This is a genomic window from Streptomyces sp. NPDC047880, from assembly GCF_040706515.1.
Taxonomy (GTDB): domain Bacteria; phylum Actinomycetota; class Actinomycetes; order Streptomycetales; family Streptomycetaceae; genus Streptomyces.
The window spans coordinates 1-113230 of record NZ_JBEZOK010000025.1 but is presented as its reverse complement, the minus strand read 5'-3'; the positions used below and the strand labels follow the sequence as shown (position 1 = coordinate 113230).

Genomic DNA, 113230 nt, shown 5'->3' with positions numbered 1-113230 from the left:
AGCAGCTCAAGGACGCCCCGGGCGCACCGGTCCAGGACGGGGACTGGTAGCCGTCCCCGCGCGTGACACCTGCTGCCGTTGTCTGCACCCGACGGGGTTGTTTGCACCCGACGGGCGGGAAACGACAAGGTGGCTGTCACGACCGGGACGAGGGACGACCTGAGGGGCGACATGGACAGGGGCGGCTGGAGCAGGCGCCGGTTCGTCGGCGCGCTGGCGGGCGGGGCGGCCGTGGCGGCGTTGCCGTCCTGCGGCGGCGCGCCCGCCCCGGCGTCGGATCCGGCCACGGCCCCTGAGGCGAGTACGAGCCCGTCGCGCGGGGCCCGCCGCCCCTCCGGGCCCCGCCCGCTGTACCTCGGCACCTACACCTCCGCCGAGGGCGGCGGCACGGGCGTCGGCCTGGCTACGTACGACCCGGGGACGGGCCGGATCACCGGCGCCGGCACGATCGGTGGTGTCGGCGACCCGTCGTACCTGGCGATCCACCCGGACCGCCGCACGCTGTACGCGGTGGACGAGCGTGACGACGGTGCCGTGACAGCCGTCCGGCTGTCCGACCGGAAGGTGCTGGGCAGCCGGAGCACCGGCGGGGCCGCCCCATGTCATCTGTCGGTGCATCCGGGCGGGCGCTGGCTGCTGAGCGCGAACTACGGCTCGGGCAGCGTGGCCGTGCATCCCATCGACGCCTCGGGCGCCCTCGGTGAACGCACCGACCTCGTGCGGCACTCCGCTCCGCCGCCCGGGCCGGGCCAGGAGGGCCCGCACGCCCACCAGGTCGTCACGAGCCCGGACGGCGGCCATGTGATCGCCGTCGACCTGGGGACGGACACCGTCCACTCGTACCGGCTGGACGAGAAGGCGGGCACGCTCACCGAGGTCGCGCGCGCCCGGACCCGGCCGGGCGCGGGTCCGCGCCACCTCACGTTCCATCCCGGCGGCCGGTACGCCTACCTCGCCAACGAGGTCGACAACACCGTGGCGGTCTGCTCGTACGACAAGACCTCCGGCCGGGTCACCGTCGGCGGGGCGCAGTCCACGGGCACGGGCCCGGGCAGCAGCTACCCGGCGCAGATCCTGGTGACCGCGAACGGCCGCTACGCCTATCTCGCCAACCGCGGCCACAACAGCCTCACCCGTTACGCCGTCGAGGCGAAGGGCGCCCGGCTGCGGCTGCTCGGCACGGTGCCGGTGGGCGGGGACTTCCCCCGTCAGATCGCCTTCTCACCGGAGGGCACGCTGCTGTTCGCCGCCAACCAGAAGTCCTCCACCGTCACCGTCTTCCACGTGGACGAGGGCGGCGGACTCCGGCGCACAGGAGAATCGTTCCCCTCACCCGTCGCCGTCTGTGCGCTGCCGCTGTAGGGCCCGCGGGCACGACGCGGCGGCGGCCTGGCCGAGCAGGACGTGCATGCGCTCGGTGAGCTGCGCGACGTCGTCGGCGGGCGCGTGGAAGGCGAGGCGCACGTCGCCGTGGGCGCGGACCCGTTCGATGCGCAGTGTCAGGCCGTGCCGGTCGACGGCGAGCGGCTGGACGCGGACCGCGCCGTGCAGGCTGTCGGAGTCGACGAGCCGGGTGAGCCGTTCGACGGCGTCGGCGTGGCAGTCGGCGAGGTGCGTCAGCAGCCGCGCCTCCGCCGTGGTGAGCGGGTCGGGCCCGGCGGCGGCGAACTCGTCGAGGTCCACGACCACGGAGCCGGACGGCTGCCGCAGCACGACACGGGTGGGCGTGAAGGCGAGCCGCTCGCCCTCGACGGCGAACCAGCCCGCGAGCCACAGCCGGGCGCGGATCCGGTTGCGGACCGGAACGGGCGCGGCGTCGGCGAACTCCAGCACCGCGGACGGCTCACCGCGGGGCGCGCAGATCACGGCCGCGAGCAGGGCGCTGTCCCCGGGCACGTCCACGAGCACCCGGCCGTCCTCGCCCACGGTGTGCGCGCCGACCAGTTCCTCCCGTGTGCCCTCCGCGGTCACGGAGCAGGACCACGCGGCGGCGAGCACCGAGCGCGCCCGCTCCGCCGCGGCGGGAGCCGCCGTCCAGCTGTGGCTGTCGTCACCCATCCCAGACCTCCTTAGGTAAGCCTCACCTAACCTATCGAAGTTCCGGGTGTGCGCCAACCACGGCACGTCCCCTTTGCGACACGTTCAGGGTGTGAGCACGCCCAGCAGGGCGCGTGCGCAGAGCTCGCGCACCTGCGCGCGGTCCAACTCCGCGCCGCGCAGCCACTCCAGGCAGACGCTCGTGGTGAACGCCAGCCAGCCGCGCACGGCCAGCCGGACCTCCGCCCGCTCCTCGAAGGCGGGGCCGAACTCAGGATCGGCGGCGAGCGCGGCGAGGATCTGCCGCTCCTGCGCACCCAGGGCCCGCTGATAGACCCGCCGCACCGCCTGGTCCCCGGCCGCGTCGGCGCGGTGGAAGGCGCGGTATCCGTGCGCGTGCGCCTGGACGTACTCCAGGAACGTGTCAAGACCGGCGGCGAGTTGCTCGCGGACCGGGACGCCGGGCACCGCCGCCGTCATGCGCAGCATGCGCTCGCTCTCACGCTCGACGACCGCCGCGAAGAAGTCCCGCTTCGTCGGGAAGTAGTGGTACAGCAGCCCGCGCGACACCCCGGCGATCTCGGCCACCTGCTCGATCCACACGTCGTCGTAGGGGCTCTCCGAGAACAGCCGCGCACCGACGGACAGGAGCTGCTCCCGGCGCTCCTCGGTGCTGAGCCGACGGCGCGTGCGCCCGCCCTGGTTCGCGGCCATGCCCGCACTTTACTTGACGTCGGTTCAGCAACGGGCCCAGACTGAATCGCGCTATTGAACCCACGTACAACACGTGCGAACCCGCTGCCGGATCAAGGGAGATCGCGTCATGACGGAGGCGCCGACACGGACCGGGGAGCCCAAGGGCTTCCGCAGTGCCGAGCTGGGCTGGCCGGCTCTGGACCGCATCCCGCACCCGCCGCGCCGCATCCCGCTGCTCGGGGACGTCCTGGGTGTCGACCGGCGCACTCCGATCCAGGACTCGCTGCGCTACGGCCGTCAACTGGGCCCGGTGTTCCGGCGCAAGGTGTTCGGCAAGGAGTTCGTGTTCGTGTGGGGCGCCCGGCACGCGGCCGACCTCGCGGACGAGTCCCGGTTCGCCAAGCACGTGGGGCTCGGCGTGGCCAACCTGCGGCCGGTCGCCGGGGACGGCCTGTTCACGGCCTACAACCACGAGCCCAACTGGCAGCTGGCCCACGATGTGCTCGCCCCGGGGTTCAGCCGCGACGCCATGGCCGGCTACCACCCGATGATGCTCTCGGTCGCGCGGCGGCTGACGGAACACTGGGACCGGGCGGCGGCGACGGGCCGGGCGGTGGACGTGCCCGGCGACATGACCAAACTGACGCTGGAGACGATCGCGCGCACCGGCTTCGGGCACGACTTCGGCTCGTTCGAGCGCTCGCGGCCCCATCCCTTCGTGACCGCGATGGTCGGCACGCTGACGTACGCCCAGCGGCTCAACACCGTGCCCTTCCCGCTGGCCCCGCTGCTGCTGCGCGGCGCGAGCCGCCGCAACGCGGCCGACATCGCCCACCTCAACCGCACGGTCGACGAACTGGTCCGGGCGCGGCAGGCCACCGGCGGCGGCGACGGCGATCTGCTGGACCGCATGCTGGAGACGGCCCACCCCGGCACCGGCGAACGGCTGGCGCCGCAGAACGTCCGCCGCCAGGTCATCACGTTCCTCGTGGCCGGGCACGAGACCACCTCGGGCGCGCTCTCCTTCGCCCTGCACTACCTCGCCCGCCATCCCCGGATCGCCGCCCGGGCCCGCGCCGAGGTGGACCGGGTGTGGGCAGACACGGCGGAGCCGGCCTACGAGCAGGTGGCCCGGCTGCGCTACGTCCGCCGCGTGCTGGACGAGTCGCTGCGGCTGTGGCCCACCGCGCCCGCGTTCGCCCGGGAGGCCCGGGAGGACACCGTGCTGGCCGGGGAGCACCCCATGCGGCGGGGCGCCTGGGCACTGGTGCTGACGCCGATGCTGCACCGGGACCCCGAGGTGTGGGGCGAGGACGCCGAACGGTTCGACCCCGACCGCTTCGACGCCTCGGCCGTACGGTCCCGGCCCCCGCACACCTTCAAGCCGTTCGGGACGGGCGCACGTGCGTGCATCGGGCGGCAGTTCGCGCTGCACGAGGCCACGCTGGTGCTCGGACTGCTGCTGCGGCGCTACGAGCTGCGGGCCGACCCGGGCTACCGGCTGCGCGTGACGGAGCGGCTGACGCTGATGCCGGAGGGCCTGCGCCTGCACCCCGAGCGCCGCGCCCCGGTGCGCGAGCCGGCCTCAGACCTGCGCAGTCCAGTGCCCGGGGCGGGTGACTGACCCGGGCAGCCGCGTCCCGGCACTGCCCCGGGCCGCATTCAGCTGCGGCTGGGTGAGGAAGAACGCCCCGGTCAGGTCGGCGTCCGTGAGGTCCGCGTCGCGCAGGTCGGCACCGATCAGGTCGGCTCCCCGCAGGTCCGCTCCGGTGAGGTCGGCGGCGATGAGGTAGGCACCGCGCAGATTCGCACCCCGCAGGTCGGCGCCCTTGAGCCGGGCTCCCATGAGGTCCGCACCCCGGCGGTTCTTCTTGCGGCCCTTGAAGCCGGCCCTGGCCAGTTCACTCGACCTCAGCAGCAGGACGTTGACCTCCTGCCGGTGGGCCGCCACGTCGAACCCGGCGAGCTCCTCGGGGCTCCCGCCGGTCAGTTCCCGGGTCTGCTCCAGGGCCTTGCGCAGCTCGGGGTGGACCGGACGGGCCGCCGGCAGGGTGAGCGCCTCGGTCAGATACCACAGCAGTTCGTGCAGCTGCCGGACCACCGGGAACACCTCGAACATGCGGCGCGCGTCCTCCGGTGGCCCGGTACGCCAGTCCCGCCCGCCGAAGGTGATCTGCGAGACCTGCTGCCCGGCACCGAAGCAGTCGTAGACCGTGCAGCCGGTGAATCCCTTCTGCCGGAGCCTGGCGTGGATGCCGCAGCGGTGGTCCTCACGGAGGTTGCGGCAGGGCGTGCCGGCGGCCTTGTCGACCGCGAAGTCGGCCGAGGCGGCGAAGGGCAGGGCGACGCAGCACAGTCCGAAGCACCGCTCGCAGTCGCCCCGCAGTTCCGCCGGTCCGGCCTGGTGATCTCGCATGCCGTTCAGCATACGAAACGACCGGTGACGGGCGAGTCACGGTCATGCCGCCGGCCCGGGGACCTCCAGGAGCTCCAGCCGTTCGGGGTCGGCCAGGACGTACATGCCGGTGATCCGGCCGTCGGCGATCGTGACGCCCATGACCGACTGCACCCGGCCCCCGGACACGTCGATCATCCCCACCGAGCCGTTGATCAGCACCAGCTGCGCGGAGCGCACGAACGGGGCGAACATGAGCGCCTGTTCCGCCACTGCCTTCGCGCCCTGGACGACCTTGGACGCGGCCGCGCCCCGCATCAGCGTCCCCGAGTCGGCCCGCAGCACCACGTCCGGGTGCAGCAGTCCCAGCAGCGCCTCGAAGTCACCGCCGCGCGAGGCGGCCAGGAAGGCGCCGAGCACCTGCTTCTGCCGGCCGAGGTCCGGCTCGGCCGAGGGGGTGGCGCCCCGCACCCGGCGGCGGGCCCGGCTCGCGAGCTGCCGGGTCGCGGCGGGGCTGCGCTCCACGATGGGCGCGATGTCGTCGAACGGCACGGCGAACATGTCGTGCAGCACGAACGCCAGCCGCTCGTCGGGCGTCAGATTCTCCAGCACGACGAGGAGGGCCAGGCCCACGGAATCGGCCTGGAGCACCTCCTCCGCCGGGTCGATGTGCGACAGCGGCCGCAGCACCGGGTCGGGGACGAAGGCGCGGGCGGTGTCCTGGGTGTCGCCCATCGGTTCCTCGCGCCGCGCGGTGCGCGAGCGCAGCAGGTCCAGACAGACCCGGCCGGTCACCGTGGTGAGCCAGCCGCCGAGGTTGCCGATGTCGTCCGCGTCGGTGCGGCCGAGCCTCAGCCAGGCCTCCTGGACCGCGTCCTCCGCCTCGGACAGCGATCCGAGCATGCGGTAGGCCACCGCTTTGAGACGCCCCCGGTGTTCCTCGAACCGCCCGGCCAGTTCCTCGCTGCCTGTCATGCTCTCCCCCGTCAACCGCCGGTCGACCGCTGGTCATCTGCTGAACAGTTCGAACGCCACCGCCGGCCTGCCCCCGAACCGCTCCCCCGTCGCCTCGGCGTTGCGGGTCAGGAAGCCGCGTGCGTACGTCTCTGGATCCTCGCTGGTCAGCACCTCGATGTACGTGCGGTGCTCCAGCAGGGAGCGCACCGCCCGTTCCATCCCGGCCGTCGCGTCGACCGCGTGCGTGGGCGTGCTGGAGCCGGCGACCGCGACCCAGCGCACGCCGTCCCAGGGGTCGAGGCCCTGTTCGATCAGCTCGGGGAAGATCCACCGGTTGCCGGCGTCGCCGGCCGCGTCGAGCGTGGCCCGGCCGACGGCCACGTGGTCCGGGGTGTTCCAGGCGACACCGCCCCAGGTGTCGCGGTGATTGAGCGTGATGACCAGCTCGGGCCGGTGCCGGCGGATGGCGGCGGCGATGTCGCGGCGCAGGGCGGTGCCGTACTCGATGACGCCGTCCTTGTGGTCGAGGAACTCCACCTCCGACACGCCGACCACGGCCGCGCTCGCCCGCTGCTCCTGCTCGCGCAGCGGCCCGCACCGCGCGGGGTCCAGCGTGTCGATGCCCGCCTCGCCCCGGGTCGCGAGGACGTAGACGACCTCGCGGCCCCCGTCGGTCCAGCCCGCGATCGCCGCCGAGCAGCCGTACTCGAGGTCGTCCGGATGCGCCACGACCGCGAGGGCACGCCGCCAGTCGCCGGGCATGGGCTGCAGTTGAGTGGTCGTCATGTCAGCAGACTAGCGCCGCGGCAGGCCACGTTCGCCCCGTCGCGACGCCCGGCACGCCCTCTCGCCGCACCGGCCGAAAGCCCGAGAACGCCCCGTACGAGAGCTTCCGGCCGGCACGCCGAGAGCACGCACCGGACGCCGCTCCGACACGGGCAAACGCTGCCTGCCGCAGCACTGGTCCGCGCCCCCGGCGTGACGGGCTCCGCGGCACGAGATCACGCCTCGCCCCGCACGAGCGCCAGCAGCCGGTCGAGGACGCGGGGGCCGCCGGCGCGGATGCCGTCGTGCTCGAACTCGTCCGTGACCCAGGTGCGCAGGCCCCGGATCGCACGGGCGGTGCGCAGCGAGTGGGCCGTGTCGACGTACATGTCGTCGTGGTAGACGGCGGCCACGACCGGCACCGTGTTGGCGGCGAGACGGGCCGGGTCGTACAGGGGCGTCCAGTCGGTGCGGACGGCGAGCAGGTCGGCGGTCTCGCGCAGCGGGCGCAGCGCGGGGTCGCAGTCGAACATCCAGGGGTGAATCGATTCTCCGGTGAACAGCAGGGGCTCGTCTCCCGCGAGGGCCTTGGCGGCGTCGAACCGGGGGAACTCGGCGCGGACCCGCTCGGCCGACCAGGCCGTGGGCCGGGCGTCCTGGCCGTAGATCGACTCGTGGACCAGGGCGTACAGCGGGTGGCGGGCGTAGGAGAGCATGCCCTGCACCTGCTCCTGGAACGCGTCGGAGAGCGCGCGGCCCTGCGGGGTGCGGACGAAGGCGTTCTCGAGGAGGTAGTGGAGGCGGTGGCTGCCGTCGCCGGTGCCGAGGGCGATGCCGAGGGACTGGAACGCCTCGACGGTGAGCCGGTAGCCGTTCGGCAGGACCACGTCGTGGTCGAGGAGGTGGCCGGCGATGCGGCGGGCGCGCTCGGCGTCCTCGGGGTAGCGGGCGTAGTGGGCGGTGACCTTGCGTTCGATGCGCGGGAAGGCGGCCCGGTACACGTCGTCCGCGTGCGCGTCCAGTGAGGGCAGCCCGCCGGTGACGACGGCGGTGGCCAGGCCTTCGGGGGCGAGGGACAGGTAGCTGGTGACGCAGAAGCCGCCGAAGCTCTGGCCGAGCACGGTCCAGGGCCTGCCGCCGGTGAGCCGGGTGCGGATCGCCTCGCAGTCGCGGACGATCGAGTCGGCGCGGAAGTGCGTGAGGTAGCCGGCCTGCTCGGCCGGGCCGCCGCGCAGCGGGAGCGTCTGCCGGTTCGCGGGTGTGCTGTGACCGGTGCCGCGCTGGTCGAGGAGCAGGACGCGGTACTCCTTGAGGGCCCTGCCGAGCCAGCCGGGCCTGCCGACGGAGCGGTCCGCGCCGAAGCCCGGCCCGCCCTGGAGGTACAGGAGCCAGGGGAGGTCCTGGTGCGTCTTGTCGCTGGCGACGACTTCGCGGGCGTACAGCTCGATCGTCTCGCCGTCGGGGCGGCCGTGGTCGAGGGGGACCGTGAAGCGGCGGTCGGTGAGGACGACTCCGGGCTGGCGGTAGCTGACGGTCAACAGGGCTCCCGGGACGGACGGATTTTCGGACCGCGTCCCAGTTCATCACAGGGATCACCGGTGAGGAGGCCCTTCGATCATGAAATCTTGCTGAACCGCCGTTCAGGCTCAGCGAGCCGACAGGCTGGAGCGGCGGACCACCAGCTCGGGCTGCAGGACGACCCTCCGGTGCTCGTGCGCGCGCGCCGCGCCCTCCTCCTCCGTCTCCTCCAGGAGCAGCTCGGCGGCCATGGCGCCCATGGTGACGGCGGGCTGCCGTACCGAGGTGAGCGGGACGGCGGCGGCGGCGGCGAACTCGATGTCGTCGTAGCCGACGATGGCGAGGTCGTCGGGGACACCCACACCGGCCGCGTACATGGCCTGCAGGACACCGAGGGCGAGGAGGTCGTTGGCGCAGAACACGGCGGTGGGCCGGTCCGCCAGCCCGAGCAGCCGGGCCCCGGCGTCCCGCCCCGCGGCGACGTCCAGCCGTTCGGTCGGCAGCTCACGCAGCGCGTCGGGGCCGAGCCCGGCCTCGGCGAGCGCTTCGAGGGCGCCGGTGCGGCGGTCGCTGACCTGGTTCAGGCCGGGCGGGCCGCTGACGTAGGCGAGCGAGCGGTGCCCGGCGTCGACGAGGTGCCGTACGGCCAGGGCGCCGCCCGCCACGTCGTCGACGGAGACCGAGCACTCGGTGGTGCCCTCGGCCACCCGGTCGACCAGGACGAACGGGATGCCGTGCCGGCGGAACGTCTCGATGTTGCGGCCGGTCGCGTCGGCCGGGGTGAGCAGCACGCCCCGCACCCGCTGCTCGGCGAAGAGCGACAGGTACTCGGCCTCCTCGCCGGGGTTCTGGGCGCTGTTGCAGACCATGACGCCGAGTCCGGCCTGCCGGGCGGCACGCTCGGCGCCGCGCGCGACGTCGACGAAGAAGGGGTTGCCCATGTCGAGGACGAGCAGCCCCATGATGCGGCTGCGTCCCGCGCGCAGCTGGCGCGCGGACTCGCTGCGGACGTACCCGAGCCGGTCTATCGCGGACAGCACCCGGGCCCGGGTCTCGGTCGCGACCGTGTCCGGGCGGTTGATCACGTTCGAGACCGTGCCGACGGAGACTCCGGCGACGCGGGCGACGTCCTTGATACCCACCGACTGGGCCATCGGGCAGGGACCTCCAGAGGGAGACGAGGGGGCGGCGGCCGGGGCGGCTTCACATTACCGGCACGCCGCCCCGGGAACCGGTCGCGGTCACGCGGGCAGCCGGAAGTCGACGACGTGCAGCGCCGAGGGGGTCGTCCCGGTGGACCTCTCCTGGTACATGAACGACAGCACACCGTCCTGCGCGACCCGTGTCTCGTCGATGACGACCTCGCCGAAGGCGTTGAGGCCGCTGCCGTCGAAGAGAATCTTCCAGTCGGTGTGTCCCGAGGCCGCGGAGGCCCCGGCGATCCGGCCGAACGGGAAGACCGCGTACGCGTTGTCGTACTTGTCCAGGATCAGCTTGGTGCGCTGGCTGGAGTTCAGCGGGACCGGAATCTCGGTCTTCTGCCAGGTGCCGGAGGCGTTCTTGCGGACGTGGAAGGCACGGCCGTTGGCGGTGCGGTCCGCGACGTAGTTCGTGGTGCACTGACCGAAGCGGCCGGGCACGTAGGAGATGATCGCGTGCGGCCGGCCCGCGGAGTCGGTGAACTGGCTCTCCTGGTTCATCAGGGAGTGGTCGGGGTTGAGCGGGTCGATCACCAGGCCGGCGTCGGTCACGGACACCTTGTCGGAGCCGCCGGTGACGCCGACGACCGTGCCGGCGTCGTTGCGCCAGGTGCGGCCGCGGTCGTCGGAGTAGACGTAGCCGGTGTCGTGGTTGGTGATGCCGCCGCTGCCGCACATCACGGCGCCGTTCTGCTCCCGCCAGGTGAAGAAGGAGTGCAGCCGACCGTTCCGGTCGTAGTCGATGCCGTGCAGGTACATGTTGCGGGCGGTGGAGGAGCCGTGCTCACTGGTGTACGTGCCGGTGGAGCTCGACCACTCACCGAGGTCGGTCCACTTCGTGCCGTCGTACTCGGCGAGGGCGTTGCGCCCGTTGCCGGAGACGGCGACGCGGTAGCTCAGCTGGAGCTTGCCGTCGGGCGTCGACACGAACTGCGGATAGGTGAACTGCGAGGTGAGCGCCACCCCGTCCAGGGTCGGCTGGGGCGCCCCGAAGCGGCTGGCGGTCCAGCTCAGCCCGGCCGGGTTGTCCATCAGGCCCGCCACCGACTTGACGTAGGTGAAGCCGTCGCTGTGGGAGTCCATGGTGAGGTGCAGGCGGCCGTCGATCTTGGAGACGCCCATGGAGATGACGTTGTGGGAGTCGTCGGCCTTGAGCGTGTGCCCGGCCTTCACGGTGGACCAGGTGCTCCCGCCGAGGGCGCGGCGGCCGACGACGGCGTTGCGGTCGGCGGTGTACCAGACGGCGTACTGATAGCCCTTGTAGGTCAGCAGGCCGTTCTTCTGGAACGCGTTGTTGTTGACCAGACCGTCGTACGACACGAAGAAGATCGCCCGGCCGTCGAGGGTGGTGGTGCCGGTCCGGGTGACGGAGGGGCCGGGGCCGGTGGCCCGTGCGGTGCCGGAGGCCAGGGCGGGGGTCACCGCCGCCCCCGCGAGGGCGGCGGCCAGCAAGGTACGTCTGTGCATCTCGTGGACTCCATCGTCATGCGAGGTGGAACACTTCCGTGAGCGGTTTCATGGCCTCGTCGGGCCGGGCGCCGTCCAGCGACTCGAAGAACGGCGCCATCTCCGCCTGCCAGCGGGCGTTGACGTCGGTGGCTTCCATGCCTGCCCGGGCGGCGGCGAAGTCCTCGGTCTCCAGGTAGCCGACGAGCAGTCCGTCCTCGCGCAGGAAGAGCGAGTAGTTGTGCCAGCCGGTCTCCGAGAGTGCCGTCAGCATCTCGGGCCACACCGCGGCGTGCCGCTCGCGGTACTCGTCGAGGCGGTCCGCCCGGACCTTCAGCAGGAAGCACACGCGCTGCATCAACGATTCTCCAGGATCAGAAGTCGAACTGGTCGATGTTCTTGGCGTCGAACACGGTGGGCTTGCCGAGGCTGATGACGCCGTCCTTGCCGATGGTGTACTCGCCCATGGAGCCGGCCTTGAAGGTCTCCCCCTCCTTGCCGGTGATCTGCCCGGAGGACAGAGCGACAGCCGTGCGGGCGGCCAGTTCGCCGAGCTTCGCCGGGTCCCACAGCTCGAACGCCTCGACGGTGCCGTTCTTGACGTACTTGCGCATGTCGTTCGGGGTGCCGAGGCCCGTCAGCTTGACCTTGCCCTTGTACGTGGAGCCCGACAGGTACTGGGCGGCGGCCTTGATGCCGACGGTGGTCGGGGAGATGATCCCCTTCAGGTTCGGGTGCTCCTGGAGCAGTCCCTGGGTCTGCTGGAAGGACTGCTGGGCGTCGTCGTTGCCGTACGCGGTCTTGACCAGCTTCATGTTCCTGTACTCGGGCTTCTTCAGCTCGTCCTTCATGAAGTCGATCCAGGTGTTCTGGTTCGTCGCGGTCTGCGCGGCGGACAGGATCGCGATCTCGCCCTGGTAGCCGATCTGCTCGGCGAGCAGCTGCACCTCGGTGCGGCCGAGGTCTTCTGCGGAGGCCTGCGAGACGAAGGCGTTGCGGCAGCCGGCCGTGGTGTCGGAGTCGTAGGTGACGACCTTGATGCCGTTCTTCATGGCCTGCTTCAGCGCGGTGCACAGCGCGCCCGGGTCCTGCGCGGACACGGCCATCGCGTCGACCTGCTGCTGGGTGAGCGTGTTGACGTAACTGACCTGCCCGGCGGTGTCGGTCGCGCTGGACGGCCCGACCTCCTTGTAGCGGGACCCCAGCTCCTTCAGCGCCTTCTCGCCGCCCTTGTCGGCGGAGGTGAAGTACGGGTTGTTGACCTGCTTGGGCAGGAACCCGACGGTGAGCCCCTTCTTGGTGGCCGCGTCCGGATCGGCCTTGCCGGCGGTGGCTGCGGACGCCCCTTCGTTCGCCACGTCCTCCTTGGTGGTGCCGCCGCAGGCGGTGAGCGCGAGCGCGAGGGAGGTGGCGGTGGCGAGGGCCGCACAGCTGCGGCGGACGGTGGACTTACGCATGTCGGTTTCCTTTGAACGAGGTTGAGGGGAGCGCCCTGAAAGGGGCGCGGGGAAATGCGCGACCAGCCACAAACCACCGGTCAGCCGGAAGATCGAGCACGCACCACGGCGATCTGCCGAGCCACCCGAGGCCCGAGTACGGAAAGCACCAGCAACACACCGGTGACGACGATCTGCGACTGCGCGGAAACGTCCTGGAGGCTCATCACGTTCTGCAACGCCCCCAGCAGAAACACCCCGGCGACAGCACCGCCGAGCGTGCCCTTGCCGCCGTCGAAGTCGATACCGCCGAGCAACACAGCGGCCACAACCGACAGTTCGAGCCCCGTCGCGTTGTCATACCGCGCACTCGCGAAGTGCAGCGCCCAGAAGATCCCGGTCAGCGAGGCCATCAGGCCGGTCAGCGTGAACAGGATCAGCTTCTGCCGCTTGACCCGGATCCCGGCGAACCGTGCGGCCTCCTCACTAGCGCCGATCGCGAACAGCGACCGCCCGAACGGTGTGGCGTGCAGCGCGACCACGGCGATGGCGAGCAGGACGAGGAACGGCAGGAAGGCGTACGGGAGGAACGTGTCACCGATGCGCCCGGACGCGAAGTCCAGGTACTGCGGGGGGAAGTCGGTCACCGCGTCGGACCCGAGCACGATCTGTGCGATGCCCCGGTAGGCGGCGAGGGTGCCGATGGTCACGGCGAGGGACGGCAGCCCCAGCCTGGTCACCAGCAGCCCGTTGACCAGTCCGCACACGACACCGAGCAGCAGGCAGAGCGGGATGATCGTCTCGATGGTCATGCCCTGGTTCCACAGGGCGCCCATCACGGCGCCGGACAGACCGGCCGTGGAGGCGACCGACAGGTCGACCTCGCCGGAGACGACCAGCAGGGTCATCGGCAGGGCGATCAGCGCGATCGGAAGGGTGTTGCCGATCAGGAAGGACAGGTTGAGCGCGTTGCCGAAACCGTCGACGAAGCCGAAGGAGAACAGCAGGACGACGACGAGGAGTGCGCCGACGGCGGAGTCCCACCTCTTCAGGCCGGACCAGCCGGCCGCCGGACGCAGGGAGCTGTCAGCCATGGCGGGCGTTCCTCTTCTTCAGGGCGGAGGCCACACGCAGCGCGACGACCCGGTCGACCGCGATCGCGAGGATGAGCAGGATGCCGTTGATCGCGAGCAACCAGACGGAGCTGACGCCGAGGGCGGGCAGCACACTGTTGACGGAGGTCAGCAGCAGCGCGCCGAGGGCGGCGCCGTAGACGCTGCCGGAGCCGCCGGTGAAGACGACGCCGCCGACCACGACCGCGCTGACGACGGTCAGTTCGTAGCCGTTGCCGGTGCCGGAGTCGACGTTGCCGAAGCGGGCCAGGTACATCGCGCCGGCGAGTCCGGCGAGGGCGCCGCAGAAGGTGTACGCGGCGAGGATCCGCTTGCGGACGGGGATGCCGGCGAGTCGGGCCGCCTCGGGGTTGGAGCCGAGCGCGTACAGCTCGCGTCCGCTGGCGAAGTGCCTGAGGTAGTAGGCGGTGGCGATGAGCACCGCCGACGCGATCAGCGCCAGGTACGGCACCGCCGAGATTCCGCCGGAACCGAAGTCGACGAATCCGCCGGGCAGATCGGCCGCGGTGATCTGGCGGGAGCCGACCCAGATGGAGTCGATGCCGCGGATGATGTAGAGCGTGCCGAGGGTGACGACGAGCGCGGGCACCTGGCCGAGGCTGACGAGCAGTCCGTTGAGCAGTCCGAAGCCGATCCCGAGCAGCACGGCCAGCGCGACCGCCACGACGGGGTCTCCGCCGCCCTGGAGGTACGTGCCGGCGGCGAACGCGCCGATGCCGAGCGTGGATCCGACGGACAGGTCGACGTTGCGGGTGATGACGACGAGGGACTGGCCGGTGGCGACCAGGACCAGGATCGTCGCGTTCAGCAGCAGGTCCTTGATGCCCTGTTCGGACAGGAACTCGCGGTTGCCTGCCTGGGTGACGGCGATCATCACCAGGAAGACGACCAGGATGGCGAGTTCGCGCATCTTGAAGACGCGGTCGACCAGCCGGGTTCCGCTCGACCTGGGCACGTCGGCCACGGGGGCCTCCTGCGGGGTCACGACCGTCATACGGCGGCCCTCCCGGTGGCTGCGGCCATCACGGTTTCCTCGGTGGCGTCGGAGCGGGGTATCTCGGCGGTGAGCCGGCCCTCGTGCATCACCAGCACGCGGTCGGCCATGCCGAGGATCTCGGGCAGGTCGGAGGAGATCATCAAAACGGCCACGCCGTCGGCGGCGAGCTGCGACAGCAGCCGGTGCACCTCGGCCTTGGTGCCGACGTCGATGCCGCGGGTCGGCTCGTCGACGATCAGCACCTTCGGGCCGGTGGCCAGCCACTTGGCGAGCACGACCTTCTGCTGGTTGCCGCCGGAGAGCGTATTGACGGTGTCGGCGATCCGGGCGTACTTCACCTGGAGCTTGACGGCCCAGTCGAGGGAACGGCTGCGCTCGGCGCCGCGGTCCATCAGCCCGGCCCGCACCGTCGTACGCAACCCGGTGAGGCCGATGTTCCGCTCGATGGACATGTCCATCACGAGGCCCTGGGCGCGCCGGTCCTCCGGGACCAGGGCGAGTCCGGCGGCCATGGCGATGGAGGGCGCGCCGTTGACCAGGACCTTGCCGCGGACGGACACCTCCCCGGCGTCCCAGCGGTCGATGCCGAACACGGCCCGGGCGACCTCGGTGCGTCCGGCGCCGACGAGTCCGGCCAGTCCGACGATCTCGCCGTGCCGGACGTCGAACGACACGTCGGTGAACACCCCCTCGCGGGTCAGCCGGCGCACGCTCAGGGCGACTTCGCCCGGCTGCACGTCCTGCTTGGGGTAGAGCTCGTCGAGGTCGCGGCCGACCATGCGGCGCACCAGGTCGTCCTCGGTCATGCCCTCCAGGGGCTCGCCGGCGATCCAGGCGCCGTCGCGCAGGGTGGTGACCCGCCGGCAGATCTCGAAGATCTCCTCCAGCCGGTGGGAGATGAACAGCACGGCGGCGCCCTGGTCGCGCAGGGTGCGGACGACGCCGAAGAGGCGGGCGACCTCGCTGCCGGTGAGGGCGGCGGTCGGCTCGTCCATGATCAGGACACGGGCGTCGAAGGAGAGGGCCTTGGCGATCTCGACGATCTGCTGGTCGGCGATGGACAGACCGCGGGCGGGCCGGTCGGGGTCGAGTTCGACCCCGAGGCGCTTCATCAGGGCGGCGGTCGCGTTGTGGGTGGCCTTGTGGTCGATCCGGCCGAGGGCGCGGCGCGGCCGGCGGCCCATGTAGATGTTCTCGGCGATCGACAGGTCGGGGAAGAGCGTGGGCTCCTGGTAGATCACGGCGATGCCGGCGTCGCGGGCGTCGCCGGGCCCGTGGAAGGTGACGGGCGCACCGTCGAGCAGCACCTGGCCGGTGTCCGGGCGGTGCACGCCGGCGAGGGTCTTGATGAGGGTGGACTTGCCGGCACCGTTCTCACCGGCGAGTGCGTGCACCTCCCCGGGGAAGAGCTCCAGGGAGACGTCCCGCAGTGCGCGGACCGCGCCGAAAGACTTGGAGACGTCCCTCAGCGCGAGAACCGGGGCCGGACCCGTGGTGGACGGGTGGGTCATGAGGGCTCCTCGACGACGCCGGCGGGTCGGCCCTCCTGGCGTCGTGAAAGGTTTCAACTGGGTTGCCGGGACGTTAGGCGGGCCGCGCATGTCACGTCAATGGGTTCCGGTCGAAAAAGTTTCGGGGCCAGTTCGAGGACAGAAGGTCACGCATGGGCCACGAGTAACCGTCTTCACCGGAGGGGTTGACACCCCTCTTGGGGGCCCATAGCTTCGCGTCCTGAATCGTTTCATTCAGTGGTCGTCACGACCCGATGTCACAGGAGCCTGACGTGACCGAGCTCGCCGCGGTGAAGGCCGCTCTCAAGACACAGGCCGTCGAGACGCCGTCGTGGGCGTACGGGAACTCGGGCACGCGGTTCAAGGTCTTCGCGCAGGAGGGCGTCCCGCGCACCCCGTTCGAGAAGCTGGACGACGCGGCGAAGGTGCACGAGTTCACCGGGGTCGCCCCGACGGTGGCCCTGCACATCCCGTGGGACAGGGTCGACGACTACGCGGCACTGGCGAAACATGCCGAGCAGCGGGGCGTGAGGCTCGGGGCGATCAACTCCAACACGTTCCAGGACGACGCCTACAAGCTCGGGAGCATCTGTCATCCGGAGGCCTCCGTGCGGCGCAAGGCCGTCGCTCACTTGCTGGAGTGCGTCGACATCATGGATGCGACGGGCTCGACGGATCTGAAGCTGTGGTTCGCCGACGGGACGAACTATCCCGGCCAGGACGACATCCGGGGGCGGCAGGACCGGCTGGCCGAAGGGCTGGCCGAGGTCTACGAGCGGCTCGGGGACGGGCAGCGGATGCTGCTGGAATACAAGTTCTTCGAGCCGGCGTTCTACACGACGGACGTGCCGGACTGGGGCACCGCCTACGCCCACTGCCTGAGGCTCGGCCCGAAGGCGCAGGTCGTCGTCGACACGGGGCATCACGCCCCGGGGACCAACATCGAGTTCATCGTGGCGACGCTGCTGCGAGAGGGGAAGCTCGGCGGGTTCGACTTCAACTCACGGTTCTACGCGGACGACGACCTGATGGTCGGGGCGGCGGATCCCTTCCAGCTGTTCCGGATCATGTACGAGGTCGTGCGGGGTGGTGGGTTCACGCCCGAGGTCGCGTTCATGCTCGACCAGTGCCACAACATCGAGGCGAAGATCCCGGCGATCATCCGGTCGGTGATGAACGTGCAGGAGGCCACGGCGAAGGCGCTGCTGGTCGATGGTGAGGCGCTGGGGGCGGCGCAGCGCGGTGGTGATGTGCTGGAGGCGAATGCCGTGCTGATGGATGCGTACAACACGGATGTGCGGCCGTTGCTGCGGGAGGTTCGGGAGGAGATGGGGTTGGACCCCGACCCCATTTCTGCGTACCGGCGGTCCGGGTGGGGCGAGCGGATCGTGGCTGAGCGGGTGGGTGGACAGCAGGCGGGGTGGGGTGCGTAAGCGTCTGCCAGGTTCTGTCTGATTCGGGCTGCGGGCCGGTTGTGGCTGGTCGCGCAGTTCCCCGCGCCCCCAAGAGGGCACCTCACACCCCACTCTCTTGAAAAGGAATGTCATGGCTGTGCATCCCGAAGCCGCCGCTCTGCTCGCTCGGTCGCATCGGCTCGGAGCCGATCCCCGGAACACGAACTACGCGGGGGGCAACGCCTCCGCCAAGGGCACCGAGACCGACCCCGTGACCGGTGGTGACGTCGAGCTGATGTGGGTCAAGGGGTCCGGCGGGGATCTCGGGACGTTGACCGAGGGCGGGCTCGCCGTGCTGCGGCTCGACCGGATGCGGGCGCTCGCCGACGTCTATCCCGGTGTCGAGCACGAGGACGAGATGGTCACCGCGTTCGACTACTGCCTGCACGGAAAGGGCGGGGCCGCTCCGTCCATCGACACCGCCATGCACGGGCTGGTCGAGGCCGCTCACGTCGATCATCTGCACCCGGACTCGGGGATCGCGCTGGCCTGCGCCGCCGACGGGGAGAAGCTGACCGCCGAGTGCTTCGGGGACAGTGTGGTGTGGGTGCCGTGGCGGCGGCCGGGGTTCCAGCTGGGGCTGGACATCGCCGCTGTGCAGAAGGCCAACCCGCAGGCCGTCGGGTGCGTGCTCGGCGGGCACGGGATCACCGCCTGGGGCGACACCTCCGAGGAGTGCGAGCGGAACTCGCTGCACATCATCCGGACCGCAGAGAAGTTCCTCGCCGAGCGGGGCAGGGCCGAGCCCTTCGGGCCCGTGATCGAGGGGTACACCGCGCTCAGCGCCCCGGAGCGGCGGGAGCGGGCCGCCGCGCTCGCCCCGTACGTGCGGGCCGTCGCCTCGCAGGACCGGCCCCAGGTGGGGCACTTCGACGACTCCGAGGTCGTGCTCGGCTTCCTCGCGAGCGCCGAGCACCCGCGGCTCGCCGCGCTCGGGACCTCCTGCCCGGACCACTTCCTGCGCACCAAGGTCCGGCCGCTGGTCCTGGACCTGCCGCCGAGCGCCCCGCTGGAGGAGGCGATCGCGCGGCTGAAGGAGCTGCACGCCGAGTACCGCGAGGAGTACGCCGCCTACTACGAGCGGCACGCCGAGCCCGGCTCCCCCGCCATGCGCGGCGCCGACCCGGCGATCGTGCTGGTGCCCGGCGTGGGCATGTTCTCCTTCGGCAAGGACAAGCAGACCGCCCGGGTCGCGGGCGAGTTCTACGTCAACGCCATCAACGTGATGCGCGGGGCCGAGGCCGTGTCCGCGTACGCGCCGATCGAGGAGTCCGAGAAGTTCCGCATCGAGTACTGGGCGCTGGAGGAGGCCAAGCTCCAGCGGATGCCGAAGCCCAGGGCGCTGGCGACCCGGGTGGCGCTGGTGACGGGTGCCGCAAGCGGGATCGGCAAGGCCGTCGCGCACCGGCTCGTGGCCGAGGGCGCGTGCGTGGTCGTCGCCGATCTCCACGCGGAGAACGCCGCCGCCGTCGCCGAGGAACTGGGCGGGCCCGACAAGGCCGTCGCCGTGACCGTGGACGTCACCTCAGAGGAACAGATCGCTGCGGCGTTCCGTGCGGCCGTGCTGGCCTTCGGCGGAGTGGACCTCGTCGTCAACAACGCCGGGATCTCGGTCTCCAAGCCGCTGCTGGAGACCTCGGCCGAGGACTGGGATCTCCAGCACGACATCATGGCGCGCGGGTCGTTCCTCGTGTCGCGGGAGGCGGCCCGGGTGATGATCGCCCAGGAGCTGGGCGGTGACATCGTCTACATCGCCTCGAAGAACGCCGTGTTCGCCGGCCCCAACAACATCGCCTACTCCGCCACCAAGGCCGACCAGGCCCACCAGGTGCGCCTGCTCGCCGCCGAGCTGGGCGAGCACGGCATCCGGGTCAACGGGATCAACCCGGACGGTGTCGTACGCGGCTCGGGGATCTTCGCCGGCGGGTGGGGCGCCAAGAGGGCCGCCGTGTACGGGGTGGAGGAGGAGAAGCTGGGTGAGTTCTACGCGCAGCGGACCATCCTCAAGCGGGAGGTGCTCCCCGAGCACGTGGCCAACGCCGTCTTCGCGCTGACCGGTGGTGACCTCACCCACACGACCGGTCTGCACATCCCGGTCGACGCCGGCGTCGCCGCCGCCTTCCTGCGATGAGCGTGAGCGTGAAGTCGTACGCCGCGGTCGACCTCGGCGCGTCGAGCGGGCGCGTCATGACCGGCCGGGTCGGACTCGACTCGCTGGAGCTGAGCGAGGCCCACCGCTTCCCCAACCGGCCGGTGCGCGTGCCCGAGGGGCTGCGCTGGGACGTGCTCGGCCTGTACGCCGGAGTTCTGGACGGGCTGCGGGCAGCGGGGCAGGTCGACTCCGTCGGCATCGACAGCTGGGCCGTGGACTACGGGCTGCTGGACGCGGACGGGGCGCTGCTCGGCAATCCCGTGCACTACCGGGACGCCCGGACGGAGGGTGTCGCGGAGAGGGTGTGGGCGACCGTGCCCGCCGCGGAGCTGTACGCCGCGACCGGGTTGCAGTACGCGCCCTTCAACACCCTCTACCAGCTCGCCGCCGCCAGCTCCACGGTCCAGCTCTCCGAGGCCCGGCGGCTGCTGCTGATGCCGGACCTGCTGACGTACTGGCTGACCGGCGAGCAGGGCACGGAACTCACCAACGCGTCCACGACCCAGCTGATCGACCCGCGCACCCGTGACTGGGCGTACGGCGTCGCGGAGCGCCTCGGTATCGACCTCGGGCTGTTCGCTCCCCTGCGGCAGCCCGGTGATCCGGCGGGGGCGCTGCGGCCGGAGGTGCTGGAGGAGACCGGGCTGACCGGTCCCGTGCCGGTGACGGCCGTCGGGTCCCACGACACCGCCTCGGCGGTCGCCGCCGTTCCCGCGTCGGACGAGCGGTTCGCCTACATCTGCACCGGCACCTGGTCGCTGGCCGGCCTGGAGCTGGCAGCGCCGGTATTGAGCGAGGAGAGCCGGGCCGCCAACTTCACCAACGAGCTGGGGCTGGACGGCACCGTCCGCTACCTGCGCAACATCATGGGACTGTGGCTGCTCCAACAGTGCGTACGGGCCTGGGGCGACCCGGATCTCGGTGCGCTGCTGCTGGATGCCTCCAAGATGCCGGCGCTGCGGTCCGTCGTGGACGCGGGGGACGCGGCGTTCCTCGCGCCCGGGCGAATGCCCGAGCGGATCGCCGAGGCGTGCAGGATCTCGGGGCAGCCGGTGCCGGAGTCGCCGGCCGAGGTGACGCGCTGCATCCTCGACTCCCTCGCCCTCGCGCACCGCAAGGCCGTCCAGGACGCCCAGCGGCTAGCCGCGCACCCGGTCGACGTCGTGCACGTGGTCGGCGGCGCTACGCGCAACGCCCTGCTGTGCCAGCTCACCGCCGACGCGTGCGGTCTGCCGGTGGTGGCCGGGCCCACCGAGGCGGCGGCGCTGGGGAACGTCCTGGTCCAGGCGCGGGCGGACGGGCTGGTCGGTGACCTGGCCGGGATGCGGCGGCTGCTCGTCAACACGCAGCCGCTCACGCGCTACGAGCCCCGGGGCGGAACCGAGCGGTGGCACGCCGCGCAGGCCCGGCTCGCCGGGCGCTGACGGGGTCTCCCCCGGGCCGTGACCGCCTACTACGCTGCACTCATCCGATGATCGACCACAAGGAGCCGCGATGCGTGTCGCACTGTTCCTGACCTGCGTCAACGACACGCTGTATCCGGCCACCGGGCGCGCCGTGGTGAAACTGCTGACCAGACTGGGCGTCGAGGTCGATTTCCCGATGGCGCAGACCTGCTGCGGGCAAGCGCATTACAACACCGGATACCGCCATGAGGCCGAGCCGCTCGCCCGGCACTTCTCCGATGTCTTCGGTGAGTACGAGGCGATCGTGACGCCTTCTGGGTCGTGCGGGGCGATGGTGCGGGAGCTGTATCCGCGGATGGGTGAGCGGGCCCGGGCCGAGGGACGGGGGGACACGCTCGCGGCCACGCTGGCGCCGGTGGTGCCCAAGACGTACGAGCTGACCGAGTTCCTGGTCGACGTGCTGGGCGTGACGGACGTCGGGGCGTACTACCCGCACAAGGTGACCTACCACCCGACCTGCCACGGGCTGCGCGGACTCGGGCTCGGCGAACGGCCGCGGCGGCTGCTGCAGTCGGTGAAGGGGCTGGAGCTCGTCGAGCTGCCGGGCGCGGACGAGTGCTGCGGGTTCGGTGGCACGTTCGCGCTGAAGAACGCGGACGTCTCGGCGGCGATGGGCGCGGACAAGGTGCGCAACGCCGAGTCGACGGGCGCCGAGGTGCTGTGCGCGGCCGACAACTCCTGCCTGATGCACATCGGCGGGATCATGACCCGGCTGCGGACCGGCATGCGGCCGGTGCACATCGCGGAGATCCTGGCGAGCACGGAGGAGGAACCGGCCGTATGAGCGGGACGTATCTCGGCATGCCGGCGTTTCCGGAGGCCGCGCGGGAGGCCGTGGCGAACACCACCCTGCGCGGCAACCTGCGGCATGCCACGCACACCATCCGGGCCAAACGGGCGAAGGCCGTGACGGAGGTGTCCGACTGGGCCGAGCTGCGCGAGGCGGGCAAGCGCATCAAGGACCACACGCTGCGCCATCTCGACCGCTACCTCGTGCAGTTGGAGGAGTCGGTCACGGCCGCGGGCGGCGTCGTGCACTGGGCCGCCGACGCGGACGAGGCCAACGACATCGTCACGCAACTCGTGAAGACGACCGGCGAGTCGGAGGTCGTCAAGGTCAAGTCGATGGCCACGCAGGAGATCGGGCTCAACGAGGCGCTGGAGGCCGAGGGCATCCACGCCTACGAGACCGATCTCGCCGAGCTGATCGTGCAGTTGGGCAAGGACCGGCCGTCGCACATCCTCGTGCCGGCCATCCACCGCAACCGGGGCGAGATCCGGGACATCTTCGCCCGCGAGATGAGCGAGTGGGGCCGCCCCGCTCCCGAGGGCCTGACCGACACCCCGGCCGAGCTCGCCGAGGCCGCCCGGCTGCACCTGCGGGAGAAGTTCCTGCGGGCCGGGGTCGGCGTCTCCGGGGCCAACTTCATGGTCGCCGAGACGGGCACGCTGGTGGTCGTGGAGTCCGAGGGCAACGGCCGGATGTGCCTGACCCTGCCCGAGACGCTGATCTCGGTCGTCGGCATCGAGAAGGTGGTGCCGACGTGGCAGGACCTGGAGGTCTTCCTGCAGACCCTCCCCCGCTCCTCGACCGCGGAGCGCATGAACCCGTACACGTCGACCTGGACCGGTACGACCGACCAGGACGGCCCGAGCACCTTCCATCTGGTACTGCTGGACAACGGCCGCACCGACACCCTCGCCGACGAGGTGGGCCGGCAGGCACTGCGCTGCATCCGATGCTCCGCCTGCCTCAACGTGTGCCCGGTGTACGAACGGGCCGGCGGCCACGCCTACGGCTCGGTGTACCCGGGTCCGATCGGCGCGATTCTCAGTCCCCAACTGCGGGGCACGGCAAGCGAGATCGACGCCTCGCTGCCCTACGCCTCGTCGCTGTGCGGAGCGTGTTACGAGGTGTGCCCCGTCGCCATCGACATTCCCGAGGTGCTGGTGCACCTGCGGGAGCGGGTGGTGCAGGGCGGCGAGGTCACGCGGGCGGGCAACAAGGTGGTGCTGCGGCCCGCGAAGGGGCATGCCGCCGAGCGGGCGGCGATGCGTGCGGCACGCTGGACGTTGTCGCACGCGGGCGCACTGCGCACCGGCCAGCGCGCCGCCTCCCGGACCCGCCGCTTCCATCCCCGGACGCTGCCCGGCCCGGGCAGGGCCTGGAGCGGGACCCGGGACCTGCCCCCCGTGCCCGCCGAACCGTTCCGGGACTGGTGGCAGCGCACGCACGGCGGGAAGGGTGGGGCCAGGTGAACAGCAGGGAACGGATCCTGGGGCGGGTACGGCGCGCGCTGGCGGACGCGCCGGCCGACGAGGCGCCGATCGCGCGGGACTACCTGCGCGAGCACGGGCAGCGGACCGTCGCGGAGACGGTGGAGCTGCTCGCCGGGAACCTGGCGGACTACCGGGCTCTCGTGCACCGCACCGACACCGGCGGGCTGGCCGCTGTGATCGCGGGGCTGCTGGAGAAGCACGGATCGGCGTCGGTGCTGGTGCCGCCCGGGCTGGACGAGGGGTGGCTCGCCGCGACCGGGGTGACGCGGGTGGCGGACCGGGCCGAGAGCACGCCGGCCGAACTGGACCGCTTCGACAGTGTGGTGACGGCCTGTGCGGTCGCGATCGCCGAGACCGGCACCATCGTGCTGGACGGCTCACCCGACCAGGGCCGCCGCCGGATCACCCTCGTCCCGGACCACCACATCTGTGTGGTGCGGGTGCCCGATCAGGTCGTCTCGTCCGTGCCGCAGGGTCTCGAACGCCTCGACCCGGCCCGCCCGTTGACGTGGATCTCGGGCCCGTCGGCGACCAGTGACATCGAGTTGGACCGGGTCGAGGGGGTGCACGGTCCGCGCACCCTGGAAGTGGTGCTGGTGGGTCAGGGCAGGATCGAGTCCACGTAGCCGCCGTCGACCCGCAGGGCACCGCCCGTGGTGGCGGAGGCGTGGCCGGAGGCGAGGTAGACGACCACGTTGGCGATCTCCTCCGGCTCGATCAGCCGCTGGAGCAGGGACTGCGGCCGGTGCTGCCGCATGAACGCGCGCTGGGCCTCGTGCTTCCCCGGCACGTCGAGGACGGGACACAGGGCGTGTCGCCACTCGACGCGCAGACCGGTGCCGGAGCCGGGCGGGCGGCACGGACCAGGGCGGTCGCATCGGCGCCGCCTGACCGGCGAGCGCGCCCGGGTGCAGGCCGGACCGGCTGCGGATCCTGCCCGGTCAGCGGGCGCCGGACGCGTCCAGCAGCGCGGTCACGGTCGTCGTGGTCAGGCCGTCCAGCGTCTCGATCCCCGCGCCGGCCCGGGCGCTGGCCCCGTCGAAGACCAGCATCAGCTGACGGGCCAGTAGCTCCGCGTCCCGCGCCCCGCCCTCCTCGGCCTGCGTGCGGAAGAAGCCCAGCAGCCACTCCTTGGCCCCGCGGGCCACAGTGCTCGCCGGGTGCTCGGGGTCCTTCAGTTCGACCAGGGCGGCGAGATAGGGACACCCCTGGTAGGCGGGCTCGGCGGAGGCTTTCTCCAGCCGTTCGAAGACGTGCAGGATCCTGTCGCGCGGGCTGCCGTCCTGCTCCCGCGGTCCCGGCGTCAGCCGCTGCTCGTACTCCGGGAGCCTTCGGGCCAGGCTCGCAGCGAGGACCTCGTCCTTGCTTCCGAAGAGCTGGTACATGGACCGCTTCGAGACCCCGGCACTCCGGCACAGCGTCTCGACACCGAGGGAGACGCCCTCGCGGTAGAACAACTCCGCCGCCGCGTCGAGGAGCCGGTCCCGGGTGGACGCCTTGTCGGTTGTGGTCATACGGGCGAGGGTACCCCGTCCCGGCTCCAGGGAAACCGATCGGTTTCGCCGATTGCCGGGGTGGGCGACCCCGTGACAGCCTGACTGAACAAGCGCTTAGATAGTGCCCTGTCCGTCACGCCGACGCCGCCGCCCAGGAGGCCACCGTTGTTCACATCCGTCGACGACGTGTCCACTCGCCTCGCCGAGGCCGGTTACCTCGCCTCGCGGTCCGTCGCCACGACCGTCTTCCTCGCCGACCGGCTCGGCAAGCCGCTCCTGGTGGAGGGCCCGGCCGGCGTCGGCAAGACGGAACTCGCCAAGGCCGTCGCCGAGGTCGCCGGGGCCCGGCTGGTCCGCCTCCAGTGCTACGAGGGGGTCGACGAGTCCCGCGCCCTGTACGAGTGGAACCACGCCAAGCAGCTCCTGCGCATCAGCGCGGGCCGCGACGAGACGTGGGACGAGGCACGCACGGACATCTTCAGCGAGGAGTTCCTGCTCACCCGGCCGCTGCTGACAGCGATCCGGGGCGACGACCCCAAGGTGCTGCTGATCGACGAGACGGACAAGGCGGACGTCGAGGTGGAGGGTCTGCTGCTGGAGGTGCTCAGCGACTTCCAGGTGACCGTCCCCGAGCTGGGCACGATCACGGCGACGCGCCGTCCCTTCGTCGTCCTCACCTCCAACGCGAGCCGGGAGCTGTCCGAGGCGCTGCGCCGGCGCTGTCTCTTCCTGCACATCGGTTTCCCCGAGGAGGAGCTGGAGCGCCGGATCGTACGGCTGAAGGTGCCGGGCCTCGACGAGACACTGGCCCGTTCGGTCGTCCGGGTCGTGGGCGCGCTGCGGGCGATGGACCTGCGCAAGGTGCCGTCGGTGGCCGAGACCGTCGACTGGGCGCACACGCTGCTGGCGCTCGGCGCCGGGTCGCTGGACGAGACCGTCGTGCGGGCCACGCTCGGTGTGCTCCTCAAGCACCAGGACGATGTCCTCAAGGCGTCCGCCAAGCTCGACCTGGACGCCCTGTGACCACGCCGGCGGGCGTCGCCGAGCGGCTGGCGTCCCTGGTCGGGGCGTTGCGCGCGCACGGTGTGCGGATCGGCACCGGCGAGACGGTCGACGCGGCACGGGCCGTCGCGGAACTCGGCCTCGCCGACCGGGAGCTGCTGCGTGAGGGGCTCGCGGCGACGCTGCTGCACGGGCCCACCCAACGGCAGGTGTTCGACTCGGTCTTCGACCTGTACTTCCCGCGCGGGGTCGGCGGCCCGGAGCAGCCGGCGGCGGGGCGCGAGGAGCTGCGGAACCGGCTGGCCGACGCGCTGGCCGCCGACGACCGGGCGATGCTGGGCCGGCTGGCGATCGAGGCGGTCGACGGGTTCGGCGGTTACGGCTCCTCGCCGGAGTCGGACGGCTGGTCGTCGTACCAGGCACTCGAACGGCTGCGGCCGCAGACGCTGCTGGCCCGCGTGCGGGACACCGTCCGGGGGCAGGGCGGCGGCGACACGGGGTTCACGGACCGGCTGCTGGAGGACGAGATCCGGCGGCGCATCGACGCCTTCCGCGCCCTGGTGGCCGCCGAGGCGCGGCGGCGGGTCGCCGAGCGGCGCGGCCGCGACGAGAACGCCCGGCGGGCGGTGGCCCCGACCGCGGACCGGGTCGACTTCCTGTTCGCCGGGCAGGACCGGCTCGCAGAGCTGCGCAGAACGGTGCAGCCCCTGGCCCGCAAGCTCGCGACCCGGCTGGCGGCCCGGCGCCGTCGCGCCGCGCGGGGCACGATCGATCTGCGGCGGACCCTGCGCGGTTCGCTGTCCACGGGTGGAGTGCCGATGAAGCCCGTGCTGCGCGCACGGCGTCCCGTCCGGCCCGAACTGGTGCTGCTGTGCGATGTGTCGGGCTCGGTCTCCGGCTTCTCCGATTTCACGATGCTGCTGGTGCAGGCGCTGCACGACCAGTTCAGCAAGGTGCGCGTGTTCGCCTTCGTCAACCGGATCGACGAGGTGACCGGGCTGCTGGAGCACGGGCGGGCCGACCCGGAAGGGCTGGGCGCCCGCATCCAGGCGGAGGCGGCGGTCACGGGCTACCACGGCAGCAGCGACTACGGGATGGCGCTGGGCGAGTTCGCCGAGCGGTACGTGGACGCGGCCGGTTCCCGCACGACGGTGTTCGTCCTCGGGGACGCCCGCACGAACCGGAGCGACCCGAATCTGCCCGCCCTGCGGCAGATCGCCGAGCGTGCCCGTCGCGTCCACTGGCTGAACCCCGAGCAGCGCAGCCGCTGGGGCACGGGCGACTCCGTCGCACCCGCCTACGCCGAGCTGGTCGCGATGCACGAGTGCCGCAACGCCCGGCAGTTGAGCGCGCTGGTGGCGCGGCTGCTGCCGGTGTGATCAGGCGGCGGCGAGCTGCGGGTAGAGGGCGGCGGGGTCGGCCGCCAGACCTGCCTTGACCTGCCGCGAGAGATCGTCGGCCAGGACCTCGTAGGCGCCTGACGCGATGCCGTCGAGGGCCTGGGCCGCCACGGAGCGGGCCGTGGACTTGGGCGCGTCGACCCCGGCGGCCATGTCCGTGTCGACGTAGCCGACGTGGAGGCCGGTGACGTCGATCCCGCGCGGCTTCAGGTCCAGGCGCAGCGAGTTGGTCTGCGACCAGAGCGCGGCTTTGGAGGCGCTGTAGGAGCCGGCCAGGCCGATCCAGGACAGCACGGAGTGGACGTTGAGGATGTGGCCGCCGCCGTTGCGCTCGATGACGGGGACGAAGGCCCGGGTCACCAGGAGCGGCCCGTAGAAGTTGGTCTCGAACTCGCGGCGCACGTCCTCCACGGGCGAATCGAGGAAGTTCGCGTTCACCGACGCGCCGGCGTTGTTGATCAGCAGGGTGACGTCCTGCGCCTGTTCGGCCGCCGCGGCGACGGACGCGGGGTCGGTCACCTCCAGCGCCAGCGGCACGGCGCCGGGGTGCGTGACGGTGTGCGGGTCGCGGGCCGTCGCGTACACCTTGCGCGCGCCCCGCTCGTACAGGGCTTCGACCAGCGCGCGTCCGATGCCTCGGCTGCCGCCGGTGACCAGGGCGACGGAACCTTCGATGGCGGTCATGGGAGTCTCCCTCATTGCTCACAACCAGGAAACCGATCGGTTTCCCATGACGGGAAGCGTAAACCGATCGGTTTCCAAGAGCAAGGGAGGACCGGACGGCCGGCCGCGGGAACCGGGAAGGCTCCGCGGCCGGCCGAAGGGGGCGGAAGGTCGCGCCGGTCCGCGCTAATCCTTCTTGGCGTACTCCTTGGCCATGCTGCCCGCGAAGTCGTACACCACGCACTGCTCGTCGCCGACGACCCAGGCGTCGTGGCCGGGCGGGCAGACGAACACGTCGCCGGGTCCCACCTCGCTCTCCGCGCCGTCGTCCATGCGGATGTGCATACGGCCCGAGACGACATAGCCGTTGTGGTGGATGCGGCAGCTGTCCGTCCCGGCGATCGGGGCCACCGACTCGGACCAGCGCCAGCCCGGTTCGAAGGTGGCCACGGCGAAGTCCAGCCCTGTCATGTGGACGGCTTCCAGGTGACCTCGGGGGTAATCGCGTCGCTCGTCCGGCTTGTCGAGCGTCTTCACTTCAAGCATGACGCTCCTCCTCGTTGAGGGTTTGCCTCCATCGTCCGTCCGCCCTCCGGGCGGCGCCATTCAGGGGGTGCCGCCGCCGCAGAGCTCCGCGAAGCGCCCGGCGTCGACGTTCCCGCCGGAGACGACGACACCGACGCGCGGGGGAAGCGGACCCACCCGGCCGGTGAGCAGCGCGGCCAGCGGGGTGGCACCGCTCGGCTCGACGACGATCTTCAGACGTTCGAAGGCGAACCGCATCGCGTCCCGGATCTCGTCGTCGGCGACCAGGACGACCTCGTCGAGGAGCCGCCTGTTGACCGAGAACGTCAGCTCTCCCGGGGTGTGCAGGGCCTGGCCGTCGGCGATGGTGCGCGGGACGGGAATGCTGATGCGCCGGCCCGCATCCAGCGAGCGTTTCGTGTCGTCCCCCGCCTCCGGCTCGACGCCGACGGTCCGGATGCCAGGGTGCAGGCCCTTGGCCGCCGTGGCACTGCCCGCCATCAGCCCGCCGCCGCCGACCGGCGTCAGCAGCGCGCCCAGCTCCCCGGCTTCTTCCAGCAGTTCGAGCGCGGCCGTGCCCTGCCCGGCCATGACGTGCGGGTGTTCGTAGGGCGGGATGAGCGCCAGGCCCCGCTCGGCGGCGAGGGCCTCGCCGATCGCGACGCGGTCTTCGGTGTAGCGGTCGTACGTGACGATCTCGGCGCCGTAGCCGGCGGTGGCGGCCCGCTTCGACGCCGGGGCGTCCTCCGGCATGACGATGACGGCGGTCGTGCCCAGCTCCCGGCAGGCCAGGGCGACGGCCTGCGCGTGGTTGCCCGACGAGTAGGCGGCGACACCACGGGACAGCTGCGCGGGGGTGAGGCGGGAGACGGCGTTGTAGGCGCCGCGGAACTTGAAGGCGCCCGCGCGCTGGAAGTTCTCGCACTTGAGGAAGACCTCGGCTCCGGCGAGCGTGTCCAGGGCGCGGGAGCGCAGCACGGGCGTGCGGTGGGCGACGCCCTTGAGTCTTGCCGCGGCGTCCCGGACGTCGTCGAGGGTGACCGGTGGGGTCGTGGTCGTCACGTGGAGCCTCCGGTGGAAGTGTCGTGGGCGGCCCTGGCGCGGGACAGGTAGTTGTAGGCGGAGGCGCGGGAGATGCCGAGCCGGGCGGCGACCTGTTCGACGGCGCCGCGCACGGCGAACACCCCACGGGCGTCCAGCCCGTCGAACAGCTCCACGCGCTCCGCGCGGCCGAGCTCCGCCCAGCTGCCCCGCTGCTTGGACTGGTGGACGTCGACGAGGGCGTCGACCACGGAGTCGATGTCGTTGCCGAAGGTGGTGGTCGGCGGCTCCGCCGGGGCGGCGCCCAGTCCGGCAAGCGCGCCGAGCAGGCCGTGGACCCGGGTGATCGCGCCGGCGTCCACGTTGACGCACAGGGCACCGAACACGGCTCCGGTGGAGTCCCGGAGCACCATCGTGGAGGACTTCACCAGCGTCCCGTCGCGGGTACGGGTGACGTAGTTCAGCTCGTCGGACGCTGCGCCGCCGCGGGCGAGGACCCGCAGGCCGATCTCACTCATGGCACCGCCCACCTGCCGCCCGGTCACCGACCCGGCCACGGCGACCACCGACTCCTCCGGGTTCCGGTAGTCGTGCAGCACGACGTCGCAGACCGGCCCGAAGGTCGCGGCGATCCCTTCGACGACCGGCTTCAGTGCAGCGAGGATCGCGTCCCGCTCGGCGTCCGGACCGTTGTCCATGCCTGGCCCCCTTTCACCTCACCACCTTAGACCATGAGTCCAGAGTCTGGATAGACAGTCCAGACTGCCTCAATAACCGGCAATCGTTTTCATACGAATTGGACCTGGATCCGCTTTTGACATTCATTCCCATCTAGCGTGATGCCCGCCGATCACCCCTGTGCACGTCCGTCCTGGAGGAGTCATGCCCCTGTCCACGTCCCGCCGCGTCGCGCTGCTGACCGGCGCGTCACTGGCCCTGCTCACGGGCTGCGGCAGTTCCTCGGGCTCCTCCAGCGGCACGAGGGCACCGGACCGCGTCGCCGTGGTCGCCTCCACGAATGTCTGGGGCGACATCGCCCGGCGCATAGGCGGCGACCGGGTGGACGTCACCTCGGTCATCGGCGACCCCGACCAGGACCCGCACTCCTACAAGGCCGACCCCCGGAACCAACTGGCCCTGTCCAAGGCGAGGGTCGTCATCGAGAACGGCGGCGGCTACGACGACCTCGTCGACCACATGCTCAAGGGCGGGCACAACGAATCCGCCGAGGTGATCAACGCGGTCGACGTGTCCGGCAGGACCGCGCCCGGGGGCGGGGAACTCAACGAGCACGTCTGGTACGACTTCCCGACCGTCGCCGAGGTCGCCGACCGGATCTCCACCGCCCTCACCGAGGCCGACCCGGGCGATGCCGCCGCCTTCGAGAAGAACACCACCGCCTTCAAGGCGAGGCTCGCGCCGCTGGAGGCCCAGGAGGCGCGGATCAAGAAGGCGCACGGCGGTGACGGGATCGCCGTCACCGAGCCGGTGCCGCTGTACATGACCGAGGCGAGCGGCCTGGTGAACAGGACGCCGACGCAGTTCAGCGAGGCGATCGAGGAGGGCGACGACGTCTCCCCGCGCGTTCTCCAGCGGAGCCTCGCGCTGTTCAGCGGCAAGAAGGTGAAGGCCCTCGTCTGCAACGAGCAGACCTCGGGGCCGCAGACCGAGAAGGCCGAGGCGGCGGCCGAGGCGGCCGGCCTCCCCGTCGTGCCCGTGACCGAGACCCTGCCCAGGGGCGAGGACTACCTCGGCTGGATGACCGCCAACCTCGACACGCTCGCGAGCGCGCTGAACAAGTGACCGCGATCCCCCGGCAGGACGGCACGCCGGTCATCGCCCTGCGCGCGGCCGCCCTGTCCTACGGCGACCGCGAGGTGTGGAGCGGCCTCATCTCGACGTGCGGCCCGGGGAGTTCCTGGCCGTGCTGGGGCCGAACGGCGCGGGCAAGACCCGTTTCGTCTTGGCCCTGCTGGGCCGTCGGCCGCTGTCCGCCGGCACCCTGACCGTCCTCGGCCGGCCGGCGCGCGAGGCCGCCCGGCACCTCGGCTACGTCCCGCAGCAGGCGGCGCTGTCCGCCCAGGCCATGCCGCGCGCCCGCGACCTCGTCCGGTTCGGCATCGACGGCCACCGCTTCGGACCGCGGCTGCGTACCGGCGGGGTCCGCCACCAGGTGGACGAGATCCTGGAGTCGGTGCGCGCCTCGGCCTACGCCGACGTCCCGCTCGGGATGCTCTCCGGCGGCGAACGGCAGCGCGTGCGCATCGGACAGGCCCTGGCCACCGGCCCCCGCCTTCTGCTGTGCGACGAACCGCTGCTCTCCCTCGACCTGCACCACCAGCGGGCCGTCACCGAACTGATCGACGCCCGGCGCCGGTCCCACGGCACGGCGGTGGTGCTCGTGACGCACGAGATCAACCCGGTGCTGGGCATGGCCGACCGGGTGCTGTACCTGGCCCGTGGCGGGCACCGCGTCGGCACACCGGACGAGGTGCTGACCTCCGAGTCGCTGTCCCGCCTCTACGGCACACAGGTCGACGTGGTGCGTGTCGGGGGCCGGGTGGTGGTCGCGGGAGCACCCCACGAGACGGCGGCCCTCTGACGACCGGCCCCGGAGCCCCGGGCCGGGGTGAGCGGTGCCCGCCGGCAGGAGCGGCGGGCACCGACGGCCTCGCTGTGTCAGGCCGCGACGAGGACCGGGGCCGGTTCCTCCGCCGCGGCGAGCAGGGCGAGGAGCGTGGCCCGGGCGCGGGCCACACGGGAACGGACCGTGCCGACAGGGCAGTTGCTCAGCGCGGCGGCTTCCGCGTAGGGCAGGCCGAGCAGCTGCGTGAGGACGAACGCCTCGCGGCGTTCGTCCGGCAGACCGGCCAGCAGCTCCAGCAGCGCCACGCCGTCGTCGAAACCGGGCAGGCCGCGCGGCTGGGAGAGTTCGGCCGCCGGCTCCCAGTCCGGCAGGTCGGCCGGGCGGGGGCGCACGGCGGTGTGGCGGATGCTGTCGGCCACCGCGCGCCGGGCGATCGCCAGCAGCCAGGTCCGTGCCGAGGAGCGGCCCTCGAAGCGGTGCAGGCTGCCGAGCGCCCGCAGGAACGTGTCCTGTGCCAGGTCGTCCACGGCCTGGGGGTCGGCGCACAGATGGGCGACGTACCGCGTCACGTCACGGTGCAGGGCGCGCACGAACCGGTCGACGGCCACGGAGTCGCCGCCGCGGGCGGCCAGCGCCCAGGCGGTTATCGCCTCGTCGGCCGACGCCGATCTGTCGTGCGCAGGGGAAAGATGCACAGCAGGAGTGATCACCTGATGTCCTTCTCAGGATGCGGGACCACGAGGGCAGGCGGGTGGGCAGACCATGAGGTCCGGCGAACGCGCGTGGGGGCGTGGCCCCGTGAGCGGGGAGGCGGGCGGGCGTCCGGCACGGCGCGTCGTAGGCGTGAGCGCCTGCGGGAGCGCGGGTGCGGGGACGTACGACCGCGACCGGGGAGCACTGGGGCTGCCCGGTGTCATCGGCTGCCGTCAGACGGCAGTGGCCCCCGCGGGCGGTCCGCGCGTCGTGATCGCGTGGACGAGAAGGAATCGGTGCGGCCTGCGGTGCGAGGGCCGCCGCCGCTCGCGCACGGGCGGGGGCGGCGGTGCGATCAGGGCGGACAGGAGCCGCAGCGGTGCGGCGAGCCGGCTGCCCACGGCGTGCAGCAGCCGGAAGACGGCCCGTTCCCCGTGCCCGAGCCACAGGCCGCACAGCAGCGCGGCCAGGAGGTGGGCGGCGAGCATGCCGAAGGACGAGTCACCGCCGGGGAGGTGCCCCGCGTGCGAGGACATGGAGGCCATGGCGTCCGGGCCCATGCCGTGACTCATGCCGTGGCTCATGGATCCCATGCCGTGGCTCATGTGCGGCATGTCCATGGGCCCGGCCCCGTACCCGGCCGGGGTCGGCGGTCCGAACGAGAACGCCGAGTGCAGCGCCGTCTGGACGGCCACGGCGACGGTGACGACCAGGCGCAGTCCGCGCTCGCGGCCCGCCAGGCACCAGCCCGCCACACCCGTCACGGCCCAGCCGGCCAGCAGCGTCCACAGGGGCACGTGGTCGCCGGACATCATGACGTGCCCCAGGGCGGCGAGCACGACACAGACGGCCGCGAACACCGCGGCCCGTATCGTGCGAGCACACCACCCGACTGTCATGGCGTCTCATCCTCGCATCCGGCCCCGCCCCGACACCCATGGGTACGCACATCTCCCCCGCCGCACACTCAATCCCAGCCATGTGATCCGGGACACTGCGACGGAGTCGGCACCTGCGCTGGAGTCACGGCCGCCGAGGTCACGGCACCATCCCCGGCGTGGACATCACCGCGCGGGAACGCAATCGGGTCACCCTCGCACGCCAGTTGCTGCTGGAGCGGCAGGCGAGGGGGAACAGGGAGGCGGTGCGGCGTGTGGTGGCGGATCATGTTGCGCGCGGTCCACGGGGACGACCACCAGGACGGCTGCGCGCCCGCGTGACGTCGCGTCAGTGGTGGGCGTGGACCACCGCGTGCCCCCGGCCGCGGCCGATCATCCACTTGTTGACCGGGGTGGTGATCAGGAAGGCGACCGCGAAGCCGCCGAGGAGGGCGGACCAGAAGAGGCCGTCGGACAGGTGGGCGTCCATCGCGCCGGGGGTGAGGGCGATGATCACGTTGTCCACGAGCTCCATGACCGCGATGGAGACCGTGTCGGCGGCGAGGGCGACCCGGATCGCGGCCCGCAGGCCGAGGCCGGCCCGCAGGACCGCGAGCAGGGTGAACGAGTAGCCGAAGAGGAACGCGAGCCCGATCGCCAGCACCATGGTGGGCACGTTGCCCCACCCCAGGGCCGTGCCGATCACCATGCCGAGGATCTCGCCGAGGGCACACCCGGTCAGGCAGTGCAGCGTCGCCTTGACGGCGGTCCCCCAGGACGCGGTCCCGTGCGGTTGCTTCTCGGGCTCATGAGCGGTGTGGTCCATACACGGCACTCTATACCCCCCAGGGGTATTCATGCGAGAGGTCGGACCCGAACCTGCGGGCGGGTCGTGCGGCCTTCGAGCACCACCCGAGGGCCGGCCCCATGATCGACTTAGAGTGGTCGCCATGACGACACACCCGATCCCAGCCCCCGAGCCGAACAGGGCGCCCATGCCCTCCCGGGACGTCCGGGACTACCTCTCCGAACTGTTCTCACTGGAGGGCAGGACCGCGGTGGTCACCGGCGGCAGTTCCGGTATCGGCCGCGCCATCACCGGCGCCCTCGCGCGCGCCGGGGCGAGCGTGGTGATCGTGGCCCGCGGCGAGGCCGGACTGGCCGCGGCGGTCGAGGAGCTGACGGCCCAGGGCTGCCGTGCCGCGTGGGTCAGCGCGGACCTGAGTACTCGCGAGGGTGTGCGGACCGCCGCCGAGCGGGCGGTCGAGGCGTTCGGGGAGCCCGACATCCTCGTCAACAGCGCCGGGATCAACCTGCGTCCGCCGATGGACGAACTCGGCGAGGACGTCTGGGACGCCACGATGGCCGTCAACCTGGAGGCGCCGTTCCTGCTCGGGCAGCGCTTCGGTCCCGGGATGGCGGAGCGGGGCCACGGACGGATCATCCACATCAGCTCACAGCAGGCCCACCGCGCGTTCGTCCAGAGCGGGGCCTACGGCGCATCCAAGGGCGGCCTCGAGGCGCTGACGCGCTCCCAGGCCGAGGCGTGGTCACCACGCGGGGTCACCTGCAACCTCCTCGTACCGGGCTTCGTCATCACACCGCTCAACGCCCGGCTGTCGTCGGACCCGGAGAAGGTGGCCGCCCTCGCCGCCCGGACGATGATCGGACGCAACGGTCTCGCGGAGGACTTCGCGGGCGCGGCGGTCTTCCTGGCGAGCGGGGCGTCCGCCTACGTTACCGGGCAGTCGGTCTTCGTCGACGGCGGGCTGTCCGTCCACTGAGGCTGCCCCGCACCGCCGGGGAGTCCCCCGCACGGGGAGCGGCCGACGGGCGATGGCCGGTGCTCGGTGTCACGCTGGGCACAGGACCCGCGGAAGGGAAACATCGCCATGATCACGACGGAGTACGTCCCCGGTTCTCCCTGCTGGCTCGATCTGGGCGCTCCGGACGTCCGGGCCGCCGCCGGCTTCTACGGCGCCGTCCTCGGGTGGGACTACGAGTCCATGGGCGAGAGCGAGGACTTCGAGGGCGGGATGTTCAAGAAGGACGGCAAGACCGTCGCCGGACTCGGCAAGCTCACCGAGGAGGGCGCGCGGCCGGCCTGGATGCTCTACTACAGCGTCACCGACGCGGACGCCACGACCGAGGCCGTGCAGCAGGCGGGCGGCACCGTGCGGGTCGCGCCGATGGACCTCGACGACTGGGGCCGGATGGCGCAGTACAGCGACCCGCTGGGCGGCCAGTTCGCCGTCTGGCAGCCGGGCACGACCAAGGGCATGGAGCTGGCCGACCAGCCGGGCTCGCTGTCGTGGACCGAGCTGTACACGACCGACGCCGCGGCCGCGCGGGAGTTCTACGGCTCCCTCTTCGACTGGCAGTTCAGCGATATGCCGCTGCCCGGCGACGCGGGCACGTACACGCTGATCACCCCTGCGGGGCTCTCGGAGGACCGGATGCACGGCGGGCTCATGCAGCTCGGCAAGGAGGACCTGGCGCTGACGGGCGGGCGGCCGTACTGGCACCCGGTCTTCGCCGTCGACGACTGCGACGCCGCGGTGGCCCAGGTCGCGGCGAACGGCGGCAGCGTGCAGATGGGCCCGGTGGACATGGAGGGCGTCGGCCGGCTCGCCGTCTGCCTCGACCCGGCGCATGCGGACTTCGTGGTGCTCGCCCCGTCCGGGGACTGAACCGGGACGTCACGACCGGCGCGTTCCAGCGGGCCGGGCGGCCGATCCGGTCGGCCGGAAGCGGCACCGGCACCCCGACCGACCCCGAACCCTTCTTGCATATGATGTGCAAATGCGCGACTACAGCATCAAGGAAGCCACGGCGGCCGACATCGACGGGGCCCGGGCGGTGATGCTCGACGCGGTGTACCGCGATTTCGGCACGGGTTACGTGCCGCACTGGCACGCCGACATCATCGATCCGGTGCCGTTCTACGTGACGCCGCCCCGGCACACCCTCCTGGTCGCCGTGGACGAGCGGGACGGGACGGTGGCGGCCACGGCGGCACTGGACGCACGCGGGCCGGTGCACCCGCCGAACCCCCGCCGGCTCGCCGAGCGGTTCCCGCCGGGCGAGACGGCGCAGCTGCGGCGGGTCTACGTGCGCCCCGAGCACCGGCGCCGCGGCCTCGCCCGGCAACTGGTGGACGGTCTGCTGGAGTTCGCCCGGGCCGATGGCGGCTACCGGTCCGTCTACCTGCACACCTACCCGCACTCCCCCGGCGCGATGGGCCTGTGGCGGGCGGTGGGCGAGGTGCTGTGCGACGAGCGCGAGGAGGTGCCGGGCGGGGGCAGCGGTGTGGTGCACTTCGAGATACCGCTCGCTTAACGAAAATGGTATTCATATACACTATGACAACCCCCCGTCGCCGGCTCACAGCCGGTCTGCTGCTCCTGCCGCTGCTCTCCGGCTGCTTCGCGTCGTCCGGTGACGACTCCGCCGAGACCTCCGGCTCCTCCGGTTCCGGGGACGGCGGACGCCTGCGCGTGGCGCTGGCCTTCCCGCCGACGCAGAACTACACGCCGTACGGGTACGACGCCTACAACCTGTCCCGGCTGGGCGTCGCCGAGGGACTGACCCGGCTGGACGCCAACGGCACCGCGGTGCCCGCGCTGGCCGAGTCCTGGAGCCGCGAGAAGGGCGGCGAGAGCTGGCTGTTCACGCTCCGGGACGCCACGTTCCAGGACGGCGGGGACGTCACCGCCGAGGCCGTCGCCTCCGCCCTCAACCACGCCGCCGAGGCGAAGCCGGCCCCCGCCGCGCTGTCCGGCGTGAAGCTGACCGCCAAAGCCGCCGGGGGCAACCGGGTGCGGATCGCGGCCGCCGGAGCCGACCCGGTGCTTCCGCTGCGGCTGAGCAACCCCAGCCTGGCGGTGTTCTCCCCGAAGGCGTACGGGAAGAAGGGCACGGTGAACGCGGTCGGCACCGCCACCGGCCCGTTCGAGCTCACCCAGGTCACCGGTGACCGGGCCGCCTCGCTGGACCGCTTCGACGGCTACTGGGGCGGCCGGGCCCTGGCCTCGGGCGTCGACGTCAGGTACGTCTCGGACGGCACGGCCCGCGCCAACGCCCTGCGCACCGGGGAGGTCGACATCGCCGAGGCGGTCCCCGTCGCCCAGGTCGCCTCCCTGGACCGGGGCACCGTCCACGAGTCGGACACCGCCCGCAACACCAGCCTGTACCTCAACACCGGGTCCGGCGCCTTCACGGACGCCGGGCTGCGGGCCGCCGCGCGCGAGGCGGTCGACCCGGCGACCGTCGCCAAGGGTGTCTACGAGGGATCGGCAGCACCCGCGCAGGGCATCTACGGCCCGGCCCTGACCTGGGCCGCGGGCAAGCGCGTCGAGCCGTCCGGGCGGGCCCGGGCGACCGACCCGCGGGGCCGGAGCATCACCATCGGCAGCTACGATGACCGCCCCGAGCTGGCGGAGACCGCCCAGGTGCTGCAACAGCAACTGGAGAAGGCCGGGTTCGAGGTGAAGCTGGAGGTGCGGACGTACGCGCGCCTCGAAGGGGACCTGCTGGCCGGCACGTTCGACGCCGCCGTCGTCTCCCGCAACATGATGACGGACACCGGTGACCCGGTCACGGTGCTCGACAGCGACTTCACCTGCGACGGTTCCTACAACCTGGCGTTCCTGTGCGACCGGGACGTCGACCGTCTCGTCGCGACCGCCCGGGCCGAGTCCGACCCGGCGAAACGGCAGGACGCCGCGATGAAGGCGGAGGCCGCGATCCTGGGTACGGACGCGGTGATCCCGCTGGCGCACCTGAAGGCCGTCACAGGGGTCCGGGCGTCCGTGCGGGGTGCCCGACTCGACCCCTACGAGCGGGAGTTCGTCGGCACCGGGACGCGGCCTTGACCACCAAGTCCCTCCCGGCCAGGGGCCTCACCGCACTGCGCGTCCTCGCGCGGGGCGGCGGCCCGGCGCTGCTGTGGCGGGCCGTGCTCACGGCCGCCCTGGTGGGCGCGATCGGCCTGCTCCCGTGGCTGTCGCGCACCGACCCGGCGCTGACCGTCCTCAAGGCCCGCTCCGCCGAGCGCGATCCGGCACCGGAGACGCTGCGCGCGATCCGCGGTGAACTCGGCCTTGACGACGGCCCGTTGGCCCTGCTCGGCCGCTGGCTCGGCGGCCTGCTGCGCGGAGACGCGGGCACCTCCTGGGTGTCCGGCGCCCCGGTGCTGCCGGGCCTCGGGCAGGCGGCGGGCGTGTCCCTGCTGCTGATGTGCGGCGCCCTGGTGGTCGCCGCGGCCACGACGGCCGCCGTCTGCGCCCGTACGCTCCGGCTGGGCGCGCGAGGCCGTCTCGGTGCGCGTCGTCCCGGCGGGACGCTGACGGCCGTGCTGGCCGCGCTGCCGGAGTTCCTCGTCGCCTCGGTGCTGGCCTCGGTGATCGCCGTGCACCTGGGGTGGCTGCCCGCGCTGGGCTGGTACGGGCCGCAGTGGATGGTGCTGCCCTCGCTCGCCCTCGGCCTCCCCGCCGGGGCGGTCCTGGGCCGGATGCTCGACGACCTGCTGCCGGGCGCGTTCGGCGAACCCTGGGCCACGGCGGCCGCGGCGCGCGGTGTGCCGCCGAGGACCGTGGCCCGGCAGGCCGTGCGCCGCTGCGTACCCGGACTGCTGCCCAACCTGGGGCTGTTCGTGGTCGGGCTGACCGGCGGATCGGTCGCCGTCGAGCAGATCTACGACATCCCGGGCCTGGGGCGGCTCACCCTGCACGCCGCTCTCGCCCAGGACCTGCCCGCCCTGCAGAGCGGCACACTCGCCCTCGTCCTGCTCGCCGCCGCCGCGGGGCTCCTCGCCCGGCTCACCGCCCGGCTGCTGGCCGGACCGGCACTGCGCGACGGCGCCCTGCAGTCCCTGCACCGGCCCCGGCCGCCCGCGCCCCGCGCGCTCCCGCTGCTCTACGGGGGACTGCTGGCGGCCCTCATCGGGTTCGGGCTCCCCCGCGACCCGCTCGCCCTGGACACCCTCGCCCGGCTGCGGGCCCCGTCCGTGGAGCACCCCTTCGGCACGGACGCGCTCGGCCGGGACGTCCTCGCCCGGATCTCCCACGGGGCGGTGACCACCCTCGGCACCGCCCTCGCGGTGAGTGCCGCCGCCCTGATCGCCGGGCTGCTGCTGGGGCTGCTGCCGAGGCTGTCCGGGCCGTTGGCCGACACCCTCAGTGCCGTACCGCCCGTCCTGGCGGGGCTCCTCGTGACCGGCGTCCTGGGCAGCGGTCCCTGGACGCCCGCGTTCGCCGTGGCCGTGGTGGCCTGGACGCCGCTGGCCGCGCACACCTCCGCGCTGCTGCGGCAGGAGCGGGCGACCGTCCATCTGACCGCCACCCGGGCGCTGGGCGCCAGCCGCTGGTACGTGCTCCGGCACGAACTGCTGCCCGCCGTCGTGCCCCCGGTCGTCCGGCACGCCCTGCTCCGGCTCCCCGGCGTCGCACTGGGTCTGGCCGCGCTCGGCTTCCTCGGCCTGGGCGCTCAGCCGCCCTCCCCCGAGTGGGGTCTGCTGCTCGCCGAGAACCAGCCCTACGCCGAACGGGCCCCCTGGGCCGTCCTCTTCCCGGCCGCCGCACTCGCCCTGCTCGGGGCGCTCGCGGTGACGTCCGCGGGCGGCGTACGACTGCCCGGGCGGCGCGGGCGGCCCCCGGGCCCGGCCGTGCCGCCGGTGATTCAGGCCGTGCCGGCCCCGCGAGGGCACCCGGGGCGCCCCGGCGATCTCCTGACTCCCGTGTCCGCCTCACAGACAGACGAACGATGACCGACCCCGTCTCCCCTGTGCCGACCCGCAAGGCCGCCCGTACGGTCCGCGCCGGAAGCCGCGAGAGCGCCTGGCGGCTCTGGAAGGAACTGTCGCCGCTGCTGCGGCTGCTGGTCCTCACCCAGTTCGCCTTCAACATCGGCTTCTACACCGTCCTGCCCTTCCTCGCCGAGCACCTCGGCACCGCGATCGGCATGGCGGGCTGGCTGGTCGGGTTCGTGCTCGGACTGCGCACCTTCAGCCAGCAGGGGCTGTTCGTGGCCGGGGGCTGGCTCGTCGACCGGTTCGGGGTGCGGCCGGTCGTCCTGGCGGGCTGCGCCCTGCGGATCGCGGGTTTCGCGTGGCTCGGCTTCGCCCGGACGGGCGAAGCCGTGATCGGCGCGGTGCTGGTGATCGGTTTCGCCGCCGCGCTCTTCTCCCCCGCCGTGGAGTCCGAGGTGGCCCGCCAGGCGGTCGTGTGGGAGGAGGAGGGGCACGGCTCACGCACCCGTGTCCTCGCCCTGTTCAGTGTGGCGGGCCAGGCAGGAGCGTTCGTGGGGCCGTTGCTCGGCGCGCTGCTGCTCGCCGTCGACTTCCGCACCGCGTGCCTGGCCGGTGCCGGAGTCTTCGTGCTCGTCCTGGCCGGGCACCTGTGGCTGATGCCGCAGCACATACCGGGCCGGATCCGCGTCAGGGAGCGGGGCGGGGTCCGCGTCCTGCTGCGCGACCGCCGCTTCCTCTCCCTGTCCTGCGCGTACGGCACCTATCTGCTCGCCTACAACCAGCTGTACCTGGCCCTGCCGGAGGAGGTGCAGCGCGCGGCGGGCTCCCAGGCGCCGTTGTCCTGGCTCTTCGCGCTGTCGTCGGTGCTGGTGGTGTTCACCCAGCTGCCGGTGACCCGCTGGGCGGGCGACCGGCTGGACCTGCGCCGCGCCATGGCGGCGGGGCTGCTGCTGATCGCCTCGGGCTTCGCGGTGGTGGCCGCGGCACGGCCCGCCGGCTGGACGGGCACCGCCGGTCTGCTCCCGGCCGCGGGCTTCGTGATCTTGCTCACCGTGGGGCAGATGCTCGTCGTGCCCGCCGCCCGGGCGTGGGTACCCGACCTCGCCGAGGAGGGCCGGCTCGGGCTCTACACCGGTGCTCTGTCGTCCGTCTCCGGGCTGATCGTCCTGGCCGGGAGCGCGGCCACCGGTCTCCTGCTCGATCCGGGCCTGCCGGCCGCCGTGCCGTGGCTGGTCCTCGCGGCCGTACCGGCCCTGGCGGTGGCGCTGTTGCCGCGCCGCGGGAAGGGCGCGGACGCCTCGGCCTGACACGGCTCCGGCCCCCGGCGGCAACCGGGCACGCCGAGGGGTCACCCCGGCGGGCGACTCGCCCGGCACCGGAATTCCCTGCCGGCACCCTCCGGAGACACCGCAGGGGAACTCGGTGGTCACGCCGCCCCAGTATCCTGGGTCGGCTGCGGCGCCCCCCACCAATCCCGGTGCGGAAGCGGGGAGTTCGGCCTGCGGCTACGACCTTCCCATACGCATGAGACGAGGACGAGTGCTGCTAGCGGGCCGCTACCGGATGGATGTTGAGATCGGGCGCGGTGGAATGGGAGAGGTCTGGCGTGCCTACGACACCACGCTCGCCAGAGCGGTGGCCCTCAAGCTGCTGCTGCCCCAGGACACCGACCCCACGGCGGCCTCCCGGTTCCGTCTGGAGGCTCAGACCGCCGGGCGTCTCAACCACCCCAACGTCGTGGGTGTCCTGGACTTCGGCGAGTACGACAACCGGCTGTACCTGGTGATGGAGCTGGTCGAGGGCGACAGCCTCGCCGGGGTGCTGGCCGGTTCCGGCGCACTGCCCGCCGAGCGGGTGGCCCGTCTCGCCGCGCAGGCGTCCGCAGGGCTCGCCGCCGCGCACGCGCAGGGCATCGTGCACCGGGACGTCAAACCCGCCAACCTGCTGCTGGACGCGGCCGGCACACTGAAGATCGGTGACTTCGGCATCGCGCGGTTCCTCGACGACCCCGGCGCCGCGCTCACCGCCACCGGGCAGATCATCGGCACCGGCCTCTACCTCGCCCCCGAGCGGGCCCTGGGCAAGCCCGCGGGGCCGGCCTCCGACATGTACTCCCTGGGCTGTGTGCTCTACCAGCTCCTCAGCGGACGCCCGCCGTTCGAGGCCGACACCGCCGTCGCCCTGCTCCACCAGCACCTCGACTCGGCTCCCGTGCCGCCCCGCGAGCTCGGGGTCGCCGGGCTTCCGCCGGCGTTCGAGAACTACCTCCTCGGTCTCCTCGCCAAGCAGCCCGGGGAACGGCCCACCGCCCAGCAGGCCGCCGAGTGGTTCGCCGGGGGCGCCTGGCGAGGCCTGCCCGAGCCGCTGCCGGAGGTCTCCCCGCCGCCGCGGTCCACCACCACGTCCACGGCGACGCCCGCCGGGCCGGGCCCGTACACCGCCGCCGAGACCGGCAGTCCGACCACGTACGCGCTGCCCGCGACCACGGGTCACCGCACCGCGGCCCGGGCGGCCCAGACGGGGCGCCCGGGACGCACGCGCGGACGCGGCGGCGCCGGCAACCGGTCGAGAGTGGCCGCGACGGCCGCCGCCGCGGCCCTCTTCCTCGCGGCGATGCTCCTCGGCATGCGCTGGTTCTCGCCCGACACGACCGCGGAGGGCACGGAGCCCGACGCGTCCCCGACGGCGAGCAGCCCTGCCGCCACGGCGTCCGAAGGCTCCGCCGATCAGCAGCCCGATCAACAGGCCGATCCGCAGGCCGACCCGGCGGCCGGCCCGGGGGCAGCCGACACGCCGGCCACCGGCACCGTGGCCGATGTCACTCCGTCCGCGTCGCCCTCGTCGCCGACTCCTGCCGCACCCGCGCCGAGTGCGGCGGCCCCGACCCAGGAGACGGGCGGCGAACCGGCGCAGCCGGAGCCGGAGACCCCGCGCCAGGGCGGTGAAGAGGGGGAGAGCGACGACGGGAGCGACGACTGACGCGGCCCCGGCGGCATGTGAGGGACCCCTGCCGGCGCGCAGGGAAACGGACGTGAGATGCGCCGGTGTGCGAACGGGCGCCCCCTCGCGCGCCCCTGGGGTGGCTTGTCATCGCCCTTATCCCGGCCTTATTGTCACCACGCCTTGGTGAACGGGAAATCCGGTGTGATGCCGGTGCGGCCCTCGCCACTGTGAATCGGGAAGTCCGGCTCCAGCCCTCACGGGCAGCCACTGGGTCCTCGTGACCCGGGAAGGCGGAGTCCGGGCGGTGGTACCCGTCAGCCAGGAGACCGGCCAAGGCGCGTCAACCATCCACGAGGTGCTGGAGAGGGTCTGCTGAGCCATGCACATTGCCGAGGGTTTCCTTCCTCCGGCGCACGCGGTCGCCTGGGGCGTCGCGTCGGCGCCGTTCGTCGTCCACGGGGTCCGGTCGCTCACCCGTGAAGTACGCGAGCACCCCGAGAGCACGCTGCTCCTCGGGGCGTCCGGTGCCTTCACGTTCGTCCTGTCCGCCCTCAAACTCCCGTCCGTCACGGGCAGTTGCTCGCACCCCACCGGCACGGGCCTGGGCGCGATCCTGTTCCGGCCGCCCATCATGGCCGTGCTGGGCACCATCACCCTGCTCTTCCAGGCGCTGCTGCTCGCGCACGGCGGCCTGACCACGCTCGGCGCCAACGTCTTCTCCATGGCGATCGTCGGGCCCTGGGCCGGGTACGCCGTCTACAAGCTGCTGCGGCGCTTCAACGCGCCGCTGATGGTGGCGGTGTTCTTCGCAGCGTTCGTCGCCGACCTGTCCACCTACTGCGTCACCAGCGTGCAACTGGCGCTCGCGTTCCCCGACCCGGGCAGCGGATTCCTGGGGGCGCTCGGCAAGTTCGGTTCCATCTTCGCCATCACCCAGATCCCGCTCGCGGTGAGCGAGGGCCTGCTGACCGTGCTCGTGATGCGGCTGCTGGTGCAGTCCAGCAAGGGTGAACTGACCCGGCTGGGCGTGCTCGTCGCCACCAAGCAGGCGCGGACCGGGACCGAGACGGAGACCGAGGCGGTGGCCCGATGAAGAAGAACACGAAGATCAATTTGCTGCTGCTGCTCGCCGTGGCCGCGCTCGCGGTGCTGCCCCTGGTGCTCGGGCTCGGCGACCACAAGAAGGAGCCGTTCACCGGCTCCGACGGTGAGGCCGAGACGGCGATCACCGAGCTGAAGCCGGACTACGAGCCGTGGTTCTCGCCGCTGTACGAGCCGCCGTCCGGCGAGATCGAGTCGGCGCTGTTCTCCCTCCAGGCGGCTCTCGGCGCCGGTGTCCTCGCCTACTACTTCGGCCTGCGCCGGGGCCGCAGGCAGGGCGAGCAGCGGGCCCTGGAGCGTGAGTCCGACGGTGCGCTGTCCGGTACCGCCGGGAAGTCCACCGAGGAACGGGACTGAGCCCGGGTGCTGCCGATCGACGCGGCGGCGCACGGCAGTCGCTGGCGCCGCCGCCATCCCGTGGACAAGGCCGTGCTCGGGCTCGGCCTCACCGTACTCGCGATCTCCCTGCCGCCCTGGCCGGGCGCTGCCCTGGTGCTCCTGGCGGCCCTGGTGGTGCTGCTGGGTCCGGCCGGTGTGCCCGGACAACGGCTGTGGCGGGCCTACCGGGTACCGCTGGGCTTCTGCGTGACGGGCGCGCTCACGCTGCTCGTCCAGGTGGGCGGGCCGGGCGGGTTCGTCGCCTTCGCCGCTGACGGGCCGGTCCGGGCCGGGGAGTTGCTGCTGCGCACCTCGGCGGCCTCCCTGGGCGTGCTGCTGTTCGCCTTCACCACGCCCATGTCCGACCTGCTGCCCCGGCTGGTCCGGGCCGGGGTCCCCGCTCCGGTCGTCGACGTCGCCCTCGTGACGTACCGGATGAGTTTTCTGCTGCTGGACTCCGTGCGCCGCATCCGGGAGGCCCAGGCGGCCCGGCTCGGGCACACCGGCCGGGCCGCGGAGTGGCGGTCCCTGGCCGGGCTCGGCGCCACCGCGTTCGTCCGGGCCTTCGACCGGGCCACCCGCCTCCAGGCCGGGCTCGCCGGGCGCGGCTACGACGGCACCCTGCGGGTCCTGGTGCCCGAGGCCCGGGTCTCCGTCCGCTTCACGGCGGCCAGTTGCGCGCTGCTCGCAGCGGTGGCCGTCCTCACCCTCGTACTGGAAAGGCCGCTGACATGAGCGAGCCCGCCCTCGTCGCCCTGCGGGGCGCGTCCTTCGCCTATGAGGACGGCCCGGCCGTGCTCAGCGGCCTCGACTTCGAGATCCGCGAGGGCCGTGCTCTCGCGCTGCTCGGCCGCAACGGCAGCGGCAAGACCACGCTGATGCGGCTGCTCAGCGGCGGCCTGAAACCGCACGAGGGGCGGCTGACGGTCGAGGGGCAGCCGGTGGCGTACGACCGCAAGGGGCTGACCCGGCTGCGGACGACCGTGCAGCTGGTCGTGCAGGACCCTGATGACCAGTTGTTCGCGGCCTCCGTCGAGCAGGACGTGTCGTTCGGGCCGCTGAACCTCGGCCTGGACGACACGCAGGTCCGGGCGCGGGTGGCGGAGGCGCTGGCCGCCCTGGACATCACGGCCCTGGCCGACCGGCCGACCCATCTGCTCTCCTACGGGCAGCGCAAACGGACCGCCATCGCCGGTGCGGTCGCCATGCGGCCGCGCGTCCTGATCCTGGACGAGCCGACGGCCGGACTCGACCCCGAGGGCCAGGAGCGGCTGCTCACCACCCTCGACGGGCTCCGGGCCGCCGGCACCACGGTGGTGATGGCCACCCACGACGTCGACCTCGCCCTGGGCTGGGCCGACGACGCGGCGCTGCTCACCCCGTCCGGTGTCCGCACCGGCCCGGCGGCCACAGCACTGTCCCGTACGGATCTCCTCCGGGAGGCCGGGCTGCGTCTGCCGTGGGGCGCGGCGGCGGCGGGGCTGCTGCGCGCCCAGGGGCTGCTGACCGAAGCGGAGCCGGGCCCGCGTACGCCGGACGAGCTCGCCTCGCTCGCGGGAGAGCGGCTGGGGGCGCCCGGAGCATGAGAGGAACGCGGCGGTGAGCACGGCTGAGGGCGTCCGAAGGTGAGATCCCAGCGTCAGTCGGGGCAGCCGGGGGCGCCCGGAAGGTAAGAGCACGCGGCGGTGAGCACGGCTGAGGGCGTCCGAAGGTGAGATCCCAACGTCAGTCGGGGCAGCCGGGGGCGCCCGGAAGGTGAGAGCACGCGGCGGTGCGCACGGCTGGGGGCGCCCGGTTACGAGCCACGCGGCGCGTGTGAGCGCGGTCGGCCGAAACGCGCTTGTGCGGTGTCGCCGCGCGGCTCTACGTTGCCGGAGTGGATCTCTTCTCCCTCACCTGGACGGCGTTGCGTGCGACGGTGGCCGGTCTCTCGGACGAGGACTTCGCGCGGCCCAGCGGCTGTACGGGATGGCTGGTGCGGGACCTGGTGTGCCACTTGGTCGTCGACGCCCAGGACGTCCTGATCACCCTGGCCACCCCTTCGGACCGGGAACCGACCCGTGACGCGCTGACGTACTGGGACGTCTCGGACACTCCGCCGTCCGGGGACGACCCGCTCGACGCGCTCACCGTCCGGCTCGCCGCCGCGTACGAGGACCCGGGCCTGCTGAAGTTCCACCTGGACGACGTCGGCTCCGCCGCCGGGCGCGCGGCCCTGCTCGCCGATCCGGCAGGCCGGGTCGGCACCCGCGACGAGGTCCTCACCGTGGGCGACTACCTCTCCACGTACGTCATGGAGTGGACGCTGCACCACCTCGACCTGATCGCCCACCTCCCGGACGCGCGGCAGCCGCCCGCGGAAGGGCTCTCCCGGTCCCGGGAGATGCTGGAGCGGATCGCGGGCGGCCCGTTCCCCGTCTCCTTCTCCGACACCGACGCACTGCTGATCGGCACCGGCAGGCGTGTGCCGACCGGGGCGGAGCAGGCCGAGCTCGGTGACCTGGCTCCCAGGGTGCCGCTGTACCTGGGCTGACTTCACGGTCGCGAAGCCGATGCCGCAGGGGTGCCGTCGCACCGATGCGACCGGGGTGACAGCATGACCGCCATGGACATCCGCCACAGGAACAACGTCAGCGTCATCGGCCCGGTCGGCGCGCCCGTGCTGCTCCTGGCCCATGGGTTCGGCTGCGACCAGAACATGTGGCGACTGGTGGTGCCGGCGCTTGCAGAACGCTACCGGGTGGTGCTGTTCGACTACGTCGGTTCCGGCGGCTCGGACCTCGCCGCGTGGAGCGAGGAGCGGTACTCCTCGTTGCACGGTTACGCCGGTGACGTCGTCGACGTCTGCGAGGAGCTGGACCTGCGGCAGGCGGTGTTCGTGGGGCACTCGGTCAGTGCCATGGTCGGGGTGCTGGCCGCGCAGGCGGCGCCGGAGCGGATCGGGGCGCTCGTGATGGTGACCCCCTCGCCCTGCTACATCGACGACGAGGGCTACCGGGGCGGCTTCAGCACGGAGGACATCGATGAGCTGCTCGCCTCCCTGGAGGCGAACTACCTGGGCTGGTCGTCCGCGATGGCCCCGGTGATCATGGGCAATCCGGAGCGGCCGGAGCTGGGCCAGGAGCTCACCAACAGCTTCTGCGCCACCGACCCCGACATCGCCCGGGTCTTCGCCCGTACGACCTTCCTCACCGACAGCCGCGAGGACCTCAAGGGCGTGTCCGTGCCGACCCTCGTGCTGGAGTGCGAGCAGGACGCCATCGCGCCCCGCGAGGTCGGTGCCTATGTGCACGCGGCGATTCCCGCCTCACGTCTGGTCACGCTCGACGCCACCGGGCACTGCCCGCAGCTCAGCGCGCCGCAGGCCACCACGGCGGCGATCCTCGACTTCCTGGAGTCCCTGAAGTGATGTGCCGCACGGGCGGCGTGCCCGAGCCCACCGGGACGGGGGGCGAGGCGAGCACGGCCGCGGCGTTCACCGCGCTGCTGGAGGACAGCGCGGAGGACCTGTACGAGTCGGCCCCCTGCGGCTACCTGTCCACGATGATGGACGGCACGATCGCCAAGATCAACGCCACACTCCTGGACTGGCTCGGTCTGGACCGCGAGGCCGTCGTGGGCCGCAAGCGCTTCGCCGACCTGCTCACCATCGGCGGGAAGCTCTACCACGAGACGCACTTCGCTCCGCTGCTGCGCATGCAGGGCGAGCTGCGGGGCATCGCCCTGGAGATGCGGCGCCAGGAAGGCGGCCGGCTGCCGGTCCTGGTCTCCGCGGTGGTCAAGCACGGGACCGAGGGCGAGCCGCTGCTGATCCGGATCACCGTCTTCGACGCCTCGGACCGCCGCGCCTACGAGAAGGAACTCCTGCGCCGCCGCGAGGACGCCGAGCGGGCTCGCGCCGAGGCGGACGGGGCCCGGCGGCAGGCCGAGGCGGACCGGGCCAGGCTGGCCGACGCCCTCGCCGTCCTGCAGCGCTCCCTCGTGCCGGACTCCCTGCCCGCCGTGCCGGGCCTGGAGACGGCCGTCAACTATCACACGGCGTCCCCGGACCAGCTGGGCGGCGACTTCTACGACCTGTTCCCCGTGGCCGGCGGCCGGTGGGCGTTCTTCCTCGGCGACGTGTGCGGCAAGGGCCCCGAGGCCGCCTCCCTCACGTCGCTGACCCGCTACACCCTGCGCGCCGCGGCCCACCACGACCCGGATCCGGCCTCGGCGCTGAGCACGCTGAACGCCGTTCTGCACGAGCGGTACACCGGTGGCGGCGACCCCCGGTACTGCACCTGCATCTTCGGGATCGTCGAGCCGGGCGGCGAGAAGGGGCGTGCCGTGGTGCGCCTCGCCTCCGGCGGCCATCCGCCGGCACTCGTCCTGCGGGCGGACGGCAGCGCGGAGTTCCTGCCCACCCCGGGCGGTCTGCTCATCGGTGTCGTCCCCGGTGCTCCGATCGGCACCGCCGAAACCGTCCTGGCCCCCGGCGACACGGTCGTGCTGTACACCGACGGCCTCACCGAGGCCCGTATCGGCCCCGGCCGGGACGACCTGTTCGGCGAGGACGCCCTGCACGCCTTCGCCACCGATCACGCCCCGGCCACGCCGCACGAGGTGATCACCGCCCTCACCGGCCTGCTCGAGGGCTTCGGCGACGGTCTCGACGACGACACCGCCCTGCTCGCCCTCGGCGTTCCCGCAGCCCCGTCCCCGGCAGTCCCCGATTCCCCGACATTTCCCACAACGAGTCACACCTCATGAACCCGCTCACCATCAGACAGCACGACACCGCGACCGGACCCGTTCTGCACGTGGCGGGCGACCTGGACTTCGACCAGGCCCCCGTCCTGCGCGACCGGCTCGACCGGCTCCCCTTGTCTGCGGGGCAACGCCTGGTCCTCGACCTGTCGGGCCTCGCGTTCTGCGACTCCTCGGGCATCACCGCCCTGCTCGCCGCCCGCCAGCACGCGCTGGCCGCCGACGCCGGCATCGTCCTGGCCGCCGTACCGGCGAACCTGATGCGCGTCCTCGCCCTGGTCGGCCTCGACCAGGTCTTCACGCTGCGCCCGGACTCCAGCGCCGCGTCATGACCACGCCGTCACCGTGTGCGCCGTCGGGCGGCGCGGGGCTTTACGGCAGTCGTCCTGGAACACGGCCACGCCAGACTATGACGACCGTCATGGCCTGCGGGGCCGGATGGGATCGTGCAGGTGACCAAGCCCAGTCCGACGGCGCGTGAGCGGATCGTGGCCGGCGCGGCCGACATGATCAGCCGACGTGGTCTGAACGCGACGAGCATCCGCGAGACGGCCAAGCACGCCCGGGCGCCGCTGGGTTCGACCTACCACTACTTCCCCGAGGGCGAGCAGCAGCTGGCCACCGAGGCGGTGCGGTTCACCGGGGCCCGGGCCGCCCGGAGTCTGCGCAAGGAGCTGGAGGCGGGTCCGGTCGCCGGACTGCGGGCCTTCCTCGCCCTGTGGCGCAAGATCGTGCTGGACAGCGAGTTCCGGGCGGGCTGCCCGGTCCTCGCCGTCGCCATCGAGGAACCCCCGGCCGACGAGGCGCCCACCGCCCTGGTGGCGGCCGCCGAGGTGTTCGACGAGTGGGAGGGCCTGCTGGCCGGGTCGCTGCGCGAGCACGGCGCCGAGCCCGAGCAGGCGGCTCAGCTCGCGACGCTGATCGTCGCGGCGGTCGAGGGAACCGTCGCCATGTGCCGATCCAAGCGCAGTACCCAACCGCTGGACCGCACGGCCGCCCAGCTGCAGGCACTCGTGCTCGCCGCGATCACCGGCTGACCGCTGCCCCTGCGGGATCACCCGTCGGCTCCACGTCAGGCGGCCCCGGCCCCTTGCCGGTCGCTCACCCGCGCCCCGGGGGGCTCTGCGGCCTCGCCCCGGCGTACGGGCCCCCGGCCGTTGCGCCTCCTGGCGCTCCCCGCACACCTCCGACCGGCCGGAAAACGCTTGGACTGCGCGGCCGGCATCGCGGGACACTTCCGGACTCGACCCGAAACCTCACACATCCGTTGCGGCGATGGCCCCTGCCCGCACGCGCGGCGTGGCGGGCGGCCACAGGACGACTCAGGGGTGGGATGGAAACGCCGGAAACACACAGGGTATTACCGGGCAAACGCTCGGTTCTTCTCGCACTTCGCTACTACGGAAGGGAGTTGTCCCGGCTGCGCCGGTGGACGGCGCCCGCGATGCTGCTCTCGGCGCTGGGCAACATCGGAATCAACTACGTCGCGCCGCTGATCGTCGCCAAGCTCGTCGGTGACATCGCGGGGAACGAGGACGTCACGGCCGGTTCGACACTGCCGTACGTGCTCGCCTTCGCGGGGGTCCTGCTCGTGGCGGAGGCACTGTGGCGCATCGCCCTGCACTGCCTGAACCGCCTCGACGCCCTGGGCATCGAGCATCTGTACGTGATTGGAATGGACGAGCTGTTCGCCAAGGACGCCGCGTTCTTCCACGACAACTTCGCCGGTTCGCTGACCAAGAGGGTCCTCAGCTTCGCCTCCCGTTTCGAGCAGTTCGTCGACACGCTGACGTTCCAGATCGTGGGGAGCTTCGTGCCGCTGATGTTCGGCGCGGTGGTGCTGTGGCGGTACGAACCGCTGCTCGTCGTCGGTCTCCTGGTGATGATCGCGCTCACGGCGGTTCTGGTCGTACCGCTCGTCCGGCGCCGCCAGGCGCTCGTGGACCAGCGTGAGGAGGCCATCGCCCGGGTGTCGGGCCATGTCGCCGACAGCCTGATGAACATGGACACGGTGCGGGCGTTCGCCGCGGAGGGCCGCGAGGCCGCCGAGCACCGCTCCCGGGTCGCGACGTCCCGGCGGCTGACGCTGCGGTCGTGGGACTACGGCAATCTGCGGATCGACACGCTGGTCGCGCCGATGTCCGTCCTCACCAACGCGATGGGCCTGTTCCTCGCGGTGGCGCTGGGCGGCGGGACGCACGGTGTGGAGGCGATCGTGGTCGCCTTCGCCTACTACAACAACGCGACCCGGATCATGTTCGAGTTCAACCAGATCTACCGTCGGCTGGAGAGCTCGATGACGGAGGCCGCGCAGTTCACCGAGCTGCTGCTGACGCCGCCGACCGTGCTCGACCCGCCGGCCCCGGAACCGTTGCGGTCCCGGGCCGCCGACGTCCGCTTCGAGAAGGTGACCTTCGCCCACCGGGGCGGCCGTCCCTTGTTCGAGGGACTGGACCTGGCCGTGCCGAGCGGGACGAAGATCGGCCTCGTGGGCCGGTCCGGCGGCGGCAAGACCTCGCTCACCCGGCTGCTGCTGCGGATGACCGACATCGACGGCGGCCGCATCCTGGTCGGCGGCCAGGACATCAGCCGGGTGCGGCAGGCCGAACTGCGCGGGCGGATCGCGTACGTGCCGCAGGACCCGGCGATGTTCCACCGCAGTCTGCGGGACAACATCGCCTTCGCCCGGCCGGACGCCACCGGCGCCGAGATCCTCCGGGCGGCCGAGGCGGCCCACGTCACGGAGTTCGCCGACGCGTTGCCGGACGGCTTCGACACCATGGTGGGCGAGCGGGGCGTCAAGCTGTCCGGCGGGCAGCGCCAGCGGGTCGCCCTCGCCCGGGCCATCCTGCGCGACGCGCCGATCCTGCTGCTCGACGAGGCCACCAGCGCCCTGGACTCGGAGAGCGAACTGCTGGTCCAGGAGGCGCTGTGGCGGCTCATGGACGGGCGGACCGCGCTGGTGGTGGCGCACCGGCTGAGCACGGTCGCCGGCATGGACCAGCTCGTCGTCCTCGACCGCGGCCGGATCGTCGAGCAGGGCACGCACCAGGAGCTGCTGGCGTTCGACGGTGCCTACGCGAAGCTGTGGCAGCACCAGTCGGGCGGGTTCCTCGACGACACCCCGGGACGGGCCGAGGTGCTGTAGCGCGGGCCGGTCACCTGCGTTCGCAGGCCGGTGCCCGGGCCGCCAGGGCCTCCAGCAGGAGGTCCACCGCCTGTTCGAAGGAGCTGTCCGCCATGGCGGGCAGCTCAGGGCGCACCGCGGTGAGGGAGGGGTACGTCGCCGGATCGAGGCCCTGGTAGACGTCGCGCCACGACCGCCGGTCGGCTTCGCGCTGCTGCGGGGGAAGGGCCTGGAACGCCGCCTCCGCGGCGGCGTGGCTGAGCACGGTGTCGATGAAGGCCAGATAGAGCCGCGCGGCGTCGGCCGGCGGGAAGCCCGCGGTGAGCAGCAGGCCGATCCCGGTTTCCACCGCACGGATCTCGTTGCGGCGCCGGGTCACACGGTGGGCCGCCATGGCCGCGGCGCGGGGGTGGGCGAGGTACCCCGCGCGGACCCTCAGGGCCATCTCGCGCAGCGACGCCACCCAGTCGTCCCCCGGGGCGAAGCCCGCCATGGCGTCGCCGATGATCCGGTCGGCGATGGCGAGCACCAGGTCGTCGGTGCCGTGGAAGTAGCGGTACAGCGCAGTCGGGTCGCAGCCCAGGGCCGCGCCGAGCCGGCGCACGCTCAGCGCCTCGGGTCCGTGCTCGCCGATGAGCCGCAACGCGGTCTGAACGATCAGGTACTCCGACAGCAGGATGCCCGAACGGGTGGGTCTGCGCCGTCTGCGTTCCTGCGGGACACGGGTGGTCATGACGTGGACTCCTCTCCTCGTGCGCCGGCGGTTCCTCGCGTACGCAGTGAACGGCCCCCGTCGCCTTACGTCAACAGGGTTGACCCAATGTGGCCGTCGGCTGTTCCATCACAGTCCCGCGCGGCTCTTCCCACCACTCCCCCGAGGAGCCCCTCATGTCGTCCGCACCGTCCCAGCCCCGCCCCGCGCTGCGCCGTTCCCTCGGCGTGGTCGACGGCGTCGCCATCGCCGCGTCCAGCACCGCGGCCACCACCAGCATCGCCATCGGCATGGGCACCATCGCCACGGTCGTGGGGCTGCAGGCCCCGGCGCTCCTGCTGCTGGCGTTCTGGCCGGTGCTGGGCATCGCCCTCGCCTACAGCCGGCTCAGTGGGAGCAGGAGTTCACCGTGCGGAGCGCCGCCATGAACCGCGGCGAGCGCGGCGAGTCCCCGGAGGCGGAACTGGTGCTGCCGTCCGGCAAGCCGTGGGAGGTGACGTTCCTGCGCACCGAGCCCGTGATGTCCGAGATGGAGCCGGACGAGAGGGTCGTCGGTGTGATCTGGCACGGGCAGGTCGTCGAGGTGCGGGACGCCGAGGGGCGACGGCAGCAGACGTCCGACGGGCCGGTGGGGTGGCCGGAGGACCGTCTGGGCGGCGCGCTGGCCGGCGTCTCCTTCGGTCTTGCGGCCCTGGTGGGCGGTGTGTGGCCACTCCTCGCGCGGGGCGAGCCGCGTCATGTGGCGGCGGCGAAGATGGTGCGGTGGCACGGCATCGGCCTGGGCGGCACGGCGATCCTGACACTGTGGGCGCAGACGGCCAACGACTGGCCGCTGTGGGCCATTCCGGCGATCTGGGGGCCGCTCGCGCTGCTGATCCTGGCGTCCATGACGGGCTTCGCCCTCGGCGCGTTGCGCGGCGAACCGGACGACGGCCCGCCCGCCCGGCGGGAGCCTCAGCCGCAGGTCCCATGAGCGCCTGAGGCTCAGCTCTGCCGGGCGTGCACGGGACTGTGGGCGACATCGTCCGGGCACGGGCGGTGCGGCTCCCGCGAGCACCGGTCGCGCCGCCAGTCGTAGGCCGCGAGGGCCAGGGACGCGGCCATGCCGACGATCCCGGCTGCCATCGCGAGGAAGAGGGCTCCCCGGAAGTCGTCGCTCCTGCTGCCGAGCACCAGGTAGAAGAGGCCGGGCAGGGCGGCGGTGCCCACCGCGGCACCGAGGCGCTGACCGGTCTGGAGGGCGCCGCCCGCCGCTCCCGCCATGTGCACGGGCACGTCGCGCAGCGTCATGGTGATGTTGGGCGAGATCACGCACCCGCCGCCCAGCCCGCCGAGGAACATGACCGGGGCGGCGATCCAGGGGGCGATGTCCAGGGGCGCGAAGCGCAGCAGCAGCGCGGTGCCGCCCAGCCCGAGGATCACGCCCGTGAGCCCGCCCACGGTGAGCAGGCGGCCGAGCCGGTCCACCAGCCGTCCGGAGGCGGCGGCCGCGCAGGCCGAGCCGAGGGCGAAGGGCGTCACGGCGAGGCCCGACTCGAGCGGGGAGAAGCCGAGACCGTGCTGGTAGAAGAGGGCGAAGACCAGCCAGACGCCGCTGAAGCCGATGAAGTAGAGCGTGCCGACGCCCGCGCCGATGGCATAGCCGCGGACGCTGGTGAACAACCGCGGGTCGAGCAGCGGCTGGGTGCCGCGGTCCACGAGGCGGCGCTGCCAGCGGCTGAAGACGAAGAGGAGTCCGGCCCCGGCCGGGAACAGCCACCAGAGCCGGGCCAGGCCGCCGGTCTCGGCCTGGACCAGCGGATACATGAGCGCGAGGACGCCGAGTCCGAGAAGCGCCACGCCGGGCAGGTCGACGTGTTCCCGGCCGGAGCGCGGGGTGCGGGGCAGCAGGCGGCGGCCGAGGAGGACCGCGAGGATGCCGATGGGCACGTTGACGTAGAAGATCCACCGCCAGCCCTGGGCTCCGTCGGCCAGGGCGAGGATCAGGCCACCGGTGAGGGGGCCGACGGCGGAGGACATGCCGACGGTGGCGCCGAAGAAGCCGAAGGCTCGGCCGCGCTCGCCGCCCCGGAACATCTGCTGGATGAGCGCCGAGTTCTGCGGGGCCATGAAGCCGGCCGCCAGGCCCTGGGCGAGCCGGGCCACCACCAGCAGGGTGATGTTCGGGGCCGCTCCGCAGGCGGCGCTGAAGAGCACGAAGCCGCTGAGGGCGACGAGGAAGATGCGCCGCCGGTCCAGGGCGTCGCCGAGGCGGCCGGCGGTGACGAGGGCCAGGCCGAAGGAGAGGGCGTAGCCGGACACCACCCACTGCACCTCGGCGGCGGAGGCGTGCAGTTGCTGCTGGACGGTGGGCAGGGCGACGGCCACGATCGAGACGTCCAGCAGGCTCATGAAGCCGGCCACCAGGGTGACCCACAGGGCCCGCCAGCGGTTCGGGTCGGGCTCGTACCCGTCCTCCTGCGTTCCCCGGTCGTGGCCGCCCGCCGCTGACGCTGTCACTTGGGCTCCTCTCACCAGGCACGCACCCGGCGGACCAAGTTCCCCCGCCGGGGCCCGGGCACACACCCGTCTCCGAGATCCTCCCGGACGGCACGGTGGGCCGCCTCTCGTCCCTGAGCACCCGTGCCTCACGTGCCGTGATCGACCGCCGCCGCGCGAAGGGGTCAGTTTGAGCGCGCGAGATCTGTGCAGGCGTTGTGCTTGGGAATGCGACCGGCGAAAGGAACCACGTGATGGCGGCGACCGACAACGACGAGTCGGTGGATCCCGCGGCTGTGAAACGACACCGGGTGCTGTTCCGGGCGGTCGAGAAACGACGTCACCCGAAGCTGCGCCGAAGCGACATCACGGTGACCGACGAGGCGGCGGTCAAGCGCGCCACCAAGGCCGCCGCCCTCGGCAACGCGATGGAGTGGTACGACTTCGGCATCTACAGCTATCTGGCGTCGACCATCGGACGGGTCTTCTTCCCGTCCGGCAGCGACACCGCCCAGCTGCTCGGCTCCTTCGCGACCTTCGCGGTGGCCTTCCTGGTGCGTCCGCTCGGCGGCATGGTCTTCGGGCCGCTCGGGGACAAGCTGGGGCGCAAGCGCATCCTCTCCCTCACGATGATCATGATGGCGGTGGGGACCTTCGCCATCGGACTGGTTCCCTCACACGCCGTGATCGGGCTGTGGGCGCCGGCCCTGCTGATCTTCTTCCGGCTGGTGCAGGGCTTCTCGACCGGCGGCGAGTACGGGGGCGCCTCGACGTTCATCGCCGAGTACGCGCCCGACAAGCGGCGCGGCTTCTTCGGCAGTTTCCTGGAGCTCGGCACGCTCGCCGGCTACGTCGGGGCCTCCGGCCTCGTCGTGGTCCTGCAGATGCTCCTCAGCGAGGACCAGATGCTGTCGTGGGGCTGGCGCGTGCCGTTCCTGGTCGCGGCCCCGCTCGGCCTCATCGGCCTCTACCTGCGGCTCAAGCTGGACGAGACGCCCGCCTTCCAGAAGCTGGAGGGCGGGCAGGCCAAGGCGAGCGAGGCGGCCGACGCCGTGGAGACCTCGGCGGCCGCCGACCTCGGCAAGATCTTCACCCGGTACTGGCGGCCGCTGCTGCTGTGCCTCGCGCTGGTCGCGGCGTACAACATCACCGACTACATGCTGCTGTCGTACATGCCGACGTACCTGTCCGACGAACTGGGTTACGGCACCGATCACGGGCTGCTGATCCTGCTCGTCGTGATGGTGCTGCAGATGTGCGTCATCAACCAGGTCGGGCGGCTCTCGGACCGCTTCGGACGCAAGCCGCTGCTGATGGCGGGGATGCTCGGCTTCCTGTTCCTGTCCCTGCCGTCGTTCCTGCTCATCCGGCAGGGCAGCGTCGTCCTCATCACCCTGGGGCTGCTGCTGATGGGGCTCTCACTGGTGGCGATGCTCGGCACCATGTCGGCGGCGCTCCCGGCGATCTTCCCGACGCAGGTGCGCTATGGCTCGCTCTCGGTGGCCTACAACCTGGCGACCTCGATCTTCGGCGGTACGACACCGCTGGTGATCACCGCCCTGATCAGTGCCTTCGGCTCGACGCTGATGCCCGCGTACTACGCCACGGGCGCGGCGGTCGTCGGTGTCATCGCCGTGCTGTGCATGCGCGAGACCGCCAACAAGCCCCTGGCCGGCTCCCCGCCGTCCGTGGAGACGCAGGCGGAGGCGGACGAACTCGTCCAGGCGCAGACCCCGCAGCCGAGGTTCTGACCTACCGGTGGAAGGCCCCGTCCGCACCCGTGCGGGCGGGGCCTTTCGCGATTGGGCCCGGGCCGAGACGGGAACACGGTGCGGGCTGTGACCCCGAGATGAGGCCGGTAAGGCGATGACCGAGTACGAACGTTCCCGCACGATGCCCGCCCAGCCCGAGCACGTCTTCGACCAGGCCGCGAACGTCGGCCGGCTGGACAGCTGGCTGCCGGAGGACCTCCATGTGGAGGCCGGGGAGCTGCCGGCCGTCACCGTGCACGAGGACCGCACCGACGAGGACACCTCCGCCCTGCTGCGCGCCCGGCCGGAGCAGATGCGGCTCGAGTGGGGCACCCGCGACCAGGGCGGCTACGCGGGCTGGCTCCAGGTCGCCGGGCTCGACGGCGGCGCCAGCGAGGTCACCGTGCACCTGTCGTTCTTCGAGCAGGGCCATGACCCGGGCGAGCAGGCCGTCGCCGACGCGCTGGACACCAGTCTGCGACGGCTGGAGGAACAGGTGCGGCTGCGCGTCGAGCACCCGGCCGGCTGACCCGCCGTGGCGGGCACGAAGCGGTACGCCGTCGCTGCGTCCGGGCAGTGGACCGACGAGGAGGAGGGCCGGCGCCGGCTGCCGTCCGGTGAGGTGCACGCCTGGGAGCCGGGCCGCAAGGAGACGGTCTGCGGCCTGTCCCTCAGCCGCTCCCGGCTGGTGCGCTTCCCGCACGTGGGCCGGCCGGACACCTTCCCGGAGTCCGGTGGCGCCGCGGACCGGGTACGGCGCCAGTGCCCACGCTGCGCGTCGGTGGCAGGACGCCGGGGCTACGACGCCCGCCCGCGGTGGCGCCGCACCAACCCTCGCCCGTGAGGGCGGCTGTCGGACCCGCCGGAACGTGAGCCCCGGCCGTTCGACGCGCGGCGGGGCCATCATTCTGACGCCGACCCGTCTCGCCCGCCTGAGCTCTCACGCCTGGCCGTCCTGCCGCCCGGGTGGTCACCCTGCCGGATGCCTGCGCATCACTCCCCCCACCGAAGGACCCGCCGAACTCAGCCCGGGGCTGAGGGACTTCTTCGCCTGAACCGCACCGCTCCGCGTGCGATCGCTAGGAGATGCCCGTCACCGCCGTCGGACCGCGGTCCTGCCCGTCGCACAGCGAGGCCGCGGCGCACGCGCCGGCCCGGGGGCGGATCGGCACGCCGTTGGTGCGCAGCACCTCGCGGACGTCCAGGATCAGGGAGAAGACCTCACGGTTACGGTCCTGTCCCTGCTCGTCCCAGGCCCGCTGCTCGGCCTCGACGGCCATCCTGTCCTCGGCGAACACCCGTTCCGTGAAGCGCCTGATGAGAGGCCAGGCCAGTTGCAGGGCACCGGGGACGCGCGGCTTCTCGATCATGAGCAGGCCGAAGGTGTGGCACCGGCGCTGCTCGGCGTCCTCGGGCACGTACGCGACCCAGAGGCGGAAGGCCGGCCGCTCGGCGTTCTCCGGGACCAGGTCGAGGGTCTGGTACGGGTACTCGGTGCGGATCGTCATGACGTCGCGGGAGTCGCTGCCTCCGATGCCCTCGGAGGCCAGCAGACTGGCCCCGCGGTTCCGCCTGCCCCCGGTGTGGCTGAACAGGTACCTGGCCTCCACCGACCGTTCGTCGGTACGGGAGTCGAGCAGTTCGGGGTGGAGTCTGCCGACCACGCCCCGGTGCAGGAACTGGTGGTTCATGTCGAGCAGGTTCTCGTGCATGAACGAGTAGTGGCAGCGCACGGTGCGGGAGTACGTCATCGTCCTGTACCGCGGGGAGCCGAACGCCGGCAGGTCGGGCAGCGGGGTGGCGGTGGCCTTCTCCGGATCGCCGGGGAACACGAACACCAGGCCGTAGGCCTCGCGCACCGGGTAGCCGCGCACACCGCGCGGCGGCCGGCCGTCGCCCTTGGAGAGGTACGGGATCTGCGAGATGCGGCCGTCACCGCGGTAGGCCCACGCGTGGTAGCAGCAGCGGAGTGTCTCGCCCTCCACGACCCCCATGCTCAGCGGCACCTGGCGGTGGGCGCACCGGTCCTCCAAGGCGTACACGGAGCCGCTCTCCCCGCGGTAGAGCGCGATGCGTTCCCCGGCGAACGCCGTCGCGAACGCTCGCCTGGTCCGCACCTTCTTCGACAGGGCGACCGGGTACCAGTGGTCCGGGTTCGCCCCGACGCGCCGGAGGTCGACCATGCCCGTCCTCGGGTCGCGGTGTTCCGCGGGCCAGGCGGCCCCGGCAGAGAAGGCCCCGGCCTCGTCGGTCTCGGTCATACCTCTCCCTCGCGCGTACCGGCAGCGACAGCCGCGCGTCCCACCGGGCAGCACGGAGCTGCCGGCGCGGGCACCCGGCACCGCCCATCCTCACCGCGCCGCACCCCCCGCGCCCTGCCCGGCACGTACGGACGGGTGAGGCGGGCTGGTGCCGCGGCACCTAGCGGTCGATCGCGGGCAGACCGGCCAGGCCCGTGTCGAGCATGATGCGGTCGACGGTCTCCCGCAGGGTGCTGTCGGCACCGATGACGGTCTCGACGCCACCGGGCAGCAGGTCCAGTTCCCGGTACCACTCACGCAGCTGCGACTCGCCGACCTCGTTCGCGATCGGTTTGGTGGCATGGCGGACGAGGGTCTGCTCGAACGGCACATGCAGGTAGTAGACGTGGGTCGGCCCGCGGTGGTCGCTGCTCAGCCGGGTGAGCATCTCGCCGTAGTGGTCGGCGTACAGGATCCCCTCGACGACGACGTGGTACCCGGCGTCGAGGGCATAGCGGGCCGTCAGGTCGATCAGACCGATGTTCGCCGCACCCGGCCGGTCTCTCTCCCGCAGCACGACGCGGCGCAGGTTGTCCTGGCCGACCAGCGCCAGCCCCCTCCCGAACCTCTCCCGCAGTCCGGCCGCGATGGACGACTTCCCCGATCCGCTGTTGCCCCGCAGCACCACGAGCCGGGTCTGCCCGGTCCCCACCCTCACCGTGGCCTCCTGCGAAGGGTCGTGACGGAGTCCCGGAACCGCGCCGGCGGCCACGAAGACCGGCCCACGCGCTGCCCCTCAGGCCCGCAGCAGCCCACCGACCCACCAGTCGTGCGGTTCGCCGTCGTTGGCGATGCCACGGCTGCGCAGCGTCCCTTCGACGGTGAAGCCCAGTCTCTCGGCGACGGCACGTGAGCCGGTGTTGCCTGTCATGGCCCACCATTCGATGCGGTGGACGTCGAGGCGGGCCCACCCCCAGTCGCACAGCGCCCGCGCCGCCTCGACCGAATAGCCCCGGCCGCGCTGCTCCTTGACCGCCCAGTAGCCGAGCTCGTAGACGCCCGCGCTCACCTTGGTCAGGCAGTAGGACCCGACGAGCGCAGCGTTGTCCTTTCGGAACGCTCCGAGGACGTAGTCCTTGTCGAGGGCCCAGCCCTCGGGCCACTCCTCGCGGACCCGCTTCTCGGCGTCCGCCCGCCCGAAGGGCACCGGTACCGGCGTGTAGAACTGGATGTCCTCGTCCTGGCAGGCGTCGTACACCGCGTCCACGTCGCCCGGCCCGAAGGGCCTCAGCACCAGACGCCCGGTCTCAAGTGTCACTGGTTGCACCGCGTCAGTATGTGCGTCACACCGGGCCCCGCGACAGCGAATATCGCCGCCGGGGGGGGTACGCCCTCCCGCGGTGTGCTGCGGGTGGTGCCGGAGCCGTGGCGCCCGCACAGGGTGCGAGGAGGCGTTCCGTGACGGGGGTGGCCGGTGCTGCGCCGGTTCCTCGCGGCGAGAAGGGAGAGCACTCGGGGCGGATGAGAAGGACGGAAGGTCGGGGCAGTGGAGGCCGTCCGCCCCTGCCGCCCGCACGGCCGGCGTTCCTCGTAGCGCAGCCGGGACATGGTCCCGGGACGTCGGGAGGCGCGACGCGGGCGTCCGGGGCCGTTCGGCCGCAGGCGTGTGATCCGTCCCGGTCAGCCGATGGGGACGCGCACGGCCAGGACGGCGACGTCGTCGTCGTTGCCCGCGGGGCGGACGCGGCGCAGGAGTTGGTCGGTGAACGAGGCCAGGGGCCGGTGGGCCAGGGCGGCGGCGTGCTGGCGCAGCCGTTCCAGCCCCTCGTCGAGGGTGCGGCGGGGCGCTTCGACGAGGCCGTCCGTGTAGAGCACCAGGGTGGAGCCGGGCGGGAGCTGCGCCGTGGCGTCCGGGCGCCGGGTGCCGGTCTGGGTGCCCAGCAGGATGCCGTGACCGTCGGTGAGGTAGCGGGCCAGGCCGTCCCGGCTGATCAGCAGCGGCGGAGGATGGCCGGCGTTGGTCCAGGACAGCTGCCAGTGGCCGTCGTCGGCCGGTTCGACGCGGGCGAAGATCGTCGTGGCCATGGTGACGTCGGTGATGTGCTGGATCGCCTCGTCGAGCCGCTCGACGATCCGGCTGGGCGGCTCGTGCTGGGACCAGGCGTAGGCCCTGAGCATGTTGCGGACCTGCGCCATGCCGGCCGCCGCCTCCAGGTCGTGGCCGACGACGTCGCCGATGGCGAGGGCGGTGGAGGCGTCGGCCAAGGAGAAGGCGTCGTACCAGTCGCCGCCGACCTGGGAGGCGTCGGGTGCGGGCAGGTAGCGGACGGTCATCTCCAGACCGGAGAGGCCCGGCATCTGCGGCAGGAGGTGGTTCTGCATGGTCTCGGCGACCTTGCGCTGACGCTGGTAGAGGCGGGCGTTGTCCAGGGCCAGGCCGGCCCGGCGTGCGATGTCCTCGATCAGGGGGAGGTCCGCGGGTGTGAAGTCCGCCGGGTTCTCGCCGCGGCCCAGGGTCAGCGCTCCCAGCACGGCGCGGGTGCTGCGGATGGGCGCGATGGCCGCGGAGTGCATCCCCGTGACGTCGAACAGGCGGCGCTGCTCGACCGCGATGCCGGAGTCCGGCGCTCCCTGGTAGGTCTGCGGGCCGGCCAGGTTCGAGGCGACCCCGCGCAGGGCTTTGGACAGGGGCATCGGGGATTCCTCGGGGATGGGCGGCATCGGTCCCCGGAGGTCCTCGTGGTGCGTGAGCGTCTCGCCGTCGGCGTGGACCACGACGGTGCGCCACACCTCGTCACGCTCGGTGATCAGGTCGACGATCACCCAGTCGGCCAGGCGGGGCAGGACCAGGGTCACCAGCCGCCGCAGCGCCTCGTCGACGTCGAGCGTGGAGGTCAGCTGTGTGGTGGTCTCGGCCAGGAGGGCGAGCCGTGCCAGCTCCGACAGCGGTTCTTCCGCCGGCTCCGGTTGCGGCTCGGTCCGGCGCGCGGGGTCGGGGGCGTGGAAGACGACAAGCGTGCCGCCGTGGCGGTCACCGATGTCGTACGGCGTGATCAGCCAGGATATGCGCAGCACGGTGCCGTCGGCGTGGGCGAAGTAGTCCTCGTCGGCCTGGGCGGTGCGCCCGGCGTGGAAGGCCTGCCGCATGGCGCACTGGGTTCTCGGCAGGGGCTGCCCCTGCGGGCCGCGGTGCAGCAGGTCGTGCGCGTCGTGTCCGATCAGCTCGGCTGCGGGTCGGCCCAGGATCTGCTCGGCGTGGGCGTTCACGGCGATGATGCAGCCCTGCTCGTCCACGATGTAGGCGCCGGCACCGATGGCGTCCAGCGGTACGGCGGGCGCGATGGACGCCGTCGGCACGGACGGCCCGTGAGCGGCCTCCGTGGGCTGCGGCCCCGCCATCGCGGCCTCCCTGGTGATCCGGCCGGCGTCCCGTAGGCCGGCATGTCCTGCTTGCTCGCCCTCCCCGTATTCCCAGACGGGGGAGGATTCCACGCGGAACAGCGACATCACTGCCACCTGCGGCCGGAGCGGGCCGCTGACCTGGGGTTTCCGGGTGGGCGACCGACCGGTCGGGCACTCATGTCACGTCGACGTCGGCGGACAGCAGGTTGTGGTCGGAGTACGGGGTGGGGTGCACATGGTGCCTGAGGGCGACGAGGCCCCGCAGGAAGACGTAGTCGAACTTGCTCTGCCAGTCGGTCGTCGGCCGGCAGTCGCCGGTGGGTGACGGACGGCACTGCGGGTCGGCGTCCGTGGCCAGTGCCCAGATGCCGGACAGTTCGGGGGCGTCCGGCACGGCGTTGAGGTCGCCGAGGAGGATCGCGCGGTCGTGCCGGGCGACCGCCGATGCCAGCACGTGGGTCTGTTCGGCCCGGACGGTCTCCTGGCGCCGCTGGGCGAGGTGGGTGTTGAAGACCCGCACGGGCCGGCCGTCCACCGTGGTGGTGACGGCCATGTAGCCGCGGTCCTCGGAGCCGCCGTCGGGATACTCCACGGCGACCCGGTCCGTCATCGGGGCGGCCGAGAGGATCGCCTGGCCGAAGGCTCCCGGACTCCACGGCGCTCCCCCGCAGCGGCCCCACTTGCGCAGCACGGAGCCGTACTCGACGTGGTAGACCAGCCCGTGCAGGTTCTCCAGGTACTCCCGGATCCTCTCGACGTTCCGCACGCACGCTTCCTGCAGGCCGATGACCTGGGGCGCGTACGCGGCGATCTCCGCGGCCTTGTCGACGTCGCTCGCCTCGCAGGGGTTGCAGATGTTCCACGTCATGACCCGGTTCGGCACGGCGTCCCGGGCGGCTACGGCGGGCTGCGCACCGGCGAAGAGGGCACCGTTCGGTGCGCTGGGGCCGATCAGCACCACGCAGACCGCCAGCACGGCGCCCGCGAGCAACCGCCCGCCCGCGCGCATGTCGAGCACCATGGCCTCCTCACGGCGGACACGCCAGGCCTCCGGCGTCCCCACGCACGAGGTTATGGGACGGGGGCGGCGGCAACACGCCTGATGTGCGATCTCGTTGCCGCGGCCGGCGCCCACGAGCGCTGTCCCCCTCGGTCGGGGGGCCGGACGGCCCCGAGGCGCGCGCCACACTCCTGGCGCCTTCGACGCCGAGGGACCAGGGTGTGCGTAGGGTGGCCGTACTGGTGATCGACGCGGGCGGTGACGCATGGACTGGCAGAAGTTCGCCGAGGAAATGGCCGTGCTCGCGCGGACCCTGCTGAAGCAGGAGTCCGTGCAGCAGACGCTGGACGAGATCGCGGCGTCGGCCGTGCGGCTGGTGGACGGCTGTGACGCGGCGGGGATCCTCGCCGTGCGCAAGGGTCGTGCCGTCACGCTGTCCTCGTACGGCGACATGGTCCAGGAGTCCGACCGTCTGCAGGGTGAGCTGGGTGAGGGGCCGTGCTTCGACCTCGCCCGCCGCGCGGACGACGAGCGCGTGTTCCGGGTCGTGGACATGACCCAGCCGCAGCCGGACTGGCCCCGGTACGCCGAGGCCGCCCGCGAGCTGGGCATCGGCAGCATGACCGGGGTCCTGCTCTACACCCACGAACAGGACTTCGGCGCGCTCAACCTGTACGCCCGCCGCCCGGGCGCCTTCACCGAGGACATCGCGACGGCCGGCTGGCTGCTGGCCTCGCACGCCGCCGTCGCCCTGGCGGACGCCCGCACCATCGACCAGCTCGAACACGCGCTGGAGACCCGGCACGCCATCGGCGAGGCCATGGGCATCCTCATGGAACGCCACGGGATGAGCGACGAGGACGCGTTCAACGTGCTGCGCAAGATCTCCCAGCACCACAACGTCAAGCTGCGCGACGTGGCCCAGCGGGTCCGGGACAAGCGCTCCGGCGACCAGGCCTGAGGCGCAGACACCTCGACCAGACATCCGATGTCCGGAGGGGGCGGGCGGCCCTCCGGAACCGCCTCTGCATGAGCGATGCCCGCCTGCAAGGCTCTTGCTGTCCACACCCTGGACAAGCAGCGCAGCATCCCTGCTAATTCATCCCATGTCATCGGCGTACGTCCCGCTGGATCCACCGGCGCCGGATACGTCCGTGCCCGAGGCCCTGCCCCTGGTCGACTCGCACCACCATGTGTGGGACCTGGACCGGCGTCCGCAGCCCTGGCTGGACGAGTCCGGCCTGGAACCCATCCGCCGCTCCTACGGTGTCCAGGACCTGCGCCGGGCGGCGGGCCTGCCGGTCGCGGGCCGGCGGCTGAGCCGTACGGTGCTCGTGCAGTGCATCGCGTCCGTGCCGGAGACGGCGGACCTGCTCGTCCTGGCGGAAGAGGATCCGCTGATCGGCGCGGTCGTCGGCTGGACGGATCTCACCGCGGCCGATGCCGGGGACAGGCTCGACGCGCTGCGCGCCGGCATCGGGGGCTCGTACCTGCGCGCCGTGCGACACCTGGTGCAGGGGGAGCCCGATCCGCAGTGGCTGCAGCAGCCGGCCGTCGAACGGGGGCTGCGCGCCGTCCAGGACCGGGGCATCGGCTACGACGTGCTGATCCGCAGTCACCAGTTCCCGCAGGCCATCCGCCTCGCCCGGCGTTTCCCCGAGCTAGCGCTGGTCCTGGACCACGCGGGGAAGCCGCCCATCGGTCCGCACGCCCGCCGCGGCACGCTGTCCGACTGGCAGCGCGGGGTGCGCGTGCTGGCCGGCTTCCCGCAGGTGCGGTGCGAGGTCTCCGGGCTGATCACCGAGGCAGACCACGACGAGTGGACCGTCGCCGACATCCGGCCGGTGTGGGACACGCTGCTGGCCGCCTTCGGCCCGCACCGGCTCATGTTCGGCTCCGACTGGCCCGTCTGCGTCCTGGCCGGCGGCTGGGCGCGCTGGGCGGCCACCGTGGACGAGCTGCTGCACGGCCTCTCCGAGGACGAGAAGCAGGCGCTGCTGTGCGGCACGGCGACCGGCTTCTACCACCTGCCCCGGACCGGGGAAGAGGCCCGCTCGTGCTGCTGACGGAAGCGCTCGCCGGAACCGGGCGCGGGCTCCGTGCCCCGACGGCCGCTACCCCGCCGGCACGGCCGTCGGCGAACGGGCGAGGAGCGCTCCCGGCTCGCCCCCGGAGACACACGCCGCCGTGTCCTTCGGCGCTCAGACGACTCCCTGGGCGGTCATCGCCTCGGCCACGCGGAGGAAGCCGGTGGCGTTGGCGCCGAACACGTAGTCATCGGGGTCTCCCCCATAGGTCGCGGCGGTGACACGGCACTGGGAATGCACCTGCCGCATGATGCCGGCGAGCCGGTCCTCCGTCCTCTCGAAGGTCCAGCTGTCACGGGCGGCGTTCTGCTGCATCTCCAGCGCGGAGGTGGCGACCCCGCCCGCGTTGGCAGCCTTGCCCGGGCCGAACAGGATCCGGGCGTCCCGGAACACCTCGACCGCGTCGGGCGTGCAGGGCATGTTGGCTCCCTCGGCCACGGCGAGCACGCCGTTCTTCACCAGGGCCACGGCGTCCTGCTGGTTCAGCTCGTTCTGGGTCGCGCACGGCAGGGCGATGTCGCACGGCACGTCGAAGACCGAGCCGCGGGCGGAGAACCGCGCGGCCGGCCGGGCCTCGGCGTAGGCGGAGATGCGCGCCCGGCGCACCTCTTTGACCTCCTTGAGCAGCTCCAGGTCGAGGCCGTCCTCGTCGGCCACGTAGCCGGAGGAGTCCGAGCAGGCCACCACTGTGCCGCCCAGCGCGTGCACCTTCTCGGCGGCGTACACGGCCACGTTCCCCGACCCGGAGATCACCACGCGACGCCCGTCCAGGTGCTGTCCCCGGGTGGCGAGCATCTCCTGGGCGAAGTACACCGCGCCGTAGCCGGTGGCCTCGGTACGGGCGTGGGAGCCGCCCCAGCCGACCGGCTTGCCGGTGAGGACGCCGGCCTCGTAGCGGTTGGTGATCCGCTTGTACTGGCCGAAGAGGTAGCCGATCTCGCGCGCGCCCACGCCGATGTCCCCGGCGGGCACGTCGGTGTGCTCGCCGAGGTGGCGGTACAGCTCCGTCATGAACGCCTGGCAGAAGCGCATCACTTCGCCGTCCGAGCGGCCCTTGGGGTCGAAGTCCGCGCCGCCCTTGCCGCCGCCGATCGCCATGCCGGTCAGCGCGTTCTTGAAGATCTGCTCGAAGCCGAGGAACTTGACGATGCCGAGGTTGACGCTGGGATGGAAGCGCAGGCCGCCCTTGTACGGCCCGAGGGCGCTGTTGAACTCCACCCGGAAGCCGCGGTTGACTCGTACCGTGCCCTGGTCGTCCACCCACGGGACCCTGAACATCAGTTGCCGTTCCGGCTCGCAGAGCCGCTCCACGATGCGGGCCTCGACGTACTCCGGGTGCGCCTGGAGCACGGGCCCCATCGAGTGCAGGACTTCCTGTGCCGCCTGGTGGAACTCCGTCTCGCCGGGGTCGCGTCGGCGGAGGTTGTCGTAGACGGCTTCGATGTGGGCGCTGACGTCCATGTGCGTGGTCTCTCTTCGCTCAGGTGCGGGCCGGGCTCGCGCCCGCCGGTTGCTCGGTTGTTCGCGACGGCTGACACTCACCACCACGCGTGAGCGCGCCGAAATACTCATCGGGCGGCGCTCCACAGCGCCGCCCGGCTTCAGAGACTCCCGGCGGGTAGACACTGTCTATGGCTGATGAGGGCTCCCTGCGAGAGCGGTTGTTCGATGCCGGGGCCGCGCTTGTGCTGAGCGAGGGATACGGAACGCGGCTCGACCGACCAGGCCCACGCCCGGCGACCGAACCGTTGACCGGTCGACGCACGCCTCCTCGGGCGGGCAGCTGGTCTCTTGAGGCTCTGCTGGTCCGCTGCTCCCGGCGTGGGGAGGTGAGCCGGCGGCCGTCCTGGAAGTCGGCGGGGACCTCGTCCTCCCCCGGATCGACCCCGCGGCGCTCCAGCTCGTCGAACCACCGGTCCCGCTGCGACCCGGGGAGGCGCCGTCCGCACCAGGGACAGAACTCGATCGTGATGCTCGACCTGCCGCCGTCGTGAATGATCAGCCCGTACTCCTGGAACTTCGCGATGAAGTCGACCAGCGCGTCCGGGCAGTCGAAGGGATCGTCGTGCCGGTCGCAGCGCACGTTCACGCGGTCGGTCATCACCTCGCAGCAGTGCTCCGGGTGAGGGATCATGACTCCGGCTTCTCGTCGATCGACACCATGGCGAGAAGTAGATCACGGTCCGTGACGCACCGGCCGGCGCGTGTCAAAGGCATTCGATGATGGTCACGTTCGCCTGGCCGCCGCCCTCGCACATCGTCTGCAGTCCGTAGCGCCCGCCGGTGCGTTCCAGCTCGTGCAGGAGCGTGGTGGCCAGCCGGGTCCCGGTGGCGCCGAGCGGGTGGCCGAGGGCGATGGCGCCGCCGTTGGCATTGACTTTCCCGGGGTCGGCGCCGGTCTCCTTCGTCCAGGCCAGCACCACCGAGGCGAAGGCCTCGTTGATCTCGACCAGGTCGATCTCGTCGAGCGTCATGCCGGACTTCTTCAAGGCGTACGCCGTCGCCGGGATCGGGGCGGACAGCATGCGGATCGGGTCCTCACCGCGCACCGAGAGGTGGTGGACACGGGCCCTCGGGGTCAGGCCGTGCTCCCGTACGGCCCGCTCCGACGCGAGGAGCATGGCCGAGGCGCCGTCGGAGATCTGTGAGGACAACGCAGCGGTCAGCCGGCCGCCCTCCATCAGCGGCTGCAGTCCCGCCATCTTCTCCCGGCTGGTGTCGCGGCGGGGTCCCTCGTCGTGGACCACGTCCCCGCACGCGACGATCTCCCGGTCGAAGCGGCCCTCGTCGATGGCCCGGATCGCGCGCTGGTGGGAGCGCAGCGCGAACTCCTCCATGGCCTCTCGGGTGATGTCCCACTTGCGGGCGATCTCCTCGGCGCCGAGGAACTGATTGACCGGCCGGTCGCCGTAGCGGGCCCGCCAGCCCGCGCTGCCGGCGAACGGGCCCTCGGTCAGGCCCAGCGGTGCGGCGGCCTGACGGGTGGCGAAGGCGATGGGGATCTGCGACATGTTCTGCACACCGCCCGCCACGACGAGGTCCTGGGTGCCGGAGAGGACGCCCTGTGCGGCGAAATGCAGGGCTTGTTGCGAGGAGCCGCACTGGCGGTCGACCGTCACACCCGGCACCTCCTCCGGCAGCCCGGCGGCCAGCCAGCAGGTGCGGGCTATGTCACCGGCCTGCGGGCCGACGGTGTCGAGGCAGCCGAACACCACGTCCTCCACGGCGGACGGGTCGACGCCGGATCGCTTCATCAGGGCGGTCAGCACATGCGCTCCGAGGTCCGCCGGGTGGACGGCGGACAGCCCGCCGCCCCGCCGCCCGACCGGTGTGCGCACCGCTTCGACGATGTAGGCCTCGGCCATGGCGTCTCCTCCTTGGTGTCTGCGAGCTGCGGGTCTGTTCATGAGCCGCGCAGGGCGATGCCCTCCAGCACCATCGACAGGTACTGGCGGGCGATCTCCTCGGGACTGTGCCGGCCGCCCGGCCGGTACCAGGACGCGGCGACCCAGACCGTGTCTCGCACGAAGCGGTAGGTGAGCCGCACGTCCAGGTCGGCACGGAACACCTCCGCGGCCACACCACGCTCCAGCGTGCCCAGCCACGCCTTCTCGAACTTCTGCTGCGACGCGGCGAGATACGCGAAACGCGGCCTGTCTCCGAGGTGCCTGGACTCCTTCTGGTAGATGGCGACCGCGTCGAGGTGCCGGTCGATCTCCCGGAAGGACTCGGTCACGAGCGCCTCCAGCGTCTCCCGGGGTCCGAGCCCGGCGCCGAGCACGGCGTCGTACCGGGCCCAGAGCTCGTCCAGGAAGCCGGAGAGGATCTCGTCCAGCATCGACTCCTTGGAGTCGAAGTGGTAGTACAGACTGCCCGCCAGCATCCCCGCCGCGTCCGCGATCTTGCGGACGGTCGTGGCGTTGTACCCCTGCTCGGCGAAGGCCCGGGCCGCGATGGCCAGCAGCTCCCCGCGCCGCTCGGGCGGACTCACCGCGGACTTCTTCTGGTCGCTGTCGCTGCGTTTCGGCACCGGAGCATTCTCGCCTCATGGGTGCTGGCTGCTGACCGACAGGACCTCGCCGGTCAGGTACGACGAGTAGCCGGAGGCCAGGAACACGATCACGTTGGCCACCTCCCACGGTTCGGCGTAGCGTCCGAACGCCTCCCGGCCGGTCAGTTCCTCCAGCAGTTCGGGGGTGGTGACCTTGGCGAGGTGCGGGTGCATGGCCAGGCTCGGGGAGACGGCGTTCACCCGCACCCCGTAGGCGGCGGCCTCCACCGCGGCGCATCGGGTGAGGGCCATGACACCGGCCTTGGCGGCGGCGTAGTGGGCCTGCCCCCGCTGCGCGCGCCAGCCGATCACCGAGGCGTTGTTGACGACGACGCCGCCGGCGCCCGAGGCCTTCATGCGGCGCAGTGCGGCCCGGGTGCAGCGGAACGTGCCGTTGAGGGTGACGTCGAGGACCTTGTCCCACTGCTCGTCGGTCATGTCGACGACGTCTGCGGTGCCGCCGAGGCCCGCGTTGTTCACGACGATGTCCAGCCGTCCGTGCCGCTCCTCGGCATGGTCGAACAGTGCGCTGACCTGGTCCTCGTCCGTGACGTCACAGGGCAGTGCGGTGACGCGGTCCACGCCGAACTCGGCGGCCAGTGCCGCTTCCGACTCCTTCAGCCGGCGGGCGTGGGCGTCGGAGACCACGAGCCGGGCGCCCTCCTCCAGCAGCCGCCGGGCGGTCGCGCCGCCGATCCCGGCGCCCGCGGCGGCGGTGACGACGGCCGTGCGGCCGGTCAGGAGGTCATGGCCGCGCGGGTACGGCGGTGGGACCGAGGTCATGGACGGCTCCCGGCGGCTCTCGACTGCTGACGGGCCGTAGATTAACCTACCAAACAATTGTTAGGGAAGGAGCATGCGGATGCCCGCCGATCGCACGACGCCCCCGGAGCCCGTCCGTTACGAGCGCCGCGGCACCGTCGCCCTGGTGACGATGGACCGGCCCGAGTACCGCAACGCCCAGAACTCCGCGATGACCTACGCCCTGGACCGGGCCTTCTACCGCGCTGCGGACGACGACGAGGTGAAGGTCGTGGTCCTCGCCGGAGCGGGGAAGCACTTCTCCGCCGGCCACGACATCGGCACCCCGGAGCGGGACGCGCACCTGCCGTTCGACCGCAGGGCCGGGCTGTGGTGGGACCACTCGGACAAGTCGGGGGCCGAGAGCCGCTTCGCCCGTGAGTCCGAGGTGTACCTGGGCATGTGCCGGCGCTGGCGCGAACTGCCCAAGCCGGTCATCGCCTCGGTGCAGGGGGCGTGCGTGGCCGGGGGGCTGATGCTGGCGTGGGTGTGCGACCTGATCGTCGCCTCCGAGGACGCCTTCTTCGCCGACCCGGTGGTGCGCATGGGCATCCCGGGGGTCGAGTACTTCGCCCACCCCTGGGTGATGCCGCCGCGGGTCGCCAAGGAGTTCCTCTACACCGGCGACCGGATGTCCGCGCAGCGCGCCTACGAAGTCGGCATGGTCAACCGGGTCGTACCCCGCGAGGAACTCGGTCGGCACACAATGGAGTTGGCGGAGCGGGTCGCGGAGATGCCCCGCATGGGTCTGGCGTTGGCCAAGCGGGCCGTCAACCAGGCCGAGGACCTCCAGGGCCTGCATGCGGGGCTGGACTCGGTCTTCGGGCTGCACCATCTCGCCCACGCCCACAACGCGGAGACGAGCGAGGACTCGCTCGGCGGGATGGACGTGCGGGCGATGAAGGAGGCACGCCGCTGATGGATCTCGCCTTCACCGCCGCCGAGAACGCCTTCCGGTCCGGGGCCCGGGAGTGGCTCGCCTCCCATGTGCCGTCCGTCCCGCTGCCGTCGCTGGAGACCGCGGAGGGGTTCGCGGCCCACCGGGAGTGGGAGCGGACGCTGTTCGCCGACCGCTGGTCGGTGGTGTCCTGGCCCGAGGCGTTCGGCGGCCGTGGGGCCTCCCTGCTGGAGTGGCTGATCTTCGAGGAGGAGTACTACCAGGCCGGTGCGCCGGGCCGGGTCTCCCAGAACGGCATCAGCCTCCTCGCGCCCACCCTCTTCGAGCACGGCACCGACGAGCAGCGTGCGCGGATCCTGCCGTCCATGGCGAGCGGCCAGGTGATCTGGGCGCAGGCCTGGTCCGAGCCCGAGGCGGGTTCCGATCTGGCCTCCTTGCGGTCCACCGCCGTACGGACGGAGGGCGGCTTTCGCATCAGCGGCCAGAAGACGTGGTCGTCCCGGGCGGCCTTCGCCGACCGCGCGTTCGGCCTGTTCCGCAGCGAGCCGGACGCGGACCGGCCGCACCGGGGCCTGACGTATCTGATGTTCCCGCTGGACGCGGACGGGGTCACCGTACGGCCCATCGGGCGGCTGGACGGCAAGCCCGCCTTCGCCGAGCTGTTCCTCGACGACGTGTTCGTGCCGGACGAGGACGTCATCGGGGAGCCGGGGCAGGGCTGGCGGGTCGCGATGAGCACCACCGGCAACGAGCGTGGACTGACCCTGCGCAGCCCCGGCCGCTTCACCGCCGCGGCCGACCGGCTGACCGCGCTGTGGCAAGCCGCCCATGCCCCGGCTTCCGGATCCGGTCCCAGGTCCGGCTCGGGCCACGGCTCGGGCTCGGGCCACGGCTCGGGCTCGGGCCACGGCTCGGGCTCCCGCTCCTGCTCCCGCTCCTGCTCCTGCTCCTGCTCCTGCTCCTGCGAGACCGCCCTCCGCGACCGGGTCGCCGACGCGGTGATCGGGGCGCGTGCCTACCAGTTGTTCACCTACGCCCATGCCTCACGCATCGCCGCCGGTGGGTCGATCGGCGCCGAGTCCAGCCTCAACAAGGTCTTCTGGTCCGAGCTGGACATCGCCCTGCACGAGACCGCCCTCGATCTGCTCGGCCCCTGCGGCGAGCTGTCCGACCAGGCCACCGAAGCGGCGGCACACGGCAGTTGGGCGGAGGGGCACACCTTCTCCCTGGCCGGACCGATCTATGCGGGCACCAACGAGATCCAGCGGGACATCATCGCCGAGCGGCTGCTCGGCCTGCCGAAGGGACGCCGGTGATGCGGTTCCTCCTGGACGACGGGCAGCGGGAGTTCGCCCGCACTCTGGACGGCATGCTCGGCTCCGTCGGCACACCCGGCGTCGTTCGGTCCTGGGCGACCGGCGACCACGGGCCCGGACGCGTTTTGTGGAGTCGGCTCGCGCAGGCCGGTGTCTTCGCCCTCGCCGTTCCGGAGGAGCACGAGGGTCTGGGGCCGCTGCCCGTCGAACTGGCCGTGGCCTTCGGTGAACTGGGCCGTCATGCCGTGCCCGGTCCACTGGTCGAGACGGTCGCCGCAGGTGCCCTGCTGGGCCGGCTCGGGGGTCACACGGCCCGGGCCTGGCTGCCGCAGCTGGCGTCCGGCAAGTCCGTGGCGTCCCTGTGCGTCCTCACTCCAGGAGGCAGCCCCTACGCCCTGGACGCCGACGCCGCCGACGCGGTGTTCGTCGTGGACGGCGACACCGTACGCCTCACGCAGTCGCACGGCCCGGTACAGCCGTCGGCCGACCCGGCGCGGCGCCTGGCCCGCCCGCTCGGCGGAGTGGTCCTGGAGCAGGGGCCCTCGGTGCGGACGGCCGCCGCGCACGCCGCGGATGTCGCCGCGCTGGCCACGGCCGCGCAAGCCCTCGGGCTGGGACGGGAACTGCTGGAACGCACCGTGGAGTACGTGCGGCAGCGCACTCAGTTCGGGGTGTCCGTCGGATCGTTCCAGGCGGTGAAGCACCGCCTGGCCGACACCCTCATCGCCCTGGAGTTCGCCCAGCCGCTGGTCCACGCCGCCGCCCTCGCCTTGGCGGCGGACGAACCCACGGCGGGCCGGGAGGTCGCCGCGGCGAAGGTGACGGCCTGCGAAGCGGCGTACGGGGCGGCGCGGACCGCCCTGCAACTCCACGGCGCTGTCGGTTACACCGAAGAACTGGACATGTCCCTGTGGATCCGCAAGGCCCGCCCCTTGCGCACCGCCTGGGGCACCCCGGCCGCCTGCCGGGCGCGGGTCCTCGCGCCGCGGGACCGACGATGAGCCGCGCACGTGCCACCCTCACGCGTGCGTCGGCAGCCGGCCCAGAGCCACGTGTGCCTCCGCCATGATCCGGTCGACGAGTTCGGCACAGGACGGCAGGTCGTCGATCAGTCCCCCGACCTGTCCGCAGGCCATCACGCCCAGGTCGGTGCGGCCGTCGACCATCGCGGCCTTGAGCAGCATCGGGGTGTTGGCCGCCAGGAGGACCTGGCTCCAGGTCAGTTCCCTGCCGTGTCGCATCGCCAGACCGTCGCGCACCAGGGCGGCCCAGCTCATGCCCGACTCCCGTTTGAAGGCGGAGACGTGCCGAAAGGCGCGCAGGAGGGAGGTCATGCGGCCGGAGCGCTCCAGCGCGTCCACGAGGTCGCTGCGCAGCATCCGGTGGGGCAGGCCGTCGACCTTGGTGGTGACGGTGACGTCCTGGACACCCGCCGCGAGGTAGCGGGCCTTGACCGCGTCGGGGACGGTGCTGTCGGAGGTGAGCAGGAAGCGGGTGCCCATGGCGATGCCGGCGGCGCCGTAGGCCAGGGCGGCCACCAGTCCGCGTCCGTCCCGGAAGCCGCCGGCGGCGATCACCGGGATGCCGACGGCGTCCACGACCTGCGGCAGCAGCACGGTGGTGGCGACGCTGCCGGTGTGGCCGCCGCCCTCACCGCCCTGCACCAGCACGGCGTCCGCGCCCCAGGCCGCGACCTTCTCGGCGTGCCGCAGGGCACCCACGGAGGGGATGACGACCACCCCGGCGTCCTTCAGGCGGGCGATGAGTTCCGGCCTCGGCGCGAGGGCGAACGAGGCGACCTTCACGCCCTCGTCGAGGATGATCCGCACCCTTTCCCCCGCGTCTGAGGCATCGGCCCGCAGGTTGACCCCGAACGGCGCGCCGGTGCGGGACTTCACCTCGCGCACGGCCGAGCGCAGCTGTCGCGGAGTCATGGTGGCGGACGCGAGGATGCCCAGGGCTCCGGCGTCGGCGGCGGCGGAGACCAGGCGGGGCCCGGCCACCCACCCCATGCCGGTCTGGACGATGGGGGTGCGCACCCCGACGAGTTCGGTGAGGGCCGTGGCGATCGCGGTGCCGCTCATGCGGGCACCTCCCGGTCGCGGGCGCCCTTCGGGTCGACGACCTCGCGGATCAGGCGCAGCTCCTCGGTGGTGGGCTCACGGGTGTGCGGCACGTCATCGGGGACGGTGAGCGCGAAACCGGTGGCTTCGAGCACCTGCCCGACCGTGACGCCCGGGTGCAGCGAGCGCAGCCGCATCGAGTGGTCCGGTGTGGCGAAGTCGAAGACGCCCAGGTTGCTGACCACTTCCGGGACGTGGTGGAAGCGGGTGGCGGACGGGCCGGCCTCGGCGGCGCGGTCGTAGCCGACTCCGCAGACCATGTCGACCTGCTCGACGAAGACGCGCGGGGAGTGCTTGGGTACCCAGTAACTGGTCGGATTGTTCAGTGTGTTGACGGGTGCGCCCCGTACGCCCAGCAGTTGCCGGGCGGGGCGGGCCCAGTCGCCGATGCAGGAGATGTTCTGGTTTCCGTGGCGGTCGATCTGGGCGGCGCCCATCATCACGTGCCGCCGTCCCGTGGCCACGAGGGCCAGGTGCCGGCGGTACGGCAGCCAGCCCTCCACCACCCGGGCGCGGGCACCGAGCACCGGGACGTCGCCGATCAGCAGTGCCTCGCCGTCGGTGAGCAGCAGGTCGGGCGCGAAGGTCAGCTTCGCCAGCCGGGCGCCGATCGTGGGCACGGTGCCCATGGGGCTCGCCAGGACCTCCCCGGCGTGGCGCCAGGCCTCCGCGCAGGCCACGACGCAGTACTCGGCGCGCGTCGTCTCGTTCGCCGCAGGACTGTTCACGCCCGCTCCTCGTGGAATGCCGCGACTTCGGCCTGGTACGTCTCTTCGTCGGCGGACAGGAAGCGATCGGTGAAGGCCTGCCAGGTTTGCGGGGCGCGGGCGGCCTGAGCATAGGCGCGCTGGAAGGGCTCGTCGCGGTCGTGGTCGGGGGCGCAGGAGGTGAAGTGCGCGCCGTGGGGCGTCTGGACGACCCCGGTCACGAAGGCGCGCTCGACCAGGAGGGACTGGGGGGCCGCGTCCTTCAGCAGGTCGGCGGTGTCGACGAGTTGCTCGCAGGAGACGTACGCGGCGTCGGCGGCCTGGCAGAAGAGGTCGTCGAAGTACGGGTCGGGCCCGAGGTAGCGGGCGTTGCCTCGGGCGTCCGCCCGGTTGAGGTGTACCAGCGCCGCGTCCAGGCGCAGCGCCGGGACCGCGACGAACTCCTCGCCGTCCTCGTAGGGCGAGACCACCGTGCGCAGGTGCGGGTTGACCCGCATCACGTCGGAGCCGAGCCCGGCCCGGACCGGCAGGAAGGGCAGCCGCTGCGCGGCGGCGGTCAGGCCCCACATGAACATCGCCTCGTCCAGCTCGACCAGGTCGAAGGCAGCGCGCTGCCGTGCCGCCGTGAAGTGCGGTTCCAGGGGGACGGAGTCGAGGGTGGCGAAGGCCGCGACGAGCTTTCGGATCCGTCCGGCTGCCGCGAGCAGGCCGACGTCCGGGCCGCCGTAGCTGACGACGGTGAGGTCGGTGACGTCCGAGCGCAGCAGCGCGCGGACCAGTGCCATCGGCTTGCGCCGGGACCCCCAGCCGCCGATCCCGATCGTCATGCCGCTGCGCAGACGCGCGACGACCTCGTCGGCGGTCATCGTCTTGTCGCTCACCGCGCCTCCCCCTCGTACGAGTTGGACGACATGGATGGCCCTGCCGCCGCGGACGGCTCGGCCGACACGAAGGCCTCGCGATACCGGTCGGAGATGCCGCTGAGGTTGGCTTCGAAGGTGAAGCCCTGCTCGAAGCGGTAGCTGCGGCGGACGTCCACGGGGTCGATGCCGTTGATCGACGCCTTGGCGAAGCGGATGAGCAGTCCGTCCTTGGCGGCGATCTCCCTGGCCAGTTCCAAGGCCGCGGCGTGCAGTTGCCCGCGCGGTACGACCCGCCACACCGAGCCGTGGCGGTGCAGTTCCTCGGCCGTCACGGTGCGCGAGGTGTAGTAGAGCGTCCGCATCAGGTGCTGCGGGACCAGCCGGGCCAGATGGGTGGCCGCGCCGAGCGCGCCCCGGTCCAGCTCGGGCAGCCCGAAGGACGCGTCGTCGCTCGCCACGATCGAGTCGGCGTTGCCCACCAGCCCGATACCGCCGCCCACACAGAAGCCCTGCACCGCGGCGACCACCGGGACCTCGCACTCGTAGATCGCAGCGAACGCCTCGTAGCAGCCGCGGTTGGTGCCGACCAGCGCCGTGTAGCCCTCGGTGCGCTGCATCTCCTTGATGTCGGCGCCGGCGTTGAACCCGCGCCCGGTGGCGGTGAGGACGACGCAGCGCACGCCGGGATCGGCGCCGGCCGCGCGTACCGCGGCGGCCAGGTCGTACCAGCCCTGTACGGGAAGGGCGTTGACCGGTGGGAAGTCCACGGTGATGACGGTGATGCCCTCTTCGGGGCTTGCGGTGGAGACACCCATGGGCGGATCAGCTACCTTTCCACCAAACGTTTGTTAGGCACGAAGGTAGCAGCGGAGTACGCGTCGCGGGAGGTCCCTCATGGCAGCGATCACCGATCTGAGCGGACGGGTCGCGGTGGTCACGGGCGGAACGAGGGGGGTGGGCGCCGGCGTCGCACGGGCTCTGCTGGAGGCCGGAGCCGAGGTGGTGACCTGCGCGCGGCACCCTGCGGACCAGCCGGTCGAAGCGGCCGGCCGCACGGCCCGGTTCCTTCCGGTCGACCTGCGCGACGGGGACGCCGTCGCCACGTTCTTCGCGCGGGTGAGCGGCGAGTACGGCCGGCTGGACGTCCTCGTCAACAACGCCGGCGGCACGCCGTACCGGCTGCTCCGGGAGGGCGGAGCCGTACGGCACTCCCGGGTCGTCGAGCTGAACCTGCTGGCCCCCCTGACCGCCTCCCTCGCCGCCTGCGAGCAGATGCGCTCGCAGCCGGGCGGCGGCTCGATCGTCATGATCGGCAGTGTCAGCGGCAGCCGTCCGTCCCCGGGCTCGGCGGCCTACGGCGCGGCCAAGGCGGGGCTGGAAAGCCTGGCCCGCAGCATGGCCGTGGAGTGGGCCCCGGACATCAGGGTCAACACCCTGGTCCTCGGCATGGTCCGCACCGAGCTGTCACACCTGCACTACGGCGACGAGAGCGGCATCGAGGCCGTGGGACGCACGGTGCCGCTCGGCCGGCTGGCCGACCCCGCCGAGGTCGGCGACGCCTGCGTCTTCCTCGCCTCCGAACGCGCCTCGTACATCAGCGGCGCGAGCCTGCTCGTCCACGGCGGCGGCGAACGCCCGGCCTTCCTCGACGCCGCCACCGCCGGCAACTGACCCCCTGAACCGGCGAGACCAGCCAACGAGAGGACCCAGCATGTCCGGACTGTGCAGCGAACGTGTCGCGATCGTCACCGGGGCGGGGCGCGGGCTCGGCCGGGCGCACGCCCTCGCTCTCGCCGCCGAGGGGGCGAAGGTCGTCGTCAACGACCTCGGTGTCGGTCGCGACGGCACCGGAACCGAGGCGGGCCCCGCACGGCTCGTCGCCGAAGAGATCGTCGCCCGCGGCGGGCAGGCGGTCGCCCACGGCGGGGACGTCGCCACGACCGAGGGGGCGGCCTCGCTGATCCGCACCGCCGTCGAGACCTACGGCCGTCTCGACACCCTGGTCAACAACGCCGGCTTCCTGCGCGACCGCACGCTGGTGAACCTCGACGAGGACGACTGGGACGCCGTCCTGCGCGTCCACCTCAAGGGACACTTCCTTCCGCTGAAGCACGCGGCGTCCCACTGGCGGGCGGAGGCCAAGGCGGGCCGTGCCCCACAGGCCCGGGTCGTCAACACCAGCAGCGGGGCGGGACTGCTGGGCAGCGTCGGCCAGGGCAACTACTCCGCGGCCAAGGCGGGGATCGTCGGGCTGACGCTGGTCGCCGCAGCCGAGATGGGCCGCTACGGCGTCCTGGTCAACGCCCTCGCCCCGGCGGCCCGCACCCGGATGACCGAGACGACGTTCGCCGAGACCATGGCGGCCCCCGGCGCGGGTTTCGACGCCATGGCACCGGAGAACGTGTCCCCGCTCGTGGTGTGGCTGGGCTCCGCGGCCTCGGCAGGCGTGACGGGGCGCGTCTTCGAGGCGGAGGGCGGCCGCATCACGGTCATGGAGGGATGGCACCCCGGCCCCACGGCGGACAAGGGCGCCCGCTGGTCCCCGGCGGAGGCCGGGGAGACCACGCTCAAGCTCCTCGCGGAGGCGAGGCCGCCGGAGCCGGTGTACGGCGCGCGATGAGGACCGGCGGGGCGTACACCGCGCTGAGCGAAGAGACAGAACCTGGTGCCGCGGCAGGCAACGTTCGCCCCGTCTCGACGCCCGGCACGCCCTCTCGCCGCACCGGCCGAAAGCCCGAGTACGCCCAAGTACGAGGGCTTCCGGCCGGCACGCCGGGAGCACGCACCGGACGCCGCTCCTTCACGGGCAAACGTTGCCCGCCGCGGCACTAGGCGACCCACTGCTCGTACGCCAGGTTCCCCACCAGGGCGAAGACGACCGTCAGCAGCACGATGCGGACGAAGCCGCTGCCCCGCTTCAGGGCGGTGTGGGCGCCCAGGGTGCCGCCCGCCAGGTTGAAGAGGGCCATCAGGGCGGCCAGTTGCCACAGGACCGCGCCCTGCCAGGCGAAGGTCGCGAGGGCGCCCGCGTTGGTGCAGCAGTTGACGATCTTCGCGGTGGCGGACGCCGTGACGAGGTCGAGGTGGAGGATCGCGGTGAGCGCGAGGACCAGGAACGTGCCGGTGCCCGGGCCGATCAGACCGTCGTAGAAGCCGATGCCGAGGCCCGCGAGGCCGATCGCGGCGAGGATGCGTCGGGGGCCCGCCGGGCCGGTCGCGGGGGCCGTGCCGAAGGCGGGCCGCAGGATCACGAAGGCGGCCACCCCGAGCAGCACCACCATGATCACCGGCTTGAGGACGTCGGTGCTCATCCCGGCCGCGAAGAAGGCCCCGGCGGAGGACCCGGCGAGGGCGGCCAGCCCGATGCGGACGGCCGTCCTCACGTCCACCGGGGCCTTGCGGGCGTACGTCACCGCCGCGCCCGTGGTGCCGACGATGGCGACCGCCTTGTTCGTGCCGAGGGCGTGCGCGGCGGGCGTCCCGGACGGCAGTCCCAGGAGCAGCACCGGCAGCAGGAGCAGCCCGCCGCCACCGACCACGGCGTCGATCCACCCGGCGGCGAGTGCCGCGAGGCAGAGCAGGGCGATCATGGTCAGCGATATGTCGGGCATGATCGAGACCCTATGCGAGGCGCGTACCGCCGCCCTCTCAGCCCGCTGTCCCCGCACCCCGGGAACCCTCACAGCCCGCTGTCCCCGCACGTCGGGAACCCTCACAGCCCGCTGTCACCGCACGTCGGGAACCCTCACACCCGGCCCCCTCCCCCGCTGAGGGCAGCGTTCCCCGTGGGAAACAGACGTGATGCTGCCGGGTAACACCGGCACCGCACGCTCGAGTGCATGACCTCGAATGAGCGCGTGGTGGTGATCGGCACCGGCCTCGCGGGCGTACGGCTCGCCCGGCGGCTCGGTGAGCTCGGCACGCCCGCGCTGCTGATCGGCGAGGAGGAGCACCGGCCCTACAACCGGGTCCTGCTCGCCGAGGTGCTGGCCGGACGGTACAGCCCGGAGGTGATCGCCCTGCCGGCACCGGCGCGGATCATGCGCGGCCGGGTCGTCGGTGTGGACCGCGAGCAGCGGACCGTCGCCTGTGCGGACGGGACGGTGATCGCATACGACCGGCTCGTCCTCGCGACCGGCTCCAACGCCGTACTGCCGCCGCTGCGGGGGCTGTTCACCGAGAACCACGAACTGCCCGAAGGCGTCCACGCCTTCCGGACCATGGACGACTGCCTGGGGCTGTCGAAGTCGGTCCGGGCGGGCGCGCGGGCCGTCGTGGTGGGCGGTGGCCTCCTCGGGGTGTCGGCGGCCCGGGCGCTCGCCCTGCGCGGCGCACAGGTCGTACTGGCCCAGCAGTCCGAGCGGCTGATGGAGCGCCAGCTCGACCCGGCCGCCTCGAAGCTCGTCCAGCGGCATCTGACCGACCTGGGCGTCGAGGTGCACACCGAGTGCCGCGTGCGGGACGTGCGCTGCGTCGGCGGCGCGGTCCGCTCGGTGGAGATGGCCGACGGGTACGCGCTCGACGCCGACCTCGTCGTCGTCGCCTGCGGTGTCCACCCCCGGGTCGGTCTCGCACAGGCCGCCGGGCTCGACGTCCGCAAGGGCGTCGTCGTCGACGACGAGCTGCGCACCTCCGACCCGTACATCCACGCCGTCGGCGACTGCGCCCAGCACGCCGGAGTGCTCTACGGGCTCGCCACTCCCGCGCTCGAACAGGCTGACACACTCGCCGAGTTGCTGGCCGGGGACACGAGCGCCCAGTACACCGGCACGCGCTCGCTGACCCGGCTCACCCTCACGGGGCACGACAGCCCCTTCGACCTCGCCGCATTCGGCGAGACCGAGGCACTCCCGGGCGACGACGTCGTCCAGCTCGCCGACGCCACCCGCGGCACCTACCGCAAGGTCGTCGTCCGCGACGACCGCCTGGTCGGCGGGGTCCTCGTCGGCGAACTCGGCACCGTCGGCGCGCTCGCCCGCGCCTGGGAGGGAGCAGAGCCGCTCCCCTCCGACGGCGGCCCCCTGCTCCACCTGCTCACCAACGATGGAGGCTCCTGATGACCGCCACCCCGGAGGCCACGGAGGCCACCCCCACGATCGTGCTCGTCGGCCACGGCATGGTCGGCCAGCGCTTCCTCGAGGCGCTCGCCGAGCGCGGCCTGACCGCCACGCACCGCGTGGTCGTCCTCTGCGAGGAGCCGCGTCCGGCCTACGACCGCGTCGCGCTCACCTCGTACTTCTCGGGGAAGACCCCTGAGGACCTGTCCATGACGGACATGGAGTTCATCACCGCGCACGGCATCGAGCTGTACGTCGGCGACCCGGCGGTCTCCGTCGACCGCGAGGCCCGCGAGGTCACCGCCAGGTCCGGTGCGGTCTTCGCGTACGACACCCTCGTCCTCGCCACCGGCTCCTTCCCCTTCGTCCCGCCGGTTCCCCACAAGGACGCCGAGGGCTGTTTCGTCTACCGCACGATCGAGGACCTGCTCGCGATCGAGGAGTACGCCAAGTCGAAGGCCAAGGTGGGTGCCGTGGTCGGCGGCGGCCTGCTCGGCCTGGAGGCCGCGGGGGCGCTGAAGGGCCTCGGACTCACCTCCCACATCGTGGAGTTCGCTCCCCGGCTGATGCCCGTCCAGGTGGACGACGGCGGTGGTGCCGCGCTGCTGCGCACCATCGAGGAGATGGGCCTGACCGTCCACACGGGCGTGGGCACGCAGGAGATCCTGGTCGACTCCGAGGGCGCCGTCACCGGTATGAAGCTCTCCGACGGCTCCGAACTCGCCACCGACATGGTGGTGTTCTCCGCCGGTGTGCGGCCCCGCGACCAGCTGGCCCGCGACTGCGGACTGACGGTCGGCGAGCGCGGCGGCATCGCGGTGGACGAGCAGTGCCGTACGGTCGCCGACCCGCACGTCTTCGCGATCGGCGAGTGCGCGCTGGCCTCCGACGGCCGGGTGTACGGCCTGGTGGCACCGGGGTACGAGCAGGCCGAGACGGCGGCGGCCACGATCGCCTCCGACGAGGCGTCCTTCACCGGCGCCGACCTGTCCACCAAGCTGAAGCTGCTCGGCGTGGACGTGGCGTCCTTCGGCGACGCGCACGGCACCGCCGAGGACTGCCTGGACGTCGTCTACTCCGACTCCCGCGCGGGCCTGTACAAGAAGCTGGTCATCGGCCGTGACGGCACGCTGCTCGGCGGCATCCTGGTCGGCGACGCGGAGGCGTACGGCACGCTGAAGGCGTTCACCGGGTCGGTCCCGCCGGTCTCGCCCGAGTCGCTGGTGCTGCCGGCCGGTGCCGGTGAGTCCGTCCAGCTCGGCCCGTCGGCGCTGCCGGACGACGCGATCGTCTGCTCCTGCCACAACGTCTCCAAGGGCACGATCCGCGGCGCGGTCACCGACCACCAGTGCACGACCGTGCCCGAGGTGAAGAAGTGCACCAAGGCCGGCACCGGCTGCGGCTCCTGCGTCAAGGTCCTCGGCCAGCTCGTCAACGCCGAGCTGGAGGCCAGCGGCGTCGAGGTCGACAAGGGCCTGTGCGGCTGCTTCTCGCAGACCCGCGAGGAGCTGTACGAGATCGTCCTCGCGCTGCGCATCACCACCTTCCAGGACCTGCTGGACCAGCACGGCCGCGACGGGGCCCGGGGCGGTGACGGCTGCGAGGTCTGCAAGCCGGCCGTCGGCTCGATCATCGCCTCCCTCGCCCCGACGATCGGCGCGAGCGGCTACGTCCTGGACGGCGAGCAGGCGGCCCTCCAGGACACCAACGACCACTTCCTGGCCAACCTGCAGAAGAACGGCTCCTACTCGGTCGTGCCGCGGATCCCCGGCGGTGAGATCGCCCCGGAGAAGCTGATCGTGATCGGCGAGATCGCCCGCGACTTCGGCCTCTACACAAAGATCACCGGCGGTCAGCGGATCGACATGTTCGGTGCCCGCGTCGAGCAACTGCCGCTGATCTGGGCCCGGCTGGTCGACGCCGGCTTCGAGTCCGGCCACGCCTACGGCAAGTCGCTGCGCACGGTGAAGTCCTGCGTCGGCCAGACCTGGTGCCGTTACGGCGTCCAGGACTCCGTGAAGATGGCGATCGACCTGGAGCTGCGCTACCGGGGCCTGCGCTCGCCGCACAAGCTCAAGTCGGCGGTCTCCGGCTGCCAGCGCGAGTGCGCCGAGGCCCAGTCGAAGGACTTCGGCGTGATCGCCACGGCCAACGGCTGGAACCTCTACGTCGGCGGCAACGGCGGCGCGACCCCGCGCCACGCGGACCTGCTCGCGCAGGACCTGTCGGACGCCGAACTGGTCCGCCTGATCGACCGGTTCCTGATGTTCTACATCCGCACGGCCGACCGCCTGGAGCGGACCTCGACCTGGCTGGAGCGGATCCCCGGCGGCCTCGACCACGTGCGGGACGTCGTCGTCCACGACTCGCTCGGCATCTGTGACGAGCTGGAGCAGCTGATGCGGGCGCATGTCGCGCACTACCGCGACGAGTGGGCCGAGACCATCAACGACCCTGAGAAGCTCGCCCGGTTCGTGTCCTTCGTGAACGCCCCGGACACCCCGGACCCCGTCGTTGCCTTCGTGCCCGAGCGCGACCAGATGAAGCCCGACCTGCCGCTGCTGTCCATCGGCATGCGACCCGCCGCTGACGTACTGGAAGGAAGCGCCCAGCGATGACCCTGGCACCCGAGACCACCGACCTCAAGATTGAACTCGCCCTGGACGAAGACTGGTTCACGGTCTGCGACCTGAGCACGCTGCTCCCGGGCCGCGGGGTGGCCGCACTGCTGCCGGACGGCCGGCAGGCCGCGGTCTTCCGCGACCGCTCCGGCGACCTGTTCGCCATCGACAACCGCGACCCCTTCACCGGCGCGGCCGTCCTCTCCCGGGGCCTCACCGGCACCCACCAGGGCCGCCCCTTCGTCGCCTCGCCCCTCCTGAAGCAGCGCTTCGACCTGACGTCGGGCGAGTGCCTGGACGACGAGACGGTACGGGTGACCGCCTACAAGGTGCGGACGGCGTAGCCGGACGGCCGGAACAGGCCGGGAACAGGAGCACCCCTTCTCCGTGGAGGGGTGCTCTCTGCATTGCTCACGTCCCGGAGTGGGCTGTCGCCGGGGAGCGGGGTGCCTCGGCGGCACGTTCGCAGTGGGGCCAGTCGCCGAAGTCGCGGTCCCGGCTCCACAGGGTGCGGGCCGCCTGGATGTTCCACTCCGGGTCCAGGGCCTCGCGCGGCGTGCCGCCCAGCTCGCGCAGCCGGGCGTCGGAGATCTGGAACAGGCCCCAGTTCCGGGTGCCGTTGGTGTTCGGGAGGATGTGCAGCGGGTCCAGGAAGGACTGGCAGTCGGCGATGGCCACCGCCTTGTCGGGCACCTCGGCGAACGCGAGGTGTACAGCGCCTTCTTGGTCGGCTCCGCCACGCCACGTCTGTTTCTGGACGGGCGCCAACTTCACCGGCAGCAAGTGTTCGTGGGACGTGGCCGACCCCGACTGGCAGAGCGGTGCCGTCCGGTGTTCCTGGGCCGCGACGACCAACGTGAAGTCCGTGTGGAACGCCGGCACCAGCAGCTCCAGCGGTGTCGCGTACTACCGGGGCGCCGACTACTCCGACCGTGTCGGCTGCACCCGGCAGCAGCACGGCGGCAACCTGGCCGGTACCTACAAGGTCCGCTCCCACCGGTGGATCTCGGGCAGCTGCGGCTGAACCGGCCCCCGGCACCGACCCGGTGGCGTGCACACCCGGTCGGGTGTGCACGCCACCGCGGCATGTCCGGCGGCACGGCATGTCCGGCAGCGCGTGGGTCAGCCCACGAGGGGCGAACGCGCCTGCTCCTCCGGCAGGGGCCGGGTGTCGAGGTAGAACCACTCGGCGTCGGCGGTGGGCCAGGGTGGCGGTTCGGCCGCCGCCTCCTCCGGCGTGGAGACCGGGCGCCTCGGCAGCGGCGCCGTCGCGGGAGCCTCGAAGGCGGGTGCCTCGGAACCGGCGGGTGTCGCCTCCCCCGGCATCAGCAGTTCCACTCGCAGCCCCAGCCCCCGCTGCTGCGCGGTGAACTCCTCGACCTGGTTGCGGCAGGCGTGGTCCAGGTGGGTCACTCCGGTCAGGTCGAGGCGGATCCGGGGTTTCCCGGACGCCGCGGCCGCCTCCAGGGCGTCGATCACCTTCGGCAGCCGCAGGAAGGTGGCGTTGCCCGCCATGACGACCTTCGCCGTGTCCTGCTCGACGTGCTGGCGGACCACTGTCTGCGACATGCGCAGCGCGGCCAGCACGATCCCCGCGGCGAGGCCGAACAGCACGCCCTCCAGCAGCGCGGTCGCCACGATGACCAGCATGGTCAGCGTCATCACCGCGAACTCGCCCCTGTCCTGCCGCCACATCTTCGGGAACTCGGCGGGCCCGAACAGCTTCCAGCCGCTGTGCACGAGGACACCGGCCAGCACCGAGATCGGGATCAGCGCGAGCACCTGCGGCAGCAGCAGCGCGAACGCGAGCAGCCACAGGCCGTGCAGGGTGCGGGAGAGCCGGGTCTTGGCCCCGGCCTGGACGTTGGCGGAACTGCGCGCCACCACCGCGGTGATGGGGAGCGCGCCGAGGATGCCCGCGACGGTGTTGCCGGCGCCCTGCGCGATCAGCTCGGTGTTGTAGCGGGTGCGGGGACCGCTGTGCATGCGGTCCACGGCTGCGGCCGTGAAGAGGCTCTCCGCGGACGCGATGACCGTGAAGGTGAGGATGGCGGTGATGATCGTCCCGTCGGCGAGTCCCGCGAACTGCTCCGCACCCGGCACCTGCACCGAGTCGAGCAGATTGCCCACCTGGAGCGTCTTCACGTCCACGCCGGGCAGCGCGGCGACGACCACGCCGATGCCCACGGCGACCAGTGCGGCGGGGATCTTCCCGGCCGGCCCCGGCACCTTCTTCCACACGAAGCTGAGCACGACCGTGGCGACGCCGAGCAGGGTGGCGATCATCGCTTGCGGGTTCGTCAGGACGCCGGCCAGCAGCCCGGGGATACCGGCCATGTTCTCGATCGGGGTGCCGGGCGCCTTGGCGTCGGCCATCGGGTAGGCCTGGCTGAACATCAGCGGCACGCCGATGCCGGCGAGCATGCCCTGGACGACGGCCACGGAGATGGCCTGGAACATCCGGCCGAGGCGTACCAGTCCCAGGACGATCTGGAGGATGCCGGCGAACAGCACGATCACGCCGAGCATGGCCACGCCGACCTCGGCGACGGTCTCCGCGACCAGCGCGGCGAGGCCCGCGGCCGGGCCGCTGACCTGGAGCGTGCTGCCGCGGACCGCGCCCACGATGAGACCGCCGATCACCCCGGAGATGATTCCGAGCTCGGCGGGGACGCCGGAGGCGACGGCGACACCGATGCACAGGGGCAGGGCGACGAGGAAGACGACCAGGGAGGCGGTGATGTCGGTGACGAGGTCCCCCCTGGCTCCCCCCTTGCCGCCACCGCCCTTACCGCCAAGGCCCTTGGCGCCGCTCATCACGGCGCGCATCACCCCGCCGAGCGCGCCACCGCCCCCGGCGTCCGGACCGCCAGGAGTGCCGGGGCCACCCACGGCACCCGGCCCCCCTGGAGTGCCCTTACCACCCGCCGCGCCCGCCCGGCCCGCGGCATCCGGGCTGCCGCCCGGGAAGTCTCCGCCCGGCCCACGGTCCCAGTACCCCCCTGATCCGCTCCCGGCCCAACTGCCCGACCAGCCACCGGATTCCCCCACCGGCCCCCCGCCCGGCCAGCCACCGGATTCCCCCACCGGGCCCCCACCCGACCAGTCCCCCGCGCCCCCCACCGAACCTCCGCCCGGCCAACCCCCCGCATCCCCCACCGAACCCCCGCCCGGCCAACCCCCCGCATCCCCCACCGAACCGGCCGCCCCCCACTCGGCACCCCCCTGCGGCGGGCCGCCCGTCCGCCAGCCCCCCTCGCCGCCCGACAGCCCCCCGGACCGCCCACCCCCCGGGCCCGGCCGCGTCCTCCCCCGCGCGTGTGCCCCGCTCACGCGGCATGCACCCGGAAGTCGCCGTCGTCGCCGAGTTCGTACACGAACCCGGTGTCGACCTCGTAGTACCAGCCGTGCAGCCGGAGCCGGCCCGAGTCGAGGCGTTGCCGCACCACGGGGTAACTCCGCAGTGCCTCAAGCTGGTTGACGACGTTGCCCTGGGAGACCTCCGGCAGGGACGGGTCGTCCGGCGCGGTCCGGAGGACCGAGGTCAGCTCGGGCCGGGCGATGCGGAGCCAGGCGTCCACGCCGGGCAGCGCCGACAGGTCGTCGCCGGACTTCAGCGCACCCATCGCACCGCAGTGTGAGTGACCGCACACCACGATGTCCTGAACCCCGAGCACCTCCAGTGCGTACTCGATGGTGGCCGCCTCTCCACAGGCCCCGGGCCGCCCGTAAGGCGGCACGATATTGCCCGCGTTCCGGAGCTCGAATATCTCCCCGGGTCGCGCGGCCGTGATCATCGCGGGTATGACACGCGAGTCCGAGCAGGTAATGAACAGCACCTCCGGATATTGCCCTTCAGCCAGTTTCCGAAATTCGCCGCTGTCGAAATCGACGCGCGTCCTGAACGCACGCGCACGCTCCAGCAAAGCCTTCAAGACACTCTCCTGATCTGGGTGTTCATCCGATGCACCCCACCGTAGACCGCAGACCTACAGAGGAAGGTTAAGTAAAGTCCAGCACCAGGCCAGCAATTGAACATTCTTTGCCCTCATTCCCAGATCCGGCGTCTTCTTGTAGCGTGTGGACTCCCAGGCAGGGAATGCGAATTGACGCTGCCCGGATTTCATGCCGGTTTCACGGAGAGACAGGACCCATGGGCCTACGAGTGCTGCTCATCGAAGACGACGAGACGATCGCCGAGCCGCTCACCGAAGGGCTCGGCCACTTCGGGCTGGCGGTCGACCACGTCGCCACCGGGACGGACGGCCTGAGGGGGCCGTACAACGACGTCGTCCTGCTCGACCTGGGGCTGCCGGACATGGACGGCATCGACGTCTGCCGCGGCATCCGGCAGGTCTCGGACGTGCCCATCGTCATCCTCAGCGCGCGCGGCGAGGAGGCCGACCGCGTGCTGGGGCTGGAGCTGGGTGCCGACGACTACCTGGCGAAACCTTTCAGCGTGCGGGAACTGGTCGCCCGCGTGCGCGCGGTGACCCGCCGCACGCACCGCACTGCACAGGCACCGCAGGCCTTCCCGGAGACGCCGGGCACCCGGGCCGTCCCCGAGCCGCCGCCGTACGAACCGGCTCCGGCCCCCGCCCACGAACCGGCGCCGGCACTGTCCTACGAGCCCCCGGCGACCACCTCGTACGACCCCGCCCCGGACCCGCCGCACGACCCGGGCCCGCTCGTCGTGGACCGCCGCACCCGCCAGGTCTGGGTGGGTGACGCCCCGGTCCCGCTCACGCCCAAGGAGTTCGACCTGCTGGCGCTGCTCAGTGAGGATCCGGGCGCGGTCTACTCGCGGCAGCAGATCCTCGACCGCGTCTGGGACCCGCACTACGACGGCCCGACCAAGACCCTGGACGTCCATGTGGCCGCGCTGCGCCGCAAATTGGGGCACCCGGCGTGGATCAGGACGCTGCGGGGCGTCGGCTTCCGGCTGTCCGTGCACACGGAACCCGCCGCACAGGTGGCCTCTCCGTGACCCGCCGGCTGCTGCTCAGCTATCTCAGCCTCGCGGCGCTGGTGCTGCTCTGCCTGGAGATCCCGCTGGGCTTCGTCTACTCGCGCGGTGAGCGGGAGCGGGTCGTCAACGCGGCCAAGGACGAGGCCGAGTCGGTCTCCGCGTACGCCGCGCTGTCCCTCGCGGCGGGCCGGGCCGCGCAGGACCTTCCCGCGCGGGTGGCGCACTGCGCGGAGCGCATCGGCGGGAAGGTGGTGGTCGTCGACGCCTCGGGCACGCCACTCGCCACCTCGCACCCGCTGGACATCGAGATGTCCGGCTCGCTGGCCGCCCGGCCGGGGATCTCGGCGGCGCTGCGGGGCGCCTCGACCGTGGACGTGCGCACTTCGAGGATCGGCGGTGTGGAGTACCTGTCGGTGGCCGCGCCGGTCGGCCAGGAAGCACGGCCGGTGGGTGCCGTGTGGCTGACGGTGCCGACTCGGACGGTGCACGAGCGCGTCCACCACGTGTGGCTGCTGCTCGCCCTGGGCGGACTGGCCGTGCTGACGGCGGTGGCCGTGGTCGGCTTCGCCTTCGCCCGCTGGGCCGGCCGCCCCATCCGGGAACTGGAAGACGCGACGCACGAGTTGGCGGAGGGGGGCGGCCGGTTCACTCCGGTGACGGTCACGAAGGGGCCGCCGGAAGTACGCAGTCTGGCCGCCGCGTTCAACCACACCGCCGCCCGGCTCGCCCATCTGCTGGCGTCCCAGCGGGCGTTCGCGGGCGAGGCCTCGCACCAGCTGAAGACGCCCCTGGCGGCGTTGCGGCTGCGCCTGGAGAACCTGGAGCCGGACATCGCCGCCCGGGCCCGGGGCAGCCTCACCGCCGCCGTCACCGAGACGGACCGGCTGGCCCGGATGGTCGAGCACCTGCTGGCCATGGCCCGGCTGGAGGAACATGCGGCGATCCCCGCCGGTGTCGACCTGGGGGCGGTCTGCGCGGAACGGCACCGGACGTGGCAGCCCCTGTTCGAGCGGGAGGGTGTCTCCCTCGTGCTCTTCTCGGGGAGCGCGGGCCCGGTGCTCGCGGTGCCGGGGGCCGTCGAGCAGATCCTGGACAACCTGCTGTCCAACGCCCTGCGGGCGTCCCCGGCGGGCAGCACCGTCACGATCGAGCCGCGGCTCCAGGCCCCTCCCAGGCGGGCGTTGCGCGACGGCCGGCCGGGCTGGGTCGACCTGCACGTCACCGACGAGGGCCCGGGCATGACGGAGGAGCAGCGGATGCGTGCCTTCGACCGTTTCTGGCGCGCCCCGGGCGCCCCCAAGGGCGGTACGGGGCTCGGTCTCGCCCTGGTGCAGCGCCTGGCCCACGCCAGCGGCGGCGAGGCGGCCCTGCGCGAGGCGGCGACCGGCGGTCTGGACGTGGTGATCCGGCTGCCCTCCGCGCGGCCGCCGGGCGAGCCCGGCCCCGGCCCGGGCGGCGACCGCCCGAGGAGGCCGAGACGGGAGGCACCGGCACTGCCGGCGTAACCGCCGGGGTGCGGTCCCCACGACGCCGGGACGCCCCGACGACAAGGCCGGCCCGACCGCCGTGACGCGGGCGCGCAGGCGCCGGCACCCGGCACCCGGCACCCGGCAAGCCGCCGTACGGCCACGAGGTGGCCATGCTCCGTCAACCCGGCACCCGTAGCGTCCTGTGTGCCTCCCCCACGCACGACCCTGCCGTCGACCGGCGGCGGGGCGGTACGCCACCTCTGGAGTGAGAGTGGAACGTCGTAGCCTTCTGCGTGCGGCCGTCGTCGGCGGCACATCGGCCGCTCTGGGCGGAACCCTGTGGCGCGGCGCCGCGTACGCGGCCCCGGCCCAGCCCGGCACCGGCCCCTACGGGCCGCTGGGTTCCCCGGACGCCAACGGCATCAGACTTCCCGCCGGCTTCACCAGCCGCGTCATCGCCCGGTCGGGCCAGCGGGTCGGGACCACGTCGTACACCTGGCACAACGCCCCGGACGGCGGCGCCTGTTACGCCGACGGCTCGGGCTGGATCTACGTCTCCAACTCCGAGATCAACCCCTCCGGCGGCGCCGGCGCGGTGAAGTTCTCCTCGACGGGCGCGATCACCGGCGCGTACCGCGTCCTCTCCGGCACCCGGCAGAACTGCGCGGGTGGCAAGACGCCGTGGAACACCTGGCTGTCCTGCGAGGAGGTGGACCGGGGCTACGTCTATGAGACGGACCCGTGGGGCACGAACGCGGCGGTGCAGCGCGCGGCGATGGGCCGCTTCAAGCACGAGGCGGCGGCGGCCGACCCGGTGCGCAGGGTGATCTACCTGACCGAGGACGAGACGAACGGCCGCTTCTACCGCTTCGTGCCGTCGGCCTGGGGCGATCTGTCCTCCGGCACACTCCAGGTGATGGTCGCGGGCAGCGCCACCAGCGGCTCCTTCACCTGGGCCGATGTCCCCGACCCGGACGGCTCCCCCACCGCCACCCGCTCCCAGGTCGCCGGGTCCAAGTCCTTCAACGGCGGCGAGGGCTGTCACTACGCGAACGACACCGTCTGGTTCACCACCAAGGGCGACAACCGCGTCTGGCAGCTCAACCTCCTCGACGACACGTACGAGCTGGCCTACGACGACTCCCTCGTCAACGGCACCGCCCCCCTCACCGGCGTCGACAACATCACCGGCAGCTCCTCCGGCGACCTGTTCGTCGCCGAGGACGGAGACAACATGGAGATCTGCGTGATCACCCCGGACGACGTCGTCGCCTCGTTCCTGCGCGTCGACGGCCAGTCCGCCTCGGAGATCACCGGCCCGGCCTTTTCCCCGGACGGCTCGCGCCTGTACTTCTCCAGCCAGCGCGGCACCAGCGGCAGTTCCTCGGGCGGCATCACCTACGAGGTGACGGGGCCGTTCCGCTCGTAGCCACCGGCCCCGCGGTCGGGGTCGCGTGCGGCACCCGAGCCCGGCACGCCGGTGACCATCGGCGGGTACGGCCGTTCCACCGGTTGGGCAGTTCGCAGCGGGCTGTCCAACCGACGGAAGGGACTTCACCGTGGACACGACCGTGCCCGCCACCGACGTACCACTCGTGCTGCCGCGCGCCGAGTGGGTCAAGACGTTGCCGCAGACCATCGTCGCGTCCTGCGTCCTGCTGCTCGACGCCGAGGACCGGATCCTGCTGCTGCGCTACGCCGGGGGCCAGCCCGCCGCGGGGCTCTGGGGACTGCCGGGCGGCATGCTCGACCACGGTGAGGACCCCGTCGGTGCCGCACGCCGGGAGCTGCACGAGGAGACCGGCATCGCCCTGGAGGAGGACATGCGCTTCCTCGGGTACGACCACCGGGCCGACGTGCTGGAGACGGGGCCGGTGATCGACTTCTACTTCCACGGCGGCCGGCTCCCGGCCGGACAGCCCGTCCGGCGCAGCTCGGAGCACGACCAGCACGGCCTGTTCGCCCTCGCGGACCTGGAGTCCACCCCGCTCGCGACCGGGCTGCCCACCCTCACCGCCCTGCTGACCGCGGCCCGCACCGGCACGGCCGTATGCCTGCGGGACGGCCTGCCGCACTGACCACCGCCGGGCCTTGAACGGTACGCGGGAACGGAACGCGCGAGAGCGGGGCGGCACCTCCGCACAGGTGCCGCCCCGCTCTTCATCGTGCGCCGGAGCCGCCGCGATCGGTGAGGGTCGGGGACCGCCGACGGCTCCGGGTTCTCTGCCCCCGGGTCAGCGGTGGTCGCTGCCCTGGGACCGGACCGCCGCCCGGCCCGCCTCCAGGCGGGCCACCGGGATGCGGAACGGGGAGCAGGAGACGTAGTCGAGTCCGACCTCGTGGAAGAAGTGGACCGACTCCGGGTCGCCGCCGTGCTCGCCGCACACGCCGAGCTTGAGGTCGGGCCGGGTCTCGCGGCCGGCCTTGGCGGCCAGCTTCACCAGCGAGCCGACGCCGTCCTTGTCGATCGTCTCGAACGGGGAGACACCGAAGATGCCCTTCTCCAGGTACGCGGTGAAGAAGCTCGCCTCCACGTCGTCCCGGGAGAAGCCCCACACCGTCTGGGTGAGGTCGTTCGTGCCGAAGGAGAAGAACTGCGCGGCCTCGGCGATCTGACCGGCGGTCAGTGCGGCGCGCGGCAGCTCGATCATCGTGCCGATGGACAGCTTCAGCTGCGCACCGGAGGCCGCCTCGACCTCGGCGATGACCGCGTCGGCCTCCTCGCGCACGATCTCCAGCTCCTGGACCGTGCCGACGAGCGGGATCATGATCTCGGCGCGCGGGTCGCCCTTGGCGGCCTTGCGCTCGGCCGCGGCCTCGGCGATCGCCCGGACCTGCATGGTGAACAGGCCGGGGATGACCAGGCCGAGACGCACACCGCGCAGACCCAGCATCGGGTTCTGCTCGTGCAGGCGGTGGACCGCCTGGAGCAGGCGGAGTTCGTTCTCGTGCGGCTCCTGGCGGGACTCCGCCAGGGCCACGCGGACGGACAGCTCGGTGATGTCCGGCAGGAACTCGTGCAGCGGCGGGTCGAGCAGGCGGACGGTGACCGGCAGGCCGTCCATCGACTCGAAGAGCTGCACGAAGTCCTGCTTCTGCAGCGGCAGCAGCTGCTTGAGGGACTCCTCGCGCTCGGTGTCCGTGTCGGCCAGGATCAGCCGCTCCACCAGCTCGCGCCGGTCGCCGAGGAACATGTGCTCGGTGCGGCACAGGCCGATGCCCTGGGCGCCGAAGCGGCGGGCGCGCAGCGCGTCCTCGGCGTTGTCGGCGTTGGCACGCACCCGCAGGCGGCGCTTGCGGTCGGCGAAGGCCATCATGCGGTGGACGGCCTCGACCAGTTCGTCGGCGTCGTCGGCGCCCGGGTGCATCCGGCCCTCGAAGTACTCCACGACCGGCGACGGCACGACGGGTACCTCACCGAGGTAGACCTTGCCGGAGGAGCCGTCGATGGAGACGACGTCACCCTCCTCCACGACGTGTCCGCCCGGGACCGTCATCCGGCGGCGCTTGGTGTCGACCTCCAGCTCCTCGGCGCCGCAGACACAGGTCTTGCCCATGCCGCGGGCGACGACGGCCGCGTGGGAGGTCTTGCCGCCGCGGGAGGTCAGGATGCCCTCGGCGGCGATCATGCCGTCCAGGTCGTCGGGGTTGGTCTCGCGGCGGATCAGGATGACCTTCTCGCCGGAGCGGGACCACTTGACGGCCGTGTAGGAGTCGAAGACGGCCTTGCCGACGGCCGCGCCCGGGGAGGCGGCGATGCCTCGGCCGACCTGCTCGACCTTGGCGCTCTCGTCGAACCGCGGGAACATCAGCTGGGCGAGCTGGGCGCCGTTGACGCGGGTGAGCGCCTCTGCCTCGTCGATCAGGCCCTGGTCCACCAGCTGGGTCGCGATGCGGAAGGCCGCGCCCGCGGTGCGCTTGCCGACGCGGGTCTGGAGCATCCACAGCACACCGCGCTCGATGGTGAACTCGATGTCGCAGAGGTCCTTGTAGTGGTTCTCCAGCGTCTCCATGATCTGCATCAGCTGGTCGTACGACTTCTTGTCGATCTGCTCCAGCTCCGCGAGCGGCACGGTGTTGCGGATGCCGGCGACGACGTCCTCGCCCTGGGCGTTCTGCAGGTAGTCGCCGTAGACGCCCTGGTGGCCGGAGGCGGGGTCGCGGGTGAAGGCGACACCGGTGCCGGAGTCGGGGCCGAGGTTGCCGAAGACCATGGAGCAGACGTTGACGGCCGTGCCCAGGTCGTGCGGGATGCGCTCCTGACGGCGGTAGAGCTTGGCCCGGTCGGTGTTCCAGGAGTCGAAGACCGCGTGGATGGCGAGGTCCATCTGCTCGCGCGGGTCCTGCGGGAAGTCCCGGCCTGCCTCGGTCTTGACGATCTTCTTGAACTTGGTGACGAGCTTCTTGAGGTCGGCGGCCTCCAGCTCGGTGTCGACCGTGACCTTCTTGGCCGCCTTGGCCGCGTCCAGCGCGTCCTCGAAGAGCTCGCCGTCGACGCCCAGGACGGTCTTGCCGAACATCTGGATGAGGCGACGGTAGGAGTCCCATGCGAACCGGTCGTCGCCGGCCTGCTTGGCGAGGCCCTGGACCGACTTGTCGGAGAGGCCGATGTTGAGGACGGTGTCCATCATGCCGGGCATGGAGAACTTGGCGCCCGAGCGCACCGAGACCAGGAGCGGGTCGTCGGCCTGGCCGAGCTTCTTGCCCATGCGGGCCTCGAGCGCGTCGAGGTGTGCGCTCACCTCGTCACGCAGTGCCGCCGGTTCCTCGCCGCTGTCGAGGTAGGTCTTGCAGGCCTCGGTGGTGATCGTGAAGCCGGGCGGGACCGGCAGACCGAGGTTCGTCATCTCGGCGAGGTTCGCGCCCTTGCCACCGAGGAGGTCCTTGAGGTCCTTGTTGCCCTCGGTGAAGTCATAGACGAACTTCACGCCCTCAACGCTCGCGGCCTGCTCGGCTACCGGGAGATCTTTGTTTTCCGACACGGGTCTCGACTCCTCGAGGACGCGGTGGCTGCCCTGACGGCGAGGAACATACCCAGATCAAAGGCGTCTGGGTACGTCCACTCGTGCGTCATGCGCCTGTAACCACTCGTCCGCCAGCGGATCGAAAGTCAAGGCTGGGCAAGCGATCGCAGCCGCATGTTTTCACTTCTTGAACGCAAGAACCTCTCTGAAGCCTTCTGAGCGCTCATGTGAGCGGAGTTTCCGCACATTTGATTTCGCTCGATGAACGATCAAAGTGTGGCACTCAGTGCCACACTTTGAGAAGTGCAGCCGCTCAAGATCCGCTCATCTGAGCGCAACCCTTATCAGGGGTGGCGAGAATCACGCTGCCACAGCCGCCCGGATTTCACCATGCGGACGCGACTCGGGACCGAAACGCGGCCGTCACACCCCCAGCGCGCGCAGCCGCTCCTCGGCCCGCTCGGGCGCGTAGAGGTGCTCGACGACCATCGCACCTGCTCCGACCAGCGCGGCCCGCTCGCCCAGCCGTGCGGTCACCACGTCCAGGTGCGCGGTGGAGCGGGGCAGCGCCCGCTGGTACAGCAGCTCGCGCACGCCGGTCAGGAAGGGAGTTCCGGCCAGATCCCCGGCGATCATCAGGACGCCGGGGTTGAGCAGTGTCACGACGGTCGCGAGAACGTCCCCGACCCGGCGCCCCGCCTCCCGGGCGAGTCCGACCGCCTCGGGATGCCCGGCCGCCAGCAGGCCGCGCACGTCCGAGCCGGAGGCCGCCGGCACCCCGGACTCCGCCAGCCGCCGCGCCACCGCGCCACCGCTCGCGACGGCGGCCAGGCAGCCGTACGCGCCGCAGCGGCACAGCGTCTCGGCCCCCTCCGGAACCCGGATGTGCCCGATGTCGCCGGCGCCGCCGTCGACACCCCGGAAGAGCGCGCCGTCCACCACGACCCCGGCACCGATGCCGGTGGAGACCTTGACCAGCACGAAGGCGGAGCAGTCGGGGTAGCCGGCGCGCTGTTCGCCGTACGCCATGAGGTTGGCGTCGTTGTCCACGAGGACCGGTACCCCGGCGGCGCCCGCGTGCTCGGTGAGGGCCCGGGCCAGCCGGCCCGTAATGTCGTAGCCGTCCCAGCCGGGCATGATCGGCGGCTGGACGACACGGCCGGTCTCGGTGTCGACCGGGCCCGGCACCGCGAGCCCGACCCCGCAGACCGCCGCGGCCACGCACCCGGTCTTCTCCAGCAACTCGGCGAACCAGCGGCCGAGTTCGCCGAGGACGGCGTCCGGCCCGTCCTCGATGACGAGGGTGCCCGAGTGCTCGGCGAGGATCTCGCCGCTCAGCGACAGCACGGCCGCCCTGGCGTGCCGGGTGTCGAGGTCGCCGGCGAGGACGACCGCGTGCTCGTCGTCGAACTCCAAAGTGATGGAGGGCCGCCCGCCCAGCGGCGAGCCCACCGGCCCCCCGGCACCCTCGCGCAGCCAGCCCGCACGGAAGAGCCGGTCCAGCCGCTGCCCGACGGTCGCCCGGGACAGTCCGGTCGCCTGCTGCAGCGCACCCCGGGTCACGGCGCGGCGACTGCGCACCAGTTCGAGCAGATCGCCGGCGCTCGCCTGGCCTGCGCCTCGTCCGGTTCTCCCGGCCTGTCCGGTCATGCACACCCCCTTGTGTTTCCCAACCTTGCCTTACATAGTGGGTTTTGCGTGTTAAATAGACGTAACCCCACGGTAGCCGCAGCCGAACAGGCCGGCCGGATGTCTTTTCGGAGAGCCCCGAGTGGACCGCACCGCCCAACGCGCCCCACGTCCCCCAGGACGCACCGTCGCATACGATCCGGCCGGCTCCGCGCCGCCCCTGCACACCAGGGCCGCCGCCGTGCTGGAGGCCGGCTGGACGGGGGCGTCGACGGTGCCCTCGCGCAGTCTGTATCCGCACCAGTGGTCGTGGGACTCGGCGTTCATCGCGATCGGCCTGCGGCACCTGTCGCCGTTACGGGCGCAGACGGAACTCGAGACGCTGCTGGCGGCCCAGTGGGCGGACGGGCGGATCCCGCACATCGTCTTCAACCCCTCCGTCCCACTCGACGCGTACTTCCCGAGCCCCGACTTCTGGCGCTCCTCGGCCGCCGGGTGCGCCGCCGGTGCCCCGTGCGGCGTGGAGACCTCCGGGATCGTGCAGCCACCGGTCCACGCCCTGGCCGCGTGGCTGGTGCACCTCGCCGACCCGGGCCTGTCCAGGGCGCGCGGCTTCCTCACCCGGGCCTACCCCCGACTGGCCGCCTGGCACAGCTATCTCCTGCAGCGGCGCGACCTCGGCGGGCGCGGCCTCGTGTCCGTCGTGCACCCCTGGGAACAGGGTATGGACAACAGCCCCTGCTGGGACCGCCCGTTGTCCCGCGTCACCCCCGCCCCGGCCCGCTCCTTCCGGCGCGCCGACCTCGACCACGGCATCCGCGAGGACCGGCCGACGGATCTGGACTACGGGCGGTACGTGCGGCTGGCGGCCGACTACCGGGACGGCGGATACGCCGACAGGGCCGGTGACTTCGTGGTCGAGGACCCGGCGTTCAACGCCCTGCTCATCGCCTCCGAGTACGCCCTGGACCGGATCGCGCGGGAGCTGGGCGCGGCCGAACCGGACCGGCCGGGCCGCGCCGAGCGGCTGACCGCCACGCTCGTGGAGCGGCTGTGGGAGCCGTCGGCGGGCATGTTCCTGTGCCGGGACGTACGCGCCGGCGAGCTGATTCCCGAGCGCGGCGTCTCCGGTCTCGTCCCGCTGCTGCTGCCCGCCCTGCCGCGCGACCTCGCGGCCGCCCTGGTCCGCACGGTGTGCGGCCCCCACTTCGGCCTCGGCGGCACGACCCGCATGGTCCCGAGCTACGACCTGCTCGGTGACGCCTTCGACCCGCACCGCTACTGGCGCGGCCCGGCCTGGTTCAACACCAACTGGCTGCTGGAGCGGGGCCTGCGGCTGCACGGCGAGCGCGGCCGGGCCGACGCCCTGCGCAAGGGCATGCTGCACACCGCCGGCGCCTCCGGCTTCGCGGAGTACGTCGACCCGTACACGGCGCAGGCCTGCGGCGTCACCGGTTTCGGCTGGACCGCCGCGCTCACGCTCGACCTGCTGCACGACCGGCCCGCACGGGGCAGGAACGGCCTCACGGCGCTCAAGGAAGGGGACCGAGCATGACGGACCGGCACCATCTGCTCGTGCACGGCCGGACGTTCGCCGCGGTCGGCGACCGCGGTGACATCAGCGGCTACCGGGGCGGCAGCGCCCCGGACGGCATGTTCGTACGGGACGCACGGCACCTGAGCCGCTGGCAGCTCACCGTCGACGGGGCCGTGCCCGACACGCTCACCCCGGTGACCGACGGGGACACGGCGGCCTGTGTGCTCGTCCCGCGCGGCGGCCGGGACGAGCCGCCCGCGTACACGCTCTTCCGCGAACAGGCCGTCGACGACGCCTCGTTCGTCGAGTCACTGCGTGTCACCAGCAACCGCCCCACGCCGACGACGGTCCGCCTCGCGGTCACCGCCGACGCCGACTTCACCGACCAGTTCGAGCTGCGCTCCGACCACCGCACCTACAGCAAGGCCGGCGCCGTCCGCTCCCGCCGGGTCCTCGAGTACGGCGTGGAGTTCGCCTACCGGCGCGGTGAGTGGCGATCCGTCACGACCGTGACGGCCGACCCCCAGCCGGACGCCGTGGAGGAGACCGGCACCGGTGCCCGCCGCCTGGTGTGGACCCTGGACCTCGAACCGCACGGCACGGCCGAGCTGACCCTGCGGGTCATGGCCCGCCCGCACGGCGACCGGCGCGCCCTGCGCGTCCCCCGCTCCCCCTCCGCCGTCCGGGAACGACTCCGCGCCCGTGAGAGCGAGTTCGTACGGGGTGTGGACTTCCCGGCCGGCTGGCCCGAGCTGGCCGCCGCCTGCACCCGGGGCCTCGCCGACCTCGCCACCCTCCAGGTCCCGGCCACCGGCCCCGACGGCGAGGAACTGCGCGTCCCGGCGGCCGGCGCACCCTGGTTCCTGACCCTGCTGGGCCGGGACGCCCTGCTGACCTCGCTGTTCGCCCTGCCCTACCGGCCGGGCCTGGCCGCCGCCACCCTGCCCGCGCTCGCCGCGACCCAGGCCACCGGAACCCGCACCGACGAGATCGCCCAGCCCGGCAAGATCGTGCACGAGGTACGCCACGGCGAACTGGCCCACTTCGGCCAGGTCCCCTACGGCCGCTACTACGGTTCGGTCGACGCCACCCCGCTGTTCCTGGTCCTGCTCGGCGCGTACACCGAGCACACCGGCGACACCGGCCCGGCCCGCCGCCTCGAACCCCACGCCCGGGCCGCGATCACCTGGATGCTCGACCACGGCGGCCTGACCTCACGGGGCTACCTGGTCTACCGCGCCGACCAGGGCGGCCTCGCCAACCAGAACTGGAAGGACTCCCCCGGCGCCATCTGCTCCGCCGACGGCACGCGTCCGCACGGGCCGGTGACGGCGGCGGGCGCCCAGGGTTACGCCTACGACGCCCTGCGCCGCACGGCGGGCCTCGCCCGCACGGTGTGGCAGGACACCACGTACGCGCACCTGCTGGAGCAGGCGGCCGGCGATCTGCGCGACCGTTTCCAGCGGGACTTCTGGATGCCGGAGCACTCCTTCCCGGCCCTCGCGCTCGACGGCCGCGGCAAGCGGGTGGACGCGCTCGCCTCCGACGCCGGGCACCTGCTGTGGTCGGGGCTGCTGGACAAGGAGTACGGCGAACTCGTCGGCCGGCGGCTCCTCGAACCGGACTTCTTCTCCGGCTGGGGCGTGCGCACCCTGGCCGCCGGGCAGCCGGCGTACCACCCGCTCTCCTACCACCGCGGCTCGGTCTGGCCGCACGACAACGCCCTGATCGCCCTGGGCCTGGCCCGCTACGGGCTCCACGACGAGGCCCGCGCGATCGCCCACGGCCTGGTCGGCGCGGCGGCGGCGACGGGCCACCGGCTCCCGGAGGTGCTCGCCGGCTACGGCCGCGACACGCACCCGGAGCCGGTGCCGTACCCGCACGCGTGCGTGCGGGAATCCCGTTCTGCGTCTGCCCCGTTGGCGCTGCTCACGGCGGTCGGCGTGGTCTGAGGACCGGTTGGCCCGCCGTTTGCCGGGTGTTTGCCGAGCGCTGGCCCGGCGGGCTGAACACACCTGGTGGATGCACCGTACGGAACGGTGGCGGACCCGCACCCCCACCCGGGTCCGCCACCTCACTTGTTCCGCACGGGAAGGACCTCCGGGTGCCTGTCTTCACACGCTTCAGCGAGTCGTCGCAACCGGGTGACGGCATGTCCGAGGGCAGAGCCGAGGTCACGGCCGACGCCGAGGGCACGGCGGAGGCCGGGGGCGCGGCGGAGGCCGGGGGCGCGGCGGAGGCCGAGGTCGAGGTCGAGACCAGGGGCGCGGCGGAGGCCGAGGGGGAGACCAGGACCGAGGGCACGGCGGAGGCCGAGGTCGAGACCGAGACCAGGGGCGCGGCGGAGGCCGAGGTCGAGACCAGGACCGAGGGTGCGGCGGAGGCCGAGGTCGAGACCGAGACCAGGGGCGCGGCGGAGGCCGAGAGCGCGGCGGAGGCCGAGGTCGAGACCAGGACCGAGGGTGCGGCGGAGGCCGAGGTCGAGACCGAGACCAGGGGCGCGGCGGGAGGCGAAGTCGCTGCGGAGCGTGGGGGCGCGGCCGAGGCCGAAGGTGCCGCAGAGGGTGGCGTCGCGGCAGGTGCCGAGGCTGCGGCGGACGGTGGGGGCGGGGAGCCGGGGCAGGGCGAGCCGGAGAAGGGGGCGGCGGCGACCTGTCCGGCCCCGGCCCAGGCCGCCGCACGTTCCACTCCCGGTCCCCTTCCCTCGCGTCTGCGCACCTGGCGCACCCGTCACCCGCGAGCCGCCCGCGTCCTCCGGACGGCCACCACCGCCCTCGCCGCCGTCCTGGTCCTCGGCGCCCTGCTCCTGCCCGCCACGCTCCCCGCGCTGGGACCCGCCGCCTTCGCGCGAATCCCGGTGGAGGCGGTCCTCGGGGCCGTCGTCGTCCTGGCGCTGCCCCGCCGGCCCCGGCTCGCGGCGGCGGTGCTGTACGGGCTCGGCCTCACCGTGCTGACCACGGTGAACCTGCTCGACATGGGGTTCAACGAGTACCTGGGCCGGGGCTTCAACGCCGCGCTCGACTGGGACCTGCTGCCCGACGCGCTGGCGTACGTCGAGGACACGCTCGGCGGGGGCGTCGCGACGGCCGTCTCCGTGGGCGCGGTCGTGCTCGTGCTGCTCGTGGCGGCCGGCATGGTCACGGCGTCGGTCCGGCTCGCCGGTGTGCTGGCCCGCCACCGGGTGCGGGCGTCGCAGGGTGCCCTGGCCGCCGGGGTCGTCTGGGTCACCTGCTCCGCCCTGGGCCTGACCTTGTTCGGCGGGCCGATCGCCTCCGAGCGGGGCGCGGGGGCCCTCCGCGTGCACGCGCAGCGGACGGTGGAATCACTGCGGGACGAGGCGGCGTTCGCGAAGCAGTCGAAGGCGGACACCTTCGGCAACACCCCGCCCGGTGAGCTGCTGCCGGACCTGCGCGGCAAGGACGTCGTCTTCACGTTCATCGAGAGCTACGGCCGCAGCGCCATCGAGGACCCGGTCATGGCCCCCGGCGTCGACCGCACCCTGGACACCAGCACCGAGGCCCTGAAGAAGGCCGGTTTCGCCGCCCGCAGCGGGTGGCTGACGTCGGCGACCTACGGCGGCAGCAGCTGGCTCGGCCACTCCACGACCATGTCCGGCCTGTGGATCGACAACCAGCGTCGCTACCGCACGGTCAGCGCGGGCGACCATCTCACCCTCACCAAGGCCTTCCAGAAGACCGGCGCCTGGGACACGGTCGGCGTGATGCCGGGCGTGCAGAAGGGCTGGCCGGAGCAGAAGTGGTACGGCCTCGACAAGCTCTACGACGCCTTCGACCTGGGCTACGAGGGCCCGAAGTTCAGCTGGTCGACCATGCCCGACCAGTACGCGCTGGAGGCGTTCCAGCAGCGGGTGCACGGGAAGAAGCGGGACAAGCCGCTGATGTCGTTCGTCATCCTGACCTCCAGCCACCAGCCCTGGGCGCCCATCCCGAAGACGGTCGGCTGGGACGAACTCGGCGACGGCTCGGTCTTCGACGCGATCCAGAAGGCCGGCAACGAGGCTTCGGACGTCATTACCGACACCACCAAGTCCCGTGAGGAGTACGGCAAGTCCATCCAGTACTCGGTCACCAGCCTCACCCAGTGGCTGGAGCGCTACGGCACGGACGACACCGTCCTGGTCTTCCTCGGCGACCACCAGCCCATCGCCCGGGTCAGCGGCGACCACGCCTCCCGTGACGTGCCCGTGTCGATCGTCGCGAAGGACCCGAAGGTCCTGGACAAGGTGGCCGACTGGCACTGGACGGAGGGCCTCAGGCCCGAGCGCGACGCGCCCGTGTGGAAGATGAGCTCCTTCCGCGACCGCTTCCTGAAGGCGTTCGGCTCGACACCGCGCCCCTCGAAGGGCTGATCAGCCGCCGGAGGTGTCGAGCTCGGCTTCCTCGCCGACCCCGGCGCAGTCGTAGGGGTCCTTCAGCCAGCCGTCCGGCAGCACCACGCGGTTGTTGCCGGACGTACGGCCGCGGGGCCCGTCGGCGCCGGCGGGCCAGGGCTGGTCGAGGTCCAGCTCGTCCAGGCCGGAGCGCAGCTCCTCCAGGGACGAGGTGATCGCGAGACGCTTGCGCATCTCGGAGCCGACCGCGAAGCCCTTCAGGTACCAGGCGACGTGCTTGCGGAAGTCGACGACGCCCTTGGACTCGTCGCCGATCCACTCGCCGAGCAGCGTGGCGTGCCGGACCATGACGTCGGCGACCTCGCGCAGGGCGGGGCGGGCGATGTCCTCGGTGCGCCCCTCGAAGGCGGCGACCAGGTCGGAGAAGAGCCAGGGCCGCCCGAGGCAGCCGCGGCCCACGACCACGCCGTCGCAGCCGGTCTCGCGCATCATCCGCAGGGCGTCCTCGGCGGACCAGATGTCGCCGTTGCCGAGCACCGGGATCTCCGGCACGTGCTCCTTCAGCCGGGCGATGGCGTCCCAGTCGGCGGTTCCGCCGTAGTGCTGGGCGGCGGTGCGGCCGTGCAGGGCGATAGCGGTGACGCCCTCCTCGACGGCGATCCGGCCGGCGTCGAGGAAGGTGATGTGGTCGTCGTCGATGCCCTTGCGCATCTTCATCGTCACGGGCAGGTCCCCGGCGCCGCTGACGGCCTCGCGCAGGATGGCCCGCAGCAGGTTCCGCTTGTACGGCAGAGCCGAGCCGCCGCCCTTGCGGGTGACCTTCGGCACGGGGCAGCCGAAGTTCAGGTCGATGTGGTCGGCGAGGTCCTCCTCCGCGATCATGCGGACGGCCTTGCCGACGGTCGCGGGGTCCACGCCGTACAGCTGGATGGAGCGGGGGCGCTCACTCGCGTCGAAGTGAATGAGCTGCATGGTCTTCTCGTTGCGCTCGACCAGCGCCCTGGTGGTGATCATCTCGCTGACGAACAGGCCCTTGCCGCCGCTGAACTCCCTGCACAGGGTGCGGAAGGGAGCGTTGGTGATCCCGGCCATGGGGGCCAGGACGACGGGCGGCTGGACGGTGTGCGGACCGACCTGGAGGGGCGTGGACATGCCTCCATTGTGCCGTGCAATGAGAGGGCACAATTCATTAGTTAGCAACACTATCGAAGTCGGCGTACGATGGTCCGCATGCCCGAGCTCAGTCACCGCCGCCGCATGCTGGTGCTCGCGATCTGCTGCATGAGCCTGCTGATCGTGAGCCTCGACAACACGGTCCTGAACGTGGCCCTGCCCTCCATGCAGCAGGACCTGCACGCGAGCACGTCGGGCCTGCAGTGGACGATCGACGCGTACACCCTGGTCCTGGCCTCGCTGCTGATGCTCGCGGGCTCCACGGCCGACCGGATCGGCCGCAAGCGGGTCTTCATGGCGGGTCTGGTCGTATTCACCGTCGGCTCGGTGCTCTGCTCCCTCGCGCCGAACCTGGAGGCGCTGATCGCGTTCCGGATGGTGCAGGCGGTCGGCGGAACAGCGGTCTCCGGCATGCCGCGCGCCCAGGCGGGCGTCGCCGCCGCGGTCGCCTCGACGAGCCGGCAACTGGGCCAGACACTGGGCGTGGCCGTGGTGGGCGCGGTGCTGGCCTCGGGTGTCGGCGCGTCCCCGTACCGCGAGACGTTCGTGTCCGCGGCACGGCCCGGCTGGTGGATCCTCGCGGTGTGCGGTTTCGCGGTCCTGGCGCTGGGGGCGCTGACGAACGGACGGTGGGCCCGGGGCACCGCCGAGCGGGCCGCCCGGAGGCTGGAGTCGGCGGACATGCGGGATGTGCGGGTGGTCGCCGGCAGGTGATTGTCAGTGCCGTCCGCTTCACTGCCGCCATGGAGCTCACGCAAGCGACCCTCAACGACCTGCTGGCCCGGCTCGGCCCGGCGAACGGCCACCTCTACCTGCCCGCCGACCTGGACCCACAGGCCCTGACCGACCTGCTCGAGGGCAGGTACGGCGCCCCGCGCACGCTCGTCCTCGACGGGTTCACCGACCCGACGGTCGACGAATCCAGGGGCGCGGCCCTCCTCGCCCCCTTCGAGGACCGGGCCGTGAAGATACGGGCGTGGGCGTACGGGGACCAGTGGATCGGCACGGGTACGGCGCGGGACGGCGAGGGGATCGAGCGGCCGGTGCTGGCCGTCGCTCACCGGGAGGTGCCGGAGCCCCCGGCGCCCGCCCGGGACGAGGACACAGGCGCGGGCGTCGACTGGATGGAGCGGCTCACGCGCATCACCGGCTGGAGCGAGCCCGCCCGGCGGCCGGACCTGGACTGGACGGAGACGGAGTCCCGCCTGGGCACCGCCCTGCCCGGCGATTACAAGCGCATGGTGGAGACGTTCGGCGCGGGCGCCTTCGACGGATATCTGGACCTCAACCAGGAGCCGTGGACCCACTACCGGGACGAGGGCCTGCTCATCTGGGCGGGCACGGAACACGAGGACCTGTACTGCTGGAGGACCGACGGCGACGACCCCGACCGATGGCCCGTCGTGGTGCGGTCCTTCGACGGCGAGGACGTCCCCTTCGCCTACCGGACCGCGGAGTTCGTCTGCCGCATCCTCACCGAACCGCACCACCGGTTCACGATGGCCCGCTACTTCGACACCCACTGGTTCATGAACTACCGGGAGAGAGCCTGAGGGCCCGTCTCCCTGCTCAGCGCCATCGCCTGGAGCATGTCCAGCCGCTGCCGGGACTCCTCGTCCGCCGGGACGTACGTGACCATCCGCGGTCCCGCTCCCGGTGTCAGCCACAGGTCCGTGTGGTCGACGGTGATGCGGCCGACGTGGCGGTTGCGGAACTCCTTGCGCTTGGAGCGGTGGGCGACCACCTCGTGGCGGTCCCAGGCCTTGCGGAACGCGGGGGACTCGCTGTGCAGCCGGTTGAGGAGCGTCTTCCAGGCCGGCTCGGCGAGATGGCCGGCCATCGTCGCGCGGAAGCGGGCCGCCATGAGGCGCTGGGTCTCCTCCAGGTGCACGATCGAGGACTGCCACTCGGGGTGGGTGTAGGAGAGGACGATGCAGTTGCGGTCCTCGGGCGGGACCGTGTCCAGGTCGCACAGCAGCAGCCCGTAGGTGCGGTTGTGGGCGAGGATGTCGTACCGGCTGTTCTGCAGGCACGCCGGGAACGGCTCGACCTGCTCCAGCAGGGCCCGCATCGCCGGTGTGACCGAGGGGCAGGTGGTCGCCGGGGTCGGGTCGGCGGCCCCGGCGAGCTGGAAGAGGTGTGCGCGTTCGCTCGGGTCGAGCAGCAGTGCGCGGGCCAGCGAGTCGAGGACCTGCACGGAGACCTGGATGTCCCGGGCCTGCTCCAGCCACGTGTACCAGGTGACGCCCACCGCGGAGAGCTGGGCGACCTCCTCCCGGCGCAGTCCGGGGGTGCGGCGCCGACGGCCCCGGGGCAGCCCGACCTGCTCGGGGGCGATCCGCTCCCGGCGGCTGCGCAGGAAGGCCGCCAGCTCATGCCGGCGCACGTCGGTGTCGCGGGGCACGGGCTGCGCCTCGGGTCCGCGGGGCGTCGTCTCGTGCGCCGTGGTCGTCATGCGCTCCAGCATGCCCCTGCCCGGACCCTGTTTCCAGGTGGTGCCACTACCAGGATAAGAACACTCTGGTACCAGCCTGGGCGACGTCGCAGGCTCGTGACCGTGACCACCGAATCCCTTGCCCCGAGTCCCGTCCGTTCGCCCACCGCCCCCGCTCCCGTGCTCGGCGGTCTCGGGCTGTTCGCGGTGCTGCTGGCCGCGGCCCTCCCCCTCATCGACTTCTTCATCGTCAACGTCGCCCTGCCCACCATCGGCACGGACCTCGCCGCGAGCGAGTCCGTACTCGAACTCGTCGTCACCGGGTACGGGCTGTCGTACGCCGTCCTGCTGGTCCTCGGGGGCCGGCTCGGCGATCTGTTCGGCCGGCGCCGGCTGTTCCTCGCCGGGATGGCGGCCTTCGGGCTGACCTCGCTGGCCTGCGGACTGGCGCCCGGTGCCTGGTCGCTGGTCGCGGCCCGGGTCGCGCAGGGCGCGTCGGCGGCCGCGATGCTGCCGCAGGTGCTCGCCACCATCCAGGCGACCACCACCGGCCCCCGGCGGGCCAGGGCCATGGGCCTGTACGGCGCGACCGCGGGGCTGGCGATGGTCGCCGGGCAGATCCTCGGCGGGGTCCTGGTGGCCGCGGACATCGCCGGGACCAGCTGGCGTTCGGTGTTCCTCGTCAATGTGCCGGTCGTGCTCGCGGGGCTGGTGCCGGCCGTCCGGGCCGTCCCCGAGACCCGCTCGCCGCGCCCGGAACCCGTCGACGTCCCGGGCACGTTCCTCCTCGCGGCCTCCCTCCTCACCCTGCTCGTGCCGCTCACCGAGGGCCGGGCGGCGGGCTGGCCGCTGTGGACATGGCTGTCCCTGGCGGCGTTCCCCTTCGTGACGGCCGCGTTCTACGCGGTGGAGCGGCGGGCCGACCGCGCGGGCCGTACGCCGCTGGTGCCGCCGAGCCTGTTCGCGCTGACCTCACTGCGCCGCGGACTTGTGCTGGTGCTGCCCTTCTCGATCGGTTTCAGCGGGTTCATGTTCGTGATCGCGGTGGCGTTGCAGCAGGGCGCCGGGCTGAGTCCGGTCGCCGCCGGCCTGGCGCTCGCGCCGCTGGCGGTGGTGTTCTTCGTGTTCTCGCTGCTGGGTCCGCGCCTGGTCACCCGGTACGGCACCCGCGTGGTGACGGCCGGCGCCGCCCTCCAGGGTGCGGGTCTGGCCCTGATGGCGCTGGCCGCCTGGCGGTTCTGGCCGCACCTCGGCTTCGTCGAGCTGCTCCCGGGTGCGGCGGTCGCCGGTGCGGGCCAGGCGCTGCAACTCCCCGTCATCTACCGGGTGATCCTGTCCGAGGTGCCGCCCGCCCGGGCCGGGGTCGGCAGCGGTGTGATGATCACCACCCAGCAGTCGGCGCTGGCCCTCGGTGTGGCGACCCTGGGCACGCTGTTCCTGTCCCTGGTGCCGGGGATGGGCATGCGGGACGCCCTGGTCACGACGCTGCTGGTGCAGCTCGGCGGTGTCGTGCTGACCGGCCTGCTGAGCCTGCGGCTGCCCCGCACCATCGCCTGAGGTCTCTCACAGCCTGATAACGCGGTTCCGGGGAAACCCCGTTGATGTCGGTCGTGCTGCACACTCCTTGCTGCGAGCAGACCGGGACGGCGGATTCCTCGACGCGGGAGGCTTCATGGCACAGATCGACACCAGCAAGGTCAGCCGGTGGGACCAGCACGGCCGGGAGCACGTCGTGCGGGTGCACCGGTCGGGCGTGCAGCGCACGATCAGATGCGACACCTGCGGCTGGCACAGAGGCGCCCAGTTCCTCCCCTGGCTGAAGGCGGAGGAGCACCTGCTGGAGGCCCACCAGGCCACGGTCGATCCCACGGCGGCGTGACCCGGCGGCGCCACGGCGACGTGAGGAGCGCCGCCGGCCTAGGGCGCTCGCCGCAGCCCCTGCACCAGCAGGTCGACCACCGCCGCGAAGTCGGCCTCGGTGCCCGGCTCCTCCCACTCCCTGGCATAACAGGGGTCGTGGAAGCGGCCGGTGGCCTGGAAGACCGCGCGGGCGGAGGCCTCCGGGTCGCCGGCGGTGAAGTCGCCGGTCTCGACGCCGGCCTGGATGATGCGGGTCAGTTGCGCCTCCAGGTCGGTGATGTGCTCGCTCACCGCCGTGCCGTTCTCATCGGTGAGGACCGTGTACGTGGCGAACAGCTCCGGGTCCTCTCCCGCCTTGCGGCGCTTGGCGGCGAACAGCGCGGCGAGCCAGTCCCGCAGCCGGTCCTCCGGGACGCTGTCCGCGGCGACGATCCCGGACAGCTGCCCGGACGTGCGGTCCAGCCAGCGCTTGGTGACCGCCTCGCGCAGCGCCGCCTTCGTCCGGAAGTGGCGGTACACACTGCCGTGGCTGACGCCGAGAGCGCGCGCCACGTCCACGACGGTGGCCTTGGCCGGGCCGTGGCGCCGCAGCACCTCCTCGGTCGCTTCCAGGATGCGCTCGGCGGTCAGGGTCTCGCTGGTCGGTGCCATGCCCCCGACCGTACCCAAAGCCCGGTTCAGCTCTCGAGGTGCGCCATCTGGGCCGCCGGGTAGCGCTCGCCGGCGGCGGCACCGGCCGGTATCGCGGCCTCGATCGCGGCCAGGTCGGCCGGCTCCAGCGTGACGTCCAGCGCGCCCAGCGCCTCCGTGAGCCGGTCGCGGCGGCGGGCGCCGACCAGGGGCACGATGTCCTCACCGCGGGAGAGCACCCAGGCGATCGCGATCTGCGCGACGCTGACGCCCTTCTGCTCGGCGATCTTCCGCAGGGCCTCCACGAGATTCAGGTTGTGCCGGAGGTTGTCACCCTGGAAGCGCGGCGACATCGCCCGGAAGTCGCCCGCGCCGAGCTGCCGGTCCACGGTGAAGTGGCCGGAGATCAGGCCCCGGGAGAGCACGCCGTACGCCGTGATGCCGATGCCGAGCTCGCGGGTGGTGGGCAGGATCTCGTCCTCGATGCCGCGGGATATGAGGCTGTACTCGATCTGGAGGTCGGCCACGGGTGCGGTGGCCGCCGCCCGCCGGATCGTCCCGGCGCCGACCTCGCTGAGGCCTATGTGCCGGACGTAGCCCTTCTCGACGAGTTCCGCTGTCGCGCCGACCGTCTCCTCGATCGGCACGTCCGGGTCGAGGCGGGCGATGCGGTAGACGTCGATGTGGTCGACGCCGAGCCGCTGGAGGGAGTACGCGGCGAAGCTCTTCACTGCGGCGGGCCGGCCGTCGTAGCCGAGCCAGCTGCCGTCCGGGCCACGCAGGGCGCCGAACTTCACGCTGACCAGGGCCTGTTCGCGCCGGGCCGCGGGAGCGCTGCGCAGGGCCTCGCCGATCAGCATCTCGTTGTGACCCATGGCGTAGAAGTCGCCGGTGTCGAGCAGGGTGACTCCCGCTTCGAGCGCCGCGTGGATCGTCGCGATGGACTCGGTCCGGTCCGCCTCGCCGTACAGGGCGGACATACCCATGCAGCCGAGGCCGAGGGCGGACACCTGGGGGCCGGTGTTTCCGAGGGGGCGGGTAAGCATCGTCATGCCCTCCACCATGCCATGACAGCTGACAGATTTCAATATCTGTCAGTCCATACTTGTCAGCCCGGCTGGTCAGCTCCCCGCAGAAGGTCCTGCCGCCCGTCCAGGCCGACCGCGGCTACCCGCCCGTCCCGCTCGACTGCGGCTACCGCGCCGTGTACGCCAGCTTCGCCCCCAGTGCCACGAACGATCCCGCGAAGCCCCGCCGCAGCCAGGCCGTCACCCGCGGGCGGCCCACGACGTGCCGGCGCACGGACGCGGCCAGCACCCCGTAGGCGGCGAACACGGCGAAGGTCGCCAGCATGAACACCCCGCCGAGCGCCGCCATCCGCAGCACCGCGTGCGGCTCCCCGGGGTTCACGAACTGCGGCAGGAACGCGAAGAAGAAGATCGTCAGCTTCGGGTTGAGGATGTTGACCAGCACGCCGCGCACGATCACCCGCCGCGCCGACACCTCCTGGGCGGCCCCGCCCTCCTCCACCACGAGCGCCTTCTTGTCCCGTGCCGTCGCCCACGCCATGTACAGCAGGTAGGCGACACCCGCGTACTTGAGCACCTGGAACGCGGTCGCGCCGGCGTGCAGCAGCGCGGCGGCGCCGGTGACCGTGGCCAGCAGGTGCGGGACGATCCCGAGCGTGCAGCCGACGGCAGCGACGACGCCGGCGCGGCTCCCCCGGGAGAGCGCGGCGGCGAGGGTGTAGACGACGCCGGTGCCCGGCGTGGCGACGACGACAAGGGTGGTCAGCAGGAACGCGAAGCTCATGCCGCCACCCTGGCGCCGCCCCGCCCGCCGGAACAGGACCAATCACCCCCGGCACTTCAGGGCCAATCCGCCGCGCCCCGGGAACAGCGGAGGCCTCACCGCCACCCGGCAAGACTGCGGGCGCCCCGAAGAAGGACCGCAGAAGCCTCACCGCCCCCCTCTCTCCTACATGGCACCCCAGCCCCGCCCACAAGTCACCCCAGAGACCTCAACCGCCCCACCGTTCGACACGCTTCACACCCGCTCGGACAATGGAAAGTGCCGGTGAGCGGTCTCCCCGGCGGCGCCCGCCCACCCGTCGCGCGGAACTCCTGCGCCGCCCGAGGGAGCGCGCCATGACGATCCGGATCGCCACCTTCAACACGGAGAACCTCTTCCGCCGCCCCAAGGTCTTCCGCCTGCCGGGCGACAAGCAGCGCCGCGAGATCCTCGACGACTACGCCGAACTGGTCTCCCTCCTGGAGAAGGAGACCTACGACGACGACACCAGGGCCCGCGCCGCCGAACTCCTGAAGAAGTACCGGGTGCACGACTCACGCGGCGACAGGCCGTTCTTCGTCAACGAGACGCGCGGCCAGGGCACGCTGTTCAAGACGAAGGGCGGCGGCGGACACGTCACCTTCGAGATCATGGCCAAGGGCCGCTCGGGGTGGACGGGCTGGGTGGAGCTGGTCCGTGACGACCTCGACTGGGAAGTCGTGCACAACACGGGCCGCGTGGTCGCCGAGGTCGACGCGGACATCCTGCTCACGGTGGAGGTGGAGGACCGCACGACCCTGCGCCGCTTCAACGAGCAGGTGCTGGGCGCCGACCTGAAGAAGACGCCGTACCCGTACGACATGGTGATCGACGGCAACGACCTGCGCGGCATCGACGTGGGGATCCTCAGCCGCCACCCCGTCACGTCCCTGCGCTCGCACGTGTTCGACACGGACCCGGACCGCCCGGGCGCGTACCTGTTCAGCCGGGACTGCCCCGAGTACGAGATCCAGATCGGCGGTACTCCGCTGTGGCTGCTGGGCAACCACCTCAAGAGCCAGAGCGGCGACGACCCGGAGCTGCGCATCGCGCAAGCCAAGCGGGTGGCGTCGATCTACCAGGCCGCCCTGGAGCGCTCCCCCCACGTCGTGGTCGCCGGCGATCTCAACGACGAGCCGTCCAGCGAGGCGATCGGGGCCCTGCTGGGGACGGGCCTGCGGGACGTGATGAGTCACCCGTCCTACCGGGGCGCCCCGGGCACCCACGGCACGGGCACCTCCGAGAGCCAGAAGCTCGACTACGTGCTGCTGCCGCCGCCGCTGTGGGAGCAGGTGCAGCACGTGGAGGTGGAACGGCGCGGCGTCTGGGCCCCGTCCACCGTCAAGTCCTTCGACACCGTCACCTCGAAGTGGAACCGCGCCTCGGACCACGCGGCCGTCTACGTCGACCTGGACCTGTGAAACGCGGCGGTGCCGGGCCCCTCCGTGGAGGCTTCGACATCCGCACGTGGGTGACCGACGACGGAGGCTTCGCACACACCGACGGT

At 72.3% G+C, this 113230-nt stretch carries 105 protein-coding genes, 2 pseudogenes and 1 riboswitch (1 of these 108 cut by a window edge); of the genes and pseudogenes, 58 read left to right on the top strand and 49 right to left on the bottom strand.

Annotated features, from left to right (window positions below; translation table 11 throughout):
* Both AB0937_RS30490 and AB0937_RS30485 read left to right on the top strand, forming a co-directional pair.
* Positions 1–50 carry the end of a hypothetical protein gene (locus AB0937_RS30490; protein ID WP_366716125.1) on the top strand. 1099 nt of this gene lie to the left of the window's left edge, so the window shows 50 of its 1149 coding nt (coding positions 1100–1149); its start codon lies off the left edge, out of view; the stop codon is at positions 48–50.
* 121 nt (positions 51–171) lie between these two features.
* Positions 172–1362: a lactonase family protein gene (locus tag AB0937_RS30485; protein WP_366716193.1), complete on the top strand. Its 1191-nt coding sequence runs from the start codon at positions 172–174 to the stop codon at positions 1360–1362.
* Here the strand turns inward: AB0937_RS30485 and AB0937_RS30480 are convergent.
* Together AB0937_RS30480 and AB0937_RS30475 are read right to left on the bottom strand one after the other, a co-directional pair.
* Positions 1330–2058 carry a DUF2470 domain-containing protein gene (locus AB0937_RS30480; protein WP_366716123.1) on the bottom strand — a complete coding sequence of 243 codons (729 nt, stop codon included), beginning with the start codon at positions 2056–2058 and terminating at the stop codon, positions 1330–1332. The two genes, AB0937_RS30485 and AB0937_RS30480, sit on opposite strands and share 33 nt — an antisense overlap.
* Before the next feature lie 84 nt (positions 2059–2142).
* Positions 2143–2751, bottom strand: a complete 609-nt coding sequence (locus AB0937_RS30475) for a TetR/AcrR family transcriptional regulator (protein WP_366716121.1) — start codon at positions 2749–2751, stop codon at positions 2143–2145.
* 109 nt (positions 2752–2860) lie between these two features.
* Between AB0937_RS30475 and AB0937_RS30470 the strand changes: the two genes are divergently transcribed.
* Entirely contained in the window at positions 2861–4357 is a 1497-nt protein-coding gene (locus tag AB0937_RS30470; protein WP_366716119.1) for a cytochrome P450, read from the top strand.
* Here AB0937_RS30470 and AB0937_RS30465 read toward each other — a convergent pair.
* The 11 genes from AB0937_RS30465 to AB0937_RS30415 form a co-directional block, all read right to left on the bottom strand.
* Positions 4319–5161 (bottom strand): pentapeptide repeat-containing protein, encoded by an 843-nt coding sequence (locus tag AB0937_RS30465; RefSeq protein WP_366716117.1) that lies wholly within the window; start codon positions 5159–5161, stop codon positions 4319–4321. The genes AB0937_RS30470 and AB0937_RS30465 overlap by 39 nt on opposite strands.
* 30 nt (positions 5162–5191) lie before the next feature.
* Positions 5192–6103, bottom strand: a complete 912-nt coding sequence (sigJ, locus tag AB0937_RS30460) for an RNA polymerase sigma factor SigJ (protein ID WP_366716115.1) — start codon at positions 6101–6103, stop codon at positions 5192–5194.
* Between the two features lie 33 nt (positions 6104–6136).
* A complete protein-coding gene (locus tag AB0937_RS30455; RefSeq protein ID WP_366716113.1) occupies positions 6137–6871 on the bottom strand; it encodes a PIG-L deacetylase family protein in 735 nt (244 codons plus the stop codon).
* 215 nt (positions 6872–7086) lie between these two features.
* Complete coding sequence (locus AB0937_RS30450; protein WP_366716111.1) at positions 7087–8388, bottom strand: alpha/beta fold hydrolase; 1302 nt, start codon at positions 8386–8388, stop codon at positions 7087–7089.
* Positions 8389–8496: 108 nt separating this feature from the next.
* Positions 8497–9522 carry a LacI family DNA-binding transcriptional regulator gene (locus AB0937_RS30445; protein WP_366716109.1) on the bottom strand — a complete coding sequence of 342 codons (1026 nt, stop codon included), beginning with the start codon at positions 9520–9522 and terminating at the stop codon, positions 8497–8499.
* An 87-nt stretch (positions 9523–9609) separates the two neighbouring features.
* Positions 9610–11034, bottom strand: a complete 1425-nt coding sequence (locus tag AB0937_RS30440) for a BNR repeat-containing protein (protein WP_366716107.1) — start codon at positions 11032–11034, stop codon at positions 9610–9612.
* A gap of 16 nt (positions 11035–11050) precedes the next feature.
* Entirely contained in the window at positions 11051–11371 is a 321-nt protein-coding gene (locus tag AB0937_RS30435) for an L-rhamnose mutarotase (protein WP_366716105.1), read from the bottom strand.
* A gap of 16 nt (positions 11372–11387) precedes the next feature.
* Positions 11388–12470, bottom strand: a complete 1083-nt coding sequence (rhaS, locus tag AB0937_RS30430) for a rhamnose ABC transporter substrate-binding protein (RefSeq protein ID WP_366716103.1) — start codon at positions 12468–12470, stop codon at positions 11388–11390.
* 80 nt (positions 12471–12550) lie between these two features.
* Positions 12551–13543 carry an ABC transporter permease gene (locus tag AB0937_RS30425; protein ID WP_366716101.1) on the bottom strand — a complete coding sequence of 331 codons (993 nt, stop codon included), beginning with the start codon at positions 13541–13543 and terminating at the stop codon, positions 12551–12553.
* Positions 13536–14576, bottom strand: a complete 1041-nt coding sequence (locus AB0937_RS30420) for an ABC transporter permease (protein ID WP_366716099.1) — start codon at positions 14574–14576, stop codon at positions 13536–13538. Before AB0937_RS30420 ends, AB0937_RS30425 begins: the two co-directional genes overlap by 8 nt.
* Complete coding sequence (locus tag AB0937_RS30415; protein WP_366716098.1) at positions 14573–16090, bottom strand: sugar ABC transporter ATP-binding protein; 1518 nt, start codon at positions 16088–16090, stop codon at positions 14573–14575. The genes AB0937_RS30420 and AB0937_RS30415 overlap by 4 nt, the downstream gene beginning before the upstream one ends.
* A 272-nt stretch (positions 16091–16362) precedes the next feature.
* On the opposite strand from AB0937_RS30415, the gene rhaI reads away from it, so the two are divergent.
* The 6 genes from rhaI (at position 16363) to AB0937_RS30385 (ending at position 24068) form a co-directional block, all read left to right on the top strand.
* Positions 16363–17523, top strand: a complete 1161-nt coding sequence (gene rhaI, locus AB0937_RS30410; RefSeq protein WP_366716096.1) for an L-rhamnose isomerase — start codon at positions 16363–16365, stop codon at positions 17521–17523.
* Between the two features lie 112 nt (positions 17524–17635).
* The gene (locus AB0937_RS30405; RefSeq protein WP_366716094.1) at positions 17636–19675 is read left to right on the top strand and encodes a bifunctional aldolase/short-chain dehydrogenase; all 2040 of its coding nucleotides are present in this window, start codon (positions 17636–17638) and stop codon (positions 19673–19675) included.
* Positions 19672–21120 (top strand): rhamnulokinase family protein, encoded by a 1449-nt coding sequence (locus AB0937_RS30400; RefSeq protein ID WP_366716092.1) that lies wholly within the window; start codon positions 19672–19674, stop codon positions 21118–21120. The genes AB0937_RS30405 and AB0937_RS30400 overlap by 4 nt, the downstream gene beginning before the upstream one ends.
* Before the next feature lie 70 nt (positions 21121–21190).
* Entirely contained in the window at positions 21191–21946 is a 756-nt protein-coding gene (locus tag AB0937_RS30395) for a (Fe-S)-binding protein (protein WP_366716090.1), read from the top strand.
* Positions 21943–23421, top strand: coding sequence for a LutB/LldF family L-lactate oxidation iron-sulfur protein (locus AB0937_RS30390; protein ID WP_366716087.1), 1479 nt, complete (start codon positions 21943–21945; stop codon positions 23419–23421). Before AB0937_RS30395 ends, AB0937_RS30390 begins: the two co-directional genes overlap by 4 nt.
* Entirely contained in the window at positions 23418–24068 is a 651-nt protein-coding gene (locus AB0937_RS30385; RefSeq protein WP_366716085.1) for a lactate utilization protein C, read from the top strand. Before AB0937_RS30390 ends, AB0937_RS30385 begins: the two co-directional genes overlap by 4 nt.
* Here AB0937_RS30385 and AB0937_RS30380 read toward each other — a convergent pair.
* Both AB0937_RS30380 and AB0937_RS30375 read right to left on the bottom strand, forming a co-directional pair.
* Positions 24044–24217 (bottom strand): annotated as a pseudogene (locus AB0937_RS30380) (SDR family oxidoreductase); the annotation flags it as partial. The gene AB0937_RS30385 and the pseudogene AB0937_RS30380 overlap by 25 nt on opposite strands.
* A gap of 166 nt (positions 24218–24383) precedes the next feature.
* Complete coding sequence (locus AB0937_RS30375) at positions 24384–24956, bottom strand: TetR/AcrR family transcriptional regulator (RefSeq protein ID WP_366716083.1); 573 nt, start codon at positions 24954–24956, stop codon at positions 24384–24386.
* 147 nt (positions 24957–25103) lie between these two features.
* Here AB0937_RS30375 and AB0937_RS30370 point away from each other — a divergent pair, with 147 nt between their 5' ends.
* On the top strand, positions 25104–25961 hold the full coding sequence (locus AB0937_RS30370) for a MoxR family ATPase (RefSeq protein WP_366716081.1): 858 nt from the start codon (positions 25104–25106) through the stop codon (positions 25959–25961).
* The gene (locus tag AB0937_RS30365; RefSeq protein WP_366716079.1) at positions 25958–27319 is read left to right on the top strand and encodes a VWA domain-containing protein; all 1362 of its coding nucleotides are present in this window, start codon (positions 25958–25960) and stop codon (positions 27317–27319) included. The genes AB0937_RS30370 and AB0937_RS30365 overlap by 4 nt, the downstream gene beginning before the upstream one ends.
* On the opposite strand, the gene AB0937_RS30360 is transcribed toward AB0937_RS30365, so the two are convergent.
* From AB0937_RS30360 to AB0937_RS30345, 4 genes are all read right to left on the bottom strand, one after another.
* Positions 27320–28024: an SDR family oxidoreductase gene (locus AB0937_RS30360; RefSeq protein WP_366716077.1), complete on the bottom strand. Its 705-nt coding sequence runs from the start codon at positions 28022–28024 to the stop codon at positions 27320–27322.
* Between the two features lie 165 nt (positions 28025–28189).
* Positions 28190–28549, bottom strand: coding sequence for a cupin domain-containing protein (locus AB0937_RS30355; protein WP_366716075.1), 360 nt, complete (start codon positions 28547–28549; stop codon positions 28190–28192).
* Positions 28550–28609: 60 nt separating this feature from the next.
* Entirely contained in the window at positions 28610–29590 is a 981-nt protein-coding gene (locus tag AB0937_RS30350; protein WP_366716073.1) for a pyridoxal-phosphate dependent enzyme, read from the bottom strand.
* A complete protein-coding gene (locus AB0937_RS30345; RefSeq protein WP_366716072.1) occupies positions 29587–30267 on the bottom strand; it encodes a PAS domain-containing protein in 681 nt (226 codons plus the stop codon). Before AB0937_RS30345 ends, AB0937_RS30350 begins: the two co-directional genes overlap by 4 nt.
* 184 nt (positions 30268–30451) lie before the next feature.
* Between AB0937_RS30345 and AB0937_RS30340 the strand changes: the two genes are divergently transcribed.
* Together AB0937_RS30340 and AB0937_RS30335 are read left to right on the top strand one after the other, a co-directional pair.
* Positions 30452–31372 carry a zinc ABC transporter substrate-binding protein gene (locus AB0937_RS30340; protein ID WP_366716070.1) on the top strand — a complete coding sequence of 307 codons (921 nt, stop codon included), beginning with the start codon at positions 30452–30454 and terminating at the stop codon, positions 31370–31372.
* Positions 31369–32171: pseudogene (locus tag AB0937_RS30335) on the top strand (metal ABC transporter ATP-binding protein). Before AB0937_RS30340 ends, AB0937_RS30335 begins: the two are co-directional and overlap by 4 nt.
* Before the next feature lie 77 nt (positions 32172–32248).
* On the opposite strand, the gene AB0937_RS30330 reads toward AB0937_RS30335, so the two are convergent.
* From AB0937_RS30330 to AB0937_RS30320, 3 genes are all read right to left on the bottom strand, one after another.
* A complete protein-coding gene (locus AB0937_RS30330; RefSeq protein ID WP_366716068.1) occupies positions 32249–32866 on the bottom strand; it encodes a sigma-70 family RNA polymerase sigma factor in 618 nt (205 codons plus the stop codon).
* Between the two features lie 216 nt (positions 32867–33082).
* Complete coding sequence (locus AB0937_RS30325) at positions 33083–33748, bottom strand: hypothetical protein (protein ID WP_366716066.1); 666 nt, start codon at positions 33746–33748, stop codon at positions 33083–33085.
* A 328-nt stretch (positions 33749–34076) separates the two neighbouring features.
* Positions 34077–34553, bottom strand: coding sequence for a DUF4396 domain-containing protein (locus AB0937_RS30320; protein ID WP_366716065.1), 477 nt, complete (start codon positions 34551–34553; stop codon positions 34077–34079).
* Between the two features lie 169 nt (positions 34554–34722).
* Here AB0937_RS30320 and AB0937_RS30315 point away from each other — a divergent pair, with 169 nt between their 5' ends.
* From AB0937_RS30315 to AB0937_RS30235, 17 genes are all read left to right on the top strand, one after another.
* Positions 34723–35511, top strand: coding sequence for an SDR family oxidoreductase (locus AB0937_RS30315; protein WP_366716192.1), 789 nt, complete (start codon positions 34723–34725; stop codon positions 35509–35511).
* 108 nt (positions 35512–35619) lie between these two features.
* The gene (locus AB0937_RS30310) at positions 35620–36417 is read left to right on the top strand and encodes a VOC family protein (protein WP_366716063.1); all 798 of its coding nucleotides are present in this window, start codon (positions 35620–35622) and stop codon (positions 36415–36417) included.
* A 112-nt stretch (positions 36418–36529) separates the two neighbouring features.
* Positions 36530–37066: a GNAT family N-acetyltransferase gene (locus tag AB0937_RS30305; protein ID WP_366716061.1), complete on the top strand. Its 537-nt coding sequence runs from the start codon at positions 36530–36532 to the stop codon at positions 37064–37066.
* A 23-nt stretch (positions 37067–37089) separates the two neighbouring features.
* On the top strand, positions 37090–38601 hold the full coding sequence (locus AB0937_RS30300) for an ABC transporter substrate-binding protein (RefSeq protein ID WP_366716059.1): 1512 nt from the start codon (positions 37090–37092) through the stop codon (positions 38599–38601).
* Positions 38602–38684: 83 nt separating this feature from the next.
* Complete coding sequence (locus tag AB0937_RS30295) at positions 38685–40493, top strand: ABC transporter permease subunit (protein WP_366716190.1); 1809 nt, start codon at positions 38685–38687, stop codon at positions 40491–40493.
* A complete protein-coding gene (locus AB0937_RS30290; protein ID WP_366716057.1) occupies positions 40490–41782 on the top strand; it encodes an MFS transporter in 1293 nt (430 codons plus the stop codon). Before AB0937_RS30295 ends, AB0937_RS30290 begins: the two co-directional genes overlap by 4 nt.
* A 217-nt stretch (positions 41783–41999) precedes the next feature.
* Entirely contained in the window at positions 42000–43454 is a 1455-nt protein-coding gene (locus tag AB0937_RS30285) for a serine/threonine-protein kinase (RefSeq protein WP_366716056.1), read from the top strand.
* 128 nt (positions 43455–43582) lie between these two features.
* A riboswitch (cobalamin riboswitch) is annotated at positions 43583–43768 on the top strand.
* A gap of 29 nt (positions 43769–43797) precedes the next feature.
* The gene (locus AB0937_RS30280; protein ID WP_366716054.1) at positions 43798–44511 is read left to right on the top strand and encodes an energy-coupling factor ABC transporter permease; all 714 of its coding nucleotides are present in this window, start codon (positions 43798–43800) and stop codon (positions 44509–44511) included.
* Positions 44508–44876, top strand: a complete 369-nt coding sequence (locus AB0937_RS30275; RefSeq protein ID WP_366716052.1) for an energy-coupling factor ABC transporter substrate-binding protein — start codon at positions 44508–44510, stop codon at positions 44874–44876. Before AB0937_RS30280 ends, AB0937_RS30275 begins: the two co-directional genes overlap by 4 nt.
* Positions 44877–44882: 6 nt before the next feature.
* Positions 44883–45632: a cobalt ECF transporter T component CbiQ gene (cbiQ, locus tag AB0937_RS30270; protein ID WP_366716050.1), complete on the top strand. Its 750-nt coding sequence runs from the start codon at positions 44883–44885 to the stop codon at positions 45630–45632.
* Complete coding sequence (locus AB0937_RS30265) at positions 45629–46483, top strand: ATP-binding cassette domain-containing protein (RefSeq protein ID WP_366716049.1); 855 nt, start codon at positions 45629–45631, stop codon at positions 46481–46483. Before cbiQ ends, AB0937_RS30265 begins: the two co-directional genes overlap by 4 nt.
* A gap of 290 nt (positions 46484–46773) precedes the next feature.
* Positions 46774–47430 carry a maleylpyruvate isomerase N-terminal domain-containing protein gene (locus AB0937_RS30260; RefSeq protein WP_366716047.1) on the top strand — a complete coding sequence of 219 codons (657 nt, stop codon included), beginning with the start codon at positions 46774–46776 and terminating at the stop codon, positions 47428–47430.
* A 72-nt stretch (positions 47431–47502) separates the two neighbouring features.
* Positions 47503–48306: an alpha/beta hydrolase gene (locus AB0937_RS30255; protein WP_366716188.1), complete on the top strand. Its 804-nt coding sequence runs from the start codon at positions 47503–47505 to the stop codon at positions 48304–48306.
* A complete protein-coding gene (locus AB0937_RS30250) occupies positions 48306–49646 on the top strand; it encodes a SpoIIE family protein phosphatase (protein WP_366716046.1) in 1341 nt (446 codons plus the stop codon). Before AB0937_RS30255 ends, AB0937_RS30250 begins: the two co-directional genes overlap by 1 nt.
* Complete coding sequence (locus AB0937_RS30245) at positions 49643–49975, top strand: STAS domain-containing protein (protein WP_366716044.1); 333 nt, start codon at positions 49643–49645, stop codon at positions 49973–49975. The genes AB0937_RS30250 and AB0937_RS30245 overlap by 4 nt, the downstream gene beginning before the upstream one ends.
* A gap of 120 nt (positions 49976–50095) precedes the next feature.
* Positions 50096–50680, top strand: a complete 585-nt coding sequence (locus AB0937_RS30240) for a TetR/AcrR family transcriptional regulator (RefSeq protein WP_366716043.1) — start codon at positions 50096–50098, stop codon at positions 50678–50680.
* Between the two features lie 296 nt (positions 50681–50976).
* The gene (locus tag AB0937_RS30235; protein ID WP_366716041.1) at positions 50977–52791 is read left to right on the top strand and encodes an ABC transporter ATP-binding protein; all 1815 of its coding nucleotides are present in this window, start codon (positions 50977–50979) and stop codon (positions 52789–52791) included.
* Positions 52792–52801: 10 nt separating this feature from the next.
* Here the strand turns inward: AB0937_RS30235 and AB0937_RS30230 are convergent, their stop codons facing one another.
* Entirely contained in the window at positions 52802–53503 is a 702-nt protein-coding gene (locus tag AB0937_RS30230; protein ID WP_366716039.1) for a helix-turn-helix domain-containing protein, read from the bottom strand.
* Between the two features lie 155 nt (positions 53504–53658).
* Here AB0937_RS30230 and AB0937_RS30225 point away from each other — a divergent pair, with 155 nt between their 5' ends.
* Together AB0937_RS30225 and AB0937_RS30220 are read left to right on the top strand one after the other, a co-directional pair.
* Positions 53659–53910 carry a hypothetical protein gene (locus AB0937_RS30225; RefSeq protein WP_366716037.1) on the top strand — a complete coding sequence of 84 codons (252 nt, stop codon included), beginning with the start codon at positions 53659–53661 and terminating at the stop codon, positions 53908–53910.
* The gene (locus tag AB0937_RS30220) at positions 53892–54455 is read left to right on the top strand and encodes a hypothetical protein (RefSeq protein WP_366716035.1); all 564 of its coding nucleotides are present in this window, start codon (positions 53892–53894) and stop codon (positions 54453–54455) included. The genes AB0937_RS30225 and AB0937_RS30220 overlap by 19 nt, the downstream gene beginning before the upstream one ends.
* 11 nt (positions 54456–54466) lie before the next feature.
* Here the strand turns inward: AB0937_RS30220 and AB0937_RS30215 are convergent, their stop codons facing one another.
* Complete coding sequence (locus tag AB0937_RS30215) at positions 54467–55981, bottom strand: MFS transporter (protein ID WP_366716033.1); 1515 nt, start codon at positions 55979–55981, stop codon at positions 54467–54469.
* 233 nt (positions 55982–56214) lie between these two features.
* Here AB0937_RS30215 and proP point away from each other — a divergent pair, with 233 nt between their 5' ends.
* The 3 genes from proP to AB0937_RS30200 all read left to right on the top strand — a co-directional run bounded on the left by proP (position 56215) and on the right by AB0937_RS30200 (position 58555).
* Positions 56215–57711, top strand: a complete 1497-nt coding sequence (gene proP, locus AB0937_RS30210) for a glycine betaine/L-proline transporter ProP (RefSeq protein WP_366716031.1) — start codon at positions 56215–56217, stop codon at positions 57709–57711.
* A 115-nt stretch (positions 57712–57826) separates the two neighbouring features.
* Complete coding sequence (locus AB0937_RS30205; RefSeq protein WP_366716029.1) at positions 57827–58240, top strand: SRPBCC family protein; 414 nt, start codon at positions 57827–57829, stop codon at positions 58238–58240.
* A gap of 6 nt (positions 58241–58246) precedes the next feature.
* A complete protein-coding gene (locus AB0937_RS30200) occupies positions 58247–58555 on the top strand; it encodes a hypothetical protein (RefSeq protein WP_366716027.1) in 309 nt (102 codons plus the stop codon).
* Positions 58556–58790: 235 nt separating this feature from the next.
* Here the strand turns inward: AB0937_RS30200 and AB0937_RS30195 are convergent, their stop codons facing one another.
* From AB0937_RS30195 to AB0937_RS30175, 5 genes are all read right to left on the bottom strand, one after another.
* Entirely contained in the window at positions 58791–59972 is a 1182-nt protein-coding gene (locus AB0937_RS30195) for an aromatic ring-hydroxylating dioxygenase subunit alpha (RefSeq protein WP_366716025.1), read from the bottom strand.
* Positions 59973–60132: 160 nt separating this feature from the next.
* The gene (locus tag AB0937_RS30190) at positions 60133–60669 is read right to left on the bottom strand and encodes an AAA family ATPase (RefSeq protein ID WP_366716023.1); all 537 of its coding nucleotides are present in this window, start codon (positions 60667–60669) and stop codon (positions 60133–60135) included.
* A 78-nt stretch (positions 60670–60747) separates the two neighbouring features.
* Positions 60748–61269: a GNAT family protein gene (locus tag AB0937_RS30185; protein ID WP_366716021.1), complete on the bottom strand. Its 522-nt coding sequence runs from the start codon at positions 61267–61269 to the stop codon at positions 60748–60750.
* Between the two features lie 362 nt (positions 61270–61631).
* Complete coding sequence (locus AB0937_RS30180; protein WP_366716187.1) at positions 61632–63350, bottom strand: SpoIIE family protein phosphatase; 1719 nt, start codon at positions 63348–63350, stop codon at positions 61632–61634.
* A 178-nt stretch (positions 63351–63528) separates the two neighbouring features.
* Positions 63529–64374, bottom strand: coding sequence for an endonuclease/exonuclease/phosphatase family protein (locus AB0937_RS30175; RefSeq protein WP_366716185.1), 846 nt, complete (start codon positions 64372–64374; stop codon positions 63529–63531).
* Between the two features lie 244 nt (positions 64375–64618).
* Between AB0937_RS30175 and AB0937_RS30170 the strand changes: the two genes are divergently transcribed.
* Together AB0937_RS30170 and AB0937_RS30165 are read left to right on the top strand one after the other, a co-directional pair.
* A complete protein-coding gene (locus AB0937_RS30170; RefSeq protein ID WP_366716019.1) occupies positions 64619–65314 on the top strand; it encodes a GAF and ANTAR domain-containing protein in 696 nt (231 codons plus the stop codon).
* 193 nt (positions 65315–65507) lie between these two features.
* Entirely contained in the window at positions 65508–66419 is a 912-nt protein-coding gene (locus tag AB0937_RS30165; protein WP_366716183.1) for an amidohydrolase family protein, read from the top strand.
* A 135-nt stretch (positions 66420–66554) separates the two neighbouring features.
* On the opposite strand, the gene gdhA is transcribed toward AB0937_RS30165, so the two are convergent.
* From gdhA to AB0937_RS30140, 5 genes are all read right to left on the bottom strand, one after another.
* Entirely contained in the window at positions 66555–67901 is a 1347-nt protein-coding gene (gdhA, locus tag AB0937_RS30160; RefSeq protein WP_366716017.1) for an NADP-specific glutamate dehydrogenase, read from the bottom strand.
* A 19-nt stretch (positions 67902–67920) separates the two neighbouring features.
* The gene (locus tag AB0937_RS30155; RefSeq protein ID WP_366716015.1) at positions 67921–68541 is read right to left on the bottom strand and encodes a hypothetical protein; all 621 of its coding nucleotides are present in this window, start codon (positions 68539–68541) and stop codon (positions 67921–67923) included.
* 106 nt (positions 68542–68647) lie between these two features.
* Complete coding sequence (locus tag AB0937_RS30150; protein ID WP_366716013.1) at positions 68648–69805, bottom strand: acetyl-CoA C-acetyltransferase; 1158 nt, start codon at positions 69803–69805, stop codon at positions 68648–68650.
* Between the two features lie 38 nt (positions 69806–69843).
* Positions 69844–70470 (bottom strand): TetR/AcrR family transcriptional regulator, encoded by a 627-nt coding sequence (locus AB0937_RS30145; RefSeq protein ID WP_366716011.1) that lies wholly within the window; start codon positions 70468–70470, stop codon positions 69844–69846.
* 15 nt (positions 70471–70485) lie between these two features.
* Positions 70486–71274 (bottom strand): SDR family oxidoreductase, encoded by a 789-nt coding sequence (locus tag AB0937_RS30140; RefSeq protein WP_366716009.1) that lies wholly within the window; start codon positions 71272–71274, stop codon positions 70486–70488.
* A 73-nt stretch (positions 71275–71347) separates the two neighbouring features.
* Here AB0937_RS30140 and AB0937_RS30135 point away from each other — a divergent pair, with 73 nt between their 5' ends.
* From AB0937_RS30135 to AB0937_RS30125, 3 genes are read left to right on the top strand one after another with little or no spacing between them, the layout of a single operon-like run.
* Positions 71348–72211 (top strand): enoyl-CoA hydratase, encoded by an 864-nt coding sequence (locus AB0937_RS30135; protein ID WP_366716007.1) that lies wholly within the window; start codon positions 71348–71350, stop codon positions 72209–72211.
* Positions 72211–73506 carry an acyl-CoA dehydrogenase family protein gene (locus tag AB0937_RS30130; RefSeq protein ID WP_366716005.1) on the top strand — a complete coding sequence of 432 codons (1296 nt, stop codon included), beginning with the start codon at positions 72211–72213 and terminating at the stop codon, positions 73504–73506. Before AB0937_RS30135 ends, AB0937_RS30130 begins: the two co-directional genes overlap by 1 nt.
* Positions 73506–74507 (top strand): acyl-CoA dehydrogenase family protein, encoded by a 1002-nt coding sequence (locus tag AB0937_RS30125; RefSeq protein WP_366716181.1) that lies wholly within the window; start codon positions 73506–73508, stop codon positions 74505–74507. The genes AB0937_RS30130 and AB0937_RS30125 overlap by 1 nt, the downstream gene beginning before the upstream one ends.
* An 18-nt stretch (positions 74508–74525) precedes the next feature.
* Here AB0937_RS30125 and AB0937_RS30120 read toward each other — a convergent pair whose 3' ends face one another.
* From AB0937_RS30120 to AB0937_RS30105, 4 genes are read right to left on the bottom strand one after another with little or no spacing between them, the layout of a single operon-like run.
* The gene (locus AB0937_RS30120; protein ID WP_366716003.1) at positions 74526–75590 is read right to left on the bottom strand and encodes a nitronate monooxygenase; all 1065 of its coding nucleotides are present in this window, start codon (positions 75588–75590) and stop codon (positions 74526–74528) included.
* Positions 75587–76357: a CoA-transferase gene (locus AB0937_RS30115; protein WP_366716001.1), complete on the bottom strand. Its 771-nt coding sequence runs from the start codon at positions 76355–76357 to the stop codon at positions 75587–75589. Before AB0937_RS30115 ends, AB0937_RS30120 begins: the two co-directional genes overlap by 4 nt.
* Positions 76354–77217, bottom strand: coding sequence for a CoA-transferase (locus AB0937_RS30110; protein ID WP_366715999.1), 864 nt, complete (start codon positions 77215–77217; stop codon positions 76354–76356). The genes AB0937_RS30115 and AB0937_RS30110 overlap by 4 nt, the downstream gene beginning before the upstream one ends.
* A complete protein-coding gene (locus tag AB0937_RS30105; protein WP_366715997.1) occupies positions 77214–78014 on the bottom strand; it encodes an enoyl-CoA hydratase family protein in 801 nt (266 codons plus the stop codon). The genes AB0937_RS30110 and AB0937_RS30105 overlap by 4 nt, the downstream gene beginning before the upstream one ends.
* Before the next feature lie 79 nt (positions 78015–78093).
* Between AB0937_RS30105 and AB0937_RS30100 the strand changes: the two genes are divergently transcribed.
* Both AB0937_RS30100 and AB0937_RS30095 read left to right on the top strand, forming a co-directional pair.
* The gene (locus AB0937_RS30100; RefSeq protein ID WP_366715995.1) at positions 78094–78870 is read left to right on the top strand and encodes an SDR family oxidoreductase; all 777 of its coding nucleotides are present in this window, start codon (positions 78094–78096) and stop codon (positions 78868–78870) included.
* A 40-nt stretch (positions 78871–78910) separates the two neighbouring features.
* The gene (locus AB0937_RS30095; RefSeq protein ID WP_366715993.1) at positions 78911–79819 is read left to right on the top strand and encodes an SDR family oxidoreductase; all 909 of its coding nucleotides are present in this window, start codon (positions 78911–78913) and stop codon (positions 79817–79819) included.
* 208 nt (positions 79820–80027) lie between these two features.
* Here AB0937_RS30095 and AB0937_RS30090 read toward each other — a convergent pair whose 3' ends face one another.
* A complete protein-coding gene (locus AB0937_RS30090) occupies positions 80028–80810 on the bottom strand; it encodes a TSUP family transporter (RefSeq protein ID WP_366715991.1) in 783 nt (260 codons plus the stop codon).
* A 228-nt stretch (positions 80811–81038) separates the two neighbouring features.
* Between AB0937_RS30090 and AB0937_RS30085 the strand changes: the two genes are divergently transcribed.
* From AB0937_RS30085 to nirD, 3 genes are read left to right on the top strand one after another with little or no spacing between them, the layout of a single operon-like run.
* Positions 81039–82256, top strand: a complete 1218-nt coding sequence (locus AB0937_RS30085) for an FAD-dependent oxidoreductase (RefSeq protein WP_366715989.1) — start codon at positions 81039–81041, stop codon at positions 82254–82256.
* Entirely contained in the window at positions 82256–84874 is a 2619-nt protein-coding gene (gene nirB / locus AB0937_RS30080) for a nitrite reductase large subunit NirB (RefSeq protein WP_366715987.1), read from the top strand. Before AB0937_RS30085 ends, nirB begins: the two co-directional genes overlap by 1 nt.
* Complete coding sequence (gene nirD / locus AB0937_RS30075; protein WP_366715985.1) at positions 84871–85221, top strand: nitrite reductase small subunit NirD; 351 nt, start codon at positions 84871–84873, stop codon at positions 85219–85221. The genes nirB and nirD overlap by 4 nt, the downstream gene beginning before the upstream one ends.
* 67 nt (positions 85222–85288) lie before the next feature.
* On the opposite strand, the gene AB0937_RS30070 is transcribed toward nirD, so the two are convergent.
* Positions 85289–85651, bottom strand: a complete 363-nt coding sequence (locus AB0937_RS30070) for a hypothetical protein (protein WP_366716195.1) — start codon at positions 85649–85651, stop codon at positions 85289–85291.
* On the opposite strand from AB0937_RS30070, the gene AB0937_RS30065 reads away from it, so the two are divergent.
* Positions 85548–85901: a peptidase inhibitor family I36 protein gene (locus AB0937_RS30065; RefSeq protein ID WP_366715983.1), complete on the top strand. Its 354-nt coding sequence runs from the start codon at positions 85548–85550 to the stop codon at positions 85899–85901. The genes AB0937_RS30070 and AB0937_RS30065 overlap by 104 nt on opposite strands.
* Before the next feature lie 98 nt (positions 85902–85999).
* On the opposite strand, the gene AB0937_RS30060 is transcribed toward AB0937_RS30065, so the two are convergent.
* Both AB0937_RS30060 and AB0937_RS30055 read right to left on the bottom strand, forming a co-directional pair.
* Positions 86000–87694 carry a SulP family inorganic anion transporter gene (locus AB0937_RS30060; protein WP_366716179.1) on the bottom strand — a complete coding sequence of 565 codons (1695 nt, stop codon included), beginning with the start codon at positions 87692–87694 and terminating at the stop codon, positions 86000–86002.
* Between the two features lie 512 nt (positions 87695–88206).
* The gene (locus AB0937_RS30055) at positions 88207–88812 is read right to left on the bottom strand and encodes a carbonic anhydrase (protein WP_366715981.1); all 606 of its coding nucleotides are present in this window, start codon (positions 88810–88812) and stop codon (positions 88207–88209) included.
* 218 nt (positions 88813–89030) lie between these two features.
* On the opposite strand from AB0937_RS30055, the gene AB0937_RS30050 reads away from it, so the two are divergent.
* The 4 genes from AB0937_RS30050 to AB0937_RS30035 all read left to right on the top strand — a co-directional run bounded on the left by AB0937_RS30050 (position 89031) and on the right by AB0937_RS30035 (position 93393).
* Entirely contained in the window at positions 89031–89864 is an 834-nt protein-coding gene (locus AB0937_RS30050) for a response regulator transcription factor (RefSeq protein WP_366715979.1), read from the top strand.
* The gene (locus AB0937_RS30045; RefSeq protein ID WP_366715977.1) at positions 89861–91351 is read left to right on the top strand and encodes a HAMP domain-containing sensor histidine kinase; all 1491 of its coding nucleotides are present in this window, start codon (positions 89861–89863) and stop codon (positions 91349–91351) included. Before AB0937_RS30050 ends, AB0937_RS30045 begins: the two co-directional genes overlap by 4 nt.
* Before the next feature lie 235 nt (positions 91352–91586).
* On the top strand, positions 91587–92744 hold the full coding sequence (locus AB0937_RS30040; RefSeq protein ID WP_366715975.1) for an alkaline phosphatase PhoX: 1158 nt from the start codon (positions 91587–91589) through the stop codon (positions 92742–92744).
* 130 nt (positions 92745–92874) lie between these two features.
* The gene (locus AB0937_RS30035) at positions 92875–93393 is read left to right on the top strand and encodes an NUDIX hydrolase (protein ID WP_366715973.1); all 519 of its coding nucleotides are present in this window, start codon (positions 92875–92877) and stop codon (positions 93391–93393) included.
* A 156-nt stretch (positions 93394–93549) separates the two neighbouring features.
* On the opposite strand, the gene ppdK is transcribed toward AB0937_RS30035, so the two are convergent.
* Positions 93550–96243, bottom strand: coding sequence for a pyruvate, phosphate dikinase (ppdK, locus tag AB0937_RS30030; RefSeq protein WP_366716177.1), 2694 nt, complete (start codon positions 96241–96243; stop codon positions 93550–93552).
* Positions 96244–96702: 459 nt separating this feature from the next.
* Positions 96703–97929, bottom strand: coding sequence for an ROK family protein (locus AB0937_RS30025; protein ID WP_366715972.1), 1227 nt, complete (start codon positions 97927–97929; stop codon positions 96703–96705).
* 220 nt (positions 97930–98149) lie between these two features.
* On the opposite strand from AB0937_RS30025, the gene AB0937_RS30020 reads away from it, so the two are divergent.
* The 3 genes from AB0937_RS30020 to AB0937_RS30010 all read left to right on the top strand — a co-directional run bounded on the left by AB0937_RS30020 (position 98150) and on the right by AB0937_RS30010 (position 103814).
* Positions 98150–99463, top strand: coding sequence for a hypothetical protein (locus tag AB0937_RS30020; RefSeq protein WP_366716175.1), 1314 nt, complete (start codon positions 98150–98152; stop codon positions 99461–99463).
* Positions 99460–101397: a glycogen debranching N-terminal domain-containing protein gene (locus AB0937_RS30015; protein ID WP_366715970.1), complete on the top strand. Its 1938-nt coding sequence runs from the start codon at positions 99460–99462 to the stop codon at positions 101395–101397. Before AB0937_RS30020 ends, AB0937_RS30015 begins: the two co-directional genes overlap by 4 nt.
* 758 nt (positions 101398–102155) lie before the next feature.
* Positions 102156–103814, top strand: a complete 1659-nt coding sequence (locus AB0937_RS30010; protein ID WP_366716174.1) for a sulfatase-like hydrolase/transferase — start codon at positions 102156–102158, stop codon at positions 103812–103814.
* Here AB0937_RS30010 and dusB read toward each other — a convergent pair whose 3' ends face one another.
* Positions 103815–104948: a tRNA dihydrouridine synthase DusB gene (gene dusB, locus AB0937_RS30005; RefSeq protein ID WP_366715968.1), complete on the bottom strand. Its 1134-nt coding sequence runs from the start codon at positions 104946–104948 to the stop codon at positions 103815–103817.
* A 78-nt stretch (positions 104949–105026) separates the two neighbouring features.
* On the opposite strand from dusB, the gene AB0937_RS30000 reads away from it, so the two are divergent.
* Together AB0937_RS30000 and AB0937_RS29995 are read left to right on the top strand one after the other, a co-directional pair.
* Positions 105027–105683: an MFS transporter gene (locus AB0937_RS30000; protein ID WP_366715966.1), complete on the top strand. Its 657-nt coding sequence runs from the start codon at positions 105027–105029 to the stop codon at positions 105681–105683.
* A 29-nt stretch (positions 105684–105712) separates the two neighbouring features.
* Entirely contained in the window at positions 105713–106522 is an 810-nt protein-coding gene (locus AB0937_RS29995) for a hypothetical protein (RefSeq protein WP_366715964.1), read from the top strand.
* On the opposite strand, the gene AB0937_RS29990 is transcribed toward AB0937_RS29995, so the two are convergent.
* Complete coding sequence (locus tag AB0937_RS29990; RefSeq protein WP_366715962.1) at positions 106504–107424, bottom strand: helix-turn-helix transcriptional regulator; 921 nt, start codon at positions 107422–107424, stop codon at positions 106504–106506. The genes AB0937_RS29995 and AB0937_RS29990 overlap by 19 nt on opposite strands.
* Positions 107425–107526: 102 nt before the next feature.
* Between AB0937_RS29990 and AB0937_RS29985 the strand changes: the two genes are divergently transcribed.
* Together AB0937_RS29985 and AB0937_RS29980 are read left to right on the top strand one after the other, a co-directional pair.
* Positions 107527–108960 carry an MFS transporter gene (locus AB0937_RS29985; protein WP_366715961.1) on the top strand — a complete coding sequence of 478 codons (1434 nt, stop codon included), beginning with the start codon at positions 107527–107529 and terminating at the stop codon, positions 108958–108960.
* A gap of 115 nt (positions 108961–109075) precedes the next feature.
* A complete protein-coding gene (locus AB0937_RS29980) occupies positions 109076–109282 on the top strand; it encodes a hypothetical protein (RefSeq protein ID WP_366715959.1) in 207 nt (68 codons plus the stop codon).
* Positions 109283–109320: 38 nt separating this feature from the next.
* Here the strand turns inward: AB0937_RS29980 and AB0937_RS29975 are convergent, their stop codons facing one another.
* The 3 genes from AB0937_RS29975 to AB0937_RS29965 form a co-directional block, all read right to left on the bottom strand.
* Positions 109321–109914 (bottom strand): TetR family transcriptional regulator, encoded by a 594-nt coding sequence (locus tag AB0937_RS29975; protein WP_366715958.1) that lies wholly within the window; start codon positions 109912–109914, stop codon positions 109321–109323.
* Between the two features lie 26 nt (positions 109915–109940).
* A complete protein-coding gene (locus AB0937_RS29970; protein ID WP_366715956.1) occupies positions 109941–110945 on the bottom strand; it encodes an aldo/keto reductase in 1005 nt (334 codons plus the stop codon).
* Positions 110946–111087: 142 nt separating this feature from the next.
* Positions 111088–111705, bottom strand: a complete 618-nt coding sequence (locus AB0937_RS29965) for a LysE family translocator (RefSeq protein WP_366715954.1) — start codon at positions 111703–111705, stop codon at positions 111088–111090.
* A 335-nt stretch (positions 111706–112040) separates the two neighbouring features.
* On the opposite strand from AB0937_RS29965, the gene AB0937_RS29960 reads away from it, so the two are divergent.
* Positions 112041–113144: an endonuclease/exonuclease/phosphatase family protein gene (locus tag AB0937_RS29960; RefSeq protein ID WP_366715952.1), complete on the top strand. Its 1104-nt coding sequence runs from the start codon at positions 112041–112043 to the stop codon at positions 113142–113144.
* The last annotated feature ends 86 nt before the right edge of the window (positions 113145–113230 follow it).

Bases quoted from the DNA above. Each gene is read 5' to 3' on its own strand.
- AB0937_RS30170 (WP_366716019.1), top strand. From the start codon at position 64,619: ATGGACTGGCAGAAGTTCGCCGAGGAAATGGCCGTGCTCGCGCGGACC.
- AB0937_RS30255 (WP_366716188.1), top strand. From the start codon at position 47,503: ATGGACATCCGCCACAGGAACAACGTCAGCGTCATCGGCCCGGTCGGC.
- AB0937_RS30015 (WP_366715970.1), top strand. From the start codon at position 99,460: ATGACGGACCGGCACCATCTGCTCGTGCACGGCCGGACGTTCGCCGCG.
- AB0937_RS30130 (WP_366716005.1), top strand. From the start codon at position 72,211: ATGGATCTCGCCTTCACCGCCGCCGAGAACGCCTTCCGGTCCGGGGCC.
- proP (WP_366716031.1), top strand. From the start codon at position 56,215: ATGGCGGCGACCGACAACGACGAGTCGGTGGATCCCGCGGCTGTGAAA.
- AB0937_RS29960 (WP_366715952.1), top strand. From the start codon at position 112,041: ATGACGATCCGGATCGCCACCTTCAACACGGAGAACCTCTTCCGCCGC.
- AB0937_RS30440 (WP_366716107.1), bottom strand. From the start codon at position 11,034: ATGCACAGACGTACCTTGCTGGCCGCCGCCCTCGCGGGGGCGGCGGTG.
- AB0937_RS30095 (WP_366715993.1), top strand. From the start codon at position 78,911: ATGTCCGGACTGTGCAGCGAACGTGTCGCGATCGTCACCGGGGCGGGG.
- sigJ (WP_366716115.1), bottom strand. From the start codon at position 6,103: ATGACAGGCAGCGAGGAACTGGCCGGGCGGTTCGAGGAACACCGGGGG.
- AB0937_RS29990 (WP_366715962.1), bottom strand. From the start codon at position 107,424: ATGACGACCACGGCGCACGAGACGACGCCCCGCGGACCCGAGGCGCAG.
- AB0937_RS30455 (WP_366716113.1), bottom strand. From the start codon at position 6,871: ATGACGACCACTCAACTGCAGCCCATGCCCGGCGACTGGCGGCGTGCC.
- AB0937_RS30135 (WP_366716007.1), top strand. From the start codon at position 71,348: ATGCGGATGCCCGCCGATCGCACGACGCCCCCGGAGCCCGTCCGTTAC.
- AB0937_RS30310 (WP_366716063.1), top strand. From the start codon at position 35,620: ATGATCACGACGGAGTACGTCCCCGGTTCTCCCTGCTGGCTCGATCTG.
- AB0937_RS30180 (WP_366716187.1), bottom strand. From the start codon at position 63,350: ATGGCGGGGCCGCAGCCCACGGAGGCCGCTCACGGGCCGTCCGTGCCG.
- AB0937_RS30060 (WP_366716179.1), bottom strand. From the start codon at position 87,694: ATGAGCGGCGCCAAGGGCCTTGGCGGTAAGGGCGGTGGCGGCAAGGGG.
- AB0937_RS30290 (WP_366716057.1), top strand. From the start codon at position 40,490: ATGACCGACCCCGTCTCCCCTGTGCCGACCCGCAAGGCCGCCCGTACG.
- AB0937_RS30360 (WP_366716077.1), bottom strand. From the start codon at position 28,024: ATGACCGCCATCGAAGGTTCCGTCGCCCTGGTCACCGGCGGCAGCCGA.
- AB0937_RS30000 (WP_366715966.1), top strand. From the start codon at position 105,027: ATGCCCGAGCTCAGTCACCGCCGCCGCATGCTGGTGCTCGCGATCTGC.
- AB0937_RS30265 (WP_366716049.1), top strand. From the start codon at position 45,629: ATGAGCGAGCCCGCCCTCGTCGCCCTGCGGGGCGCGTCCTTCGCCTAT.
- AB0937_RS30340 (WP_366716070.1), top strand. From the start codon at position 30,452: ATGCCCCTGTCCACGTCCCGCCGCGTCGCGCTGCTGACCGGCGCGTCA.
- AB0937_RS30405 (WP_366716094.1), top strand. From the start codon at position 17,636: ATGGCTGTGCATCCCGAAGCCGCCGCTCTGCTCGCTCGGTCGCATCGG.
- AB0937_RS29965 (WP_366715954.1), bottom strand. From the start codon at position 111,705: ATGAGCTTCGCGTTCCTGCTGACCACCCTTGTCGTCGTCGCCACGCCG.
- AB0937_RS30250 (WP_366716046.1), top strand. From the start codon at position 48,306: ATGTGCCGCACGGGCGGCGTGCCCGAGCCCACCGGGACGGGGGGCGAG.
- AB0937_RS30390 (WP_366716087.1), top strand. From the start codon at position 21,943: ATGAGCGGGACGTATCTCGGCATGCCGGCGTTTCCGGAGGCCGCGCGG.
- AB0937_RS30480 (WP_366716123.1), bottom strand. From the start codon at position 2,058: ATGGGTGACGACAGCCACAGCTGGACGGCGGCTCCCGCCGCGGCGGAG.
- AB0937_RS30230 (WP_366716039.1), bottom strand. From the start codon at position 53,503: ATGACCACCCGTGTCCCGCAGGAACGCAGACGGCGCAGACCCACCCGT.
- AB0937_RS30320 (WP_366716065.1), bottom strand. From the start codon at position 34,553: ATGGACCACACCGCTCATGAGCCCGAGAAGCAACCGCACGGGACCGCG.
- AB0937_RS30425 (WP_366716101.1), bottom strand. From the start codon at position 13,543: ATGGCTGACAGCTCCCTGCGTCCGGCGGCCGGCTGGTCCGGCCTGAAG.
- AB0937_RS30285 (WP_366716056.1), top strand. From the start codon at position 42,000: ATGAGACGAGGACGAGTGCTGCTAGCGGGCCGCTACCGGATGGATGTT.
- AB0937_RS30125 (WP_366716181.1), top strand. From the start codon at position 73,506: ATGCGGTTCCTCCTGGACGACGGGCAGCGGGAGTTCGCCCGCACTCTG.
- rhaS (WP_366716103.1), bottom strand. From the start codon at position 12,470: ATGCGTAAGTCCACCGTCCGCCGCAGCTGTGCGGCCCTCGCCACCGCC.
- AB0937_RS30345 (WP_366716072.1), bottom strand. From the start codon at position 30,267: ATGGACAACGGTCCGGACGCCGAGCGGGACGCGATCCTCGCTGCACTG.
- AB0937_RS29995 (WP_366715964.1), top strand. From the start codon at position 105,713: ATGGAGCTCACGCAAGCGACCCTCAACGACCTGCTGGCCCGGCTCGGC.
- AB0937_RS30395 (WP_366716090.1), top strand. From the start codon at position 21,191: ATGCGTGTCGCACTGTTCCTGACCTGCGTCAACGACACGCTGTATCCG.
- AB0937_RS30140 (WP_366716009.1), bottom strand. From the start codon at position 71,274: ATGACCTCGGTCCCACCGCCGTACCCGCGCGGCCATGACCTCCTGACC.
- AB0937_RS30195 (WP_366716025.1), bottom strand. From the start codon at position 59,972: ATGACCGAGACCGACGAGGCCGGGGCCTTCTCTGCCGGGGCCGCCTGG.
- AB0937_RS30400 (WP_366716092.1), top strand. From the start codon at position 19,672: ATGAGCGTGAGCGTGAAGTCGTACGCCGCGGTCGACCTCGGCGCGTCG.
- AB0937_RS30315 (WP_366716192.1), top strand. From the start codon at position 34,723: ATGCCCTCCCGGGACGTCCGGGACTACCTCTCCGAACTGTTCTCACTG.
- AB0937_RS29970 (WP_366715956.1), bottom strand. From the start codon at position 110,945: ATGACGATGCTTACCCGCCCCCTCGGAAACACCGGCCCCCAGGTGTCC.
- AB0937_RS30475 (WP_366716121.1), bottom strand. From the start codon at position 2,751: ATGGCCGCGAACCAGGGCGGGCGCACGCGCCGTCGGCTCAGCACCGAG.
- AB0937_RS30420 (WP_366716099.1), bottom strand. From the start codon at position 14,576: ATGACGGTCGTGACCCCGCAGGAGGCCCCCGTGGCCGACGTGCCCAGG.
- AB0937_RS30355 (WP_366716075.1), bottom strand. From the start codon at position 28,549: ATGCTTGAAGTGAAGACGCTCGACAAGCCGGACGAGCGACGCGATTAC.
- AB0937_RS30485 (WP_366716193.1), top strand. From the start codon at position 172: ATGGACAGGGGCGGCTGGAGCAGGCGCCGGTTCGTCGGCGCGCTGGCG.
- AB0937_RS30300 (WP_366716059.1), top strand. From the start codon at position 37,090: ATGACAACCCCCCGTCGCCGGCTCACAGCCGGTCTGCTGCTCCTGCCG.
- AB0937_RS30090 (WP_366715991.1), bottom strand. From the start codon at position 80,810: ATGCCCGACATATCGCTGACCATGATCGCCCTGCTCTGCCTCGCGGCA.
- AB0937_RS30105 (WP_366715997.1), bottom strand. From the start codon at position 78,014: ATGGGTGTCTCCACCGCAAGCCCCGAAGAGGGCATCACCGTCATCACC.
- AB0937_RS30375 (WP_366716083.1), bottom strand. From the start codon at position 24,956: ATGACCACAACCGACAAGGCGTCCACCCGGGACCGGCTCCTCGACGCG.
- AB0937_RS30100 (WP_366715995.1), top strand. From the start codon at position 78,094: ATGGCAGCGATCACCGATCTGAGCGGACGGGTCGCGGTGGTCACGGGC.
- dusB (WP_366715968.1), bottom strand. From the start codon at position 104,948: ATGTCCACGCCCCTCCAGGTCGGTCCGCACACCGTCCAGCCGCCCGTC.
- AB0937_RS29980 (WP_366715959.1), top strand. From the start codon at position 109,076: ATGGCACAGATCGACACCAGCAAGGTCAGCCGGTGGGACCAGCACGGC.
- AB0937_RS30025 (WP_366715972.1), bottom strand. From the start codon at position 97,929: ATGACCGGACAGGCCGGGAGAACCGGACGAGGCGCAGGCCAGGCGAGC.
- AB0937_RS30445 (WP_366716109.1), bottom strand. From the start codon at position 9,522: ATGGCCCAGTCGGTGGGTATCAAGGACGTCGCCCGCGTCGCCGGAGTC.
- AB0937_RS30155 (WP_366716015.1), bottom strand. From the start codon at position 68,541: ATGACCGACCGCGTGAACGTGCGCTGCGACCGGCACGACGATCCCTTC.
- AB0937_RS30325 (WP_366716066.1), bottom strand. From the start codon at position 33,748: ATGACAGTCGGGTGGTGTGCTCGCACGATACGGGCCGCGGTGTTCGCG.
- AB0937_RS30465 (WP_366716117.1), bottom strand. From the start codon at position 5,161: ATGCTGAACGGCATGCGAGATCACCAGGCCGGACCGGCGGAACTGCGG.
- AB0937_RS30175 (WP_366716185.1), bottom strand. From the start codon at position 64,374: ATGGTGCTCGACATGCGCGCGGGCGGGCGGTTGCTCGCGGGCGCCGTG.
- AB0937_RS30085 (WP_366715989.1), top strand. From the start codon at position 81,039: ATGACCTCGAATGAGCGCGTGGTGGTGATCGGCACCGGCCTCGCGGGC.
- AB0937_RS30050 (WP_366715979.1), top strand. From the start codon at position 89,031: ATGGGCCTACGAGTGCTGCTCATCGAAGACGACGAGACGATCGCCGAG.
- gdhA (WP_366716017.1), bottom strand. From the start codon at position 67,901: ATGGACGTCAGCGCCCACATCGAAGCCGTCTACGACAACCTCCGCCGA.
- AB0937_RS30150 (WP_366716013.1), bottom strand. From the start codon at position 69,805: ATGGCCGAGGCCTACATCGTCGAAGCGGTGCGCACACCGGTCGGGCGG.
- AB0937_RS30065 (WP_366715983.1), top strand. From the start codon at position 85,548: ATGGCCACCGCCTTGTCGGGCACCTCGGCGAACGCGAGGTGTACAGCG.
- AB0937_RS30235 (WP_366716041.1), top strand. From the start codon at position 50,977: ATGGAAACGCCGGAAACACACAGGGTATTACCGGGCAAACGCTCGGTT.
- AB0937_RS30470 (WP_366716119.1), top strand. From the start codon at position 2,861: ATGACGGAGGCGCCGACACGGACCGGGGAGCCCAAGGGCTTCCGCAGT.
- AB0937_RS30435 (WP_366716105.1), bottom strand. From the start codon at position 11,371: ATGCAGCGCGTGTGCTTCCTGCTGAAGGTCCGGGCGGACCGCCTCGAC.
- nirB (WP_366715987.1), top strand. From the start codon at position 82,256: ATGACCGCCACCCCGGAGGCCACGGAGGCCACCCCCACGATCGTGCTC.
- AB0937_RS30225 (WP_366716037.1), top strand. From the start codon at position 53,659: ATGTCGTCCGCACCGTCCCAGCCCCGCCCCGCGCTGCGCCGTTCCCTC.
- AB0937_RS30245 (WP_366716044.1), top strand. From the start codon at position 49,643: ATGAACCCGCTCACCATCAGACAGCACGACACCGCGACCGGACCCGTT.
- nirD (WP_366715985.1), top strand. From the start codon at position 84,871: ATGACCCTGGCACCCGAGACCACCGACCTCAAGATTGAACTCGCCCTG.
- AB0937_RS30280 (WP_366716054.1), top strand. From the start codon at position 43,798: ATGCACATTGCCGAGGGTTTCCTTCCTCCGGCGCACGCGGTCGCCTGG.
- AB0937_RS30205 (WP_366716029.1), top strand. From the start codon at position 57,827: ATGACCGAGTACGAACGTTCCCGCACGATGCCCGCCCAGCCCGAGCAC.
- AB0937_RS30415 (WP_366716098.1), bottom strand. From the start codon at position 16,090: ATGACCCACCCGTCCACCACGGGTCCGGCCCCGGTTCTCGCGCTGAGG.
- AB0937_RS30305 (WP_366716061.1), top strand. From the start codon at position 36,530: ATGCGCGACTACAGCATCAAGGAAGCCACGGCGGCCGACATCGACGGG.
- AB0937_RS29975 (WP_366715958.1), bottom strand. From the start codon at position 109,914: ATGGCACCGACCAGCGAGACCCTGACCGCCGAGCGCATCCTGGAAGCG.
- AB0937_RS30275 (WP_366716052.1), top strand. From the start codon at position 44,508: ATGAAGAAGAACACGAAGATCAATTTGCTGCTGCTGCTCGCCGTGGCC.
- AB0937_RS30120 (WP_366716003.1), bottom strand. From the start codon at position 75,590: ATGAGCGGCACCGCGATCGCCACGGCCCTCACCGAACTCGTCGGGGTG.